This is a genomic window from Pseudomonas sp. TE50-2 (genome assembly GCF_040813665.1).
Taxonomy (GTDB): domain Bacteria; phylum Pseudomonadota; class Gammaproteobacteria; order Pseudomonadales; family Pseudomonadaceae; genus Aquipseudomonas; species Aquipseudomonas soli.
On the sequence record NZ_JBFNXN010000001.1, the window covers coordinates 2842501 to 2955089 of the forward strand.

The 112589-nt window shown below is 64.1% G+C and carries 106 protein-coding genes and 1 pseudogene (2 of these 107 only partly in view); 55 read left to right on the forward strand and 52 right to left on the reverse strand.

Features of this window, described 5'->3' with window-relative positions; translation table 11 throughout:
• A protein-coding gene (locus tag AAHK21_RS12890; protein ID WP_367857443.1) for a CaiB/BaiF CoA transferase family protein crosses the window boundary here: on the reverse strand, positions 1-918 show its 5' portion. It extends 303 nt beyond the left edge of the window; the window shows 918 of its 1221 coding nt (coding positions 1-918); it begins with the start codon at positions 916-918; its stop codon lies off the left edge, out of view.
• A gap of 15 nt (positions 919-933) precedes the next feature.
• Positions 934-2115 carry an acyl-CoA dehydrogenase gene (locus AAHK21_RS12895; RefSeq protein ID WP_023630017.1) on the reverse strand — a complete coding sequence of 394 codons (1182 nt, stop codon included), beginning with the start codon at positions 2113-2115 and terminating at the stop codon, positions 934-936.
• A gap of 163 nt (positions 2116-2278) precedes the next feature.
• Between AAHK21_RS12895 and AAHK21_RS12900 the strand changes: the two genes are divergently transcribed.
• From AAHK21_RS12900 to AAHK21_RS12920, 5 genes are all read left to right on the forward strand, one after another.
• Positions 2279-3178, forward strand: a complete 900-nt coding sequence (locus tag AAHK21_RS12900; protein WP_094010763.1) for a LysR family transcriptional regulator — start codon at positions 2279-2281, stop codon at positions 3176-3178.
• A 438-nt stretch (positions 3179-3616) separates the two neighbouring features.
• Entirely contained in the window at positions 3617-4738 is a 1122-nt protein-coding gene (locus tag AAHK21_RS12905) for a Re/Si-specific NAD(P)(+) transhydrogenase subunit alpha (RefSeq protein ID WP_038707135.1), read from the forward strand.
• Between the two features lie 11 nt (positions 4739-4749).
• The gene (locus AAHK21_RS12910; RefSeq protein WP_008097413.1) at positions 4750-5064 is read left to right on the forward strand and encodes an NAD(P) transhydrogenase subunit alpha; all 315 of its coding nucleotides are present in this window, start codon (positions 4750-4752) and stop codon (positions 5062-5064) included.
• A 2-nt stretch (positions 5065-5066) separates the two neighbouring features.
• Positions 5067-6503: an NAD(P)(+) transhydrogenase (Re/Si-specific) subunit beta gene (locus AAHK21_RS12915; protein ID WP_023631271.1), complete on the forward strand. Its 1437-nt coding sequence runs from the start codon at positions 5067-5069 to the stop codon at positions 6501-6503.
• 193 nt (positions 6504-6696) lie between these two features.
• Positions 6697-8190, forward strand: a complete 1494-nt coding sequence (locus tag AAHK21_RS12920; protein WP_023631270.1) for an acetyl-CoA hydrolase/transferase family protein — start codon at positions 6697-6699, stop codon at positions 8188-8190.
• 102 nt (positions 8191-8292) lie between these two features.
• Here AAHK21_RS12920 and AAHK21_RS12925 read toward each other — a convergent pair whose 3' ends face one another.
• A complete protein-coding gene (locus AAHK21_RS12925; RefSeq protein ID WP_367857444.1) occupies positions 8293-9960 on the reverse strand; it encodes a putative bifunctional diguanylate cyclase/phosphodiesterase in 1668 nt (555 codons plus the stop codon).
• Between the two features lie 256 nt (positions 9961-10216).
• On the opposite strand from AAHK21_RS12925, the gene rep reads away from it, so the two are divergent.
• Together rep and AAHK21_RS12935 are read left to right on the forward strand one after the other, a co-directional pair.
• Complete coding sequence (rep, locus tag AAHK21_RS12930) at positions 10217-12226, forward strand: DNA helicase Rep (protein ID WP_023629135.1); 2010 nt, start codon at positions 10217-10219, stop codon at positions 12224-12226.
• A gap of 65 nt (positions 12227-12291) precedes the next feature.
• On the forward strand, positions 12292-12864 hold the full coding sequence (locus tag AAHK21_RS12935; RefSeq protein WP_217840949.1) for a xanthine phosphoribosyltransferase: 573 nt from the start codon (positions 12292-12294) through the stop codon (positions 12862-12864).
• Positions 12865-12989: 125 nt separating this feature from the next.
• On the opposite strand, the gene AAHK21_RS12940 is transcribed toward AAHK21_RS12935, so the two are convergent.
• The 5 genes from AAHK21_RS12940 to dadA form a co-directional block, all read right to left on the reverse strand.
• Positions 12990-14846 (reverse strand): acetyl-CoA hydrolase/transferase C-terminal domain-containing protein, encoded by a 1857-nt coding sequence (locus AAHK21_RS12940; RefSeq protein WP_367857445.1) that lies wholly within the window; start codon positions 14844-14846, stop codon positions 12990-12992.
• Between the two features lie 145 nt (positions 14847-14991).
• Positions 14992-15396, reverse strand: coding sequence for a cytochrome c5 family protein (locus AAHK21_RS12945; RefSeq protein WP_038707641.1), 405 nt, complete (start codon positions 15394-15396; stop codon positions 14992-14994).
• 154 nt (positions 15397-15550) lie between these two features.
• On the reverse strand, positions 15551-16099 hold the full coding sequence (locus AAHK21_RS12950; protein WP_023629132.1) for a cupin domain-containing protein: 549 nt from the start codon (positions 16097-16099) through the stop codon (positions 15551-15553).
• Positions 16100-16207: 108 nt separating this feature from the next.
• Positions 16208-17281 (reverse strand): alanine racemase, encoded by a 1074-nt coding sequence (gene alr / locus AAHK21_RS12955; protein ID WP_102684792.1) that lies wholly within the window; start codon positions 17279-17281, stop codon positions 16208-16210.
• Between the two features lie 164 nt (positions 17282-17445).
• A complete protein-coding gene (gene dadA / locus AAHK21_RS12960; RefSeq protein WP_094010769.1) occupies positions 17446-18747 on the reverse strand; it encodes a D-amino acid dehydrogenase in 1302 nt (433 codons plus the stop codon).
• Between the two features lie 156 nt (positions 18748-18903).
• Between dadA and dadR the strand changes: the two genes are divergently transcribed.
• Entirely contained in the window at positions 18904-19392 is a 489-nt protein-coding gene (dadR, locus tag AAHK21_RS12965) for a transcriptional regulator DadR (protein ID WP_003258963.1), read from the forward strand.
• 4 nt (positions 19393-19396) lie between these two features.
• Here dadR and AAHK21_RS12970 read toward each other — a convergent pair whose 3' ends face one another.
• Positions 19397-19750 (reverse strand): YkgJ family cysteine cluster protein, encoded by a 354-nt coding sequence (locus AAHK21_RS12970; RefSeq protein ID WP_023630241.1) that lies wholly within the window; start codon positions 19748-19750, stop codon positions 19397-19399.
• Positions 19751-19867: 117 nt separating this feature from the next.
• Here AAHK21_RS12970 and AAHK21_RS12975 point away from each other — a divergent pair, with 117 nt between their 5' ends.
• Positions 19868-21160: an NAD(P)/FAD-dependent oxidoreductase gene (locus tag AAHK21_RS12975; RefSeq protein WP_367857446.1), complete on the forward strand. Its 1293-nt coding sequence runs from the start codon at positions 19868-19870 to the stop codon at positions 21158-21160.
• Here AAHK21_RS12975 and AAHK21_RS12980 read toward each other — a convergent pair.
• Positions 21157-21387: a DUF1127 domain-containing protein gene (locus AAHK21_RS12980; RefSeq protein ID WP_046857575.1), complete on the reverse strand. Its 231-nt coding sequence runs from the start codon at positions 21385-21387 to the stop codon at positions 21157-21159. The genes AAHK21_RS12975 and AAHK21_RS12980 overlap by 4 nt on opposite strands.
• Positions 21388-21563: 176 nt before the next feature.
• Here AAHK21_RS12980 and AAHK21_RS12985 point away from each other — a divergent pair, with 176 nt between their 5' ends.
• Positions 21564-22994 carry a PLP-dependent aminotransferase family protein gene (locus AAHK21_RS12985; protein WP_367857447.1) on the forward strand — a complete coding sequence of 477 codons (1431 nt, stop codon included), beginning with the start codon at positions 21564-21566 and terminating at the stop codon, positions 22992-22994.
• 60 nt (positions 22995-23054) lie between these two features.
• Positions 23055-24605: a phospholipase D family protein gene (locus AAHK21_RS12990; protein ID WP_367857448.1), complete on the forward strand. Its 1551-nt coding sequence runs from the start codon at positions 23055-23057 to the stop codon at positions 24603-24605.
• 34 nt (positions 24606-24639) lie between these two features.
• On the opposite strand, the gene AAHK21_RS12995 is transcribed toward AAHK21_RS12990, so the two are convergent.
• Both AAHK21_RS12995 and AAHK21_RS13000 read right to left on the reverse strand, forming a co-directional pair.
• Positions 24640-25779 carry an MFS transporter gene (locus AAHK21_RS12995; protein ID WP_367857449.1) on the reverse strand — a complete coding sequence of 380 codons (1140 nt, stop codon included), beginning with the start codon at positions 25777-25779 and terminating at the stop codon, positions 24640-24642.
• Between the two features lie 186 nt (positions 25780-25965).
• Complete coding sequence (locus tag AAHK21_RS13000; RefSeq protein ID WP_367857450.1) at positions 25966-27459, reverse strand: aldehyde dehydrogenase; 1494 nt, start codon at positions 27457-27459, stop codon at positions 25966-25968.
• A gap of 195 nt (positions 27460-27654) precedes the next feature.
• Here AAHK21_RS13000 and AAHK21_RS13005 point away from each other — a divergent pair, with 195 nt between their 5' ends.
• Positions 27655-28014 (forward strand): cupin domain-containing protein, encoded by a 360-nt coding sequence (locus AAHK21_RS13005; protein ID WP_046857580.1) that lies wholly within the window; start codon positions 27655-27657, stop codon positions 28012-28014.
• Between the two features lie 106 nt (positions 28015-28120).
• Here AAHK21_RS13005 and rpmG read toward each other — a convergent pair whose 3' ends face one another.
• The gene (rpmG, locus tag AAHK21_RS13010; RefSeq protein WP_003253507.1) at positions 28121-28276 is read right to left on the reverse strand and encodes a 50S ribosomal protein L33; all 156 of its coding nucleotides are present in this window, start codon (positions 28274-28276) and stop codon (positions 28121-28123) included.
• An 11-nt stretch (positions 28277-28287) separates the two neighbouring features.
• Positions 28288-28524: a 50S ribosomal protein L28 gene (gene rpmB / locus AAHK21_RS13015; protein WP_023629974.1), complete on the reverse strand. Its 237-nt coding sequence runs from the start codon at positions 28522-28524 to the stop codon at positions 28288-28290.
• Between the two features lie 372 nt (positions 28525-28896).
• Between rpmB and AAHK21_RS13020 the strand changes: the two genes are divergently transcribed.
• Positions 28897-30486: an ABC transporter substrate-binding protein gene (locus AAHK21_RS13020; RefSeq protein WP_367857451.1), complete on the forward strand. Its 1590-nt coding sequence runs from the start codon at positions 28897-28899 to the stop codon at positions 30484-30486.
• A 57-nt stretch (positions 30487-30543) separates the two neighbouring features.
• Here AAHK21_RS13020 and radC read toward each other — a convergent pair whose 3' ends face one another.
• The gene (radC, locus tag AAHK21_RS13025) at positions 30544-31224 is read right to left on the reverse strand and encodes a DNA repair protein RadC (RefSeq protein WP_367857452.1); all 681 of its coding nucleotides are present in this window, start codon (positions 31222-31224) and stop codon (positions 30544-30546) included.
• 127 nt (positions 31225-31351) lie between these two features.
• On the opposite strand from radC, the gene coaBC reads away from it, so the two are divergent.
• The 5 genes and pseudogenes from coaBC to AAHK21_RS13050 all read left to right on the forward strand — a co-directional run bounded on the left by coaBC (position 31352) and on the right by AAHK21_RS13050 (position 35854).
• Positions 31352-32563, forward strand: coding sequence for a bifunctional phosphopantothenoylcysteine decarboxylase/phosphopantothenate--cysteine ligase CoaBC (coaBC, locus tag AAHK21_RS13030; protein ID WP_367857453.1), 1212 nt, complete (start codon positions 31352-31354; stop codon positions 32561-32563).
• Positions 32564-32568: 5 nt separating this feature from the next.
• Positions 32569-33024, forward strand: coding sequence for a dUTP diphosphatase (gene dut, locus AAHK21_RS13035; protein WP_050707525.1), 456 nt, complete (start codon positions 32569-32571; stop codon positions 33022-33024).
• Positions 33025-33165: 141 nt separating this feature from the next.
• Positions 33166-34533 (forward strand): annotated as a pseudogene (locus AAHK21_RS13040) (phosphomannomutase/phosphoglucomutase); the annotation flags it as partial.
• Between the two features lie 30 nt (positions 34534-34563).
• The gene (gene argB / locus AAHK21_RS13045) at positions 34564-35469 is read left to right on the forward strand and encodes an acetylglutamate kinase (RefSeq protein WP_023629901.1); all 906 of its coding nucleotides are present in this window, start codon (positions 34564-34566) and stop codon (positions 35467-35469) included.
• A gap of 178 nt (positions 35470-35647) precedes the next feature.
• Positions 35648-35854 (forward strand): hypothetical protein, encoded by a 207-nt coding sequence (locus AAHK21_RS13050; RefSeq protein WP_367857454.1) that lies wholly within the window; start codon positions 35648-35650, stop codon positions 35852-35854.
• 57 nt (positions 35855-35911) lie between these two features.
• Here AAHK21_RS13050 and pyrE read toward each other — a convergent pair whose 3' ends face one another.
• Complete coding sequence (gene pyrE / locus AAHK21_RS13055; protein WP_011536401.1) at positions 35912-36553, reverse strand: orotate phosphoribosyltransferase; 642 nt, start codon at positions 36551-36553, stop codon at positions 35912-35914.
• 80 nt (positions 36554-36633) lie between these two features.
• On the opposite strand from pyrE, the gene AAHK21_RS13060 reads away from it, so the two are divergent.
• Entirely contained in the window at positions 36634-37413 is a 780-nt protein-coding gene (locus tag AAHK21_RS13060) for an exodeoxyribonuclease III (protein ID WP_023629898.1), read from the forward strand.
• Positions 37414-37460: 47 nt separating this feature from the next.
• On the opposite strand, the gene AAHK21_RS13065 is transcribed toward AAHK21_RS13060, so the two are convergent.
• Positions 37461-37829: a DUF4870 domain-containing protein gene (locus tag AAHK21_RS13065; RefSeq protein ID WP_367857455.1), complete on the reverse strand. Its 369-nt coding sequence runs from the start codon at positions 37827-37829 to the stop codon at positions 37461-37463.
• Between the two features lie 24 nt (positions 37830-37853).
• Positions 37854-38576, reverse strand: a complete 723-nt coding sequence (gene rph, locus AAHK21_RS13070) for a ribonuclease PH (RefSeq protein WP_046857587.1) — start codon at positions 38574-38576, stop codon at positions 37854-37856.
• A 224-nt stretch (positions 38577-38800) separates the two neighbouring features.
• Between rph and AAHK21_RS13075 the strand changes: the two genes are divergently transcribed.
• A complete protein-coding gene (locus AAHK21_RS13075) occupies positions 38801-39664 on the forward strand; it encodes a YicC/YloC family endoribonuclease (protein WP_038707059.1) in 864 nt (287 codons plus the stop codon).
• Positions 39665-39677: 13 nt separating this feature from the next.
• Complete coding sequence (gmk, locus tag AAHK21_RS13080; RefSeq protein WP_046857589.1) at positions 39678-40298, forward strand: guanylate kinase; 621 nt, start codon at positions 39678-39680, stop codon at positions 40296-40298.
• 132 nt (positions 40299-40430) lie between these two features.
• On the opposite strand, the gene AAHK21_RS13085 is transcribed toward gmk, so the two are convergent.
• The 3 genes from AAHK21_RS13085 to AAHK21_RS13095 form a co-directional block, all read right to left on the reverse strand.
• Positions 40431-41972 (reverse strand): APC family permease, encoded by a 1542-nt coding sequence (locus tag AAHK21_RS13085; RefSeq protein WP_367857456.1) that lies wholly within the window; start codon positions 41970-41972, stop codon positions 40431-40433.
• A gap of 112 nt (positions 41973-42084) precedes the next feature.
• Complete coding sequence (locus tag AAHK21_RS13090) at positions 42085-42858, reverse strand: gamma-glutamyl-gamma-aminobutyrate hydrolase family protein (protein WP_023631274.1); 774 nt, start codon at positions 42856-42858, stop codon at positions 42085-42087.
• A 4-nt stretch (positions 42859-42862) separates the two neighbouring features.
• Positions 42863-44206 carry a glutamine synthetase family protein gene (locus AAHK21_RS13095; protein WP_231867523.1) on the reverse strand — a complete coding sequence of 448 codons (1344 nt, stop codon included), beginning with the start codon at positions 44204-44206 and terminating at the stop codon, positions 42863-42865.
• A 246-nt stretch (positions 44207-44452) separates the two neighbouring features.
• On the opposite strand from AAHK21_RS13095, the gene AAHK21_RS13100 reads away from it, so the two are divergent.
• From AAHK21_RS13100 to AAHK21_RS13120, 5 genes are all read left to right on the forward strand, one after another.
• Positions 44453-45328 carry a LysR family transcriptional regulator gene (locus tag AAHK21_RS13100; protein ID WP_038707061.1) on the forward strand — a complete coding sequence of 292 codons (876 nt, stop codon included), beginning with the start codon at positions 44453-44455 and terminating at the stop codon, positions 45326-45328.
• A 239-nt stretch (positions 45329-45567) separates the two neighbouring features.
• Positions 45568-45831 carry a DNA-directed RNA polymerase subunit omega gene (gene rpoZ, locus AAHK21_RS13105; protein ID WP_008091595.1) on the forward strand — a complete coding sequence of 88 codons (264 nt, stop codon included), beginning with the start codon at positions 45568-45570 and terminating at the stop codon, positions 45829-45831.
• A 59-nt stretch (positions 45832-45890) separates the two neighbouring features.
• Complete coding sequence (spoT, locus tag AAHK21_RS13110) at positions 45891-47999, forward strand: bifunctional GTP diphosphokinase/guanosine-3',5'-bis pyrophosphate 3'-pyrophosphohydrolase (RefSeq protein ID WP_046857592.1); 2109 nt, start codon at positions 45891-45893, stop codon at positions 47997-47999.
• Positions 48000-48022: 23 nt separating this feature from the next.
• Positions 48023-48403 (forward strand): RidA family protein, encoded by a 381-nt coding sequence (locus AAHK21_RS13115; RefSeq protein WP_028689951.1) that lies wholly within the window; start codon positions 48023-48025, stop codon positions 48401-48403.
• Between the two features lie 54 nt (positions 48404-48457).
• Positions 48458-49183, forward strand: a complete 726-nt coding sequence (locus AAHK21_RS13120) for a hypothetical protein (RefSeq protein WP_046857593.1) — start codon at positions 48458-48460, stop codon at positions 49181-49183.
• Between the two features lie 46 nt (positions 49184-49229).
• Here the strand turns inward: AAHK21_RS13120 and AAHK21_RS13125 are convergent, their stop codons facing one another.
• On the reverse strand, positions 49230-50087 hold the full coding sequence (locus tag AAHK21_RS13125; RefSeq protein ID WP_367857457.1) for an SDR family oxidoreductase: 858 nt from the start codon (positions 50085-50087) through the stop codon (positions 49230-49232).
• A 191-nt stretch (positions 50088-50278) separates the two neighbouring features.
• Between AAHK21_RS13125 and exbB the strand changes: the two genes are divergently transcribed.
• The 6 genes from exbB (at position 50279) to AAHK21_RS13155 (ending at position 57020) form a co-directional block, all read left to right on the forward strand.
• Entirely contained in the window at positions 50279-51265 is a 987-nt protein-coding gene (exbB, locus tag AAHK21_RS13130; protein ID WP_367857458.1) for a tonB-system energizer ExbB, read from the forward strand.
• Between the two features lie 3 nt (positions 51266-51268).
• Positions 51269-51697: a TonB system transport protein ExbD gene (gene exbD, locus AAHK21_RS13135; RefSeq protein WP_023632733.1), complete on the forward strand. Its 429-nt coding sequence runs from the start codon at positions 51269-51271 to the stop codon at positions 51695-51697.
• The gene (locus AAHK21_RS13140; protein WP_046857596.1) at positions 51694-52428 is read left to right on the forward strand and encodes an energy transducer TonB; all 735 of its coding nucleotides are present in this window, start codon (positions 51694-51696) and stop codon (positions 52426-52428) included. Before exbD ends, AAHK21_RS13140 begins: the two co-directional genes overlap by 4 nt.
• A 94-nt stretch (positions 52429-52522) precedes the next feature.
• Positions 52523-53449, forward strand: a complete 927-nt coding sequence (locus AAHK21_RS13145) for a hydrogen peroxide-inducible genes activator (protein ID WP_102684588.1) — start codon at positions 52523-52525, stop codon at positions 53447-53449.
• 4 nt (positions 53450-53453) lie between these two features.
• Complete coding sequence (recG, locus tag AAHK21_RS13150; RefSeq protein WP_367857459.1) at positions 53454-55532, forward strand: ATP-dependent DNA helicase RecG; 2079 nt, start codon at positions 53454-53456, stop codon at positions 55530-55532.
• 78 nt (positions 55533-55610) lie between these two features.
• Positions 55611-57020 (forward strand): aminoacyl-tRNA deacylase and HDOD domain-containing protein, encoded by a 1410-nt coding sequence (locus AAHK21_RS13155; RefSeq protein ID WP_046857599.1) that lies wholly within the window; start codon positions 55611-55613, stop codon positions 57018-57020.
• A 78-nt stretch (positions 57021-57098) separates the two neighbouring features.
• On the opposite strand, the gene AAHK21_RS13160 is transcribed toward AAHK21_RS13155, so the two are convergent.
• From AAHK21_RS13160 to AAHK21_RS13175, 4 genes are all read right to left on the reverse strand, one after another.
• Positions 57099-57473: a hypothetical protein gene (locus AAHK21_RS13160; RefSeq protein WP_023631265.1), complete on the reverse strand. Its 375-nt coding sequence runs from the start codon at positions 57471-57473 to the stop codon at positions 57099-57101.
• Positions 57474-57606: 133 nt separating this feature from the next.
• Positions 57607-57903 carry an HU family DNA-binding protein gene (locus AAHK21_RS13165; protein ID WP_046857600.1) on the reverse strand — a complete coding sequence of 99 codons (297 nt, stop codon included), beginning with the start codon at positions 57901-57903 and terminating at the stop codon, positions 57607-57609.
• Between the two features lie 188 nt (positions 57904-58091).
• The gene (locus tag AAHK21_RS13170; RefSeq protein WP_367857460.1) at positions 58092-59240 is read right to left on the reverse strand and encodes an NAD(P)/FAD-dependent oxidoreductase; all 1149 of its coding nucleotides are present in this window, start codon (positions 59238-59240) and stop codon (positions 58092-58094) included.
• A 33-nt stretch (positions 59241-59273) separates the two neighbouring features.
• Entirely contained in the window at positions 59274-59441 is a 168-nt protein-coding gene (locus AAHK21_RS13175) for a rubredoxin (RefSeq protein ID WP_023532601.1), read from the reverse strand.
• A gap of 193 nt (positions 59442-59634) precedes the next feature.
• Here AAHK21_RS13175 and AAHK21_RS13180 point away from each other — a divergent pair, with 193 nt between their 5' ends.
• Both AAHK21_RS13180 and ubiA read left to right on the forward strand, forming a co-directional pair.
• Complete coding sequence (locus tag AAHK21_RS13180; protein WP_367857461.1) at positions 59635-60192, forward strand: chorismate lyase; 558 nt, start codon at positions 59635-59637, stop codon at positions 60190-60192.
• Positions 60192-61082 carry a 4-hydroxybenzoate octaprenyltransferase gene (gene ubiA / locus AAHK21_RS13185; RefSeq protein ID WP_367857462.1) on the forward strand — a complete coding sequence of 297 codons (891 nt, stop codon included), beginning with the start codon at positions 60192-60194 and terminating at the stop codon, positions 61080-61082. Before AAHK21_RS13180 ends, ubiA begins: the two co-directional genes overlap by 1 nt.
• Before the next feature lie 54 nt (positions 61083-61136).
• On the opposite strand, the gene AAHK21_RS13190 is transcribed toward ubiA, so the two are convergent.
• Positions 61137-61508, reverse strand: a complete 372-nt coding sequence (locus tag AAHK21_RS13190) for a hypothetical protein (protein WP_102684594.1) — start codon at positions 61506-61508, stop codon at positions 61137-61139.
• A gap of 175 nt (positions 61509-61683) precedes the next feature.
• Between AAHK21_RS13190 and phoB the strand changes: the two genes are divergently transcribed.
• The 3 genes from phoB to AAHK21_RS13205 all read left to right on the forward strand — a co-directional run bounded on the left by phoB (position 61684) and on the right by AAHK21_RS13205 (position 65265).
• The gene (gene phoB / locus AAHK21_RS13195) at positions 61684-62373 is read left to right on the forward strand and encodes a phosphate regulon transcriptional regulator PhoB (RefSeq protein ID WP_003253341.1); all 690 of its coding nucleotides are present in this window, start codon (positions 61684-61686) and stop codon (positions 62371-62373) included.
• 72 nt (positions 62374-62445) lie between these two features.
• Positions 62446-63717, forward strand: coding sequence for a phosphate regulon sensor histidine kinase PhoR (phoR, locus tag AAHK21_RS13200; protein WP_250888473.1), 1272 nt, complete (start codon positions 62446-62448; stop codon positions 63715-63717).
• A gap of 207 nt (positions 63718-63924) precedes the next feature.
• Positions 63925-65265 carry a hemolysin family protein gene (locus AAHK21_RS13205; protein WP_046857605.1) on the forward strand — a complete coding sequence of 447 codons (1341 nt, stop codon included), beginning with the start codon at positions 63925-63927 and terminating at the stop codon, positions 65263-65265.
• Positions 65266-65315: 50 nt separating this feature from the next.
• On the opposite strand, the gene AAHK21_RS13210 is transcribed toward AAHK21_RS13205, so the two are convergent.
• From AAHK21_RS13210 to AAHK21_RS13245, 8 genes are all read right to left on the reverse strand, one after another.
• Positions 65316-66215 (reverse strand): peptidoglycan DD-metalloendopeptidase family protein, encoded by a 900-nt coding sequence (locus AAHK21_RS13210; protein ID WP_023630538.1) that lies wholly within the window; start codon positions 66213-66215, stop codon positions 65316-65318.
• A gap of 151 nt (positions 66216-66366) precedes the next feature.
• On the reverse strand, positions 66367-67278 hold the full coding sequence (locus AAHK21_RS13215; protein ID WP_046857607.1) for a response regulator: 912 nt from the start codon (positions 67276-67278) through the stop codon (positions 66367-66369).
• A gap of 162 nt (positions 67279-67440) precedes the next feature.
• Positions 67441-68211, reverse strand: coding sequence for a phosphate signaling complex protein PhoU (gene phoU / locus AAHK21_RS13220; RefSeq protein ID WP_023630537.1), 771 nt, complete (start codon positions 68209-68211; stop codon positions 67441-67443).
• A gap of 73 nt (positions 68212-68284) precedes the next feature.
• Positions 68285-69118: a phosphate ABC transporter ATP-binding protein PstB gene (gene pstB / locus AAHK21_RS13225; protein ID WP_031315066.1), complete on the reverse strand. Its 834-nt coding sequence runs from the start codon at positions 69116-69118 to the stop codon at positions 68285-68287.
• A gap of 72 nt (positions 69119-69190) precedes the next feature.
• Positions 69191-70861 (reverse strand): phosphate ABC transporter permease PstA, encoded by a 1671-nt coding sequence (gene pstA, locus AAHK21_RS13230; RefSeq protein ID WP_367857463.1) that lies wholly within the window; start codon positions 70859-70861, stop codon positions 69191-69193.
• A gap of 17 nt (positions 70862-70878) precedes the next feature.
• Positions 70879-73167 carry an ABC transporter permease subunit gene (locus AAHK21_RS13235; protein WP_367857464.1) on the reverse strand — a complete coding sequence of 763 codons (2289 nt, stop codon included), beginning with the start codon at positions 73165-73167 and terminating at the stop codon, positions 70879-70881.
• 142 nt (positions 73168-73309) lie between these two features.
• Complete coding sequence (locus AAHK21_RS13240) at positions 73310-74308, reverse strand: phosphate ABC transporter substrate-binding protein PstS (protein ID WP_023629870.1); 999 nt, start codon at positions 74306-74308, stop codon at positions 73310-73312.
• A gap of 167 nt (positions 74309-74475) precedes the next feature.
• Positions 74476-75765, reverse strand: coding sequence for an MFS transporter (locus AAHK21_RS13245; protein ID WP_267300589.1), 1290 nt, complete (start codon positions 75763-75765; stop codon positions 74476-74478).
• Positions 75766-76127: 362 nt separating this feature from the next.
• On the opposite strand from AAHK21_RS13245, the gene AAHK21_RS13250 reads away from it, so the two are divergent.
• Together AAHK21_RS13250 and AAHK21_RS13255 are read left to right on the forward strand one after the other, a co-directional pair.
• Positions 76128-76526 (forward strand): acyl-CoA thioesterase, encoded by a 399-nt coding sequence (locus tag AAHK21_RS13250; RefSeq protein WP_003253317.1) that lies wholly within the window; start codon positions 76128-76130, stop codon positions 76524-76526.
• 73 nt (positions 76527-76599) lie between these two features.
• The gene (locus tag AAHK21_RS13255; RefSeq protein ID WP_367857465.1) at positions 76600-77496 is read left to right on the forward strand and encodes a D-hexose-6-phosphate mutarotase; all 897 of its coding nucleotides are present in this window, start codon (positions 76600-76602) and stop codon (positions 77494-77496) included.
• Positions 77497-77614: 118 nt separating this feature from the next.
• On the opposite strand, the gene AAHK21_RS13260 is transcribed toward AAHK21_RS13255, so the two are convergent.
• From AAHK21_RS13260 to AAHK21_RS13280, 5 genes are all read right to left on the reverse strand, one after another.
• Positions 77615-78148 carry a DUF3299 domain-containing protein gene (locus AAHK21_RS13260; RefSeq protein ID WP_367857466.1) on the reverse strand — a complete coding sequence of 178 codons (534 nt, stop codon included), beginning with the start codon at positions 78146-78148 and terminating at the stop codon, positions 77615-77617.
• A 49-nt stretch (positions 78149-78197) separates the two neighbouring features.
• A complete protein-coding gene (locus AAHK21_RS13265) occupies positions 78198-78443 on the reverse strand; it encodes a GlsB/YeaQ/YmgE family stress response membrane protein (protein WP_023629866.1) in 246 nt (81 codons plus the stop codon).
• 96 nt (positions 78444-78539) lie between these two features.
• A complete protein-coding gene (locus AAHK21_RS13270; RefSeq protein WP_367857467.1) occupies positions 78540-79622 on the reverse strand; it encodes a 5-(carboxyamino)imidazole ribonucleotide synthase in 1083 nt (360 codons plus the stop codon).
• Positions 79623-79633: 11 nt separating this feature from the next.
• Positions 79634-80125 (reverse strand): 5-(carboxyamino)imidazole ribonucleotide mutase, encoded by a 492-nt coding sequence (purE, locus tag AAHK21_RS13275; protein ID WP_031314848.1) that lies wholly within the window; start codon positions 80123-80125, stop codon positions 79634-79636.
• 172 nt (positions 80126-80297) lie between these two features.
• Positions 80298-81227, reverse strand: a complete 930-nt coding sequence (locus tag AAHK21_RS13280; protein WP_023629864.1) for a LysR substrate-binding domain-containing protein — start codon at positions 81225-81227, stop codon at positions 80298-80300.
• A 181-nt stretch (positions 81228-81408) separates the two neighbouring features.
• On the opposite strand from AAHK21_RS13280, the gene aspA reads away from it, so the two are divergent.
• From aspA to AAHK21_RS13300, 4 genes are all read left to right on the forward strand, one after another.
• The gene (gene aspA / locus AAHK21_RS13285; protein ID WP_031314847.1) at positions 81409-82833 is read left to right on the forward strand and encodes an aspartate ammonia-lyase; all 1425 of its coding nucleotides are present in this window, start codon (positions 81409-81411) and stop codon (positions 82831-82833) included.
• Between the two features lie 167 nt (positions 82834-83000).
• A complete protein-coding gene (locus tag AAHK21_RS13290; protein WP_046857613.1) occupies positions 83001-83993 on the forward strand; it encodes an AraC family transcriptional regulator in 993 nt (330 codons plus the stop codon).
• A 113-nt stretch (positions 83994-84106) separates the two neighbouring features.
• Positions 84107-85147 (forward strand): histone deacetylase family protein, encoded by a 1041-nt coding sequence (locus AAHK21_RS13295; protein ID WP_367857468.1) that lies wholly within the window; start codon positions 84107-84109, stop codon positions 85145-85147.
• Between the two features lie 2 nt (positions 85148-85149).
• Positions 85150-86253 (forward strand): extracellular solute-binding protein, encoded by a 1104-nt coding sequence (locus AAHK21_RS13300; protein WP_367857469.1) that lies wholly within the window; start codon positions 85150-85152, stop codon positions 86251-86253.
• A 110-nt stretch (positions 86254-86363) separates the two neighbouring features.
• Here AAHK21_RS13300 and AAHK21_RS13305 read toward each other — a convergent pair whose 3' ends face one another.
• The gene (locus AAHK21_RS13305; RefSeq protein WP_367857470.1) at positions 86364-87893 is read right to left on the reverse strand and encodes a PLP-dependent aminotransferase family protein; all 1530 of its coding nucleotides are present in this window, start codon (positions 87891-87893) and stop codon (positions 86364-86366) included.
• Positions 87894-87983: 90 nt separating this feature from the next.
• On the opposite strand from AAHK21_RS13305, the gene AAHK21_RS13310 reads away from it, so the two are divergent.
• Genes AAHK21_RS13310 through AAHK21_RS13320 form a run of 3 tightly spaced genes read left to right on the forward strand, consistent with a single transcriptional unit; the run spans position 87984 to position 89751 of the window.
• Positions 87984-88613 (forward strand): FMN-binding negative transcriptional regulator, encoded by a 630-nt coding sequence (locus tag AAHK21_RS13310; RefSeq protein ID WP_367857471.1) that lies wholly within the window; start codon positions 87984-87986, stop codon positions 88611-88613.
• A 12-nt stretch (positions 88614-88625) separates the two neighbouring features.
• Entirely contained in the window at positions 88626-89072 is a 447-nt protein-coding gene (locus AAHK21_RS13315; RefSeq protein ID WP_367857472.1) for an N-acetyltransferase family protein, read from the forward strand.
• A 7-nt stretch (positions 89073-89079) separates the two neighbouring features.
• On the forward strand, positions 89080-89751 hold the full coding sequence (locus AAHK21_RS13320; protein WP_367857473.1) for a GNAT family N-acetyltransferase: 672 nt from the start codon (positions 89080-89082) through the stop codon (positions 89749-89751).
• A gap of 68 nt (positions 89752-89819) precedes the next feature.
• Here the strand turns inward: AAHK21_RS13320 and oadA are convergent, their stop codons facing one another.
• The gene (oadA, locus tag AAHK21_RS13325; protein WP_367857474.1) at positions 89820-91628 is read right to left on the reverse strand and encodes a sodium-extruding oxaloacetate decarboxylase subunit alpha; all 1809 of its coding nucleotides are present in this window, start codon (positions 91626-91628) and stop codon (positions 89820-89822) included.
• 11 nt (positions 91629-91639) lie between these two features.
• A complete protein-coding gene (locus AAHK21_RS13330; protein WP_023630199.1) occupies positions 91640-93055 on the reverse strand; it encodes an acetyl-CoA carboxylase biotin carboxylase subunit in 1416 nt (471 codons plus the stop codon).
• Positions 93056-93259: 204 nt separating this feature from the next.
• On the opposite strand from AAHK21_RS13330, the gene AAHK21_RS13335 reads away from it, so the two are divergent.
• Positions 93260-94207, forward strand: a complete 948-nt coding sequence (locus AAHK21_RS13335) for a LysR family transcriptional regulator (RefSeq protein ID WP_367857475.1) — start codon at positions 93260-93262, stop codon at positions 94205-94207.
• On the opposite strand, the gene AAHK21_RS13340 is transcribed toward AAHK21_RS13335, so the two are convergent.
• Together AAHK21_RS13340 and hexR are read right to left on the reverse strand one after the other, a co-directional pair.
• Positions 94149-94367, reverse strand: coding sequence for a PA3496 family putative envelope integrity protein (locus AAHK21_RS13340; RefSeq protein WP_081941302.1), 219 nt, complete (start codon positions 94365-94367; stop codon positions 94149-94151). The two genes, AAHK21_RS13335 and AAHK21_RS13340, sit on opposite strands and share 59 nt — an antisense overlap.
• Positions 94368-94503: 136 nt before the next feature.
• The gene (gene hexR / locus AAHK21_RS13345) at positions 94504-95370 is read right to left on the reverse strand and encodes a transcriptional regulator HexR (RefSeq protein WP_023630201.1); all 867 of its coding nucleotides are present in this window, start codon (positions 95368-95370) and stop codon (positions 94504-94506) included.
• A 103-nt stretch (positions 95371-95473) separates the two neighbouring features.
• Here hexR and zwf point away from each other — a divergent pair, with 103 nt between their 5' ends.
• Positions 95474-96916 (forward strand): glucose-6-phosphate dehydrogenase, encoded by a 1443-nt coding sequence (zwf, locus tag AAHK21_RS13350; protein ID WP_217867708.1) that lies wholly within the window; start codon positions 95474-95476, stop codon positions 96914-96916.
• Here the strand turns inward: zwf and AAHK21_RS13355 are convergent.
• On the reverse strand, positions 96913-99774 hold the full coding sequence (locus AAHK21_RS13355) for a GGDEF domain-containing phosphodiesterase (protein ID WP_156177718.1): 2862 nt from the start codon (positions 99772-99774) through the stop codon (positions 96913-96915). The two genes, zwf and AAHK21_RS13355, sit on opposite strands and share 4 nt — an antisense overlap.
• Before the next feature lie 253 nt (positions 99775-100027).
• Here AAHK21_RS13355 and uvrD point away from each other — a divergent pair, with 253 nt between their 5' ends.
• The 3 genes from uvrD to AAHK21_RS13370 all read left to right on the forward strand — a co-directional run bounded on the left by uvrD (position 100028) and on the right by AAHK21_RS13370 (position 103742).
• Entirely contained in the window at positions 100028-102211 is a 2184-nt protein-coding gene (gene uvrD / locus AAHK21_RS13360) for a DNA helicase II (protein WP_038707073.1), read from the forward strand.
• Positions 102212-102372: 161 nt separating this feature from the next.
• A complete protein-coding gene (locus AAHK21_RS13365; RefSeq protein WP_046857624.1) occupies positions 102373-103221 on the forward strand; it encodes a Tim44 domain-containing protein in 849 nt (282 codons plus the stop codon).
• A 113-nt stretch (positions 103222-103334) separates the two neighbouring features.
• Entirely contained in the window at positions 103335-103742 is a 408-nt protein-coding gene (locus AAHK21_RS13370; protein ID WP_023629684.1) for an SMI1/KNR4 family protein, read from the forward strand.
• A gap of 143 nt (positions 103743-103885) precedes the next feature.
• Here AAHK21_RS13370 and AAHK21_RS13375 read toward each other — a convergent pair whose 3' ends face one another.
• A complete protein-coding gene (locus AAHK21_RS13375; RefSeq protein WP_367857476.1) occupies positions 103886-105646 on the reverse strand; it encodes a cation:proton antiporter in 1761 nt (586 codons plus the stop codon).
• Positions 105647-105972: 326 nt separating this feature from the next.
• On the opposite strand from AAHK21_RS13375, the gene AAHK21_RS13380 reads away from it, so the two are divergent.
• Positions 105973-106458, forward strand: coding sequence for an acyl-CoA thioesterase (locus tag AAHK21_RS13380; protein WP_023629682.1), 486 nt, complete (start codon positions 105973-105975; stop codon positions 106456-106458).
• Here the strand turns inward: AAHK21_RS13380 and pdxY are convergent.
• Entirely contained in the window at positions 106455-107327 is an 873-nt protein-coding gene (gene pdxY / locus AAHK21_RS13385) for a pyridoxal kinase PdxY (RefSeq protein WP_367857477.1), read from the reverse strand. The two genes, AAHK21_RS13380 and pdxY, sit on opposite strands and share 4 nt — an antisense overlap.
• A 120-nt stretch (positions 107328-107447) precedes the next feature.
• Between pdxY and AAHK21_RS13390 the strand changes: the two genes are divergently transcribed.
• Complete coding sequence (locus AAHK21_RS13390) at positions 107448-107840, forward strand: DUF3301 domain-containing protein (RefSeq protein ID WP_023629680.1); 393 nt, start codon at positions 107448-107450, stop codon at positions 107838-107840.
• Here AAHK21_RS13390 and AAHK21_RS13395 read toward each other — a convergent pair whose 3' ends face one another.
• From AAHK21_RS13395 to zigA, 3 genes are read right to left on the reverse strand one after another with little or no spacing between them, the layout of a single operon-like run.
• Entirely contained in the window at positions 107841-108818 is a 978-nt protein-coding gene (locus tag AAHK21_RS13395; protein ID WP_367857478.1) for a GTP-binding protein, read from the reverse strand.
• A 52-nt stretch (positions 108819-108870) separates the two neighbouring features.
• Complete coding sequence (locus AAHK21_RS13400) at positions 108871-109488, reverse strand: DUF1826 domain-containing protein (RefSeq protein ID WP_094010882.1); 618 nt, start codon at positions 109486-109488, stop codon at positions 108871-108873.
• Positions 109485-110693 (reverse strand): zinc metallochaperone GTPase ZigA, encoded by a 1209-nt coding sequence (gene zigA, locus AAHK21_RS13405; RefSeq protein ID WP_367857479.1) that lies wholly within the window; start codon positions 110691-110693, stop codon positions 109485-109487. Before zigA ends, AAHK21_RS13400 begins: the two co-directional genes overlap by 4 nt.
• A gap of 109 nt (positions 110694-110802) precedes the next feature.
• Here zigA and AAHK21_RS13410 point away from each other — a divergent pair, with 109 nt between their 5' ends.
• Complete coding sequence (locus tag AAHK21_RS13410; protein ID WP_367858986.1) at positions 110803-111180, forward strand: glutamine synthetase; 378 nt, start codon at positions 110803-110805, stop codon at positions 111178-111180.
• A gap of 24 nt (positions 111181-111204) precedes the next feature.
• A complete protein-coding gene (gene folE2, locus AAHK21_RS13415; protein WP_367857480.1) occupies positions 111205-112086 on the forward strand; it encodes a GTP cyclohydrolase FolE2 in 882 nt (293 codons plus the stop codon).
• Positions 112087-112094: 8 nt separating this feature from the next.
• Here folE2 and AAHK21_RS13420 read toward each other — a convergent pair whose 3' ends face one another.
• Positions 112095-112589, reverse strand: the 3' portion of a protein-coding gene (locus AAHK21_RS13420; protein ID WP_046857632.1) for a DUF3617 domain-containing protein. 33 nt of this gene lie beyond the right edge of the window; 495 of the gene's 528 nt are visible here — the last part of the coding sequence; its start codon lies off the right edge, out of view; its stop codon occupies positions 112095-112097.

Consider the following 112589-nt stretch of genomic DNA (forward strand, 5'->3'; position numbering starts at 1 on the left):
GAACACCGTAGCCTGACGAATCAACGGAATCAGCTCCGCACGATTGGCTACCCGCTGCTTATTAGTAGAGAACCGCGGGTCATCCGCCCACTGCGCCTGCCCCGCCACTTCAGCAAACTTGCGGAACTGCCCGTCATTACCCACGGTAAGAATGAAATTGCCATCCGCCGTCGGAAAGTCCTGGTAGGGCACGATATTGGGGTGCGCATTGCCCAACCGCCGGGGTGGGTTGCCAGTGGTGAGGTAGTTCATCGCCTGATTGGCCAGGCAGGCCACCTGCACATCCAGCAACGCCATATCGATATGCTGGCCTGTGCCCGCCTGATCACGATGCGCCAAGGCCGCAAGAATCGCCACGGTGGAATACAGCCCGGTCAGGATGTCGGTGAGCGCTACCCCAACCTTCATCGGCCCCGCGCCCTCCTCCCCCTCCGGGCGCCCGGTCAGGCTCATCAGCCCGCCCAACCCCTGGATCATGAAGTCGTAGCCAGCACGCTTGGCATACGGCCCGGTCTGACCGAAGCCGGTGATGGAGCAATAGATAAGCTTCGGGTTGATGGCCTTCAGGCTTTGGTAATCCAACCCATAGGCCGCCAGTCCACCCACCTTGAAGTTCTCGATGACGATATCCGACTTCGCCGCCAGCTCACGCACCAGGCGCTGGCCTTCGGGCTGGGTGAAGTCGATGGTCACCGAGCGCTTGTTGCGGTTGGCCGACAGGTAGTAGGCCGCCTCGCTGGTATTCTCGCCCTGGGCATCGCGCAGGAAAGGCGGCCCCCAGGAACGGGTGTCGTCACCCGCGCCGGGGCGCTCCACCTTGATTACATCCGCCCCAAGGTCGGCAAGGATCTGGCCGGACCAGGGGCCGGCCAATACCCGGGAAAGATCCAGCACCCGCAGATGGGAAAGCGCGCCCATGGCCTGGCTCCTCTATTAATAGAACGCCTGGATGCCGGTCTGCGCACGCCCAAGGATCAGCGCGTGCACGTCGTGAGTACCTTCATAGGTGTTGACCACCTCGAGGTTGACCAGGTGGCGGGCGACGCCGAACTCGTCGGAAATGCCATTGCCACCCAGCATGTCCCGCGCCAGGCGAGCGATGTCCAGGGCCTTGCCGCAGGAGTTGCGCTTCATGATCGAGGTGATCTCGACCGCCGCGGTCCCTTCGTCCTTCATCCGGCCCAGGCGCAGGCAGCCTTGCAGGGCCAGGGTGATCTCGGTCTGCATGTCAGCCAGCTTCTTCTGGATCAACTGGTTGGCAGCCAGCGGGCGGCCAAACTGCTGACGATCCAGGGTGTATTGGCGAGCGGTGTGCCAGCAGGCCTCGGCGGCACCCAGCGCACCCCAGGAGATGCCGTAGCGGGCCGAGTTCAGGCAGGTGAACGGGCCTTTGAGGCCGCGCACGTCGGGGAAGATGTTCTCTTCCGGCACAAACACGTTGTCCATGACGATCTCGCCGGTGATCGAAGCACGCAGGCCGACCTTGCCATGGATGGCCGGAGCACTGAGGCCGTCCCAGCCTTTCTCCAGCACGAAGCCGCGGATATCGCCGGCATCGTCCTTGGCCCAGACCACGAATACATCGGCAATCGGGCTGTTGGTGATCCACATCTTGCTGCCGCTCAGGCGATAACCACCGTCGACCTTGCGGGCGCGGGTGATCATCGAGCCCGGGTCGGAACCATGGTTGGGCTCGGTCAGGCCGAAGCAGCCGATCCACTCGCCACTGGCCAGCTTCGGCAGGTACTTCTGCTTCTGTGCCTCGGTACCGAACTCGTTGATCGGCACCATGACCAGCGACGATTGCACGCTCATCATCGAGCGGTAGCCGGAGTCGATACGCTCCACCTCGCGGGCGATCAGGCCGTAGCACACGTAGTTCAGGCCGCTGCCACCGTACTGCTCGGGAATGGTCGCGCCGAGCAGGCCGACTTCACCCATCTCACGGAAGATCGCCGGATCCGTCTGCTCATGACGGAACGCCTCCAGCACACGGGGTGCCAGCTTGTCCTGGGCGAACTGATAGGCGCTGTCACGGACCATGCGCTCTTCTTCAGTGAGCTGCTGATCCAGCAGCAGCGGGTCGATCCAGTTGAAGCTTGCCTTGCCAGCCATGTGCGGATTCCTCGAAAGATGGGAACGAATTGTTGTGCTGGATTGATCCTAGGCCTGTTTGGCGTGAGGGACAAACGAGGATTGCGCACCGTTTAGTGATATTTTCTCACTTCGTAATCATCAAAATGCCCTGCTCAACGCCTGACATGTGAGGTTCACGTACATGCGCCGCAAGATTCCCAGTACCACTGCCCTGGTCTGCTTCGAGGCGGCCGCACGTCACGAGAGCTTCACCAAGGCCGCTCAGGAACTGGCCCTGACCCAGGGTGCCGTCTGTCGGCAGATCGGCAGCCTGGAGACCTTCCTCAATGTCGAACTGTTCCGCCGCTCACGCCGGGGCGTGAAATTGACCGAAGCCGGGCTCTCCTACAGTCGCCAGGTAGCCGCACAGCTGGATGCGGTGGAGCGCGACACGCTTTCGGTGATGCGCCAGCAAGGCGCCAATGTGATCGAACTGGCGGTTGTCCCGACCTTCGGCACCCAGTGGTTGCTGCCGCGCCTGAAGGACTTCCAGCAGCGTCACCCGGAAGTCACGGTCAACCTGACCAACCGCACCCGCCCCTTCCTGTTTGCCGACACGCCCTTCGATGCCGCCATCTACTTCGGCGACGCCGACTGGTCGGGCACCCAGTCCCACCGACTGATGGGCGAGAACCCCATGCCGGTGTGCAGCCCTTCCCTGCTGGAAGGACAAGCCAGCCTCGACGCCCAGCGCATTGCCGGCTTGCCGCTGTTGCAGCAGACCACCCGCCCCTATGCCTGGCGACAATGGTTCGACGGCTTGGGGATGAGCGTCGAACGCGACATGACCGGCCCGCGCTACGAGCTGTTTTCGATGCTCGCCCAGGCCGCCATGCATGACATGGGCATTGCGCTGATTCCACCGTTCCTGATCCAGCGCGAGCTGCAGGAGGGCCGACTGGTGGTCGCTAACAGGCATGCCCTCTCCAGCGACAAGGCCTACCATCTGATGATCCCCGAGCGGAAGGTCGAGTCCGCCTCGCTACGGGCGTTCCGCGACTGGCTGGTGGCGCAGGCGCAACAGTACACCGCTACGGAATAGGGTGAAGCAGGCAAAGCTGACCCCGTAGTCAATTATTTTTAACACCTACAGATGTATGGATTTGTCGCAAATTCGTAATCTGTTCCGTTCGCCCTTAAAAACCTAGCAACCCTAGTTACTGCGCGGGTTTGCAGCTGATTTTGCGACATTCAGCAAACTGAGAACGAAAATAGCGGAAATTTTTTCAAATTTTCTCCTAAGCTCCGCATAGCGCGTGCTTGACGGGTTGAGGGCAAATCGTTGCGACATACGGTCACAGGGTGACTTGTAGTTTCAACTTCGTTTCGCTTCAGAACTGGTTGAAGGCCCTCGGGTTCGTCTGCAAAATGCCTCCCCCGCCCCGGATCCGGCGGGGTCGTGCTCTACGACCACCCAGCCGCACCACCCGAAGTGCGCTGGTTCCTATAAAGACAAAAGGTCACCGCAGGAGACAAAGTCGTGCACATTGGTGTTCCTCTCGAGACGCAGACGGGTGAGACAAGGGTCGCCGCGACCCCGGAAACCATCAAGAAACTGGTTGGCCAGGGCCATCAGGTCACCGTGCAACGGGGGGCAGGGCTCAAGGCCAGCATTCCGGACAGTGCCTATGAGGCCGTTGGCGCCAACTTGGGCGAAGCCGCCGACGCCTTCGGCGCGCAGCTGGTGCTCAAGGTGGTCGCGCCCAGTGACCAGGAACTGGCGCTGATCAACAGCGGCAGCCTGCTGGCAGGCATGCTCAACCCGTTCAACAACGAACTGATCGCCAAGATGGCCGAGCGCGGCATCACCGCCTTCGCCCTGGAGGCCGCACCGCGCACCTCACGCGCGCAGAGCCTCGACGTGCTGTCGTCGCAAGCCAACATCGCCGGCTACAAGGCCGTGCTGCTGGCAGCCCACCACTACCCGCGCTTCATGCCCATGCTGATGACCGCCGCCGGCACTGTGAAGGCCGCCCGCGTGCTGATCCTCGGTGCCGGTGTGGCCGGCCTGCAGGCCATCGCCACGGCCAAGCGCCTGGGCGCGGTGATCGAGGCGTCCGATGTGCGCCCGGCAGTGAAGGAGCAGATCGAGTCGCTCGGCGCCAAGTTCATCGACGTGCCCTACGAGACCGACGAGGAACGTGAGTGCGCCGAAGGTGTGGGCGGCTACGCCCGGCCAATGCCGGCCAGCTGGATGCAGCGCCAGGCCCAGGCCGTGCACGAGCGTGCCAAGCAGGCGGACATCGTCATCACCACCGCGCTGATCCCCGGACGCAAGGCACCGACCCTGCTCAGCGCCGAGACCGTGGCGCAGATGAAACCCGGTTCGGTGGTCATCGACCTGGCCGCGGCCCAAGGCGGCAACTGCCCGCTGACCGTGGCCGACCAGGTGGTGATGGCGCACGGCGTGACCCTCGTCGGCCCGACCAACCTGCCGGCCCAGGTCGGTGCCGACGCCTCGGCGCTGTACGCGCGCAACCTGCTGGACTTCATGAAGCTGCTGTTCGACAAGGACGGCAACCTGGTCATCAATCTCGAAGACGACATCGTCGCCGCGTGCCTGATGTGCCGCGACGGCCAGGTCGTGCGCAAGAACGGCTGAGGAGCACGACAATGGAAGACATGCTGATTTCCCACGGCATCTACAACCTGATCATCTTCGTGCTGGCCATCTACGTGGGCTACCACGTGGTGTGGAATGTCACCCCGGCCCTGCACACGCCGCTGATGGCAGTTACCAACGCCATTTCCGCGATCGTCATCGTCGGTGCCATGCTGGCCGCCGCGCTGACCGTCACCCCGGCCGGCAAGGTCATGGGCACCCTGGCCGTGGCGCTGGCCGCGGTCAACGTGTTCGGTGGCTTCCTGGTCACCCGCCGCATGCTTGAGATGTTCAAGAAGAAAACCAAGAACGAGGCGCAGAAGTAAGCATGAGCATGAATCTGGTAACGCTCCTCTACCTCGTCGCCTCGGTATGCTTCATCCAGGCGCTCAAGGGCCTGTCGCACCCGACCACTTCGCGGCGCGGCAACCTGTTCGGCATGATCGGCATGGGCATTGCGATCCTCACCACGGTGGGCCTCATCTATAAGCTTGGGGCTGAGCTTGCGACAGCGGGTATCGGCTACGTGATCGTCGGCCTTTTGGTCGGTGGTACCGCCGGTTCGATCATGGCCAAGCGCGTCGAGATGACCAAGATGCCGGAGCTGGTCGCCTTCATGCACAGCATGATCGGCCTGGCCGCGGTATTCATTGCCATCGCCGCCGTGCTCGAACCACAGTCGCTGGGCATCGTCGCCGCCATCAGCGACCCGATCCCCACCGGCAACCGCCTCGAGCTGTTCCTTGGCGCGGCCATCGGCGCCGTCACCTTCTCAGGTTCCGTGATCGCCTTCGGCAAGCTGTCGGGCAAGTACAAGTTCCGCCTGTTCCAGGGCGCACCGGTACAGTTCGCCGGCCAGCACAAGTTGAACCTGATCCTGGGCCTGGCGACCATCGCCCTGGGGCTGCTGTTCACCTTCACCGGCCACTACAGCGCCTTCACCCTGATGCTGGCCCTGGCTTTCGTCATGGGCGTGCTGATCATCATCCCGATCGGCGGCGCCGACATGCCGGTGGTGGTGTCGATGCTCAACAGCTATTCGGGCTGGGCAGCAGCCGGTATCGGCTTCTCGCTGAACAACTCGATGCTGATCATCGCCGGCTCCCTGGTCGGCTCCAGCGGTGCGATCCTCTCGTACATCATGTGCAAGGCGATGAACCGTTCGTTCTTCAATGTGATCCTCGGTGGCTTCGGTGCCGACGTGGATGCCGGTGCCGCGACGGGTTCGAAAGAGCAACGCCCGGTGAAATCCGGCTCGGCCGACGACGCGACCTTCCTGCTGAGCAATGCCGATAGCGTGATCATCGTCCCGGGCTACGGCCTGGCGGTGGCTCGCGCCCAGCACGCGCTCAAGGAACTGACCGAGAAGCTGACCCACAACGGCGTGACCGTGAAGTACGCGATCCACCCGGTAGCGGGGCGTATGCCCGGGCACATGAACGTGCTGCTGGCCGAGGCCGAGGTCCCGTACGACCAGGTGTTCGAGATGGAGGACATCAACGCCGAGTTCGGCCAGGCCGACGTGGTGCTGGTGCTGGGCGCCAACGACGTGGTCAACCCGGCAGCGAAGAATGATCCGAAGTCGCCGATCGCCGGCATGCCGATCCTCGAAGCCTTCAAGGCCAAGACCATCATCGTCAACAAGCGCTCCATGGCCAGCGGCTATGCCGGCCTGGACAACGAGTTGTTCTACCTGGACAAGACCATGATGGTGTTCGGTGACGCCAAAAAGGTCATCGAGGACATGGTCAAGGCTGTGGAGTAGGTCCAAGGACCGCATCGCGACCGCTTGTACAAGACAAACCCCGGGAAGCCATTTCCGGGGTTTGTCGCATTTGCCTGATCCAGATCAACGGCTCTATTTCCGGGCCGCTCATACGACCATGGTCGCGGGACGGCACCGGGCGAAATCTCTAGACTGCGCTTCCAGTAGCTTCAGTAGCCTGAGATAACAATCCATGTACCGTGATCGTATCCGCTTGTCCTCCCTGCACAGCAAGGTAATGAGTGCGGCTGACGCCGCTGGCCTGATCGAGGACGGCATGACCGTCGGCATGAGCGGCTTCACCCGCGCCGGCGAAGCCAAGGCCGTGCCTCACGCACTGGCCGAGCGCGCCAAGCAGTCGCCGCTGAAGATCAGCCTGATGACCGGCGCCAGCCTGGGCAACGACCTCGACAAGCAACTGACCGAAGCCGGCGTACTCGCCCGGCGGATGCCGTTCCAGGTCGACAGCACCCTGCGCAAGGCCATCAACGACGGCAAGGTGATGTTCATCGACCAGCACCTGTCGGAAACCGTCGAGCAACTGCGCAACAAGCAACTGACCCTGCCGGACATCGCGGTCATCGAAGCAGTGGCGATCACCGAGCAAGGCCATATCGTGCCGACCACCTCGGTGGGCAACTCGGCCAGCTTCGCGATCTTCGCCAAACAGGTCATCGTCGAGATCAACCTGTCGCACAACGCCAACCTCGAAGGCCTGCACGACATCTACATCCCGACCTACCGCCCGACCCGCACGCCGATCCCGCTGGTGAAGGTCGACGACCGCATCGGCAGCACCGCGATCCCGATCGACCCGGCGAAGATCGTCGGCATCGTCATCAGCGACCAGCCGGACTCGCCGTCCACCGTGCTGCCGCCGGATCACGAGACCCAAGGCATCGCCGACCACCTGATCGCCTTCCTCAAGGGCGAGGTGGACGCCGGCCGCATGAGCAACAACCTCGGCCCACTGCAGGCCGGCATCGGCAGCATCGCCAACGCGGTGATGTGCGGCCTGATCGAGTCGCCGTTCGAAAACCTGACCATGTACTCCGAAGTGCTGCAGGATTCGACCTTCGACCTGATCGACGCCGGCAAGCTGAGCTTTGCCTCGGGCAGCTCGATCACCCTGTCGAGCCGTCGCAATGCCGATGTGTTCGGCAATCTGGAGCGCTACAAGGACAAGCTGGTGCTGCGTCCGCAGGAGATCTCCAACCACCCTGAAGTGGTGCGTCGCTTAGGCATCATCGGCATCAACACGGCGCTCGAGTTCGACATCTACGGCAACGTCAACTCGACCCACGTCTGCGGCACCAAGATGATGAACGGCATCGGCGGCTCGGGCGACTTCGCCCGCAATGCCCACCTGGCGATCTTCGTCACCAAGTCGATCGCCAAGGGCGGCGCGATTTCCAGCGTGGTGCCGATGGTCAGCCACGTCGACCACACCGAGCATGACGTGGACATCCTGGTGACCGAGGTGGGCCTGGCCGACCTGCGCGGCCTGGCGCCGCGCGAGCGCGCCCGGGTGATCATCGACAACTGCGTGCACCCGGACTACCGCGCCGCGCTGAACGATTACTTCGAGCGCGCCTGCCAGCGTGGCGGGCATACCCCGCATATCCTGCGCGAGGCGCTGAGCTGGCACGAGAACCTGGAAGAAACCGGGCGCATGCTGGCGGGTTGATCCAAAGGCAACAGGGCGCCGCTGACGCGGCGCATCGCCGGCAAGCCGGCTCCCACAAGGACGGCGCAACACCTGTGGGAACCGGCTTGCCGGCGATTGGGCCTAAAGGGTCTGCACCAAACCCGGGGTGGGCACCTGCAACAGGTACTCGATCAACGCCTCCACCGGCAACGGCCGACTGACCAGGAAGCCCTGCACCTGGTCGCAACCGAACGCCCGCAGCAGCGCCAGCTGCTCCTCGCTCTCCACCCCTTCTGCCACCACCTCCAGATTGAGGTTGTGCGCCAGGTTGATCATCGCGTGGACCAGCTTGGCGTTCTCTTCGCGTTGCTCCATGCCGCCGACGAAGCTGCGATCGACCTTCAGCAAGGTGATCGGCAAGCTGTTCAGGTGCACGAACGATGAAAAGCCGGTGCCGAAGTCATCCAGCGAGAAGCGCACCCCCAGCCGCCCGAGGGCATCCATGGTCTGGCGCACCAACTCATTGCGCCGCATCACGGCGGTCTCGGTCAGCTCGAACTCCAGCCAGCGCGCATCGACCCCGTGCTCGACGATCAGCCGGCTCAGGGTTGCCAGCAACTGACTGTCCTGGAACTGGCGAAAGCTCAGGTTCACCGCCATGTGCAGCGGTGCCAGGCCACGTTCGCGCAGGGCCTGCATATCGCTCAGGGCCCGCGAGATCACCCAGTAACCCAGTGGCACGATCAACCCGCTCTGCTCGGCCAGCGGCACGAACTCGCTGGGCGCCAGCAGGCCGCGCTCGGGATGGTTCCAGCGCACCAGCGCCTCGAGCCCGACGATACGACCGTCGGATAGGTTGAGCCGCGGCTGGTAGTGCAGCTCCAGCTCGTCGCGGCGCAGGGCGCGGCGCAACTCGCTTTCCAGGTCAGCGAGGCTGCGGGCGTTGCGATTGATACGCTCATTGAATACGTGGAAGGTGCAGCCCTGGCTACCCTTGGCCTGGCGCATGGCGATGTGGGCGTGCCACATCAGCGGGTCGGCGCCGGCCTGGGCGCGGGCATGGGCGATCCCCAGGCTGCAGCCGAGCAGCAGGCTCTCGCCGTCGATCCAGTAGGGCTCGGTGAGCGCCTCGGTGATGCGCTCGGCCATCCACTCGGCGCGGTTGGGATCACGCCGGGTGTCGATCAACAACGCGAACTCGTCGCTGCCAAGGCGCGCCAGTTGGTCGCTCGCCTCCAGCTGGTGCTTCAGACGGGCGACCACCTGCAGGATCAAGCGATCGCCCCCCTGGTGGCCGAGGGCGTCGTTGACGTGGCGGAAGTTGTCCAGGTCGAGGTGGCCGAGGGCCAGGCCACGCCCTTCGTTCTCGGCCAAGCGTGCGGTCAGCAAGGCCTGGAAGCCCTGGCGATTGGCGATGCCGGTCAGCGGGTCTTGTTCGGCCAGACGCTGCAGGGTGGCCACCAGCACGCCGCGCTCACGCACATGGCGCAGGGAGCGACGCAGCGTGTCGGTAGTCAGTTGCGTCAGCACCAGCCAGTCGCTGGCGCCCAGCGGCGCGCTGGCCGGCTCCTGCTCGAGCAGCAGGATCGTCGGCAGCTCGCAACGCCCTGGCGCGGGCTGCAGCTCGGGCGTGGCCAGCACCACGGCCTGACGGTCGTTGGCGAACAGGCTGTCCACCGCCGCCCAGTTCGGTGCGGTCAGCAGCACGACGCTGCCACCCATCGGTTGCAGGCATTCGCGCAGGTGCACGGCCCACTCCGGCTCATCAGCCAACAGCAGCAAACGCAGGGGTTCGACAGGCGTGGACAAGCGGGCTCCTTAGATGTGGGCGGTGGAACGGCGAGCGCGGGCAATCCTACCCGATTAATTGGAAATGATTTTCACTTTTAGTCATTGCCTGTCCCTGGCCACCATCCCGACGCAATCTGACGTGCATCCTGCGCGAAAGTAGCAGATGCGGCAAATCCGATTCGCGCCCTGCATCACAACGTCAGACGGTCGCGCATTAACCACCCCATGCCTGCTAGAATGCGCGGCTATTTTCTGGTTACCCCCGGTTTCTAGCATGTCCCGACTCAATCCCCGGCAACAGGAAGCCCGCGACTACGTCGGCGGCCCTCTTTTGGTGCTCGCCGGTGCAGGCTCCGGCAAGACCAGCGTGATCACGCGCAAGATTGCCCACCTCATCCAGAACTGCGGCATCCGTGCCCAGTACATCGTCGCCATGACCTTTACCAACAAGGCCGCGCGCGAGATGAAGGAGCGAGTCGCCACCCTGCTGCGTCCGGGGGAAGGCCGTGGCCTGACCGTGTGCACCTTCCACAACCTGGGCCTGAACATCATCCGCAAGGAGCATGACCGCCTGGGCTACAAGCCGGGGTTCTCGATCTTCGACGAGTCCGACATCAAGGCATTGCTGTCGGACATCATGCAGAAGGAGTACTCCGGCGACGACGGCATCGACGAGATCAAGAACATGATCGGTGCCTGGAAGAACGACCTGATCCTGCCGCCCGAGGCCCTGGAAAAGGCGCGCAACCCGCGCGAGCAGACCGCGGCCATCGTCTACACCCACTACCAGCGCACGCTCAAGGCGTTCAACGCAGTGGACTTCGACGACCTGATCCTGCAACCGGTGAAGCTGTTCCAGGAGCACCCCGATGTGCTCGAGCGCTGGCAGAACCGCGTGCGCTACCTGCTGGTGGACGAATACCAGGACACCAACGCCAGCCAGTACCTGCTGGTGAAGATGCTGATCGGCATGCGCAACCAGTTCACCGTGGTCGGCGACGACGACCAGTCGATCTACGCCTGGCGCGGCGCCCGCCCCGAGAACCTGATGCTGCTCAAGGAGGACTACCCCTCCCTGAAGATCGTCATGCTCGAGCAGAACTACCGCTCCACCAGCCGCATCCTGCGCTGCGCCAACGTGCTGATCGCCAACAACCCGCATGCCTTTGAAAAGCAGCTGTGGAGCGAGATGGGCATCGGCGACGAGATCCGCGTGATCCGCTGCAAGAACGAGGAAGCCGAGGCCGAACGCGTGGCCATGGAAATCCTCACCCTGCACCTGCGCACCAACCGCCCGTACAGCGACTTCGCCATCCTCTACCGCGGCAACTACCAGGCCAAGCTGATCGAATTGAAGCTGCAGCACCACCAGGTGCCGTACCGCCTCTCCGGCGGCAACAGCTTCTTCGGCCGCCAGGAGGTCAAGGACCTGATGGCCTACCTGCGCCTGCTGGTGAACCCTGACGACGACAATGCCTACCTGCGCGTCATCAACGTGCCGCGCCGCGAGATCGGCTCGACCACGCTGGAAAAGCTCGGCAACTATTCCACCGAGCGCGGCATCTCGATGTACGCCGCCAGCGAAGAGATGGGCCTGGGCGAGCACCTCGACGCCCGCTACACCGAGCGCCTGCAGCGCTTCAAGCACTGGCTCGACGGGGTACGCCACAAAGTCGCCCTGGACGACCCGATCGCCGCGCTGCACGAGATGATCCGCGACATCGACTACGAGAACTGGATCCGCCAGCAGACCGCCAGCGACAAGGCCGCGGAGTTCCGCATCAGCAACGTCTGGTTCCTGGTCGAAGCGCTGAAGAACACCCTCGAGAAGGACGAAGAGGGTGACATGACCATCGAGGACGCCATCGGCAAGCTGGTGCTGCGCGACATGCTCGAGCGCCAGCAGGAAGAGGAAGAAAACGCCGAGGGCGTGCAGATGATGACCCTGCACGCCTCCAAGGGCCTGGAATTCCCTTACGTGTTCATCATGGGCATGGAGGAGGAAATTCTCCCCCACCGCTCGAGCATCGAGGCCGACACCATCGAGGAAGAACGCCGCCTGGCCTACGTGGGCATCACCCGCGCGCGCCAGACTTTGGCCTTCACCTTCGCCGCCAAGCGCAAGCAGTACGGCGAAATCATCGACTGCACACCGAGCCGGTTCCTCGACGAACTGCCGCCGGACGACCTGGCCTGGGAAGGCCTGGACGATGCGCCCGTGGAAGTGAAAGCAGCGCGCGGCAACAACGCCCTGGCCGATATCCGGGCAATGCTCAAACGCTGATCAACCATTACTCTTTAACATTGCCGCTTGTTGCGGCCACCTTTGCTACATCGAGGAAAACCACAGTGGAAGCACTGCAGCAGAAGATTCGCGAAGAAGGCATCGTGCTTTCCGATCAGGTCCTGAAAGTCGATGCGTTTCTCAACCACCAGATCGACCCGGCGCTGATGCAGCTGATCGGTGACGAGTTCGCCCGCCTGTTCGCCGACTCCGGCGTGACCAAGATCGTCACCATCGAAGCCTCGGGCATTGCCCCGGCAGTGATGGCTGGCCTGAAGCTGGGCGTCCCGGTGATCTTCGCCCGCAAGCACCAGTCGCTGACCCTGACCGAGAACCTGCTGACCGCAAAGGTTTACTCCTTCACCAAGCAGACCGAAAACACCGTGGCCATATCGCCGCGCCACCTCAACAGCAGCGACCGTGTGCTGGTGATCGACGACTTCCTGGCCAACGGCAAGGCGTCCCAGGCGCTGATCTCGATTATCAAGCAAGCCGGCGCCACCGTGGCCGGCCTGGGCATCGTCATCGAGAAGTCGTTCCAGGGCGGCCGCGCCGAGCTGGACAGCCAGGGCTACCGCGTCGAGTCGCTGGCCCGGGTGAAGTCGCTGGAAGGTGGCGTGGTCACCTTCATCGAGTAAGCCTGTACCGACCTCATCGCCGGCAAGCCGGCTCCCACAGGTACCGCACAAGGTCAAAGCCCTGCGGTACTGCTGTGGGAGCTGGCTTGCCGGCGATTGGGCTGCAAAGCAGCCCCGGCAATCTTTCAGGTCGCCGCCAAGCCCGCCAGCAGCAGCCGCTGGTACAACTCCTCCTTCAGCCCCTGTGGCTCCCCCAGCCTCATGCGCGCCAACTGCGCTGCATAGGCCTCGGGCGCCGGCGCATCCAGCGCCGCCTTGCCCAGTTCCAGCACCTCGCTCAGCTTGAACTTGCTCTTGAGCCAATTCAGCGCCCGCAACAAGTCACGCTCCTCGGCCGTGAAATCGCTGCCCAGCGGATATTCCGGGAACAATCGCGCATGCCGTGCGCGGGTTGCCTCCAGGCGCTCGGGAGTGTTGTCGGTATAACGCGCATCCAGCACGAAATCCTTCGCCAGCTTGCCCACCGCCTTGGCTCGCTCCATCAGCTCGCGCTGAAAACGAGAGTCACTGATCGCCAGCAACCGCGCAATCACCTCGCTGTCGGTCTGCCCGCGCAGGTCGGCGATGCCGTACTCGGTGATCACGATGTCTCGCAAGTGCCGGGGTATGGTGCAGTGGCCGTAGGTCCAGTAGAGGTTGGAGGTCACCTCGCCACCGGCCTCGCGCCAGCTACGCAGCAACAGGATCGAGCGACCACCCTCCAGCGCATGGCCCTGGGCCACGAAGTTGTACTGCCCGCCCACGCCGCTGAGTACCCGGCCATCTTCGAGCTGGTCAGCGACACCGGCACCCAGCAAGGTCATGCCGAATACCGTATTGATGAAGCGCGCATCCCGGCGCTGACTGCGCTTGCGCTCTTCCTGGCCGTACAGCTCGTTGATGTAGCTGATGGCGGTCATGGCGAAGCGTGCGCGCTGCTCCAGCGGCATCTCGCGCAGGCGCTGGTAGAACGCCCGTGGGCCAAGGAAGAAGCCGCCATGCACCAGCACGCCGTGCTCGTCGGCTGGGCGGCGCACCACCCCGGCCTCGGCCAGGGCAAGCAACCCGTTGACGAACATTTCGCTGCAGCCATACAGCCCCTGGGCGAAGGTATCCAGCCCTCCTTCCCGCTCGATCAGTGCCTGCCATGGGCCGATATCCAGCTCATCGAGCAGCGCACGATAGCCTTCGTTGTCGCCCTGGCGTGCCAGCAGCGCCGCCGCCACCGCATCACCCATGGCGCCGATGCCGATCTGCAGGGTACCGCCGTCGCGCACCAGGGTGCTGGCATGCAGGCCGATGCAATGGTCCTGGGTGTTCACCGGCATGTTTGGCGTGGAGAACAACCGGCGACTTTCGGGCTGGTCGATCAACAGGTCGAACTGCTCCAGGCCCAGCTCCGCGTCCCCTGGCATGTAGGGCAGTTCGTCATGGATCTGGCCAAGCACCAGGATGGTCTCGCCCTCAGCACGGCGCCGGGCGATCATCGGCAGCAGGTCGAGGGTGATGTCGGGGTTGCAGGCCAGGCTCAGGTGATCGGGCCGCTCGGGCGTGGCCGCCACCAGCTGCGCGATCAGGTTCAGGCCCTTGGCGTTGATATCCCGTGCGGCGTGGCTGTAGTTGCTGCTGACGTAGTCCTGCTGGGCCGTGTCGCTGTGCAGCAGGCTGCCGGGCTGCATGAAGAACTGCTCGACGCGGATGTTCGGCGGGAGCTTGTCGGCACGCAGGTCGGCCAGGTAGGCGAGCTCCTCATAGTCGGCGAATACACGCTCGACGAAAGGCTCAAGGAAGCGCCGTTGCAAGCCATCGCCCAACGGCGGGCGGCCGAGGGACAAGGCGGTGTAGAGGGTCAGACGACGCTCAGGCAACTCGCGGATGCGGGCGTACAGCGCGTTGACGAAGGCGTTGGGTTTACCCAGGCCGAGCGGCAGGCCCATGTGAATATGGCTGGGCAGTCGGGCCAGGGCCTGCTCGACAGCCTGGTCGATGGAGCAGCGATACATCTGGGCCTCCTGAGTCATCCGTAGGTTCAGGGGTTGGACACAAGTCACAGCGGGTTGGTTGCCTGTCCCGCCCCCGCAATAGGGTTACCAGCCCAAAAACAAAAGCCCGCCATCAGAGGCGGGCTTTATACAAGTCAGGTCTGGCTCACAGCCCGGACATCTTCTTGATCGCACCCTTCAGGTCATCATCCGAGCAATCGGCGCAGGTGCCCTTCGGTGGCATGGCGTTGATCCCGGTGATGGCCTTGGCCAGGATGCCATCGAGTCCGCCCTGGTGGTCGGCACGCTCTTTCCACGCGGCGGTATCACCGATCTTCGGCGCGTTCAGCAGGCCGGTGCCATGGCAGGCATTGCAATGCTTGGCGATGATCTCGTCCGGCGTCTTGGCACCGCCGCCACCGGCGCTGGCGGCCACTTCCATGCCCTTGCATTCCTGGCCCTGGACGCACACCTGGCCGACCGGTTCGAGACGCTTGGCGATGTCGTCGTTGGTTGCAGCGGTTGCGCTCATTGCCCAAAGGGCGAATACGGCTGCTGGTACGGCCAGCATCTTCTTGATTTGGTTCACGCGAACACCCTCATGGTGGCTAATCACGCCCGCGGCCACGGAATTGCGAGCGTTGAAAAGTATAGCGGGAACCTGGAAGGCGTGAAACGACCACACTCAGGGAAAGGGTATTGACCCGTCAATGCACTGCGCTGGATCAAAAGTTCGACGGGGTGGCGGCGCTGATCAGCCGGGCCGGCTCCTCGAACGGGTTGCGAAAGCGGTGCGGGCGGGTGCTTTCGAAGTAGTAGCTGTCGCCGGCCTCGAGGATGAAGATCTCGGTGCCGACTACCAGTTCCAGGCGGCCTTCGAGAAGAATGCCGGTCTCTTCGCCATCGTGGGTGAGCATTTCCGCCCCCGTGTCGGCGCCCGGTGGGTAGACCTCGGTCAGAAACGCGATGGCGCGATTGGGGTGCGACTTGCCGACCAGCTTCATGGTGACCGCGCCGTCGGAAATGTCGATCAGCTCGTGGGCCTTGTAGACGATCTGGGTCGGGCTTTCCGGGGCCAGCTCCACCGAGAAGAACTCGACCATGGACATGGGGATACCGCTGAGCACCTTGCGCAGGGAGCTGATCGACGGGCTCACGCTGTTCTTCTCGATCATCGAGATGGTGCTGTTGGTCACCCCCGCGCGCTTGGCGAGTTCGCGCTGGGACAAGCCCTTGAGCTTGCGGATGGCTTGCAGTCGTTCACCGACGTCCAAAGCTTGCGCCTCCAGAAACGGTCGAGGTTGGGGGAGTGTGAACGATATGATGGCAATGCCGTTCAGTATTTACAACACACAGCCCCGCAGCCTGTCCGCTTTGGCGCTTTATTCGCCGATATAGTCCAGCGGCACGCGCTTGAGATTGCAGAAGATCTGGTACGGAATGGTCCCGGCCTGCATGGCCACGTCGCTGGCCAGTACTTGCTTGCCCCACAACTCGACCGGGCTGCCGACAGTGGCCTCGGGCACGTCTGTCAGGTCGACGCAGAGCATGTCCATCGACACGCGGCCAATCAGCTGGGTGCGTTTGCCGGCCACCACCACTGGCGTGCCGGTAGGTGCCTGGCGCGGATAGCCGTCGGCATAGCCCATGGCGACCACGCCGACCCGGGTCGGCCGCGGGCTGATGAACCTGGCGCCATAGCCTACCGGCTCACCGGCAGGCAGCTCGCGCACGCTGATGATGCGCGATTGCAGGGTCATCACAGGCTGCAGGCGAGCAGCCTCGGCCTGCTCCACTTCGAACGGCGTGGCGCCGTAGAGCATGATGCCTGGGCGCACCCAGTCGCTCTTGATGCTCGGCCAGCCCAGCACGGCCGGCGAGTTGCGCAGGCTGCACTCGGCGGCCAGGCCCTGGCGGGCAGCCTCGAACACGGCGACCTGCTGTTCGGTAGCGGCGGCGTCGAGCTCGTCGGCGCGGGCGAAGTGGCTCATCAGCACGATGCGCGAGACCTTGCCGCTGGCCAGCAGGCGCTGGTAGGCATCGGCGTAGTCCTTGGGGTGCACGCCGACACGGTGCATGCCGGTGTCCATCTTCAACCAGACGGTCAGCGGCTTGTGCACCGAGGTCTTCTCGATCGCTTCCAACTGCCATGGCGAATGCACCACGCACCACAGATCATGTTCAGCGATCAGCGAAAGCTCGCTGGCCTCGAAGAAGCCTTCGAGCAACAGAACGGGGGCCTTGATGCCTGCCGCGCGCAGTTCCAGGGCCTCCTCGATGCAGGCCACGGCAAAACCGTCGGCCTCGGCCTCGAGCGCCAGGGCGCAACGCACCGCGCCATGACCGTAGGCGTCAGCCTTGACCACGGCCAGTGCCTTGGCGCCGGTCAGCTCACGGGCGAGGCGGTAGTTGTGTCGGAGGGCTTGGAGGTCGATCAAGGCACGGGCGGGACGCATGGCGGCAGCCTTCTGGCAGTTCTGGTTATCGATAAAGCCCCGGCGCGGCAGATGGGGGTAGGTACCCACCGCGACGGGGTGAGGGAACAGGTCAATCGGTTTCGGGCCTCATCGTGGGGCAAGTCGCATCGGCGCACCACGATGAGGCCAACAGCATCGAATGCTTACTGGTGCGCAGGCGCCGGCTGTCCGTGCTTGGCAGTCTCGCGGCTATTGCCATAACGCGAGATGTCCAGGCCTTCGGCACTGATCTGCGGCTTCTTGCGCGCAATCAGGTCGGCCAGCAGGCGACCGGAACCGCAGGCCATGGTCCAGCCCAGAGTGCCGTGACCGGTGTTGAGGAACAGGTTACGGAACTTGGTCGCCCCGACGATCGGGGTGCCGTCCGGGGTCGCCGGGCGCAGGCCGGTCCAGAAGCTCGCCTGGCTCAGGTCGCCGCCGCGAGGATAAAGGTCGTTGACGATCATCTCCAGCGTTTCGCGTCGACGCGGGTTCAGCGACAGGTCAAAACCGGCGATCTCGGCCATGCCGCCGACACGGATGCGGTTGTCGAAACGGGTAATCGCGACCTTGTAGGTCTCGTCCAGGATGGTCGAGGTCGGCGCCATGTCGCCGTTGGTGATCGGCACGGTCAGCGAGTAGCCCTTGAGCGGGTAGACCGGGGCCTTGATGCCGAGCGGCTTGAGCAGCTGCGGCGAGTAACTGCCCAGCGCCAGCACGTAGCGATCGGCGGTTTCCAGCTTGCCGTCGATCCATACGCCGTTGATGCGGTCGCCGGCGACGTCCAGGCGCTGGATGTCCTGGCCGAAGCGGAACTCGACACCCAGCTTGATGGCCATCTCGGCGAGCTTGGTGGTGAACATCTGGCAGTCGCCAGTCTGGTCGTTGGGCAGGCGCAGGGCGCCAGCGAGGATACCCTTCACGCTCTCCAGGGCCGGTTCGACCCGGGCAATGCCGTCACGGTCGAGCAGCTCGTACGGTACACCGGACTGCTCCAGCACCGCGATGTCCTTGGCCGCGGCGTCCAACTGCGCCTGGGTGCGGAACAGCTGGGTGGTGCCCAGGCTGCGGCTTTCATAGGCGATACCGGTTTCGGCGCGCAACTCGTCGAGGCAATCGCGGCTGTACTCGGACAGGCGCACCATGCGCTCCTTGTTCACCGCATAACGGCTGGCGGTGCAGTTGCGCAGCATCTGCGCCATCCACAGGTACTGATCGACGTCGCCGGTCAGCTTGATGGCCAGGGGCGCGTGGCGCTCCAGCAGCCACTTGATGGCCTTGAGCGGCACGCCAGGGGCGGCCCAGGGCGAGGCATAGCCGGGCGAGATCTGGCCTGCGTTGGCGAAGCTGGTTTCCATGGCCACCGCCGGCTGGCGATCGACCACCGTCACCTCGAAACCTTGCCGGGCCAGATAGTAGGCACTGGCGGTACCGATCACACCGCTACCAAGTACCAGAACTCGCATTGTTGTATCCCTCGCACGCGGCTTGCCGCAGTCTTTTGTTGAAATGGCATGGATGCGCGCAGTATAAGAATCTCCGACCAGTGCTATTCACTATATAAGCAGCTATATTTGGCGAGAATTCTCGGCAAAATTGCCTTTCACGGAGGGGCATCCCCTATGAGAACCCAGCACCAGAGCAAGCGTGAACTGGACAAGATCGACCGCAACATCCTGCGGATCCTGCAGAATGACGGGCGCATCTCCTTCACCGAACTGGGCGAGAAGGTCGGGTTGTCCACCACCCCCTGCACCGAACGCGTGCGGCGCCTGGAGCGCGAGGGGATCATCATGGGCTACAACGCCCGGCTCAACCCGCAGCACCTGAAGGGCAGCTTGCTGGTGTTCGTCGAGATCAGCCTGGACTACAAGTCCGGCGACACCTTCGAGGAGTTCCGCCGCGCCGTGCTCAAGCTGCCCCATGTACTGGAATGTCACCTGGTGTCGGGCGATTTCGACTACCTGGTAAAGGCGCGGATCTCGGAGATGGCGTCGTATCGCAAGCTGCTCGGCGACATCCTGCTCAAGCTGCCCCATGTGCGCGAGTCGAAGAGCTACATCGTGATGGAAGAAGTGAAAGAGAGCCTGTGCCTGCCGATCCCAGACTGAAGCCTTACACCAGCACCTGGCGGGTACTGGCTATATAGGTGTGAACCAGCTGCTCGGCCGCCGGGTCGATCGGCTGCTCTGGGCCCCGCCCCCTGGGGCAGGCCAGACGCGGCGTGGTGCCGAACAGGCGGCAGATCATCGGGCGCTCTTCATATACTGTGCAGCCGTTCGGGCCCAGGTGCACACAATCCAGGCGCTCCAGCGCGGCGTCCTGCTCGGCCTGGGTCTTGCGCGGCAGGCGGGCCATTTCCTCGGCCGAGGTGGTGACCGGGCCGCAGCAGTCATGGCAGCCGGGCTCGCACTCGAACGAGGGGATGAGCTCGCGCAGGAAATGGATCTTGTGGCGGTTGCAGGACATAAGCGGCGCATCTTGGACATGAGTGCTGGATTATAAGGCAATCGCGGGAACGGGCTTGCCCCGCGATTGGCCGGTTGCCTATCCTCGCCTTTTCGCCTTGCACCCAGGAAACGACACATGGTCCACAGCGCGCAACACGCCGCCTCCTACTACGCCGCCAGCAGCGCGCCACACCCTGACTACCCGTTCCTGCAAGGCGAGCACAGCGCCGACGTGTGCATTGTCGGCGGTGGCTACTCGGGCCTGAACACCGCCATCGAACTGGCCGAACGCGGCCTGTCGGTGATCCTCCTGGAAGCACGCAAGCTCGGCTGGGGCGCCAGCGGCCGCAACGGTGGCCAGCTGATCCGGGGCGTCGGCCACGGCCTGGAACAGTTTCTCCCGGTGATCGGTGAGGAAGGCGTGCGTAGCCTGAAGCTGATGGGCCTGGAGGCGGTGGAAATCGTCCGCGAGCGCGTCGAGCGCCATGGCATCGACTGCGACCTGACCTGGGGCTACTGCGACCTGGCCAACAAGCCCGCCGAACTGGAAGGCTTCGCCGAGGACGCCGAGGAACTGCGCAGCCTGGGCTATCGTCACGAACTGCGCCTGGTGCAGCCCGGCGACATGCACTCGGTAGTAGGTTCCGAGCGCTATGTCGGCGGCCTGATCGACATGGGTTCGGGTCACCTGCATCCACTCAACCTGGCGCTGGGCGAAGCCGCCGTGGCAAGGCGCCTGGGTGTCGGCTTGTACGAGCAATCGGAAGTGATCCGCATCGAGTACGGCCCGGAAGTGAAGGTGCATACCGCCCAAGGCCGGGTGCGCGCCAAGACGCTGGTGCTGTGCTGCAACGCCTACCACAACGACCTCAACCGCGAACTGGGCGGCAAGGTGCTGCCCGCCGGCAGCTACATCATCGCCACCGAGCCCTTGGGTGAGGAACGCGCCCGCCAGTTGCTGCCGCAGAACATGGCGGTATGCGACCAGCGCGTGGCGCTGGATTACTATCGCCTCTCTGCCGACAACCGCCTGCTGTTCGGCGGCGCCTGCCACTATTCCGGGCGCGACCCGCAGGACATCGCCGCCTACATGCGCCCGAAAATGCTCAAGGTGTTCCCGCAACTGGCCGATGTGCGCATTGATTACCAATGGGGCGGCATGATCGGCATCGGTGCCAACCGCCTGCCGCAGATCGGCCGCCTGGCCGGCCAGCCCAACGTCTACTACGCCCAGGCCTATTCGGGCCACGGGCTCAACGCCACCCACCTCGCCGGGCGTCTGCTCGGCGAGGCCATCAGCGGCCAGCAGAGCGGGCGCTTCGACCTGTTCGCCAAGGTCCCGCACACCACCTTCCCCGGCGGCAAACTGCTGCGTTCGCCGCTGCTGGCACTGGGGATGCTCTGGTATCGACTCAAAGAGCTGGCCTAGTCACGCCAGAAGGGCTTGCTCGCCTCATGCCGAGCCTGCTCCCAGCTGATGCCGATATCGCGCAGTTGGTAATCCTCCAACTGCAACAGGGCCCTGCGGGTGCGCCAGCGATGCAGCATCAGGCTCCAACGACCCATGCCTTGGGGCGCGCTGAAGACCCGGGGACGCTGCTCCGACTCCAGTTCACTGGCCAACAGTTGCAAGCGCACATCGCTCATGCCACCCATCACCACGTCCTCCGTTCAGTACCTGACGTGGAGACAGCATGCGGGTACACCTCCTACCAATACAGAGCCAAAATCGACTTATTATTCCCATACAGAATTGGCGCAAATAGGGCTGCATGCAGTATTTTTCGCCTATCTGTACCGGTCCTCGGTCATCAGCTGTGCAGGAGTATGCAGTGACCCTCTATTTCAATCTCGCCGAACTGCTCGGTTCACGCATCGAGCAGGGCCTGTATCGCCCCGGCCAGCGCCTGCCGTCAGTGCGCGCCCTGAGCGTGGAGCATGGCGTCAGCCTGAGCACCGTGCAGCAGGCTTACCGCCTTCTGGAGGACAACGGCCTGGTCTCGCCGCGCCCCAAGTCCGGCTACTTCGTCGCCGAGGACCGCCAGCTACCAGCCCTGCCAGCCATCAGCCGCCCGGCCCAGCGTCCTGTGGATATCTCCCAGTGGGAACAAGTGCTGGAGCTGGTGCGCGCCACCCCGCGCCCGGACGTGATCCAGCTCGGCCGCGGCATGCCCGACGTCGACAGCCCCACGCTCAAGCCACTGCTGCGCAGCCTGGCGCAGATCAGCCGGCGCATGGACATGCCCGGCCTGTACTACGACAACATCCACGGCAACGCCTTGCTGCGCGAGCAGATCGCCCGGCTGATGCTCGACTCCGGCTGCCGCCTGGGCCCGGCCGACCTGGTGGTGACCACCGGCTGCCACGAGGCGCTGTCGTGCAGTATTCGCGCGGTATGCGAACCCGGTGACATCGTCGCGGTCGATTCACCCAGCTTCCACGGCGCCATGCAGACGCTCAAAGGCCTGGGCATGAAGGCCCTGGAAATCCCCACCGACCCCATCACCGGCATCAGCCTGGAAGCCCTCGAACTGGCCCTCGAACAATGGCCGATCAAGCTCATCCAGATCACCCCCAACTGCAACAACCCCATGGGCTACATCATGCCCGAGGCGCGCAAGAAGGCGCTGCTCACCCTGGCCCAGCGCTACGACGTGGCGATCCTCGAGGACGACGTGTATGGCGACCTGGCCTACACCTACCCGCGCCCGCGCACCATCAAGTCGTTCGACGACGATGGCCGGGTATTACTCTGCAGTTCGTTCTCCAAGACCCTGGCGCCAGGCCTGCGGATTGGCTGGGTGGCTCCGGGGCGCTACCTGGAACGGGTGCTGCACATGAAGTACATCAGCACCGGCAGTACCGCTTGCCAGCCGCAACTGGCAATCGCCGACTTCATCGCCGAGGGCCACTACCAGCCGCACCTGCGGCGCATGCGCGGCCAGTACCAGCGCGGCCGCGACCAGATGTGCGACTGGGTGACCCGCTTCTTCCCGACAGGCACCCGTGCCAGCCGCCCGCAAGGTGGCTTCATGCTGTGGGTGGAACTGCCGGAGAGTTTCGATACGCTGCGCCTGAACCGCGCTTTACTGGTGCAAGGCGTGCAGATCGCGGTGGGCAGCATCTTCTCGGCCTCGGGCAAGTACCGTAACTGCCTGCGCATGAACTTCGCCGCCCGGCCCACGGAGCAGATCGAAGCCGCCGTGCGCAAAGTCGGTGAAACCGCCCTTCGTCTACTGGATGCCGAACACCCTGGCGGGTAACTTTGCGCCGCCTGCCACGGTCCAACCTCATAAGCCCTTGCCGCACAGGACGATCCACCCTTGAGACTCCAGCATGCCCTGCCCCTGCTGCTGGTGCTGTTGCTCGGCCTGTCGGGCTGCGCCAGTGTCGGTACACCACGTGAAGTCAGCCAGGCGCTGCCGGCGGCAGACTCGGCCTTCGGCCGCTCGGTGCAGCGCCAGGCCGCGCCCTACGAGGGACGCTCGGGCTTTCGCCTGCTGCCCAACAGCAACGAGGCATTCCGCGCCCGCGCGGAGCTGATCCGCAACGCCCAGGCAAGCATCGACCTGCAGTACTACATCGTCCACGATGGTCTCAGCACCCGCGCCCTGGTCCATGAACTGCTGCGCGCCGCCGACCGCGGCGTGCGAGTGCGCATCCTGCTCGACGACACCACCAGCGATGGCCTCGACAACCTCATGGGCACCCTCGCCGCCCACCCGAACATCCACATCCGCGTGTTCAACCCGCTGCACCTGGGGCGCAGTACCGGTGCCACCCGCGCCGTCGGCCGGCTGTTCAACCTGTCGCGCCAGCACCGGCGCATGCACAACAAGTTGTTCCTGGTGGACAACAGCATGGCCATCGTCGGCGGCCGTAACCTGGGCGACGAGTACTTCGACGCCGAACCCAACCTCAACTTCACCGACATCGACCTGCTGGGCGTGGGGCCTGTGGCCGAACAACTCGGGCACAGCTTCGACCAGTACTGGAACAGCGCCTTGAGCCGCCCGATCGGCGATTTTCTCTGGCGCCAGCCCGACGCCGACGACCTGTTCAGCAGCCGTCAGCGCCTGGAGGTGTCCCTGGCCGAAGCACGGACCAAGCGCAAGGCTCTTTACGACCGCTTGATGGCCTATCAGTCGCAGCCCCGCCTGGATGTGTGGCGCAATGAGCTGATCTGGGCCCACAGCCAGGCTTTGTGGGACGCGCCGAGCAAAGTCCTGGCAGAGGGCGAACCGGACCCGCAACTGCTGATGACCCAGCAACTGGCGCCCGACCTGAACCGCGTGCACACGGAATTGATCCTGGTGTCCGCCTACTTCGTACCCGGCGAACCCGGCCTGCTGTACCTGACCAGTCGCGCCGACGCCGGCACCTCGGTCAAGCTCCTGACCAACTCGCTGGAAGCCACCGATGTGCCAGCGGTCCATGGCGGCTACGCGCCTTATCGCCGCGCCTTGCTGGAGCATGGCGTGCAGTTGTACGAGTTGCGCCGCCAGCCCGGTGACCCACGTCCACGGCTGGGCTTTCACGGCAGTTCCGATTCGAGCCTGCACAGCAAGGCGATGGTGTTCGACCGACGCAAGACCTTCATCGGCTCGTTCAACTTCGACCCGCGCTCCGTGCTGTGGAACACCGAGGTGGGCGTGATGGTGGACAGCCCAGAGCTGGCCGAGTACACCCGCGAACTGGCGCTACAAGGCATGGCACCAGCGCTGAGTTACCAGGTGAAGCTGGTGGACGGGAGGATGGTCTGGGCGACCGAGGACAACGGCCAGCGGCACATGTTGGTGACCGAGCCCGGGGGGCTATGGCGACGCTTCAATGCCTGGATCAGCAAAGCGGTCGGGTTGGAGAAGATGTTGTAGAACGCATCGCGGGCAAGCCCGCGATAGCAATCGGTCAGGCAGACGCCGGCTCGAAGGCATCCCGCCGCCGGGTCAGCAGCACCAACCCCGCCGCGCCCACCGCCATCAGCAACGGCAGCGCATGCCCGCTGATCCACTGGCTTCCCGCCCCGGCCAGCAAAGGTCCGAGCAGGCAACCGATACCCCACAGCTGTGCCACGTGGGCATTGGCCCGCACCAGTTCATCATCTCGGTAGCGCTCGCCGATCAGCACCAGCGACAGGGTGAACAACCCTCCCGCACTGGCACCGAACAGCACCCACAGCGGCCAGATCACTGGTGTGTGCAACAGCAGCGGAATCGCCAGGCTGGAAACCATCAAGGTCAGCGCGCAACCGCTGAACAACGTGCGTCGCGACATGCGGTCGGCCAAGGCGCCAATCGGCAATTGCAGTACCGCATCCCCTACCACCACGGTGCTGACCATGAACAACGCCACCTCCGTGGTGAAACCTTGCTGCAGGCAGTACACCGGCAGCAACGTCAGGATCATCGCCTCGAATGCCGCGAACAGCGCGATGGCCCAGGCGATCACCGGCAGGCGCCGACAGAAGGCGAACAGGTCGGCAAAGGTGACGCTGCACGCCTCGGTGGTCGGTGCACCGCCGCGCCCCAGCAGGATCAGCGGCGCGACCAGCAACAACCCGGTCGCGGCCCAGAAGCCGAAATCATCGTCCGAGCCCAGGAACCCCAGCACCAGCGGCCCGGCCAATTGGCTCAGGGCATAGCTGCTGCCATACAGCGCCACCAGCCGGCCACGCCACTGCTCGACGACCAACTGGTTGATCCAGCTCTCGCCAAGGATGAACACCACCGTCAGCGACATACCGATCATCAAGCGCAGCACCAGCCACAGGGCATAGCTGGGCAGCACTGCCACCAGGCCGATCGACAGCGCCCCACCCCACAGGCACAGGCGCATGGCCATGGGCACGCCGACCCAGCCGGCGAGGCGGCTGGCCAGGCTGGCACCGACCAGCACACCAAGGGCCGGCATCGCCGCCATCACGCCGATGGCGAACCCACCGTAGCCCCAGCCCTCCAGGCGCAGGGACACCAGCGGCATGCTCACGCCGAGCGCAAGCCCGACACTGAGCACCGACGCCAGGACGGCAAAGTAGGTTCCCCAACGCATGATGGCCTCCGAGGCGCATGACTTTTAAATGGCAGAGACAACACAGCCGGGGCGGCATGAACCGTCCCGGCTGTAGTTGGGGGCTGCCATGCAGCCCTTTCGCCGGCAAGCCGGCTCCCACAGGGTCTGCATGTAGCTTGTGGGAGCCGGCTTGCCGGCGAAAGGGCCGCCAGGCGGCCCCGTCGATTACAGCTTGATCCAGGTCGCCTTCAGCTCGGTGTACTTCTCCAGCGCGTGCAGCGACTTGTCACGGCCGTTGCCCGACTGTTTGAAGCCGCCAAACGGCGCGGTCATGTCGCCACCGTCGTACTGGTTGACCCAGACACTGCCGGCGCGCACGGCGCGGGCGGTCTTGTGCGCCTTGGAGATGTCCGAGGTCCAGATGCCCGCGGCCAGGCCGTATGGCGTGTCGTTGGCGATGGCTACGGCTTCTTCGGCGGTATCGAAGGTGATTACCGACAGTACCGGGCCGAAGATCTCTTCCTTGGCGATCTTCATGGCGTTGGTCACGCCGTCGAAGATGGTCGGCTCGACGTAGGTGCCACCGGTCTCTTCGAGGATGCGCTTGCCACCAGCCAGCAGCTTGGCGCCGTCCTGGTGACCGGCCTCGATGTACGACAGCACGGTGTTCATCTGCTGGGTGTCGACCAGTGCACCGACAGTGGTTGCCGGGTCCAGCGGGTTGCCCGGTTTCCAGGCCTTGAGGGCCTCGACCACCATGGGCAGGAACTTGTCCTTGATCGAGCGCTCGACCAACAGGCGGGAACCTGCGGTGCAGACTTCGCCCTGGTTGAAGGCGATGGCGCTGGCGGCGGCCTCGGCAGCGGCCTGCAGGTCAGGGGCGTCGGCGAAGACGATGTTCGGGCTCTTGCCACCGGCTTCCAGCCAGACACGCTTCATGTTCGACTCACCGGCATAGACCATCAGCTGCTTGGCGATCTTGGTCGAACCGGTGAACACCAGGGTGTCGACGTCCATGTGCAGGGCCAGGGCCTTGCCCACGGTGTGGCCGTAGCCTGGCAGCACGTTCAGCACGCCAGCCGGAATACCGGCCTCGATGGCCAGCTGGGCGATGCGGATCGCGGTCAGCGGCGATTTTTCGGACGGTTTGAGCACGATGGAGTTGCCGGTGGCCAGGGCTGGGCCCAGCTTCCAACACGCCATCAGCAGCGGGAAGTTCCACGGTACGATGGCACCGACCACACCCACTGGCTCGCGGGTCACCAGGCCGAGCTGGTCGTGCGGAGTCGGCGCGACTTCGTCGTAGACTTTGTCGATGGCTTCGGCAGTCCAGTGGATGGCCTGCGCCGCGCCCGGAATGTCGATGGTGGAGGAGTCACCGATCGGCTTGCCCATGTCGAGGGTTTCGAGCAGGGCCAGTTCCTCGACGTTCTTGCGCAGCAAGTCGGCGAAGCGGATCAGCTTGGCCTTGCGCTTGGCCGGGGCCAGGCGCGACCAGGCGCCGGATTCGAACACGGCGCGGGCGTTGTCGACAGCGCGGTTGGCGTCGGCCAGGTCGCAGCTGGCGACCTTGGCCAGGAAGCGTCCGTCCACCGGGCTCAGGCAGTCGAAGGTTTCACCGGATGCGGCATCGGTGTATTCGCCGTTGATGAAGGCGCGGCCTTCGATCTTCAGTTGCTGGGCACGCTGTTCCCAGTCCGCACGAGTCAGGGTGGTCATAGGAAACTCCTCTCTTGTTAAGGTGCAACGCCGCACTGAGGACTCACGGGCGCTGTCAGAAATTCTGGCCGGGTGACGACGCACACGGGCACCTGCCACCCTAAACCAGGGCGGGGAAACTATCAATATATTTGACACCAACGGCTCAAATGCCTACTGATGTTCATTTTATTAAACAACAACAGGGTAACCACCATGAGTATCACCAGCATCGTCGACTTTGCCCAGGTTCTGACCGAAGCCGAACGCTACCGCCCGGCGGCGGAGAAAATCCTCAAGGGCGAGCCTGACCAGGCTGTCTACAACCACTACGCCAGCCCGTGCGGGCAGTTCGCCGCAGGCGTCTGGGAGGGCGAGGTGGGCCAGTGGACGGTGAACTACACCGAGCACGAGTACTGCGAGATCGTCCAGGGTGTGTCGGTGCTGCGCGACCAGGACGGCGGCGCCAAGACCTTGCGCGCCGGCGATCGCTTTGTGATCCCCGCAGGCTTCAAGGGCACCTGGGAGGTGCTGGAGCCGTGCCGCAAGATCTATGTGATGTTCGAGCAGAAATGAACCCGATCGCGGGGCCCCGCTTTATGCAGGCCCCGCGATGACTTTGCTGGAGACATAAAAAAACCCGCCACCTTGCGGTTGCGGGTTTTTTCAGGTTGCCGATCAATTACTTGATCTTGGCTTCCTTGTACACCACGTGCTTGCGGACGACCGGATCGTACTTCTTGATCTCGATCTTGTCCGGAGTGGTGCGCTTGTTCTTGTCGGTGGTGTAGAAGTGGCCGGTACCGGCACTCGAAACCAGACGGATCAATTCACGCATGATGTTCTCCTTTAAACCTTGGCGCCAGCGCGACGGATGTCGACCAGAACGGCATCGATGCCGCGCTTGTCGATGATACGCATGCCTTTGGCGGAAACGCGCAGACGCACGAAGCGCTTCTCGGACTCAACCCAGAAACGGTGGTGCTGCAGGTTCGGCAGGAAACGACGACGGGTTTTGTTGTTTGCGTGGGAAATATTGTTCCCAGTTACCGGACCCTTACCGGTAACTTGACAGACTCTCGACATGCCTCAGCCCTCTAAAACCACATGCCCAACCCGGCATGGGTTGGCCGCTTAATCTCTCAGTCAATGGCGCCAAGGCGCCGTGTTCCCGGGGGTCTTATCGGCCGGGTGCGCTTACGCGACAGACCGAGCCCCTAGAAAAGAGCGCTGCTTTATACCAGAAAGACTCCGCCACAACAACAGAATATGAGAGTTCCGGTCGGGCCGAGCGCGCCTGGGCAGCATAACGACTGGGGCGGCAAGCTGTCGACCGCCCGTCGCCGAATTAATGCGAAAGGGTGTGGTCATTTGCCCATGCCCGCACTAGGGTAGGACATTTCCTCAATTTTCCAGACTGCACCGGCAGATGGGCCACCGACCAGCCAAGGAGTCACCATGCGTGCCGCCGCCCTTTCCCTCCTGTTCACCACCCTGTGCGCCGCGGGCCTTGCCCAGGCCGCAGCGCTGTCGGTGTGCACCGAAGCCAGCCCCGAAGGCTTCGACGTGGTGCAGTACAACTCGCTGACCACCACCAACGCCTCGGCCGACGTGCTGATGAACCGCCTGGTCGAGTTCGACGCCGCCGAGGGCAAGGTGGTGCCGAGCCTGGCGCAAAGCTGGACGGTGTCGCCTGACGGCCTGGTCTACGACTTCAAGCTGCGCCCGGACGTGAAGTTCCACACCACCGCTTACTTCAAGCCGACCCGCGATCTGGACGCCGACGACGTCCTGTTCAGCTTCCAACGCATGCTCTACCCGGCCCACGCCTGGCACAAGACCGCCCCGGGCGGCTACCCGCATGCCCAATCTCTGCAACTGGGCAGCCTGATCAAGGCCATCGACGCACCCGAGCCGCACACCGTGCGCTTCACCCTGACCCACGCCGACGCCACTTTCCTGGCCACCCTGAGCATGGGCTTTGCCTCGATCTACTCCGCCGAATATGCCGACAAGCTGCTCAAGGCCGGCACCCCCGAGAAACTCAACAACCAGCCAGTGGGCACCGGCCCGTTCGTCTTCCAGCGTTTCCAGAAAGACGCCGTGGTGCGCTACCGCGCCAACCCTGACTATTTCGCCGGCAAGCCGTCGATCGACCCGCTGATCTACGCCATCACCCCGGACGCCAACGTCCGTCTGCAAAAGATCAGGCGCGGCGAATGCCAGGTGGCCCTGTCGCCCAAGCCGCTGGACATCGCCGAGGCCGGCAAGGACGGCAACCTCAAGGTCGCCACCACCCCGGCATTCATGACCGCCTTCGTCGCCATCAACAGCCAGCACCCGCCACTGGACAAGCCTGAAGTGCGCCAGGCCATCAACCTGGCCTTCGACAAGCCGGCCTACCTCAAGGCCGTGTTCGAAGACACCGCCACTGCCGCCAACGGTCCTTATCCGCCGAATACCTGGAGCTATGCCAAGGACCTGCCCGGCTACACGCTCGATCACAAGAAAGCCAAGGCACTGCTGGCCAAGGCCGGCCTGGGCAAGGGTTTCGAGACCACCATCTGGACCCGCCCGTCGGGCAGCCTGCTCAACCCCAACCCCAGCCTGGGCGCACAGATGCTGCAGGCCGACCTTGCGAAAATCGGCATCAAGGCCGAGATCCGCACCATCGAGTGGGGCGAGCTGATCCGCCGCGCCAAGGCCGGCGAGCACGACCTGCTGTTCATGGGCTGGGCCGGAGACAACGGCGACCCGGACAACTTCCTCAGCCCGCAGTTTGCCTGCGCCGCGGTCAAGTCCGGAACCAACTTCGCGCGCTTCTGCGACAACCGCCTGGACCAGCTGATCAACGCCGGACGCACCACCAACGACCAGAGCGTGCGCAGCCGCCTGTACCAGCAGGCTCAGACGCTGATCCAGCAGCAGGCGCTGTGGCTGCCGCTGGCGCATCCGACGGCGGCAGCGCTGCTGCGCCAGGATGTACAGGGTTACCAGGTGAGCCCGTTCGGGCGGCAGGATTTCAGCAAGGTCTCAGTCAACCGCTGACGCCCAATCGCGAGGCAAGCCCACAGTCATTGTGACAGCGGGCTTGCCCCGCGCTGCCTAACCGGCCAGCCATCCATGCTCGACCATCGACAACGGCTCGCCATCACCCACAATGACATGGTCCATCACCCGCACATCGATCAGCGCCAGCGAGCGCTTGAGCATCAGCGTCAAGTGCACATCATCCTGGCTTGGCTCGCAAATGCCCGACGGATGGTTATGGCAGAGGATCAGGGCCGCCGCGTTGTGCAGCAATGAGCGCCGAACGACCTCGCGAGGGTAGATACTCGCGCGGTCGATGGTGCCACGGAACAGTATCTCGAACGCCAACGGCCGATGCTTGGTGTCCAGGAACAGGCAGCCGAACACCTCGCTGGACTCGTGCCGCAGCATGGACTTGAGATAGCGCCTCACCGAGGCCGGGCTCTCCAGGACCGACGCACGCTCGATGTGCTCGTCCAGGTAGCGCCTGCCTATTTCCAGCAATGCCTGCAACTGCGCATACCGCACCGGCCCTAGGCCAGGCTCGCGCAGCACCATGGCCCGATCCGCCTCGAGGAACTGCCGCAGCCCGCCGAACTTCACCAGCAGCCCACGCGCCAGGTCGAGCACATTGCGCCCGGCTACCCCAGACCCCAGCAGTACCGCCAGCAATTCCGCATCCGACAGGATCGCCGCACCACGCTGCAACAACTTCTCCCTCGGCCGTTCTTCAGCCGGCCACTCTCTGATGTTCATTTCCCCTCCTCGCCTGCCACTACGGCCCCTTTGGGCGCTGTGTTAATCTAGTTCGCTTCGAAAATGCGACGATCTGCCGCAGGCAGCCGTCGTCGCCACCCGCTTTCACTGGAATAAGGCAAGGCCTATGCAGCGGTTGTATCGCAAGCGCATCGTTCTCGGCGTGGGTGGCGGCATCGCCGCCTACAAGAGCGCCGAGCTGATTCGCCGACTCCTGGAACACGGCGCGCAGGTGCGCGTGGTCATGACCCGTGGTGGCGCCGAGTTCATCACCCCGCTCACGCTGCAGGCGCTGTCCGGCCACCCGGTGCACATGGACCTGCTCGACCCTGCGGCCGAAGCGGCCATGGGCCATATCGAGCTGGCCAAATGGGCCGACCTGGTGCTGATCGCCCCAGCCACCGCCGACCTGATGGCGCGCATGGCCCAAGGCATGGCCGACGACCTGCTGACCACCCTGGTGCTGGCCACCGACGCCACCGTCGCCGTCGCCCCGGCGATGAACCAGGCCATGTGGCGTGACCCGGCAACTCAGGACAACCTCGAGCTGCTCAAGCGCCGTGGCATCCAGGTGTTCGGCCCGGCCTCCGGCAGCCAGGCCTGTGGCGACGTGGGCCTGGGCCGCATGCTCGAAGCCACCGACCTGGCCTGGTGCGCCGCCGAAAGCTTCAAGCGCCAGGCCCTGACCGGCAAGCACGTGCTGATCACCGCCGGTCCCACCCAAGAGAACATCGACCCGGTGCGCTACATCACCAACCATAGTTCAGGGAAGATGGGCTTCGCCCTGGCCGAGGCCGCCGCCGAAGCCGGGGCCCGGGTGACCCTCGTCACCGGTCCTGTGCACCTGCAGACCCCCGACCGGGTCAGCCGTATCGACGTGGTCAGCGCGCGGGACATGCTCGCGGCCTGCGAAGCAGCCATGCCGTGCGACCTGTTCATCGCCTCGGCAGCGGTTGCGGACTACCGCCCTGAGGTCGTCGCCCCGCAGAAGCTCAAGAAAGATCCCACCACCGGCGACGGCATGCTGCTGCAGATGGTGCGCAATCCCGATATCCTTGCGACCATTGCCGGCCGCGCCGACCGTCCGTTCAGCGTCGGCTTCGCCGCCGAGACCGAGCACCTGCTCGACTACGCCACGCGCAAGCTCAAGGACAAGAACCTCGACCTGATCGTCGCCAATGATGTGGCCAACCCCAGCATCGGCTTCAACAGCGAGGAAAATGCCCTGACCGTGATCGACCGGCAGCAGCATCAAACCCTCTTCGCGCAGACCAGCAAAGGCAAGATTGCCCGCCAGTTGGTCGCCTTCATCGCCGAACGGCTCAACCAGGTTCAATAAGTTACATGCACGCTCTTCAAGCCAAGATCCTCGACCCACGCCTGGGCACCGAATTCCCCCTGCCGCAGTACGCCACCCCCGGTTCCGCCGGGCTGGACCTGCGCGCCCTGCTCAAGGAGGACACCGTCCTCGAACCGGGCCAGACCCTGCTGATCCCCACCGGCCTGTCGGTGTACATCGGTGACCCGGGCCTGGCGGCCATGATCCTGCCGCGCTCGGGCCTGGGCCATAAGCACGGCATCGTGCTGGGCAACCTGGTCGGCCTGATCGACTCCGACTACCAGGGCGAGCTGATGGTGTCCTGCTGGAACCGCGGCAACACGCCGTTCACCATCACCGTTGGCGAGCGTATCGCGCAGCTGATCCTGGTGCCGGTGGTGCAGGCGCACTTCGATATCGTCGAACAGTTCGACGAGACCCAGCGCGGTGCCGGCGGCTTCGGCCATTCTGGCACCCGCTGAGCCGACAGCAGACCGTTCGGGCCATGGATGGCGAACTCTGCGGCGAAACCACCGTCCAAGCGTTCAGTTTGTGCCTGCCCAGAAGCCTTTGAATACTTGGAGTCCCCAGAGATGAACGACATGGCCCAGCTGGTCCCCGCACTGCCCGACAGCATCTTCCGCGCCTATGACATCCGCGGCGTGGTCGGCAAGACCCTGCATGCCGAGACCGCCTACTGGATCGGTCGCGCCATCGGCGCCCAGACCCTCGCCCAGGGCGAGCCACAGATCTCGGTCGGCCGCGATGGCCGCCTGTCCGGCCCGATGCTGGTCGAGCAACTGATCAAAGGCCTGGCCGACGCTGGTTGCCAGGTCAGCGATGTCGGTCTGGTGCCGACCCCGGCGCTGTACTACGCGGCCAATGTGCTGGCCGGCAAGTCGGGCGTGATGCTCACCGGCAGCCACAACCCGTCGGACTACAACGGTTTCAAGATCGTCATCGCCGGCGACACCCTGGCCAATGAACAGATCCAGGCCCTGCTGACCCGCCTGAAGACCAATGACCTGACCCGTGGCGATGGCCGCGTGGAAAAGGTCGAGATCCTTGAGCGCTACTTCCAGCAGATCGTCGCCGACGTGAAACTGGCCAAGCGCCTGAAGGTGGTGGTCGACTGCGGCAACGGCGCGGCCGGCGTGGTCGCTCCGCAACTGATCGAAGCGCTGGGCTGCGACGTCATCCCGCTGTTCTGCGAAGTCGACGGCAACTTCCCCAACCACCACCCGGATCCGGGCAAGCCCGAGAACCTGGAAGACCTGATCGCCAAGGTGAAAGAGACCGGCGCCGATATCGGCCTGGCCTTCGACGGCGACGGTGACCGCGTGGGTGTGGTGACCAACACCGGCAGCATCGTCTATCCCGACCGCCTGCTGATGCTGTTCGCCCAGGACGTGCTGTCCCGCAACCCGGGCGCCGAAATCATCTTCGACGTCAAATGCACGCGCCGCCTGACCCCGCTGATCGAACAGCACGGTGGCCGCGCGCTGATGTGGAAGACCGGCCACTCGCTGATCAAGAAGAAAATGAAACAGACCGGCTCGCTGCTTGCTGGCGAGATGAGCGGGCACATCTTCATCAAGGAGCGCTGGTACGGTTTCGACGACGGCATCTACAGCGCCGCGCGCCTGCTGGAGATCCTCAGCAAGGCCGGGCAGGACGCCGAAAGCCTGTTCGCCGCGTTCCCCAATGATATTTCCACGCCGGAAATCAACATTGATGTGACCGACGAGGGTAAATTCAGCATCATTGATGCACTGCAACGCGACGCCGACTGGGGCGAAGCCAGCCTGACCACCATCGACGGTGTGCGGGTCGACTATCCCCACGGCTGGGGCCTGGTTCGCGCCTCCAACACCACACCGGTGCTGGTGCTGCGCTTCGAGGCCGACAGCGCCGCAGAACTCGACCGAATCAAGGCTGTATTCCGCACGCAGTTGCTGCGGGTCCAACCAGGCCTGCAACTGCCGTTCTGACGACTATCCGTTCCTTACCTGGAGCCCTGCATGACCCTCGATCGCGATGCCGCTTCCCATGTAGCCGAGGTTTTGTCCGAAGCACTGCCTTACATCCGCCGCTTCGTCGGCAAGACCCTGGTGATCAAGTACGGCGGCAACGCGATGGAGAGCGAGGAGCTCAAGACCGGCTTCGCCCGTGACATCGTGCTGATGAAGGCTGTAGGCATCAACCCGGTGGTGGTGCACGGTGGCGGCCCGCAGATCGGCGACCTGCTCAAGCGCCTGTCGATCGACAGCCACTTCATCGATGGCATGCGCGTCACCGACGCGGCGACCATGGACGTGGTGGAGATGGTCCTGGGCGGCCAGGTGAACAAGGACATCGTCAACCTGATCAACCGCCACGGCGGCAGCGCCATCGGCCTGACCGGCAAGGATGCTGAGCTGATCCGCGCCAAGAAGCTCACCGTCACCCGCCAGACCCCGGAGATGACCACCCCGGAAATCATCGACATCGGCCATGTCGGCGAGGTCGTCAGCGTCAACACCGACCTGCTGAACATGCTGGTCAAGGGTGACTTCATCCCGGTGATCGCGCCGATCGGCGTGGGCGCCAACGGCGAGTCGTACAACATCAATGCCGACCTGGTGGCCGGCAAGGTGGCCGAGGCGCTGAAGGCCGAGAAGCTGATGCTGCTGACCAACATCGCCGGCCTGATGGACAAGCAGGGCGAAGTCCTCACCGGACTGAGCACCGAGCAGGTCAACGAGCTGATCGCCGACGGCACCATCTACGGCGGCATGCTGCCGAAGATCAAGTGCGCGCTGGATGCCGTCCAGGGCGGCGTGAACAGCTCGCACATCATCGACGGCCGCGTGCCGAATGCCGTGCTGCTGGAGATCTTCACCGACAGCGGCGTGGGCACGCTGATCAGCAACCGCAAGCCACGCTGATTCAACCAGCCCTCTGCCATGCAAGCCCGCCCCCCACGCAGATGGAGGGTACGGGCTTGTAGCGCGATAAGACGAGCACCGCCCAGAACAGTCCCACAGCAGTGTCGGACGGGTACTACAACATCTGCTTTCATCGGCTGATTAGCATGGAGACTTCCCACACACAGGAGATCCAGCGATGAAAAAAGACGAGGTGCCCTACGGCAGCGATGTTTCCGCAGGTAGCTACGAGTGTGCCGACTGCGGCTACGAGTACTCCAACCAGGGTAAGAAGTCACTCCCGCCTTGCCCCGATTTCGACGCCATTTCCCACCCGAAGCGCGCCTGGAAGATCCTGACCGGTGTCGGCGACGCCGTGCAGGACCCCTACCCCAACGGCCGTTGAAACACCGGCATGAAAAAAGGCGACCTCAGGGTCGCCTTTTCCGTTGCCGTGTGTGCGTCAGATACCGTACTGGGCGCGGTAGGCTTCGACCGCCGGCAGGTGTTGCTTGAGCTGCGGGTCGTCAGCCAGGAATTCCAGCACCTGGGTCAGCGAGACGATGCTCACGACCGGGATACCGAAGTCGCGCTCGACTTCCTGGATCGCCGACAGCTCGCCATTGCCGCGCTCTTCGCGGTTCAACGCGATCAGCACGCCAGCGGCCTTGGCCTGCTGGGCGTTGATGATCTGCATCACTTCGCGGATGGCAGTGCCGGCGGTGATCACGTCGTCGATGATCAGCACGTCGCCGGCCAGCGGGGCGCCGACCAGGCTGCCGCCCTCACCATGGTCCTTGGCTTCCTTGCGGTTGAAGCACCACGGCACGTCGAGCTGGTGCTGCTCGGCCAGGGCCACGGCAGTGGCCGCCGCCAGGGGGATACCCTTGTAGGCCGGGCCGAACAGCACGTCGAAGGGGATCTTGCTGTCGACGATGGCCGCCGCGTAGCAACGCCCCAGCTGCGCCAGGGCGGACCCGGTGTTGAACAGGCCGGCATTGAAGAAGTACGGGCTGGTACGCCCCGATTTCAGGGTGAACTCACCGAAGCGCAGAACGCCGCGATCGATGGCAAAACGGATGAAGTCGCGCTGATACGGCTGCATGAAAGGTCCCGGACACCACGGATTTAGCTAAATGTGTTGAGCTCGGGTATCATACACGCACGAGATTTTTGGGGCCATTTATGCGGATCATCAGTGTGAACGTAAATGGCATTCAGGCTGCGGCCGAGCGTGGATTGCTCAGCTGGTTGCAAGCTCAGAATGCCGACGTCATCTGCCTTCAGGATACCCGCGCCTCGGCCTTTGAACTCGACGACCCAGCTTTCCAGCTCGATGGCTATTTCCTTTACGCCTGCGACGCGGAGGTGCCCACCCAAGGTGGCGTGGCACTTTACTCGCGCATGCAGCCCAAGGCAGTCATCACCGGCCTGGGCTTCGAGACAGCCGACCGCTACGGGCGTTATCTGCAAGCAGATTTCGACAAAGTCAGTATTGCCAGCCTGTTGCTGCCTTCGGGCATGAACGGCGACGAGGACTTGAACCAGAAATTCAAGTTGATGGACGACTTCGCCAAGTACCTGGACAAGCAGCGCCGCAAGCGTCGCGAGTACATCTACTGCGGCTCGTTCTACGTGGCGCAGCAGAAGCTCGACATCAAGAACTGGCGTGACAGCCAGCAGTCGCCGGGTTTCCTGCCACCCGAGCGCGCCTGGATGGACGCCATCGTCGGCGACATGGGCTATGTCGATGCCCTGCGCGAAGTCAGCCGTGAAGGCGACCAGTACAGCTGGTGGCCGGACAACGAGCAGGCCGAGATGCTCAACCTGGGTTACCGGTTCGACTACCAGATCCTCACCCCAGGCCTGCGCCGCTTCGTGCGCAACGCTCGCCTGCCGCGCCAGCCGCGCTTCTCCCAACACGCGCCGCTGATCGTGGACTACGACTGGACGCTGACCATCTGAGGATGGCACGCACAAAAAAGCCGACCATCAGGTCGGCTTTTTTGTGTCTATCTGATCGGCCGCCAGATGAAGGGATAGCGATACGGCTGCCCTTCATTGGCCTTGACCGCTGCCAGGATGATCAGGATCAGCACCGCCACCATCAGCACGGCGAACAGCAGGATGCCGATGAACACGAACATCAGCAGGAAGCAGATGAAGCCGGCGATGGTCACGCTGATCTGGAAGTTCAGCGCCTCCTTGCCCTGGGCATCGATGAACGGGTCCTGCTCGCGCTTGAGGTGCCACAGCACCAGCGGGCCCAGCAAATGCCCAAGGGGCAGCACCAGCCCCAGGAGCGCCGAGAGGTGGCAGAACATCGCCCATTGCCGGACATCGGCGCTGGGCGGGGTGATCGGCAGATCCGAATCGTTCATGTCCCGCACCTCCCTGGTGTCTGCTCAGTCGGCCAGCGCCGCCTTCTGCAGTTCGAAGATTTCGTCCATGCCCTTCTGCGCCAGCGCCAGCATGGCGTTGAAGTCGGCAGGCTGGAACGGGGCGCCCTCGGCAGTGCCCTGTACCTCGATGAAACCACCGGCGCTGGTCATGACCACGTTCAGGTCGGTCTCGGCGGCGGAGTCCTCGAGGTAGTCGAGGTCGAGCACGGCCTCGCCCTGGTACATGCCCACCGACACTGCGGCGATCATGTGCTTGAGCGGGTTGCCACCCTTGAGACCGCCACGTTTCTTGATCACCGCCAGGGCGTCGCACAGGGCGACCATGGCGCCGGTGATCGAGGCAGTGCGGGTGCCGCCGTCGGCCTGGATCACGTCGCAGTCGACGTACAGGGTGATGTCGCCGAGCTTGCTCATGTCCAGCGCGGCGCGCAGGGAGCGGCCAATCAGGCGCTGGATCTCGAGGGTGCGGCCGCCTTGCTTGCCACGGCTGGCCTCGCGCTGGTTACGCTCGCCGGTGGAGCGCGGCAGCATGCCGTACTCGGCGGTCAGCCAACCTTGGCCCTGGCCTTTGAGGAAGCGGGGAACACCGTTCTCGACGCTGACCGTGCAGATGACCTTGGTGTCACCGAACTCGACCAGAACCGATCCTTCGGCGTGCTTGGTGTAGTTGCGAGTAATGCGGATCGAGCGGAGCTGATCGGCGGCGCGACCACTTGGACGTTTCATCTGGAATACCTGTACGGGGACTTTGAATCTGCCGAGCATTATAGAGCCCGACACCCGACGAAGGCACGCCTGTCGTCGCGCTCGCGCAGCCTGTCGTGTTTTCCGACAGCTTTCGGGGCGACCGTTAGCATGGCTGGATTGGGCGCCCGCGCCGCACTGCGCTACAATCCTGCGCCTTGCAGCCGACAGGCTCCCCGTCCACCTGAATACGCGAGGTACTCCCCATGGTGCATAGCATGACCGCTTTTGCTCGTGTCGAGCGCGCTGGCAGCCAAGGCACCCTGGTCTGGGAGCTGCGCTCGGTCAACCACCGCTATCTCGAACCCCACCTGCGCCTGCCCGAGGCCCTGCGCGACCTCGAAGGCGCCGTACGCGAAGGCCTGCGCCAAGGCCTCTCGCGCGGCAAGGTCGAGTGCACCCTGCGCCTGAGCGAGGACAGCACCGGCAAGCCACTGCAGGTCGACCGCGAACGCGCCGCGCAACTGGTCGCTGCCGCCGAAACCGTCGCCAGCCTGATCAAGCAACCGGCACCGCTCAACCCGCTGGAAGTACTGGCCTGGCCGGGCGTGCTGGTGGCCGACGCCACCGATCCGCAAGCGCTCAATGCCGAAGCCATCGCACTGTTCGACGAAGCCCTGACCGAACTCAAGGCCGGCCGCCAACGCGAAGGCGCCGAACTGGCCCGGCTGATCAACGAGCGCCTGGACAGCATGGCCGGCGAAGTCGCCACCCTGCGCACCCTGGTGCCGCAGATGCTGGCCGCGCAACGGCAGAAGGTCCTCGATCGCTTCGGCGATATGAAGGCCGAGCTCGACCCGCAGCGCCTGGAACAGGAAATGGTCCTGCTGGCGCAGAAGAGCGACGTCGCCGAAGAGCTGGACCGCCTCAGCACCCACGTCACCGAAGTGCGCCGGGTGCTCAAGTCGGGCGGCGCCGCCGGCCGGCGCCTGGACTTCCTGATGCAGGAGCTCAACCGCGAAGCCAACACCCTTGGCTCCAAGGCATTCGACCCACGCAGCACGCAGGCGGCAGTCAACCTGAAGGTGCTGATCGAACAGATGCGTGAACAAGTACAGAACATCGAGTAAGGCCACCCCTACCATGAACCACAGCAGCGGCACCCTCTACATCGTCTCGGCCCCGTCCGGCGCCGGCAAGACCAGCCTGGTCACGGCCCTGATCAAGGACGACGAGCGCGTCCGCGTCTCGGTCTCCCACACCACCCGCGCCATGCGCCCGGGCGAGGAACACGGGGTCAACTATCACTTCGTCGTCCACGAAGCGTTCAAGGCACTGATCGCCCAGGGCGATTTCCTCGAGCACGCCGAAGTGTTCGGCAACTTCTACGGCACTTCGCGCAGCGCCCTGCAGGAAACCCTCGACCAGGGCTACGACCTGATCCTGGAGATCGACTGGCAAGGTGCCCAGCAGGTGCGCAAGCTGATGCCCGAGGCGCGTTCGATCTTCATCCTGCCGCCAAGCCAGGAGGCCCTGCGCCAACGCCTGGACGGCCGTGGCCAGGACAGCGAGGAAATCATCGCCGGACGCATGAAGGAAGCGGTCAGCGAGATGGTGCACTACGACGAATATGAGTACGTCATCATCAACGATGACTTCGATGTGGCGCTGGATGACCTGAAAGCGGTGTTCCGCTCGAACCGGCTACTGCTCAAGAAACAACAACAGCGCCATGAGGCGCTGCTGAAACAACTGGTCGGCTGAAGACAGCCGGGGCCTCTGCGAGGCCCATTCGCCGGCAAGCCGGCTCCCACATGGATCACGCCACCTCGAGTCAAGCATCGTACCTGTGGGAGCTGGCTTGCCAGCGAATGGGGCGCAAAGCGCCCCCAGCTGTTATTCCTGCAACTGGATAGTGGCCTGCTGACGCAGGGTAGCCCCCAGGAAGTACGCCGGCGCGCGCAGCCGCGACAGCAGCATCAGCACGATGCCCAGCGCCGAGATGATCGCCGCGATCACGAATACCAGCCCCAGCCCACCCACATGCGAGCCACTGCCGAAGTCTGGCGAGGCGCTGTCTATCGCCGTGCGCAGGAAGATCACCGACAGGATCAGGCCACCCACCAGCGGGCACACGCCGCGCATGAAGAAGTGGCGCATGCTGTCGAACAGGCTGCGGCGGAAGTACCACACGCAGGCAAAGGCGGTCAGCGAGTAGTAGAAGCAGATCATCATGCCCAGGGCGGTGATGGTGTCGGCCAGCACGTTCTCGCTGAGGGTACGCATGGTCACGTAGAACAGGCCTGCGGCAATGCCGGCACAGATGGTCGCGTAGCGCGGCGTCTGCGAACGCGGGCACACCGTGGCGAAGCGTTGCGGCACGGCGCCGTAGTAACCCATGGCGAGCAGGGTGCGCGCCGGCGAGACGAAGGTCGATTGCAGCGAGGCGGCGGTGCTGGCCAGCACCGCGATGGACATCAGGATCGCCAGCGGCCCCATGACCGGGCCGGCCAGGTGGGCGAACACGTTCTCCTGGATGCGCGGGTTGTTCAGGCCCAGGCCATGCTCGCTGATCCCGGCAAACTGCAGGGTGGCGATGGCGGTGAGCAGGTACAGGCCGAGGATCAGCAGCACGGTCCAGGTCGCCGCCTTGCCCGGCACTTCGTCGCTGCCGATCGACTCTTCGCTGACGGTCAGGCACACGTCCCAGCCCCAGAAAATGAAGATCGACAACGACAGGCCGGCGGCAAAGGCCGAGAACGACTCGACACCGAACGGGTTGAACCAGGCCAGGTCGAACGCCAGCGGCGGCGGCGCGGTGGTCTCGCCGAACGCGGCAAAGGCGAAGCCGATCAGCACCAGCAACTGCAAGGCCACCAGGCCGTACTGCACCGTCATGGTGGTGGCCATGCCGCGGCAGCAGATCCACACTGCCAGGGCGATGAACACGCAACAGGTGGTGACGTTGATCAACAGGTTGTCCGCCAGCGCGGCCAGCTCCTGGTTGCCGGTGATCTGCGCCAGGAACAGGTAGAAGAAGTCCACCGCCACGCCTGCCAGGTTGGACAGCACGATGGTGGTGGCCACCACCAGCCCCCAGCCGCCAATCCAGCCGATCATCGGGCCAAAGGCCCGGGCCGACCAGGTGAAGGACGTGCCGCTGTCGGGCTCCGCCGAGTTCAGCTCGCGGTAGCCCAGGGCGACCAGCAGCATCGGCAGGAAGCCGACGATGAACACCGCCGGCAAGTGGGCGCCGACTTCACGCACGGTCGGGCCGAGCGCGCCAGTCAGGGTGTAGACCGGTGCAATGGTGGAAATGCCCAGCACGACGCTGGCCAGCAGGCCGAGGCGGCCCTTGGCCAGGCCCTTGCTGCGCTGGGTGTTGCCCGAGTCGGCCGCCACGTCGGGTGGGCGGCCGGCTTCTGTGTAATCGCTCATGAGTATTTGCCGTAACTATTGGAATTGTTTTCACAGGCCCGCCGTAGAGGGCCCGCTTCCACTCATTAAAAGCTCACTGCCGGGGTGGGTCATCCGAGACTATCGGGTGACGTCAGAGGGTCTTCTGGCGCACACCCTCCCGTGCAGCATGGGCAATGCAGGCCTCGCGGAACGCCTCGAACAGGCGCAGCGAAACCGGGTTTTCGGCGAAACGCCATTCAGGGTGCCACTGCACGCCGAGTACAAAGCCCGGCGCATCAGGCATCGACACCGCTTCAATCAGGCCATCCGGGGCCCGTGCCTCGACGCGCAGGCCCGGGGCCAGGCGGTCGATACCCTGGCTGTGCAGCGAGTTGACCTCGAACCGCGCAGCCAGGCCCAGGCGCTCGAACATCCCACCCGGCTGTATGCCGACGGGGTGACGAGGGCCGTATTGCACCTCCAGGGGTGCATCCTCAGGTTCGCGGTGGTCCAGGTAGCCGGGCAACTCCTGCACCCGTTGGTGCAGGCTGCCACCGAGGGCCACGTTCAGTTCCTGGAAGCCACGGCAGATGCACAACACCGGCACACCCGCGGCAATGGCCGCCTGCAGCAGCGGCAAGGTCAGGCGGTCACGTGCAAGATCGTGCCGGGTGCCTTCCGCGCTGGGCGCGCCATTGTAATGATGCGGCTCGACATTTGAAGGCGAACCGGTAAAAAGAATGCCATCGAGCCTTGCCAGCAGCGCCTGCGTGTCGCTGCCGCCGTCACGGGCCGGCAGGATCAGCGGCAGCCCGGCAAAGCCCGCGGCCTCGACATACTTGTCGCCCACCGTGTGCGACGAGTTCTTCCCCACCTGCTGGCGGCAGGCGCTGACACCGATCAAGGGGACCGCAATTGCGCTCATGGGCTTACACCGTGTGCAGGTACCAGTTGTACTCGAGGTCGGAGATCGACACTTCGAACTCGGCCAGCTCGCTCTCCTTGCAGGCCACGAAAATGTCGATGTAGTCCGGGCTGATGTATTGGTTGAGGACTTCACTGTCATCCAGCGCGCGCAGGGCATCGCGCAGGTTGTTCGGCAGGCTCTGCTCCAACTGCTCGTACGAGTTGCCTTCGATCGGCGCGTCCGGCTCGACCTTGTTGGTCAGGCCGTGGTGGATGCCGGCGAGGATCGCCGCAAGCATCAGGTACGGGTTGGCGTCGGCGCCGGCCACACGGTGCTCGATGCGCACGTTCTCGCTGCTGTCGGTCGGCACGCGGACGGCCACGGTGCGGTTGTCCAGGCCCCAGCTCGGCGCGTTGGGCACGTAGAACTGGGCACCGAAGCGACGGTACGAGTTGATGTTCGGGCAGAGGAACGCCATCGATGCCGGCATGGTTTCCAGCACACCGCCGACGGCATGGCGCAGGGTGTCGCTTTGCAGCGGGTCCTCATTGGCGAAGATATTCTTGCCGGTTTTCTTGTCCAGCAACGAAATGTGCACGTGCAGGCCGTTGCCAGCCTGGCCCGGATAGGGCTTGGCCATGAAGGTGGAGTCCATCTCATGGTCGTAGGCGACGTTCTTGATCAGGCGCTTGAGCAGGATCGCGTAGTCACAGGCCTTCAGCGGGTCGGCGACGTGGTGCAGGTTCACTTCGAACTGCGCCGGGGCGCTTTCCTTGACGATGGCATCGGCCGGCAGGCCCTGCTCCTTGGCGGCTTCGAGCATGTCCTGCAGGCAGTCGGCGTATTCGTCGAGGTCGTCGATCAGGTACACCTGGGTCGACTGCGGGCGCTTGCCCGAAATCGGCGAGCGCGGCGGCTGCGGGCGGCCGTTGAGGTTGTCCTGGTCGATCAGGTAGAACTCCAGCTCGAACGCGGCGCAGATATCCAGGCCCAGGTCGTCGAACTTGCTCACCACCTGGCGCAGCACTTCCCGCGGGTCGGCGAAGAACGGCGCGCCGTCCAGCTCATGCATGGTCATCAGCAGCTGGGCGGTGGGGCGTTTCTGCCAGGGTTCGTCGCACAGCGTGCCGGGAATCGGCAGACAGATGCGGTCGGCGTCACCGATATCCAGGCCCAGCCCGGTGCTTTCGACAGTCGAGCCGTTGATGTCCAGGGCAAACAGCGACGCCGGCAGGTTGATGCCCTTCTCGTACACCTTGTGCAGGCTGGCGCGCTCGATGCGCTTGCCGCGCACCACGCCGTTCATGTCGGAGATCAGCAGGTCGACGTACTGGGTATCCGGATGGGCATCCAGGAATTCATTCATCTCGCGGGAAGAACTGGCGCACGGGGAGACCGACGTCATGGCTGTACATCCTTTGATTCGGAGCGGCGATGTGGGAACTGCGGATGACGCCTTGGAGGGCGACGATGGTGCTGCTGTTGTTCTTTTCACTGGCCCATCGTTGGGGGCTGGTTGCCGACCGGCTGCATTGATTCCCGGGGGCGGTTCCACTATAAAATGGCCAAAACGCAACAGACATTGGCATTTTGGCAAGCAGAGCGTGCACCGATGCAATATCAGATCAACCATGCGGACCTTTCTCTGGTCCTGGCACTGGAGCGCGGCCGCTCGCTGGCCAAGGCAGCCGAACTGCTCAAGGTCGACGTTTCGACGGTGTTCCGTTCGATCCGCCGACTGGAGTCGGCGCTGGGCACCGCCTTGTTCGTCAAGAGCCGTAAAGGCTACCTGCCCACCGACACCGCCCAGGCCCTGGCCGAACAGGCCGAGCGTGCCGAACAGGCACTGGACGCGGCGCGCATCGCCCTGACCAGCGGCGAACAGGTGGTCAGCGGCACCGTGCGCCTGACCTGCACCGAGGCCGTGCTGCACAGCCTGCTGCTGCCGGCGCTGGCCGAGTTCATGCCCAACTATCCGGCGTTGTCGCTGGAGATGGGTACCTCCAACACCTTCGCCAACCTCAGCCGCCGCGATGCCGACATCGCCCTGCGCCTGACCAACACGCCGCCGGAGCACCTTGTCGGGCGCTGCCTGGGGTCGACCTCCTACGTGGTCTGCGGCCAGCCGGCGCTGCGCGAGCGGCTGCAGGAGGCACCCCTGAGCGTGCCCTGGATCGCCCCCGACGATTCCATGCAGGACCACGCCACCGTGGTCTGGCGCAACCAGCATCATCCTGGCCTGATCCCGCGTTACCAGTGCAGCGGCATGTCGACCATCGCCCAACTGGTGACCACCGGCCTGGGCGTGGCGGCGCTGCCCGACTACATGGTCCACGACCTGCCCGGCGTCGAGGCACTGAGCGGCCCACTGCCCGGCTGCGACACCCAATTGTGGCTGCTGACGCGGCCCGATTGCCGTGCCCTGCGCTCGGTGCAGACGCTGTTCGAGGAGCTGACCCCGCGCCTGCGCGACGCGATGTTGCGTTAACGCGTCAAGGGCGGTTGTTTTCAGGTAACAAGAACCGTTATCGTCCGAATCAGGCAGGACAAGGACTGCTTCGCGGGCAAGTCTCCTTCCACAGGGCCCGCAAAGCGATTCCAACAGCATCGGAGAAAGGCCACCCGACAAAACAGCCCTTCCCTATTGGCTGGTGATTTTTTAAACTATCGAGTCCGCCTGCCCATTCTGGGCTGCACGCCTAACCGCATTTGCTACTGAGGAAGACCATGGCCCGCGTAACTGTTGAAGACTGCCTGGAACACGTGGATAACCGCTTTGAGCTGGTCATGCTCTCGACCAAGCGCGCCCGCCAGCTGGCTACCGGCGGCAAAGAGCCACGCGTTGCGTGGGAAAACGACAAGCCTACCGTCGTCGCCCTGCGTGAAATCGCCGAAGGCATCGTCACGCCAGAGTTCATCGCCGCCGAAGAGATCGTCACCGAGGATCCGGTATTCGCCGCGTTCGAGGACGAGAACAACGAGGCCGTCTGATTGATGCCCAGTCGACACCGTGCGGCGCAAGGCCCTCTTCTACTGCAAGAGGTGAAACCATGCCGGGTATAGAAGCCCTCGCCGAACGGCTGTCGACCTATCTGGGCCCCGAACAGGTCAACCTGGTTCGCCGGGCCTACTTCTACGCCGAACAGGCCCACGATGGCCAGCGCCGCCGCAGCGGCGAGCCCTACGTGACCCATCCGCTGGCGGTGGCCAGCATCCTTGCCGACATGCACATGGACCATCAGAGCCTGATGGCGGCCATGCTGCACGACGTGATCGAAGACACCGGCATCGCCAAGGAAGCCTTGAGCCAGCAATTCGGCGAGACCGTCGCCGAGCTGGTCGACGGGGTCAGCAAGCTGACCCAGATGAACTTCGAGACCAAGGCCGAGGCGCAGGCCGAGAACTTCCAGAAGATGGCCATGGCCATGGCCCGCGATATCCGCGTGATCCTGGTCAAGCTGGCCGACCGCCTGCACAACATGCGCACCCTGGAAGTGCTCTCCGGCGAAAAACGCCGGCGCATCGCCAAGGAAACCCTGGAGATCTACGCCCCCATCGCCAATCGCCTGGGCATGCACACCGTGCGCGTGGAATTCGAGGACCTCGGCTTCAAAGCCATGCACCCGATGCGTTCGTCGCTGATCCACCGGGCGGTGAAGGCCGCGCGCGGCAATCGCAAGGAGATCGTCGCCAAGATCGAGACCTCGCTGGCCAACTGCCTGGCCGCCGACGGCATCGAGGGCGAGGTCAGCGGCCGGCAGAAACACCTCTATGGCATCTACAAGAAGATGCGCGGCAAGCGCCGCGCCTTCACCGAGATCATGGACGTGTACGCCTTCCGCATCATCGTCGACAAGGTCGACACCTGCTACCGCGTGCTCGGTGCCGTGCACAACCTGTACAAGCCACTGCCGGGCCGCTTCAAGGACTACATCGCGATCCCCAAGGCCAACGGCTACCAGTCGTTGCACACCACGCTGTTCGGCATGCACGGCGTGCCCATCGAAATCCAGATCCGCACCCGCGAAATGGAAGAGATGGCCAACAACGGCATCGCCGCGCACTGGCTGTACAAGTCCAACGAGGAAGAGCAGCCAAAAGGCAGCCATGCCCGCGCCCGCCAATGGGTCAAGGGCATCCTCGAGCTGCAGCAGCGCGCCGGCAACTCGCTGGAATTCATCGAGAGCGTGAAGATCGACCTGTTCCCGGACGAGGTCTACGTCTTCACCCCGAAAGGCCGGATCATGGAGCTGCCCAAGGGCTCCACCGCCGTCGACTTCGCCTACGCGGTGCACACCGACGTCGGCAACAGCTGCATCGCCTGCCGCATCAACCGCCGCCTGGCACCGCTGTCCGAGCCGCTGCAAAGCGGCTCCACCGTCGAGATCGTCAGCGCACCGGGGGCCCGGCCGAACCCGGCCTGGCTCAATTTCGTGGTCACCGGCAAGGCGCGCACGCATATCCGCCACGCCCTCAAGCAGCAGCGCCGCTCCGAGTCCATCAGCCTTGGCGAGCGCCTGCTGAACAAGGTGCTGACCGGCTTCGACAGCAGCCTTGAGAAGATCCCGCAGGAGCGCATCCAGGCGATCCTCACCGAGTACCGCCTGGAGCTGGTCGAAGACCTGCTCGAAGACATCGGCCTGGGCAACCGCATGGCCTACGTGGTCGCCCGCCGCCTGCTGTCTGCCGAAGGCGAACAGCTACCGGCCCCGGAAGGCCCGCTGGCGATCCGCGGCACCGAGGGCCTGGTGCTCAGCTACGCCAAGTGCTGCACGCCGATCCCGGGCGATCCGATCGTCGGCCACCTGTCGGCGGGCAAAGGCATGGTCGTGCACCTGGAAGACTGCCGCAACATCAGTGAAGTCCGGCATAACCCAGAGAAGTGCCTGCAGCTCTCCTGGGCCAAGGACATCACCGGCGAGTTCAACGTCGAGCTGCGCGTCGAGCTGGAGCACCAGCGCGGCCTGATCGCCCTGCTGGCGAGCAGCGTCAACGCCGCCGACGGCAACATCGAGAAAATCAGCATGGACGAACGCGACGGCCGTATCAGCGTGGTCCAACTGGTGGTCAGCGTGCACGACCGCGTGCACCTGGCCCGTGTGATCAAGAAGCTGCGCACCTTGACCGGCGTGGTCCGCATCACCCGGATGCGTGCGTAGTCCGCCAACCGCAAGGAGTCATCATGAGCAAGACCGTCATCACCAGCGACAAGGCCCCAGCCGCCATCGGCACTTACTCGCAAGCGATCAAGGCCGGCAACACCGTGTACATGTCGGGGCAGATCCCGCTCGACCCGAAAACCATGGAACTGGTCGAGGGCTTCGAAGCCCAGACCGTCCAGGTGTTCGAGAACCTGAAGTCGGTGGCCGAAGCCGCTGGCGGTTCGTTCAAGGACATCGTCAAGCTGAACATCTTCCTCACCGACCTGAGCCACTTCGCCAAGGTCAACGAGATCATGGGCCGCTACTTCGAGCAGCCCTACCCGGCCCGCGCCGCCATCGGCGTGGCCGCCCTGCCCAAGGGCGCGCAGGTCGAGATGGACGCCATCCTGGTTCTCGAGTAATACCCCGGTGACGGGCCAAGGCCCGTCACCCCCTCCTGCCTCAAGGTTTTCACCATGCGCCACGCATTGCCTCTCACGCTGGCAGCCCTGCTCCTGGGCGGCTGCGCCAGCCACAAGCCTGAAGATTTCAACGGCACCTGGATCAACCAGGCCGCCATCGACGCCGCCAGCGAAGGCACAAGCCTGCGCCAGGCCCTGGACGCGAAGGGTCCGGTGTTCGAGTGGAAGATCGACGTCAAGAACCAGCAGGCCAGCTTCAGCAATGGCTTCGAGGCCGCCGACGGGCGCCTGAGCGCCAACGAGAAGGACTGGCAGGTCAACTTCGAAGGCGACCTGACCGAACAGCTCAAGCTCGATGGCGACGAACTGGTGACTATCGACCCCTCCGGCCATCAGCAGACGTTCGTGCGCAGCAAGGCGCCAGAAGGCGCTGCGCTGGGCGGCAGTTTCGAGAAGGCGCTGTACCAGCAATACCTGGGCGGTGACTGGAAGATCGTCGAGGGTCAGGGCAAGGGCGGGTTAGTGCGCTTCAGCGATACCGGCAATGTCACCGGCCTGCCCGGCCCGGACCGCTTTGCCCTGTGCCTGGCGGGTGACTGCGCGACCATGGGCGATGGCAACGACAGCCTGTGGCTGGAGCGCAACCAGCGTGGCGCGCCGTGGATCTTCAAGCGCGACGGCGACACCCTGGAGATCTTCCAGGCGGTGAACCGCGCCCAGCCGGATGAAATGCCGCAACTGACTGCCGGCGCCCGGCAGTGGGTGCTGGAAAAGGATTAGCCATCATCGCGGCGGCCCGCCTGGCGCCGCGATAAGGCCGGATCTCTCAACCACGCCCTTGCAGAATGGCCGCATAGCCTTCTTTATAGCTCGGATACTGCGGCGCCCAGCCCAGTGCCCGAGCCCGCGCATTGCTGCAGCGCTTGCTGCCGGTACGCCGCACCCGCTGCTCGTCCGACCACTCGGTGACCCCCAGGTACTCGCGCAGCCAGCCCACCACCTCGGCCAGCGGCGCCGGATCGTCATCGACACCGATGTAGCAATCGTCCAACGCCACACCCCGGGCATCGGCCTGCAGCAGGTGCGCCAGCAAACCAGCGGCATCCTCGGCGTGAATGCGGTTGCCGTACAACGGCGGCTCCTCGGCCACTCGGTAGCCTTGACGTACCTGGCTCAGCAGCCACTCACGTCCCGGCCCATAGATCCCGGTCAGGCGCACTATGCTGGCGGGAATGCCACTGCCCAGCGCCAGGCGCTCCGCTTCGAGCATCACCTTGCCCGAATACCCCTCGGGTGCGGTGGCTGCGCTCTCGTCGATCCACTCACCATCCTGTTGTGCATAGACACTGCTGCTGGAAACGAACAGCAGGCGACGCGGCCGCTGGCCATTGGTTTTCAACCAATCGAGCACATGGCGCAAACCGTCGACATAGGCGGCCTGGTAGCCCGCTTCGTCATGCTGGCTGGCCGCCACGCAGTACACCAGGTAGTCCGGCGCGCGCGCGGGCCACGCTTCCGGCAGCTGCGGGTTCGACAGGTCGGCGGCAACGGGCCGCACCCCTTCGGGCAGGTCCCGCACCGACCGGCGCAGGCCATCGACCTGCCACCCATGGGCGAGCAACTGGCGGGCCAGACGGCCTCCCACATCACCGCAGCCGACGATCAACGCACTCAGGTCCGACATCATGAAACTCCAAATCCAAAGGTTCACGCTAACCGGATTTAGCGATCAGCGGCTAGACAAAGGTTAAAAAAAGCGCTCTCCATTCTTTTGTTAACAAGAATTACTTGCAATAATGGCGGCCCTGTCTGTTCTCGGCCTGCTTCGAGGCCTTGAAGAACTCAACCCATTTCTCTTCATCAGGTCCGGCCAGCATGACACGTACTCAACCTTCCGCTTCGCCAACCCCGTCGCGCGCCTGGCGCGCCATTGCCGCGCTGATGTTCAGCCTGGTACTGGCCCCCGTGGCCATGGCCGATGAGCCCGCCGCCACTGCCGCCGCACCGGCAGCCGCCAGCGCCCCGGCCGCGCCAGCCGCCGAAGGCCAGGCACCGGTAGCCGCGCCAACCGACGCGCCTGCCGACGTCAACGCCCCAGTGGATGGCCAGGCACCGGCCGACGAGAACGTGCAGGCGATGGTCGAAGACACCTCGCTGGGCATGGCCCACGACCTGTCCCCATGGGGCATGTACAAGAACGCCGACGTGGTGGTGAAGGCCGTGATGATCGGCCTGGCCATCGCCTCGATCATCACCTGGACCATCTGGATCGCCAAAGGCTTCGAGCTGATGGGCGCCAAGCGCCGCCTGCGTGGCGAGATCGCCGCCCTGAAACGCTCGGTGAGCCTGAAAGAGGCCAGCGAGGTGTCGAACAAGGAAGGCACCCTGGCCCACACCCTGGTGCATGACGCCCTCGAAGAGATGCGCCTGTCGGCCAACGCTCGCGAGAAGGAAGGCATCAAGGAACGCGTCAGCTTCCGCCTCGAGCGTCTGGTGGCCGCCAGCGGTCGCACCATGAGCAGCGGCACCGGCGTGCTGGCCACCATCGGCTCCACCGCCCCGTTCGTCGGTCTGTTCGGTACCGTGTGGGGCATCATGAACAGCTTCATCGGTATCGCCAAGACCCAGACCACCAACCTCGCAGTAGTCGCCCCAGGCATCGCCGAAGCCCTGCTGGCCACCGCCCTGGGCCTGGTTGCCGCGATCCCGGCCGTGGTCATCTACAACGTCTTCGCCCGCTCCATCGCCGGCTACAAGGCACAGGTGTCCGACGCCTCCGCCCAGGTACTGCTGCTGGTCAGCCGTGATCTGGACCACCAGGGTGGCGAACGCGCCGCCCCGCACATGGTGAAAGTGGGGTAAACCATGGGCCTGCATCTCAACGAAGGTGGCGACGACCTCGCCGAGAACCACGAAATCAACGTCACGCCGTTCATCGACGTGATGCTGGTGCTGTTGATCATCTTCATGGTCGCGGCACCCTTGGCCACGGTCGACATCAAGGTCGACCTGCCCGCCTCGACCGCCAAGCCGGCGCCGAGGCCCGAGAAGCCGGTGTTCGTCAGCGTCAAGGCCGACAAGAAGCTCTACCTCGGCGACGACGAGGTGGCCCAGCGCGACCAGCTTGGCGCCATGCTCGACGCCAAGACCAAGGGCGACAAGGAAACCACCATCTTCTTCCAGGCTGACAAGGGCGTCGACTACGGCGACCTGATGGAAGTGATGAACACCATGCGCGCCGCCGGCTACCTCAAGGTCGGCCTGGTCGGACTCGAGACGGCAGCCAAGAAATGACGAAAACGCGCTCAAACATGGCGCGCTACGGTGGCAGCCTGGCGATCGTGCTGGGTGTGCACGCGGTCGCCGTGCTGCTGACGCTCAACTGGTCGGTGCCCCAGGCCCTCGAGTTGCCGCCGGCAGCGATGATGGTCGAGCTGGCACCGCTGCCAGAGCCCGCGCCACCGCCACCGCCCAAGGCCGCCCCGAAACCGCCGACGCCGATCGAGGAGCCGCCGTTGCCCAAGCTGGCAGAGGCGCCGAAGCCGAAGATCGCCATCCCCAAGCCACCCAAGCCCAAGGCCAAGCCACAGCCGCCCAAGCCTGAGAAAAAACTGGAGCCGCCGAAGGACGAACCGCCGGCCAAGGACGATGTGGCGGATACACCGCCCAGCAACACGCCACCGCAGAAGTCGGCGGCGCCGCAGCCAAGCATCGCGTCCAACAGCAATGCCCTGCCGAGCTGGCAGAGTGACCTGCTGCGCCACCTGGCCAAGTACAAGAAGTACCCCGAGGACGCTCGCCGCCGTGGGTTGCAGGGCATCAACCGCCTTCGCTTCGTGGTCGACGCCGAAGGCAAGGTGGTGTCGTACACGCTGGCCGGTGGTTCGGGTAGCGCGGCGCTGGACCGGGCCACGCTGGAGATGATCCGCCGTGCCGGCACGGTACCCAAGCCTCCGGCGGAGTTGCTGAACAATGGCACGATCGAAGTGGTTGCGCCGTTCGTCTACTCGCTGGACCGACGCTGACGTTTTTGTTTCTGTCACAAAACGGCAAGTCTGATAACGTGCGTCTATCGATTGCAGCCGCTATGCTGGGGCCGCAACTTCATGGACGCACGTTATGACCCTCACCGAACTTCGCTACATCGTCACCCTCGCGCAAGAGCAGCACTTCGGCCACGCGGCCGAGCGTTGCCACGTCAGCCAGCCGACCCTTTCGGTGGGCGTGAAGAAGCTCGAGGACGAACTCGGCGTGCTGATCTTCGAGCGCAGCAAGAGCGCGGTGCGCCTCACGCCAGTCGGCGAGAGCATCGTCGCCCAGGCGCAGAAGGTGCTGGAACAGGCCCAGGGCATCCGCGAACTGGCCCAGGCCGGCAAGAACCAGCTGACTGCCCCGCTCAAGGTCGGCGCCATCTACACCGTCGGCCCCTATCTCTTCCCGCACCTGATCCCGCAACTGCACCGCGTGGCGCCGCAGATGCCGCTGTACATCGAAGAGAACTTCACCCACGTGCTGCGCGAGAAGCTGCGCAATGGCGAACTGGACGCGGTGATCATCGCCCTGCCGTTCAACGAGGCCGACGTGCTGACCCTGCCGTTGTACGACGAACCGTTCTGTGCGCTGATGCCGGCCGACCACCCGTGGACCGCCAAGGACACCATCGACACCGCCATGCTCAACGACAAGAGCCTGCTGCTGCTGGGCGAGGGGCATTGTTTCCGCGACCAGGTGCTGGAAGCCTGCCCTACCTTGAACAAGGGCGGCGAGGCCTCCAAGCACACCACGGTCGAGTCCAGCTCGCTGGAAACCATCCGCCACATGGTCGCTTCCGGCCTGGGCGTCTCGATCCTGCCGCTGTCGGCGGTGCACAGCCATCATTACGCGCCGGGCGTCATCGAAGTTCGCCCGCTGACCGCGCCCGCGCCGTTCCGCACCGTGGCCATCGCCTGGCGCGCCAGCTTCCCGCGGCCGAAGGCCATCGAGATCCTCGCCGACTCGATCCGTCTCTGCTCGGTGGCCAAGCCACCCGTGGAACAACCGGCCTGAGCCCATGACCGAGCTGTCGAACGTCCCGGTCACCACGCTCAAGGGTGTTGGTGAAGCCATGGCAGAAAAACTCGCCAAGGTCGGCCTGGAGAACCTGCAGGACATGCTGTTCCACCTGCCGTTGCGCTACCAGGACCGCACCCGTGTGGTGCCCATCGGCCAGCTGCGTCCCGGCCAGGACGCGGTGATCGAAGGTGTGGTCAGCGGCGCTGACGTGACCATGGGCAAGCGGCGCAGTCTCGTGGTGCGCCTGGGCGATGGCAGCGGCACGCTGAGCCTGCGCTTCTACCATTTCAGCAATGCGCAGAAGGAAGGCCTCAAGCGTGGTACCCACCTGCGTTGCTATGGCGAAGCGCGCCCCGGCGCCTCGGGGCTGGAGATCTACCACCCGGAATACCGGGCGCTGAACGGCGACGAAGCACCGCCGCCGGTCGAACAGACGCTGACGCCGATCTACCCGACCACCGAAGGCCTCACCCAGCAACGCCTGCGCCTGCTGTGCCAGCAGAGCCTGGGTCTGCTCGGCCCGCGCAGCCTGCCGGACTGGCTGCCCGACCAACTGGCCCGCGACTACCAGCTGGCGCCATTGAGCGATGCCATCCGCTACCTGCACAACCCGCCGGCCGATGCCGATCTGGACGAGCTTGCCGAGGGCCATCACTGGGCCCAGCACCGTCTGGCCTTCGAGGAATTGCTGACCCATCAGCTCTCCCAGCAGCGCCTGCGGGAAAGCCAGCGCAGCCTGCGTGCGCCGGTACTGCCCAAGGCCACCCGCCTGCCAGCGCAATACCTGGCCAACCTCGGCTTCAACCCAACCGGGGCCCAGCAGCGCGTCGGCAACGAGATCGCCTACGACCTCAGCCAACCCGAACCAATGATGCGCCTGGTACAGGGTGACGTGGGCGCCGGCAAGACCGTGGTCGCTGCCCTGGCGGCGCTGCAGGCCCTGGAGGCCGGTTACCAGGTGGCGCTGATGGCCCCCACCGAGATCCTCGCCGAGCAGCATTTCATCACCTTCAAACGCTGGCTCGAGCCGCTGGGTATCGAAGTCGCCTGGCTGGCCGGCAAGCTCAAGGGCAAGGCCCGCGCCAGCGCCCTGGAGCAGATCGCCAATGGCGCGCCGATGGTGGTCGGTACCCATGCGCTGTTCCAGGACGAGGTACAGTTCAAGCACCTGGCCCTGGCGATCATCGACGAACAACATCGTTTCGGCGTGCAGCAGCGCCTGGCCCTGCGCAAGAAAGGCGTCATGGGCCAGCTGTGCCCGCACCAGTTGATCATGACCGCCACCCCGATCCCACGCACCCTGGCCATGAGCGCCTACGCCGACCTGGACACCTCGGTCCTCGACGAATTGCCGCCCGGTCGTACACCGGTGAACACCGTGCTGGTCGCCGACAGCCGTCGTTTCGAGGTGGTCGAGCGGGTCCGCGCCGCCTGTGCCGAAGGTCGTCAGGCCTACTGGGTGTGCACCTTGATCGAGGAATCCGAGGAGCTGACGTGCCAGGCCGCCGAGAGCACCTTCGAAGAGCTGGGCAGCGCCCTGGGCGAGCTGCGCGTGGGGCTGATCCACGGGCGCATGAAGCCTGCGGAAAAAGCGGCGGTGATGGCTGAGTTCAAGGCCGGCGAGCTGCAGCTGCTGGTCGCCACCACGGTGATCGAGGTCGGCGTCGACGTACCCAATGCCAGCCTGATGATCATCGAAAACCCCGAGCGCCTGGGCCTGGCCCAGCTGCACCAGTTGCGCGGCCGGGTCGGCAGGGGCAGCGCGGCAAGCCATTGTGTGCTGCTCTACCACCCGCCACTGTCGCAGATCGGCCGCGAACGCCTGGGTATCATGCGCGAAACCAACGATGGTTTCGTCATAGCAGAGAAAGACCTGGAGTTGCGTGGCCCCGGCGAGATGCTCGGGACCCGCCAGACCGGCCTGCTACAGTTCAAGGTCGCCGACCTGATGCGCGATGCCGACCTGTTGCCGGCCGTGCGCGATGCCGCCCAGGCCCTGCTGGCACGCTGGCCCGACCACGTCAGCCCGCTACTCGACCGCTGGTTGCGCCACGGCCAACAATATGGCCAGGTGTGACGCCCGTCCCATAATGGATCCAGCTTGGCGGCCAGGCTGGTTATACTTCGCGTTTACAGAAATGATTGGATACAGGCCATGACTGAAGTTGCCCTGGATACCGCAACCCTACACGCACCGTCTGTCATCCGGCTGTTGCTCGAAAAGCTCGGCGTCAGCTTCCGCGAGGTGCCCGAGCACCCGGGGCTGCCGGCCAACTCGCGCGTACAGGCCGTGCTGCTCGATGACGAGATCGGTGCCTTGATGGTGCTGTTCCCGCAAAGCCAGTTGCTGGACCTCAAGCGCCTCGAGGAACTGACCGGACGCAAGCTCAAGGCCGTGCCGCTGGAGCGCTTGAAGCAGATGCTCGACAAGCATCACCTCAAGGCCCTGCCCGCCATTCCCGCGCTGACCAGCTCGCCGTGCCAGTACGAAAAGAGCCTGCTCGACAACGAAACCCTGCTGATCCAGTCCGGTGAAGCCGGGCTGCTCCTGGAAATCGGCCGGACGGCTTTCAAGAAGATGCTGATCAAGGCCAGCGCCAGCACCTTCGGCCAGCCGATCAACGATATTCGCCTCAGTTTCGATCAGTTGGACGGCCCTCCCAAGGAAGTCATCCGCGCAGTCCAGGCCTTCACCGCCCGGCGCATCCAGCAACGCCTGGAGCAGACCATCGAGATTCCGCCGCTGGCCGACACCGCGCAGAAGATCATCAAGCTGCGTGTCGACCCCAATGCCAGCATCGACGACATCACCGGCGTGGTCGAAACCGACCCGGCCCTGGCTGCGCAGGTCGTCAGCTGGGCGGCATCGCCCTACTACGCGTCACCCGGCAAGATCCGCTCGGTGGAAGACGCCATCGTGCGGGTACTGGGCTTCGACCTGGTGATCAACCTGGCCTTGGGCCTGGCCCTGGGCAAAACCCTGAGCCTGCCCAAGGACCACCCGCAGCAGGCCACGCCGTATTGGCAGCAGTCGATCTATACCGCTGCCGTGATCGAGGGCCTGACCCGTGCCATGCCGCGCGCCGAACGCCCGGAAGCAGGCCTTACCTACCTGGCCGGGCTGCTGCACAACTTCGGCTACCTGCTGCTGGCCCACGTCTTCCCCCCGCATTTCTCGCTGATCTGCCGTCATCTGGAGGTCAACCCGCACCTGTGCCACAGCTATGTGGAGCAGCACTTGCTGGGGATCAGCCGTGAACAGATCGGTGCCTGGCTGATGAAGCTGTGGGACATGCCCGATGAACTGTCCACAGCCCTACGCTTCCAGCACGATCCGGCGTACGACGGCGATTATGCGGCGTTCCCCAACCTGGTGTGCCTGGCGACGCGCCTGCTGCGCGCCCGGGGGATCGGCTCGGGGCCGAAGGACGAGATCCCGGATGCCCTGCTCGAGCGCCTGGGGCTGACCCGGGACAAGGCCGAAGAGGTGGTGAACAAGGTGCTGGAGGCCGAGGCATTGCTACGCGAGCTGGCGTCGCAGTTCCACGCGCCGCATTCGCATTAAGGCCGCCCCGTAGGAGCGGCTTCACCCGCGAAGCGGGTGCCAGAAACCGCGGTGCCTGCATCGCGGCTAAAGCCGCTCCTACACTTTCTTCTTCGGTTTCAGGTACTTCATCAAGCCCTGGAACCAGATCACCAGCGCCGGATTGCCCTTGATCTGGATGTTCTTCTCCTGAATCCCCTGCATGAACGCCAGCTGCTTGTTACCGGCCTGCAGCGTGGCAAAGCCATACGCGGCATCCTTGAAGGCAATGGCGAACGCCGGCTGCGGGTGCAGGCCGCCCTTGCTGCTGATGCGCAGGTCCTTGACGATGAAGTGCCGGGCAACCTTGCCGTCGAGCGTCTGCATCTGGAAGACCAGGTCCTTGTCCTGCAGCTGCTGCTGGAACGCCGGGTTGTTGCGGCTGGCCTTGGCCATCAGCAAGCCCATGGCCCAGAGAAGAAAACGAAACTTCATCAACGCGCCTCGATTGAAAAATGACTGAGTCGCGCAGTTTATCCGTTTATCGCCCTGTTTATGCAAGTTCGCCGCATTTGCTTACCAGAAACACAACGGGCGCCTCAAGGCGCCCGTCTCGATGGCTTGTCGATCACTTTTTCTTGGCAGGCTTGGCCGGTGCGTTGACGCTGTCACGCAGGCCCTTGCCCGGCTTGAAGGCGACAGTGTTGCTGGCCTTGATCTTGACCGGCTCGCCAGTTTGCGGGTTCTTGCCGGTGCGAGCGCCGCGGTGGCGTTTTTCGAAGGTGCCGAAGCCGACCAGGGTGACGGTGTCCTTGTCGAGTGCGCCGGTGATGCTGTCGAGAATCGCGTTGAGGACCTGGTTGGCCTTTTCCTTGGTCAGATCGGCCTTTTCGGCGATGACGGCGGCGAGTTCTGGTTTACGCATAGTGAAGCCTCTTTGACGGGATTTCTTGTTGTTATGCCGTGCTGCCGAAGGGAGCAGCGTTCAAGGCACCGCAGGCTCTAGGCTGCGGCAGACGCCAGTGAGGATGGCACGCCGACCGGGGCCGCGCCAGTATCTGGGCGGCCATTGTCGCGGCAAGAACAGGATAATTCCGACAGAACACCCGCTATTTACGCCATCAAGGGTGGCAACTGGCGATTCAACGCCAGTTTCTCCATGACCGCGCCGCCGGTCAGGGCGTAGCCCAGCAACTGGCCATCGGCGCCATGGCAGAGCACTTTCAGGTCGCCACCGCTACCTTCCACCACCCAGGTGCCCTCGTGGCCTGCCGGCACCGGGGACACCACCAGCGGGCAGGCCGGCGTCTTCACGGTGACCGGCATCGGGCCATAGGCCACTGCAGTCGGGTTGCCGGCCAAGGTCTGGGCCAAGGCGCGGGCGCAGGTCATCAAGGGCATGACGTACAGCAGGTTGATGCCATCGACCTCGGCGCAGTCGCCCAGGGCGAAGATGTTGGCGTGAGAAGTACGCAGCTGGCGATCCACCACCACCCCGCGGTTGACCTGCAGACCCGCTGCCGCCGCCAGGTCGGTACGCGGTCGCAGGCCGATCGCAGACACCACCAGGTCGCAAGGGATGACATTGCCGTCGGACAGGTGCGCCTCCACAGCCGCCCCCGAACGTTGCAGGCGGGTCAGCACCGGGCCGAGATGGAAACGCACCCCCAACCCTTCCAGGCCTGCCTGTACGGCGGCGGCTGCCGCCGGGTGCAGCAAGGTCGGCATTACCTGCTCGCACGGCGCCACGACCTCGCACTGCAGGCCACCCAAGGTGAGGTCGTTGGCGAATTCGCAGCCGATCAGGCCGGCGCCGAGGATCAGCACCCGTTGCTTGCCTGCGGCAGCGACACGAAAACGTGCGTAGTCCTCAAGGTCGTTGATCGGGAAGACCAACTCGCCCGCATCGCCTTCCACGGGTACTTGCACAGTCTGCGCGCCCCAGGCCAGTACCAGGTCGCGGTACTCCACCGCTTCCTCGCCGATCCACAGGCGCTTGTGGCCGGGGTCGATGCCGCTGATGCGGGTGTGGGTGCGGATCTCGGCCTTGAGCTGCTCGGCCATGGCGCCCGGTTCGGCCATGCACAGGCCGTCGGCGTCCTTCTGCTTGGCAAAGCCGGTGGACAGCATCGGCTTGGAGTAGGAGCGACCGTCGTCGGCGGTGATCAGCAGCAGCGGCGTGTCGCCGTCCAGCTTGCGAAACTCTCGCGCCAGGTTATAGCCGGCAAGGCCGGTACCAATGATCACCACGGGGGACGTCATGTCGTGCGTTCCTTGTTCAAGCCAGGGTTGCGATCAGCCAATGGCGATCATTTCGAAGTCACTCTTGCCTACGCCGCAATCAGGGCACAGCCAGTCTTCCGGCACGTCTTCCCAGCGGGTGCCGGGGGCGATGCCGTCGTCCGGCCAGCCGTCGGCTTCGTCGTAGATCAGGCCACAGACAATACATTGCCACTTCTTCATCGGGTGCTGTTCCTCGGTCAGGCTTATTGGTGCGTTGCAGCTGGTGGCCGGGTCGCGGGGTACGCCCGCGCCTGCAAGTGACCACCGTGCAATCTCTGGTCGGCTTTTGTACTGGGCCTGCTGGCAGTATGCAAGCCAGGACGGCAATCATGCTAAGCTCGCCGCCTCTCTGGCCTGTATCAAGCATACCGACGTGCCGTACGAAACCCCGCAAGCAGCCGCTGTCGCGTGGCTGGCGTATCCGCAACTGGCGCCCCTGCCCGACCAGCCGACCCTGGACTGGCTGTTCGACGAAGGCTCCCTGACCCGTCGCCTGACCGGTCTTTCCCATGACCACTTCAGCGTCACCCCTTTGTTCGAGGGCTGGCAGCCACTGCGTGACGATGAATGCGCCGCGTTGGGCCTGCGGCCTGGCGCGCAGGGCTGGGTGCGCGAGGTCTACCTGCGCGGCCATGGCCAGCCGTGGGTATTCGCCCGCAGCGTCGCCAGCCGCACAGCGCTGGAGCGCGGGGGGCTCGACCTGGAGACCCTGGGCAGCCGCTCGCTGGGCGAGCTACTGTTCTGCGACCAGGCGTTCGTCCGCCACCCTATCGAAGTGTGCAGTTATCCACAGGACTGGCTGCCCGCCGAGGTCGCCAGCGCCGGGCTGTGGGGACGGCGCTCGCGCTTCGAGCGCGCCGGCCTCGACCTGCTGGTGGCCGAGGTGTTCTTGCCCGCCCTGTGGCACGCGGCCAAGGAGGAAAACCGCTGATGTACCTGCAAATGCTCAAATCGCTCAACCGCCTGCACCCGCGCGCCTGGGACTTCATCCAGCTGAGCCGCATGGACCGCCCCATCGGCATCTACCTGCTGCTGTGGCCGACGCTGTCGGCGGTGTGGATTGCCGGCAACGGCTCGCCGACCCTGGCCAACGTGCTGATCTTCGGCCTCGGCGTGGTGCTGATGCGTGCTGCCGGCTGCTGCATCAACGATTTCGCCGACCGCAAGGTGGACGGCCACGTGAAGCGCACCGCCGACCGGCCACTGGCCAGCGGCCGGGTGAAGCCCCGCGAAGCGCTGGTGCTGTTCGCCCTGCTGGTGGGAGTGAGCTTCCTGCTGGTGCTGTGCACCAACGCCACCACGGTGTGGCTGTCGTTCGGCGCGGTCGCCCTGGCCTTCTGCTACCCGTTCATGAAGCGCTACACCTACTACCCGCAGGTGGTGCTGGGCGCGGCGTATTCCTGGGGTATCCCGATGGCTTTCACCGCCGCGGGTGGCGAGCTGCCGGCCAGCGCCTGGCTGCTGTACATCGCCAACCTGCTGTGGACCGTGGGGTATGACACCTACTACGCCATGGTCGACCGTGACGACGACCTGAAGATCGGCGTGAAATCCACCGCCATCCTGTTCGGCGAGGCCGACCGGGTGATCATCCTGAGCCTGCAGCTGCTGTCGCTGGGCTGCCTGCTCCTGGCGGGCAACCGCTTCGAGCTGGGCGGTTGGTTCCACCTGGGGCTGCTGGCGGCGGCGGTATGCTTCGCCTGGGAGTTCTGGTCGACGCGCAAGCTGGACCGCGAGTCGTGCTTCAAGGCGTTCCTGCACAACCACTGGGCGGGGCTGTTGATCTTCATTGGTGTGGTGCTGGACTACGCGCTGCGCTGAGATTGTGCAGGCCAATGGTGGGAGCGGCGGTGCGGCGCTCCCACGCCTGGTGCATCAAGGCTTGGCGACGTGCCAGACATCCTTCATGCCATCACCGGTGGTCTCTCCGGCCTTCTTGTCCTTGACGAAGGTGTACAGCGGCTTGCCGTCATAGGCCCACTGCATCGAGCCATCGTCGCGGGTGACGTGAGTCCACTTGTCCTTCGGCGCCTCGTCGTCCTTCTTCACCATCAACGGCGGCCAATTCTTGGCGCACTCGCCATTGCACATGGACTTGCCACCAGCGTCCTTGTCAAAGGTGTACAGCGTCATGCCATCGTGGTCGACCCACATGCCATCCTTCTCCATGGCGTGATGAGCCGACGCCACCCCCGGCACTGCCAGCGCAGCGCAAAGGGCCATCCAGCTCAGCGTATGTCGTGTCATTGGAATCACCATTGTTTCAGGGGTGGATTGAATGTTCGCGGCCGCCCTCGCGGCCCCTTGTAGCCTAGTCCAGTCACGCAATGTCGCCAGAACCGCCCACGCCCTGTCACACAGCTGCAATAATTCCGTTATCTAATGCGGGCCAAGACATCGTTCCTGGGAGAGGTAATTGAGCATGGTTGGCAGAAACATTCTGATCGTCGACGACGAAGCGCCTATCCGCGAGATGATCGCCGTTGCATTGGAAATGGCCGGCTATGACTGCCTCGAGGCCGAGAACTCGCAACAGGCCCACGCCATCATCGTCGACCGCAAGCCGGACCTGATCCTGCTCGACTGGATGCTGCCGGGCACCTCCGGCATCGAACTGGCCCGCCGCCTCAAGCGCGACGAGCTGACCGGCGACATCCCGATCATCATGCTCACCGCCAAAGGTGAAGAGGACAACAAGATCCAGGGCCTGGAAGTCGGCGCCGACGACTACATCACCAAGCCGTTCTCGCCCCGTGAACTGGTGGCGCGCCTCAAGGCCGTGCTGCGCCGCACCGGCCCAAGCGACAGCGAAGCGCCGATCGAAGTCGGTGGCCTGCTGCTCGACCCGATCAGCCACCGCGTGACCATCGACGGCAAGCCGGCCGAGATGGGCCCCACCGAGTACCGCCTGCTGCAGTTCTTCATGACTCACCAGGAGCGTGCCTACACCCGCGGCCAGTTGCTCGACCAGGTCTGGGGCGGCAACGTCTATGTCGAGGAGCGCACCGTCGACGTGCACATCCGCCGCCTGCGCAAGGCACTGGGTGAAGCCTACGAAAATCTGGTACAAACCGTCCGCGGCACTGGCTATCGCTTCTCGACCAAAAGCTGATCGAAGCCCCAGCGCCCGCTGTACAAGGACTGTCAATTGAACCAGAACTGGCACGCGACCCTGATTCGCCACATGCTCCTGCTGATCACCGTCTGCCTGATCGGCGGGCTGGTCAGCGGGTACTATGGCTGGAGCCTGGCCATCGGCCTGGCCTTCTACCTGGGCTGGACACTGAAGCAGTTGCTGCGCCTGCACGACTGGCTACGCAATCATCAACCCGATGAGGCGCCACCCGATGGCTACGGCCTGTGGGGCGAAGTGTTCGACAGCATCTATCACCTGCAGCGCCGCGACCAGCGCGTGCGGGGCCGCCTGCAGGCAGTGATCGACCGGGTCCAGGAGTCCACCGCCGCGCTGCGCGATGCGGTGATCATGCTCGACAGCGACGGCAACCTGGAGTGGTGGAACCGCGCCGCCGAGACCCTGCTGGGCTTCAAGACCCCGCAGGACGGCGGCCAGCCGGTGACCAACCTGGTGCGCCACCCGCGCTTCAAGGAGTACTTCGAGTCGGAGAACTACGCCGAACCACTGGAGATCCCGTCGCCGATCAACGACCGCCTGCGTGTGCAACTGCACCTTACCCGCTACGGCAACAACGAGCACCTGATGCTGGTGCGCGACGTGACCCGCATCCACCAGCTGGAACAGATGCGCAAGGACTTCGTCGCCAACGTCTCCCACGAGCTGCGCACGCCGCTGACGGTGATCACCGGCTACCTGGAGACGCTGCTGGACAACGTCGAGGACGTGAACCCACGCTGGAGCCGTGCCTTGCAGCAGATGAGCGCGCAAGGCTCACGCATGCAGACCCTGCTCAACGACCTGTTGCTGTTGGCCAAGCTCGAAGCCACCGACTATCCCTCGGACAACCAGCCGGTGCTGGTCGACACCCTGCTCACCGCCATCAAGAACGACGCCCAGGCCCTGTCCGGACCGCGCAACCAGCGGATCAGCCTGGAGGCAACGCCTGGCATACGCCTCAAGGGCAGCGAGTCGGAACTGCGCAGCGCGTTCTCCAATCTGGTGTTCAACGCGGTCAAGTACACCCAGGATGAGGGCAATATCCGCATTCGCTGGTGGGCCGACGACCAGGGCGCGCACCTCAGCGTGCAGGACTCGGGGGTCGGTATCGAGGCCAAGCACCTGCCACGCCTGACCGAACGCTTCTACCGCGTCGACTCCAGCCGCGCCTCCAACACCGGCGGCACCGGGCTGGGCCTGGCGATAGTCAAGCACGTGCTGATGCGCCATCGCGCACGCCTGGAAATCAGCAGCGTGCCGGGGCATGGCAGCACCTTTACCTGCCACTTTGCGCCGGCGCAGTTGGTCGTGAACAAGGGCTGAGATCCGAGGGCCGCTTCGCGCCCCATCGCCGGCAAGCCGGCTCCCACAGGAAAGATGCGGCCCTTGTGGGAGCCGGCTTGCCGGCGATGGGGCGCGAAGCGGCCCTTTGCTTTTGCAGCCTCAGCCGCTACATTGGATCCCCTGTGCCAGCAAACGCTGGCACTTTTTTTCTTACTTTTCAGCAGACGGACCCCGTAAAACCCCATCATGGACCCTTCCCCTGGTATCAGCCTCACCTCGTTGTTCGCCGACTTCGGCATGATTCTCTTTGCCTTGTTCCTGGTGCTGCTCAACGGCTTCTTCGTGGCCGCCGAGTTCGCCATGGTCAAGCTGCGCTCCACCCGCGTCGAATCCATCGCCGAGCTGCATGGCTGGCGTGGCAGCATCCTGCGCAAGGTGCACAACCAGCTCGACGCCTATCTCTCGGCCTGCCAGCTGGGCATCACCCTCGCCTCCCTGGGCCTGGGCTGGGTCGGCGAGCCGGCGTTCGCCCACCTGCTCGAGCCGCTGCTGGCCTATGTCGGCGTGGACAGCCCGGAGCTGATCAAGGCGATCTCGTTCTTCGTCGCCTTCTTCGTGATCTCCTACCTGCACATCGTGGTCGGCGAGCTGGCCCCCAAGTCGTGGGCGATCCGCAAGCCCGAGCTGCTGTCGCTGTGGACCGCCGTGCCGTTGTACCTGTTCTACTGGGCGATGTACCCGGCGATCTACCTGCTCAACGCCAGCGCCAACACCATCCTGCGCATCGCCGGCCAAGGCGAGCCAGGGCCGCACCACGAGCATCACTACAGCCGCGAGGAGCTCAAGCTGATCCTGCACTCCAGCCGTGGCCAGGATCCAAGCGACCAGGGCATGCGCGTGCTGGCCTCGGCGGTGGAGATGGGCGAGCTGGAGGTGGTCGACTGGGCCAACTCCCGCGAGGACATGGTCAGCATTGATGCCCATGCGCCGCTGAAGGAAATCCTCGCTCTGCTGCGCCGTCACAAGTTCAGCCGCTACCCGGTGTATGACGCCGAGCGCGAGGAATTCACCGGCCTGCTGCACATCAAGGACCTGCTGCTGGAGCTCGCAGAGCTCGACCACTTGCCGCAAACCATCGACCTTGCAGACCTCGCCCGCCCACTGGAGCGGGTGTCCCGGCACATGCCGCTGGCCCAGCTGCTGGAGCAGTTCCGCAAGGGTGGCGCGCACTTCGTGCTGGTCGAGGAAGCCGACGGCAAGGTGATCGGCTACCTGACCATGGAAGACGTGCTGGAAGTGCTGGTGGGCGATATCCAGGACGAACACCGCAAGACCGAGCGCGGCATCCTCGCCTACCAGCCAGGCAAGTTGCTGGTGCGCGGTGATACGCCGCTGTTCAAGGTAGAGCGCCTGCTGGGCGTCGATCTTGATCATATCGAGGCGGAAACCCTGGCCGGTCTGGTCTACGAGACCCTCAAGCGCGTCCCCGAGGAAGAGGAAGTGCTGGAGGTCGAAGGCCTGCGCATCATCATCAAGAAGATGAAAGGGCCGAAGATCGTGCTGGCCAAGGTGCTCAAGCTCGATTGACCCGAGAGCCCGCGCCTACATCCGTGGGTGCGGGCTTGCCTCGAGATGCGTCATGGATTCCCTGCGGTAAAGTCCGGCAACCCGCCAATCGGCCGGTCGAACTGATACGGGATCGACTCAAGCGCCAGCCCCACATTGCGCTGCACCACGAAATGCAGGTGCGGCCCGCTGCTGTTGCCGGTGTTGCCCGATTTGGCCAATGGCTGCCCCTGGGCAACCCGCTGCCCCTCGCCTACCACCACCGAGCCGCGCATCAGGTGCAGGTAAACGCCCATGGTGCCGTCCGGGTGCAGGATCCTGACGAAATTGCCCGCCGGATTGTTGCCCCGCCCGCTCTGGTTGTTCTCGATCTTCACCACCACTCCACCGCGTGCCGCGATGATCGGCGTGCCTTCGGGCATGGCGATATCCATGGCGTAGCGGCCCTTGGGCCCGAAGTGGCTGAAACGGCCGTTGGGGCCCTGGCTCAGGCGGAACGGCCCGCCCTTCCAGGGGAACGGATAACGGTAGCCCTGCGGGCGCTGGCCCGGGTCGCCCATGGCGTAGCGGAACTTGGTGTCGTACTTGAGGCGAGCCCCTTGGCGAGCCTGTACCACGCTGAGGATCAGGTTCGAGCGTGGCGGCACCAGGCGCCGGACGATGCGCGGGGCGTTACCGCCCTGGGCATTGGCCAGGCGCTCCACACGCAGTTCAACTTCCATCGGCACGAACAGCTCGTTGCGCGCGACAAAACGCACGCCACCGGCGAAATCCTCGGTCTTCAGCCGCACCTGGCCGTCCAGGCGCTCGACCATGGGTTCGCGGAACACGAAAACCTTGGCGCCCACGCTGGGTCGGTCGGAATAGGAAACCACGCCATAGGTATCGGTGGTCTTGTAGATGGTCATGCCCAGGCTCGACGCCGAGGCCGTGAGCAAGGCACAGAACAGCAGCAGTCGGGAGGGCGGCATGATGGTGGCTTTTTGACAGTTGCGTTCTGTCGAAGCCTAGCAGCCGGATTTGAGAGGGATATGACAGTTGGTCGGGATGCCGGAAATGTAACGTGGGAGGGGACTAGCCCGCTCCCACTACATCCGCTCCGACGCGGTGCTCAAGCGGCCATCAGGCGCCAGGCGTGAAGTGCTTCTGCGCCGTGCCGCGGGCGATTAGCCGCGACAGGTAGTCGAGTTTCTGCGCATCCTGGTCGACGAACTTGAAGGTCAGTTGCAGCCAGTCGCTCTCAGGCTTGGGCTCCAGCGCCGCAATGGCGTGCAGGTAGCCGTTCAGGCGCGCCGTTTCGGCATTCTCGCCTTGCTCCAGGTCCAGCACCGCGCCTTCGAGCACCTGTGGCAGGTTGGTACCGCGGCGCACCACCAGCAGGGCTTCCTTGAGGCTCAGGGCCTTGATCATGCACGGCTGGGTGCCACTGGACAGACGCAGTTGGCCCTGGCCACGACCAGCCTGGGCCGCCGCAGCGGCAGTCTTCGGCGTGGGGGCGTTGATCAGAGGCTTGGCCGCCGCTGCCACGGGCGCGGCGACGGGCGCGTTCACCTTGGCCGCCTCCGGACGACCACCGGTCAGGGCACTGAGCGAATCGTTGGCAAACGCCGAGTTGACCCGCGCCGGCGCGCTGGACATCAGGCTGTCGAGCTTGCCGATCTTGGTCAGCGACTTCTTCACCTTGGTCAGCAACTGCTCGTTGGTGAACGGCTTGCCGACGAAGTCGGAAACGCCGGCCTGGATGGCCTGGATCACGTTCTCCTTGTCGCCACGGCTGGTCACCATGATGAACTGCATGGTCTTCATCTCTTCCTGCTGACGGCACCAGGTCAGCAGTTCGAGGCCGGACATCTCCGGCATTTCCCAGTCGCACAGGACCAGGTCGAAACGTTCCTTGCTCAGCATGGCCATGGCCTTGCGACCGTTGACCGCGTCCTCGATCACCATGCCGGGGAAGGCATTGCGCAGGCACTTCCTTACCAGGTCGCGGATGAACGGGGCATCATCCACGACCAGCACATTCACTTTACTCATCGATACTCCTCTTGATCCCGGCTAGCATACCGCCGACTGATGGCCATTTGCCAAACCACTGGTCACGCCGGGACTTCTCACACGGTTCGCGGGTGCCTGCTGGTGCTCGACCGCAAACGAAAACGCCCGGCGGTTGCCGGGCGTTCATGCTCGGGAGCAATCTTATTTATCGTCCGGTTCAGCCGGAACATTAGCGATTTCGCCCTCATCGAACGCTTCGCCCTGCACCTCGGCCTTCATGCGCTTGAGGCCCATGTGGCGCACGTCGGTACCACGCACCAGGTAGATCACCAACTCGGAGATGTTGCGTGCGTGGTCGCCGATGCGCTCCAGCGAACGCAGGGCCCAGATCACGCTCAACACGCGGGAGATCGAGCGCGGATCTTCCATCATGTAGGTGACCAGCTCGCGCAGCGCCGTCTTGTACTCGCGGTCGATGGTCTTGTCGTACTGGGCCACCGACAGCGCCAGGTCGGCGTCGAAGCGGGCGAAGGCGTCCAGCGCGTCGCGGACCATGTTGCGCACCTGGTCGCCGATATGGCGCACCTCGACATAACCACGCGGCGACTCGCCTTCCTCGCACAGCTGGATGGCACGGCGGGCGATCTTGGTCGATTCGTCACCGATGCGCTCCAGGTCGATCACCGACTTGGAGATGCTGATGATCAGGCGCAGGTCGGAGGCCGCCGGCTGGCGACGGGCGAGGATGCGCACGCACTCCTCGTCGATGTTGCGCTCCATCTGGTTGATCTGTTCGTCGACCTCGCGCACTTGCTGGGCAAGGCCCGAGTCGGCCTCGATCAGCGCGGTGACGGCGTCGTTCACCTGTTTCTCCACCAGCCCGCCCATGGCCAGCAGGTGGCTGCGCACCTCCTCGAGCTCGGCGTTGAACTGCTGGGAGATATGGTGGGTAAGGCTTTCTTTGTTGATCATCGTTTCGCTCCGCGAAGCAGCTGCAGGCTTCAAGTCGTTCGTGTCGTTCCCTGGCGTTCCTACCTTGCCGGCCTTAGCCGTAGCGACCGGTGATGTAGTCTTCGGTCTGCTTCTTCGCCGGGTTGGTGAACAGGGTGTCGGTATCACCGAATTCGACCAGTTTGCCCATGTACATGAAGGCGGTGTAGTCCGAAACACGGGCCGCCTGCTGCATGTTGTGGGTCACGATGACGATGGTGTACTTGGATTTCAGTTCGTAGATCAGCTCTTCGACCTTCAGCGTCGAGATCGGGTCCAGTGCCGAGCACGGCTCGTCGAGCAACAGCACTTCCGGCTCAACGGCAATGGTACGGGCGATCACCAGACGCTGCTGCTGGCCACCGGACAGGCCCAGCGCCGACTCGTGCAGGCGGTCCTTGACCTCATCCCACAGGGCTGCGCCCTTCAGCGCCCACTCGACGGCCTCGTCGAGCACGCGCTTCTTGTTGATGCCCTGGATACGCAGGCCGTAGACCACGTTCTCGTAGATGGTCTTGGGGAACGGGTTGGGCTTCTGGAACACCATGCCCACGCGGCGGCGCAGCTCGGCCACGTCCTCGCCCTTGCGGTAGATGTTGTTGCCGTACAGGTTGATGGCGCCTTCGACACGGCAGCCATCGACCAGGTCGTTCATGCGGTTGAAGGTGCGCAGCAGCGTGGACTTGCCGCAGCCGGACGGGCCGATGAAGGCGGTCACGCGCTGCTTGGGGATGTTCATGCTGACGTCGAACAGTGCTTGCTTGTCGCCGTAGAACAGGGACAGGCCGGGTACTTCGATGGCCACGGTCTCTTCAGCCAGGCGCAGGCTCTGCTTGTCGCGGCCCAGGGCCGACATGTCGATGCCGTGGGCGTGGGATTCATGCTGCATGGTCAACTCCATACGCTATCAATTCGTTTCAAAGGGCCGCCCGGCATCCGGGCGGCACGCTTGCAATCAGGATCAGTGGTCCAGGGCCTTGTACTTCTCGCGCAGGTGGTTACGGATCCACACCGCCGAGAGGTTGAGGGTGGCGATCACCAGCACCAGCAGCAGCGCGGTGGCATACACCAGCGGCCGCGCGGCCTCGACGTTGGGGCTCTGGAAGCCGACGTCGTAGATGTGGAAGCCCAGGTGCATGATCTTCTGGTCCAGGTGCAGGTACGGGTAGTTGCCGTCCACCGGCAGCGATGGCGCCAGCTTCACCACACCCACCAGCATCAGCGGGGCCACTTCGCCGGCGGCGCGGGCCACGGCGAGGATCATGCCGGTCATCATGGCCGGGCTGGCCATCGGCAGGACGATCTTCCACAGCGTCTCGGCCTTGGTCGCGCCCAGGGCCAGCGAGCCTTCGCGAACAGTGCGCGGAATACGCGCCAGGCCTTCCTCGGTGGCCACGATCACCACCGGCACGGCCAGCAGCGCCAGAGTCAGCGAAGCCCACAGCAGGCCCGGCGTACCCAGCGTAGGTGCCGGCAGCGACTCGGGGAAGAACAGCCGGTCGATCGAGCCGCCCAGCACGTAGACGAAGAAGCCCAGGCCGAACACGCCGTAGACGATCGCCGGTACGCCGGCGAGGTTGTTCACGGCGATGCGGATCAACCGGGTCACCGGGCCCTGCCTGGCGTATTCACGCAGGTAGACGGCAGCCAGCACGCCGAACGGGGTGACGATCACCGCCATGATCAGGGTCATCATCACGGTGCCGAAGATGGCCGGGAAGATACCGCCTTCGGTGTTGGCCTCACGCGGGTCGTCGCTGAGGAACTCCCACACCTTGGCGAAGTAGGCGCCCATCTTGGTAAAGCCGGACATGGCGTTCGGCTGGATGGCGTGGACCACCTTGCTCAGGTTGATCTCCACTTCGCGGCCGTTGCCGTCGCGGGCTACCAGGCTGTCGCGGGCGAACTCCTGATGCAGGCCGTTGAGGCGCTCTTCGATGGCCTTGTAGCGGTTGTTCAGCTCAGCACGCTCGGCGCCCATGTCGGCCTGGGCAGCGGCGTCGAGCTTGCCGTCCAGCTCCAGCTTGCGGCTGTGCAGGCGCAGGCGCTCCAGGCCGTGGTTGATGGCACCGATGTCCTTCTTCTCGAGCTTCACAAGCTGGTCGTTGAGCTGGCTGGCGCGCTTGAGGCGGGCCTGCAGCTCGTTCCAGGCTTCCGGCCCCTGGGCGACCACGCGGCCTTCTTCCTTGACGCTGACCAGGTAGCCGTAGAAGTTGCCCCATTCGCGGCGCTCCAGGGCAATCAGGTCGGCAGGTTTCTGCTGGTCGACCAGCCACTCGCCGACCACCCAGGTGAAGTCGCTGCCGTTGAGGTCGCGGTTGCCCACCTTGATCAGCTCGCGGGTCATGAACTCCGGGCCTTGGTCGGGCACCGGCAGGCCGGCACCCTTGAGGCGTTCGCGGGGCACTTCTTCCTTCTGCACCACCTCACCGATGACGATGTGGTCAGCCTGGCCCGGCACCTTGTAGGTGGCCTGGACCAGGTCGGCCGGCCAGAAGTGGCCCAGGCCGCGCACGGCGATCACGGCCAGCAGGCCGACGGTCATGATGACCGCCATGGCCACCGCGCCGCCACTGATCCAGACGCCGGGGGCGCCGCTCTTGAACCAGCCTTTGAGGGAATCCTTTTTCACGGATCTCTACCTTTCTATCAAAGCGACGAGTATTTCTTGCGCAGGCGCTGGCGAATCAGCTCGGCCAGGGTGTTCATCACGAAGGTGAACAACAGCAGCACGAGGGCGGCGAGGAACAGCACACGATAGTGACTGCCACCGACTTCCGATTCGGGCATTTCCACGGCCACGTTGGCGGCCAGGGTGCGCATGCCCTCGAACAGGTTCAGCTCCATCACCGGGGTGTTGCCGGTGGCCATCAGCACGATCATGGTCTCACCCACCGCACGGCCCATGCCGATCATCAGCGCCGAGAAGATGCCCGGGCTGGCGGTGAGGATGACCACGCGGGTCAGGGTCTGCCACGGCGTCGCGCCCAGCGCCAGCGAGCCCAGGGTCAGGCTGCGCGGCACGCTGAACACGGCGTCCTCGGCGATGGAGTAGATGTTCGGGATGACCGCGAAGCCCATGGCGATACCCACTACCAGGGCGTTGCGCTGGTCATAGGTGATCCCCAGATCGTTGGTGATCCACAGGCGCATGTCGCCATCGAAGAACCAGCTCTCGAGGAACGGGCTCATGTACAGGGCGAACCAGCCGATGACGAGAATCACCGGGATCAGGATCGCCGCTTCCCAGCCATCAGGGATGCGCAGGCGGATCGACTCCGGCAGGCGGCTCCAGCTGTAGCCGGCAAGCAGGATACCGATCGGCATGATCAGGAACAGGCTGAACACGCCCGGCAGGTGGCCTTCCAGGTACGGCGCGAGGAACAGGCCGGCGAAGAAGCCGAGGATCACCGTCGGCATCGCTTCCATCAACTCGATCACCGGCTTGACCTTGCGGCGCATGCCCGGGGCCATGAAGTAGGCGGTGTAGATGGCGGCGGCGATGGCCAGCGGAGCAGCCAGTATCATCGCGTAGAACGCGGCCTTGAGCGTACCGAAGGTCAGCGGCGACAGGCTCAGCTTGGGTTCGAAGTCGGTGTTCGAGGCGGTCGACTGCCAGACGTACTTGGGCTCGTCGTAGTTCTCGTACCAGACCTTGCCCCACAGCGCGCTGAACGAGACTTCCGGGTGCGGGTTCTTCAGGCTCAGCGGCAGCAGCTTGTTGCCTTGCTCGATGATGATGCGGTTGGCGCGCGGCGACAGGGCGAGGATGCCCGCGCCTTCGGCGACCGGCTCGACCAGCAGGGTGCGGTGCGCGGTGCTGTGGAACACACCGAGCTTGCCTTCGCTGTCCAGGGCGATGAAGCCCTTGCGGCGCTCCTCGGCGTCGATCTGCACCACCGGGGCCTTGCCCAGCTGGAAGCTGCGGATCAACTTGAAGCGCGACTCGCCATCGGGGTCGCGGGCCATGAACCACTGGCTCAGGCCACCCTTGGAGTCACCGAAGATCAGCGAGATGCCACCGACCAGCTGAGCGGTCGCGGTGATCTCGGCGTTGCCGTCCTCGAGCAGCTTGTAGCGGCCGTTGAGGCTCTTGTCGCGCAGGCTGAACACGTCGGCAGTGGCGCGACCGTTGACCACGTACAGCCACTGCTGGCGCGGGTCGATGAAGATGTTCTTCACCACCTCGGTCATCTGCGGCAGTTCGATACGGTTCTGCTCGACAGTGACCTCGTCGGTCATCATGTTCTCGGTGCGCGACAGTTCGATCACCTGCAGGTGCGCACCGGTGGAACCGGCCAGCAACAAGGTGTCGCCGTTGACGTTGACGCTCACATGCTCCAGCGCGCGGCCTTGGTCATCCAGGGTGAACAGGTCCTGACCATAGGGGAAGTCGATGCCCGCCTCGATGGTCTTCTTGTTGTCCGGATAGGTGATCTTGTAGGTGTGGTGGAACACCAGTGCCTGGCCGTTGGACAGGCCCACCACCACCAGCGGGCTGCCCGGCTGGTCGGTGCTGATCGAGCTGACCTGGGCGCCGGCCGGCAGCGGCAGGTCGACGCGCTTCAGTTCGTTGCCGGTCTTGGTATCGAAGAACAGGGCCTGGCCCTTGTCGGAAACACGCATGCCCACGAGGTTCTGTTCCTCGAGGGCGATCAGCAGCGGTTTACCGGCGTCCTGCTGCAGCCAGGTCGGCTCCAGCGCCTTCTTGCTGGTAAGCGTGGCGCCCTGGAACAGTGGCAGTACCACATAGGCCAGGTAGAAGAAGATCAGCGTGATCGCCGCCAGCACGGCGAGCCCGCCCACCAGGACGTACCAGCGGGTCAGGCGATCCTTGAGGGCGCGCAGGCGGCGCTTGCGTTGCAACTCGGGCGTATTGAAGTCAATGCGCACGGGAGGAGAATTTTGGGTCATTGTGGAGTTGGCCAGATCATTCATGCGCACACCCTAGCGGTCCCGTATGACAAAAACATGACAGTGCAGTGACGCAAAAAAGCCCGCCGCTCAGGAGCCCTGGCTTCGGACTAAGGAATTCGTGGAGGAGGCCGGCATTTTTGGCACCGGCCTCATCCTCAATTACTTACTTCTTTGCAACGTTACCCGCGTGGGACAGGCCCAGGTCGGCCAGGGTCTTGTCGACCACCTTGGCTGGCAGCGGGATGTAGCCGTCCTTCACGACAACTTGCTGGCCGGCCTGCGACAGCACCAGCTTGACGAACTCGGCTTCCAGCGGGGCCAGAGGCTTGTTCGGGGCCTTGTTGACATAGACGTAGAGGAAGCGCGACAGCGGGTAGGTACCGTTCAGGGCGTTGGCTTCGTTGTCTTCGACGAACGCGCCGCCTTCTTTCTTGGCCAGGGCCACGGTCTTGACGCTGGCGGTCTTGTAGCCGATGCCCGAGTAGCCGATGCCGTTCAGCGAGGAGCTGATCGATTGCACGACCGAAGCCGAGCCAGGCTGTTCGTTGACGTTAGGCTTGAAGTCGCCTTTGCACAGGGCTTCTTCCTTGAAGTAGCCGTAGGTGCCGGATACCGAGTTACGGCCGAACAGCTGAACTGGCTTGTTGGCCAGGTCGCCGGTCACGCCCAGGTCGCCCCAGGTCTTGACGTCGGCTTTGCCACCGCACAGACGGGTGGAGGAGAAGATGGCGTCGACCTGGGCCATGGTCAGGCCTTTGATCGGGTTGTCCTTGTGAACGAAGACAGCCAGGGCGTCAACGGCAACCGGGATGGCAGTCGGCTTGTAGCCGTACTTCTGCTCGAACGCCTGCAGCTCGACGTCCTTCATCTTGCGGCTCATCGGGCCCAGGTTGGCAGTGCCTTCGGTCAGGGCGGGTGGCGCGGTCGAGGAGCCAGCGGCCTGGATCTGGATGTTTACGTTCGGATATTCCTTCTTGTAGGCCTCGGCCCACAGGGTCATCAGGTTCGCGAGGGTGTCGGAACCGACGCTGGAGAGGTTGCCCGAAACACCGGTAGTCTTGGTGTAGGTCGGGATTGCAGGATCGACAGCGGCGACCGCATTGGCGGCAGCGACGCCAGCGGCGGCAAAGGTCAGGGCCGCCATCAAACGCTTCAGTTTCATGCCTTGCTCCTAGCAGGAATATCGTGGGTTGTGAGATGGAACGGGCCCAAGTATCTGCAGGCCGCATGAACACTCTATGACTCGAATGTGACAATTGGATGAAAGGCCATCACCGGTAACCGGGATGGCCTTTACAGGATGTTGCGGAGGGGGAGTTAGAGCGGGTTTCAGCGTTTGCGCGCGAGCAGATAGATGCCCACCAGCAGACCAACGGCGCACAGGCACGCCACGTAATAGGCGGGTGCCATCGGACTGAACTTGAGCAGCGCGGTCACCACCATCGGCGTGAGACCACCGAAGATCGCATAGGCGAGGTTGTAGGAGAACGACAGGCCGCTGAAGCGCACGACAGGCGGGAACGCCTTGACCATCACGTAAGGCACGGCGCCGACGATACCCACGCACAGGCCAGTCAGCGCATAGAGCGGGAACAGCAGGTCCGGGCGTGTCGGCAGGCTGTGGTAGAAGGCCCAGGACGACGCCAGCAACGCCAGGCTGCCGACGATGAACACCCGCCCGGCACCGAAACGGTCGGCCAGGCTGCCAGCGCCGACGCAGCCCAGGCTGAGCAGCACGATGGCCAGGCTATTGGCCTTGAGCGAGTCGGTGGGGCTGACGTGGTAGAGGCTCTGCAGCAATGCCGGGGTCATGAGGATGATCACCACGATGCCGGCCGACAGCAGCCAGGTGAGCAGCATCGACAGGATGATCGCGCCACGATGATCACGCAGCACCGCACGCAGCGGCAGCTCCTCGGCCAGGGCCTTGCGCGCCTGCATTTCGGCGAACACAGGGGTCTCATGCAGCCAGCGGCGCAGGTAGACCGCGAAGAAGCCGAACACCCCACCGAGCAGGAACGGGATACGCCAGGCGTAGTCCGCCACTTCCTCGGGGCTGTAGATCGTGTTGATCAGCGTCGCCACCAGCGAGCCAAGCAGGATGCCCGAGGTCAGGCCGGCGGTCAGGGTGCCGCAGGCATAGCCGGTGTTGCGCGCCGGCACGTGCTCGGAGACGAACACCCAGGCCCCCGGCACCTCGCCACCGATGGCCGCGCCCTGGATAACCCGCATCAACAGCAGCAGGATCGGCGCCCACAGGCCAATCTGCGCATAGGTGGGCAGCAGCCCCATCACCAGGGTCGGCACGGCCATCATGAAAATGCTCAGGGTGAACATCTTCTTGCGTCCGAGCAGGTCGCCAAAGTGGGCCATGACGATGCCGCCCAATGGCCGGGCCAGGTAGCCGGCGGCGAAGATGCCGAAGGTCTGCATCAGGCGCAGCCATTCAGGCATGTCGGCGGGGAAGAACAGCTTGCCCACCACCGTGGCGAAGAACACGAAGATGATGAAGTCGTAAAACTCCAGGGCACCGCCCAGGGCGGACAGCGAGAGAGTCTTGTAGTCACTGCGGGACAACGGCCGGGACGGCTGCTCGATACTGCTCTGCACGGAGGTCATCGCTGTTCTTTCTCTTGTAGGTCTGCGGACCGCTTGGCATGCGGCTTCTGGATTGAATAGTCGGCGAAGATAGCAAATTGCCGAGCCGCGCTCATAGCGGTACAAAATCCATACAGATATTCATGAATGCGCGGTCGTCGCTGGCTGTGCAGGTATATATACTGCCCGCTCGTAGGAAAAGGTTGCTTATCCTGAGGGATGTTGTGCGAAAACGTCGGTCATCGTTGTCAGACTGTTTCGCAGAGTTTCCCTGAGGCCGCCCCCTGAAGCGAAATCAGCGTAGTATGCGTGTTGCTGAATCGTTTTTACGGCGTCCGTTATTGCGCCACCAACGAAGCGTCACGGGTCAGAGGCCCCACGGCATGATTGAGCTCGAACAAGAAGATCCTATCCCGCAAGGCGACCTGGCCTTGCAGATCACCGCGCTGCCGCGCGAAACCAATGGTTTCGGCGATATCTTCGGCGGCTGGCTGGTCGCCCAGATGGACCTGGCCGGCACCGCGATGGCCAGCCGCGTCGCCGGAGGCCGAGTGGCCACGGTAGCCATCGACCGCATGGCGTTCCTGGTCCCGGTGGCCGTGGGCGCGCAGTTGTCCTTCTATACCCAGACCCTGGAAATCGGCCGCAGCTCGATCCAGATGATGGTCGAGGTATGGAGCGACGACCCGCTGTCCAGCGAATGGCGCAAGGTTACCGAGGCAGTGTTCGTGTTCGTCGCCATCGATGGCAGTGGTCGCACCCGCTCCGTACCTCGTCGCTGAGCCTGGCGAGCGGTAAACTCATTGCACGTCACCGGGTCCAACGGCCTGACAGACAATCAATGAGACGAACGCAATGGCTAACTTCACGGTCGAGACCGAGCTGCACGGCGAACTCAACTGCTGGCGCATCACCAGCGATCATGCCGAACTACTGATTGCCCAGCAGGGCGCCCAGGTCCTGAGCTATCAGCGCCTGGGCGAGCCACCGCTGCTGTGGCTGAGCGACCAGGCCATCTTCCGCCAGGGCAAGTCGGTGCGTGCCGGCGCTCCCGTGTGCTGGCCGTGGTTCGGTATCTTCGAGCGCAATCCCGATTCGGTCAAAGCCATGTTCAAGGGCGAGCAGCCGCCCGCCCACGGCCTGGTGCGTGGCCGTGACTGGCAGTTGTTGCGCGCCGAGGAACACGGCGAACACCTGCAGGTCGAGTTCGAATTGCCCGAAGCCCAGGGTGACCTGCCGGGTTGGGCTCATGAGGTCCAGCTCAAGCTCCTGGTAGAGCTGGGTGACCAGCTGAAGCTCACCCTCACCAGCTACAACCTCGGCAATACCGACGTTACCCTGAGCCAGGCGCTGCACAGCTACTTTGCCGTGAGCGATGTGCGCCAGGTGCAAGTGGAAGGCGTGGATGGGTTGGCCTACATCGAAACACTGGCCAACTGGGAACAACGCAAGCAACAGGGCAACCTGGGGTTCGCGGGCGAGACTGATCGCATCTACCTGAACGCGCCCGAGCGACTGGCGATTGTCGATCCGCACTGGAACCGGCGCATCACCCTTACCGCTGGCGGCTCACGCACCGCGGTGATCTGGAACCCCTGGACCGACCGCGCCCGCGACCTGCCGGACATGGCCGACGATGGCTGGCAGCGCATGCTGTGCATCGAGACGGCGAATGTGATGGATGACGTGGTGGTGCTCAAGCCAGGGGCGACTCATGCGATGAGCGTGGCAATCGGTAGCGAAGCGCTCTGACCCGATAGTTTCAGCCGCCTGTACTGGCCCTATCGCCGGCAAGCCGGCTCCCACAGGATTGCGCGGTCGCCTGTGGGAGCCGGCTTGCCGGCGATAGGGCCTCGGCAGGAAAAATACCTTACAGATCAGCGTCTTCCACCACCCTCACCTTCCCCGCCTCCAACGCATACGCCGCATCCGCCAGGTCATTGCTGACCGTCTCCACCTTCAAGGTGCCGGTCACCCACAGCGGCGTGTAAATGTCGTCGATCTTCAACCCTTTCGGATACCGCACCAGCACCAGCTGGTTCGGTGGCGGCGGCGGTACATGGATGCACGCCCCCGGATACGGCACCAGGAAAAACAGCGTGCTGTTGCCTTTGGCATCGCTCTCCAGCGGCACCGGATACCCACCCAGGCGGATCTGCCTGCCGTTCATGGCGGCCACGGTCTTGGTCGAGTACATCACTGCCGGCAGGCCCTTGCTCTGCTTCAGCCCACCCTTGGCGGTGAAGGTGCCCAGGGCTTCCGGGGAGTTGTGGTCGATCTCGGGCATCTGCTCGAGCGCCTTCTGGTCCGACTTGGGCATCAGCTCCAGCCAGTCGGTCTCGGGCAGTTCGGCATGGGCCAGGGCGCTGGCCAGCAACAGGGGAATGAGGAATAACGCACGCATGAAAATGCTCGGCAACTCAGGATGAATTGCCGGGCATTCTAGCGGGAATTCAGCGTTTCTTGATGAAGCCGTAGATCACCAGCAGGATGATCGCGCCGACCAGGGCCCCGAAGAAGCCCGCGGCCTGCCCGGCCTGATAGATGCCCAGGGCTTGTCCGCCGTAGGTGGCGGCCAGGGAACCGGCGATGCCGAGGAGAATGGTCATGATCCAGCCCATGCTGTCGTCACCCGGTTTCAGGAAACGCGCCAGCAGGCCGACGATCAGGCCGATGAAGATGGTTCCAATGATGCCCATGGCAATCCCTCTGTGATGAACATGAGACATGCCAAAGCCTAGTCAGCGCTTTGGCATGTTGCCATCTCAGAGCGGTATTGCCCGGCAGAAGTTCGATCAGCCGGCGATCAACGCCTCTACTTCGGCAATCTTGGCCTTGAGGGTGGCCATGTCCTGGCAGCGCAGGGTGGCGTGGCCAACCTTGCGCCCGACCTTGAATGCCTTGCCGTAGTGGTGCAGGTGGCAGTCATCGATGGCGACGACCTTGTCCACCGCCGGCACTTCGCCGATGAAGTTGAGCATGGCGCTTTCGCCGACCTTGGCGGTCGAGCCCAGCGGCAGGCCGGCCACGGCGCGCAGGTGGTTCTCGAACTGGCTGCACTCGCTGCCTTCGATGGTCCAGTGCCCGGAGTTGTGCACACGCGGGGCGATTTCGTTGGCCTTCAGGCCACCGTCCACTTCGAAGAACTCGAAGGCCATTACACCGACGTAGTCGAGCTTCTGCAGCACGCGGCCGACGTAGTCTTCGGCCAGGGCCTGCAACGGGTGCGCCTCGCTGGCCACCGACAGGCGCAGGATGCCGCTGTCGTGGGTGTTGTGCACCAGCGGGTAGAAGCGGGTTTCACCGTCGCGGGCGCGCACGGCCACCAGCGACACTTCACCGGTGAACGGCACGAAGCCTTCCAGCAGGCACGGCACGCTGCCCAGTTCGGCGAAAGTGTCGATCACGTCTTCGGGCTTGCGCAGGACCTTCTGGCCCTTGCCGTCGTAACCCAGGGTGCGGGTCTTGAGCACGGCCGGCAGGCCAATGCTGGCCACTGCGGCATCGAGATCCGCCTGCGAGAGGATGTCGGCAAAGGCCGGGGTGGGAATCCCCAGATCGCGGAACATGCTCTTCTCGAACAGGCGGTCACGGGCGATGCGCAGGGCCTCGGCGCTCGGATAGACCGGGACGAACTGCGAGAGGAAGGCCACAGTCTCGGCCGGCACGCTTTCGAACTCGAAGGTCACCAGGTCGACTTCGTCGGCCAGCTGGCGCAGATGGTCCTGGTCGCCGTAGTCGGCGCGCAGGTGTTCGCCCAGCGGCGCGGCGCAAGCGTCCGGTGCCGGGTCGAGGAAAGCGAAGTTCATGCCCAGCGGAGTCCCCGCCAGGGCCAGCATGCGGCCCAGCTGGCCACCACCGATTACACCGATCTTCATGGGTTTCAGCCTCAAGCCTGACGCGGGTCTGGATTGTCCAGCACGGTGTCGGTCTGCTCGGTGCGGAACTGCTTGAGCGCCGCGTGGAACTGCGGGTGCTTGGCCCCGAGGATGCTCGCCGACAGCAAGGCTGCGTTGATCGCGCCGGCCTTGCCGATGGCCAGGGTGGCGACCGGGACGCCAGCAGGCATCTGCACGATCGACAGCAGCGAATCGACACCCGAGAGCATCGACGACTGCACCGGCACACCGAGCACCGGCAGGTGGGTCTTGGCGGCGCACATGCCCGGCAGGTGGGCGGCGCCGCCGGCGCCGGCGATGATCACTTCGATGCCGCGGCCTTCGGCCTCATCGGCGTACTGGAACAGCAGGTCCGGGGTGCGGTGGGCGGAAACCACCTTCACTTCGTAGGGAATGCCGAGTTTTTCCAGCATATCGGCGGTGTGGCTAAGGGTGGACCAATCGGACTTGGAGCCCATGATCACGCCAACCAGTGCACTCATCGTCGAGCCTCTTCGCTTGTGCGCCCGCAGGCGCGTCAAAAAACAACAAGCCACGCGGGACGACCGGCGTGGCTTGTTTGCTGATCATGACCGGAATCTATCCGGTCGAGGGGCCGCGCAGTATAGCGTAACGTTGCGCGGTCACGGCACCCCCGGCGACCAACTGTCGGCCTTATTTTTCGGGGGTTTGGCTGACTTTCGGGTCAACTGAACCGCCCTCCAGCTTGCGCCACAGCAAGCGCACGTTGGCCTTGCGCACCAAGGCGCAACGATAAAGGCGGATTTCCAGTGGCACATGCCACTGGCTGCCACCGCAGATCGCCAGCTCGCCACGCTCCAGTTCACCGCGCATCGACAGTTTCGGGACCCAAGCGATGCCCATGCCTTCGAGCGCCATGCTCTTGAGACTGTCGGCCATAGCCGTTTCATAGACAGTGGTATAGCGCAGGTTGCGCTGGCGCAGCAGCAGGTTGACCGATCGGCCGAGGAAGGCGCCGGCACTGTAGGCCAGCAACGGCACGCTGGCCTCTCCCTCCAGGTCGAACAGCGGCTTGCCGTCGGGGCCCACGGCACACACCGGAAGCATTTCGGTATTGCCCATGTGCAGCGACGGGAAGATCTCGGCGTCCATCTGCAGTGCCGCGTCCGGGTCATAGAAGGCCAGCATCAGGTCGCAGCCGCCTTCGCGTAATGCATGCACCGCATCACCGACGTTGGTGGCGACCAGGCGCGTGGCGATGTTCAGGCCATCGTTGCGCAATTGCGCCACCCAGCGCGGGAAAAAGCCCGATGCCAAGGAGTGCGCGGCCGAGACCTGGATCACCTCGCCCTGGCCGCCTTCCAGGTGATGTAAATGGCGAAGAACTTCGCTCAACTGGTCGACAACGGTGCGCGCGGTGACGAGAAACAGCTGCCCGGCCTCGGTCAGCTCGATGGGCGTGCGGGAACGATTCACCAAGGTCAGGCCCAGCGCCGCTTCCAGGCTGCGTATGCGTCGGCTGAACGCCGGCTGGGTAACGAAGCGGCGCTCGGCCGCTTGCGAGAAACTGCGGGTCGAGGCCAGGGCACTGAAGTCCTCCAGCCATTTGCTTTCGAGGTTCATCGACTACTCCGCACTGCGTGCACCAAAATGGAACACGCTCGATTGTCAATCGGCGTCACATCAAACCGTATGCCGTTTGCGCATAGGTTAGCGTGCAACAGCATTGGCCGCAAAATCTGGGCAGCCCTAGCATTGGCGCCATTCCGGCAGGTGCCGGGTCAAAATCGAGATGATATCCATCATGTCCTCCGCTGCATCGTTCCGCGTCGAAAAAGATCTGCTTGGTACCCTTGAAGTCCCTGCCGATGCCTACTACGGCATCCAGACTCTGCGCGCTGCCAACAACTTCCACCTCTCCGGTGTTCCGCTGTCGCACTACCCGAAACTGGTAGTCGGCCTGGCGATGGTCAAGCAGGCAGCTGCTGACGCCAACCGTGAGCTGGGGCACCTGAGCGATGCCAAGCACGCCGCGATCAGCGCAGCCTGCGCACGACTGATCAAAGGCGACTACCACGAGCAGTTCGTGGTGGACATGATTCAAGGCGGTGCTGGTACTTCCACCAACATGAACGCCAACGAAGTCATCGCCAACATCGCGCTGGAGGCCATGGGTCACCAGAAGGGTGAGTACCAGTACCTGCACCCGAACAACGATGTGAACATGGCGCAGTCGACCAACGACGCCTACCCGACCGCGATCCGTCTGGGTCTGCTGCTGGGCCACGACGCCCTGCTGGCCAGCCTCGACAGCCTGATCCAGGCCTTCGCTGCCAAAGGTAAAGAGTTCGACCACGTACTGAAGATGGGCCGTACCCAGCTGCAGGACGCCGTGCCGATGACCCTGGGCCAGGAATTCCGCGCCTTCGCCACCACCATGACCGAAGACCTGCAGCGCCTGCGCTCGCTGGCTCCGGAACTGCTGACCGAAATCAACCTGGGCGGCACCGCCATCGGTACCGGCATCAACGCCGACCCGGGCTACCAGATGCTGGCCGTCCAGCGCCTGGCGATCATCAGCGGCCAGCCGCTGGTGCCGGCTGCCGACCTGATCGAAGCCACCTCCGACATGGGCGCCTTCGTGCTGTTCTCCGGCATGCTCAAGCGCACCGCGGTCAAGCTGTCGAAGATCTGTAACGACCTGCGCCTGCTGTCCAGCGGCCCACGCACCGGCATCAACGAGATCAACCTGCCGGCGCGCCAGCCAGGCAGCTCGATCATGCCAGGCAAGGTCAACCCGGTTATCCCGGAAGCCGTCAACCAAGTCGCGTTCGCCATCATGGGCAACGACCTGGCCCTGACCGTCGCCGCCGAAGGTGGCCAGCTGCAGCTGAACGTGATGGAACCGCTGATCGCCTACAAGATCTTCGACTCGATCCGCCTGCTGCAACGCGCCATGGACATGCTGCGCGAGCACTGCATCGTCGGCATCACCGCCAACGAACAGCGCTGCCGTGAACTGGTCGAGCACTCGATCGGCCTGGTCACCGCCCTGAACCCGTACATCGGCTACGAAAACGCCACCCGTATCGCTCGCGTCGCCCTGGAAACCGGCCGCGGCGTGCTGGAACTGGTGCGCGAAGAGAAGCTGCTGGACGAAGAGATGCTCAACGACATCCTGCGTCCGGAAAACATGATCGCTCCCCGTCTGGTTCCGCTGAAGGCGTAACCCAGACCGCTGCAAACAGTCTCACCAGGTCGAGGGACTAGACACCTCTCAACCTTTCAAGGGCCCGAGCGCATGCTACGGGCCCTTTTTTTATGCACGGAACAGGCGCCGGCTGAACGGCACACAACTTGCTCGGTAATGCTCCCCAGCTCAACGGGATGCCGAGCATGCTGCACAGCCACCTCACCACCCTCAACGCCGTTTCGCTGATCCTCCAGGTGTTCCAGGAAGACGGCGTGGACGCGCAGCACATGCTCGCCGGCAGCGGCATAGGCCCCGCAGACCTGGGCCACGCCGATGCGCGCATCACCACCCAGCAGGAACTGCAGGTCTGCGCCAACGCCGTTGCCCGGCGCCAGGACATCGGCCTGGAACTCGGCCGGCGCATGCACGTGTCGTGCTACGGCATGCTCGGTTACGCCTTGCTCTCAAGTGCCACTTTGGGTGACGCCCTGCGCCTGGCGCTGACCTTTCCGGCACTGCTGGGAACAGTCTTCCAGCTGCGCCTGGTGGACGATGGCCAGCGCGTGTGGCTCAGCGCCAGCGACCATTACGACGCGCCTGGGCTGGCCGCCTTCAATGCCGAGTTCTGCCTGCTGTCGCTGAAAGTGATCTGCGATGACCTGCTCGGCCGCCAGCTACCGTTGCTGGCGGCGCGTTTCGAACACCCGCGTCCGGGCTACCACGCGCTCTATGACCCTGCATTCCAGTGCCCGCTCGGCTTCGGCGCCAGCGACAATGCCTTCGCCTTCGAACGACGCTGGCTGGACATGCCCCTGCCCCTGGCCGACCCAATCACCCACAAGGCCATGGGCGAACGCTGCCGGCGCCTCAACCTGGAGTTCACCGGCCGCCAAGCTTGGCTGGGGCGGATCCGCCAGCTGCTGCTGCGGCAACTGGATGCCGCGCCTGGGCTGGAAGGTTTGGCACGGCAGATGAACTGCTCATCGCGCACACTGCGCCGGCATTTGCAGGCGCTGGGCAGCAGTTATCAACAGCTCCTCGACGAGCTGCGCTTCGAGCGGGCCAAGCAGTTGCTGGCCGAGGACCAGATGCCGATCTACCGCATTGCCGAAACATTGGGGTTCAGCGAGACCGCGAGCTTCCGGCATGCCTTCCAGCGCTGGAGCGGCGTGGCGCCAAGCCATTTTCGCGGTTGACCGGTTACGGACGGCTTGGCCACATCGATCCCCTTTTGGCCGTTTGCGACGTTCTCCAGTACCGGGCAGTCCGTAAAAATGGCTCCACGCCAGTGAATACGGAGAACAACAACGTGCTGACGATCTATTCCGATGACCACCGCCTGCACCATGGCCGCTGCGAGCTCATCGACGGCAAGCTGATGCCCTGTTTCGAAATGCCGTCGCGCGCCGACCACGTCCTGGAGCGCGTCAAGCAGCGCAACCTCGGGCCCGTGCAGGGCCCCGTCGACTTTGGCCGCGCGCCGCTGCAGCGCATCCACAGCGCCGACTACCTGGATTTCTTCGAAGGCGCCTGGGGCCGTTGGGCCGCGCTTGGCCAGGAAGGTGACCTGCTACCGTTTACCTGGCCGGCGCGCACCCTGCGCCAGGTCAAACCCAGCGGCCTGCACGGCGAGCTCGGTTACTACAGCTTCGACGCCGGCGCACCGATCACCGCCGGCACCTGGCAGGCCGCCTACAGCGCCGCCCAGGTCGCCCTGACCGCCCAGGCCGCGATCCAGCAAGGCGCCCATGCCGCCTTCGCCCTGTGCCGGCCGCCAGGGCACCACGCCGCAGGCGAAGTGATGGGGGGTTACTGCTACCTCAACAACGCAGCCATTGCCGCCCAGGCCTTCATCGACCAAGGCCGGCGCAAGGTAGCCATCCTCGACGTCGACTATCACCACGGCAACGGTACGCAAGACATTTTCTACACCCGCAACGACGTGTTCTTCGCCTCGATCCACGGCGACCCGCAGGACGAGTTCCCGTTCTTCCTCGGCTACGCCGACGAGACCGGCGAAGGTGCCGGCGAGGGCTGCAACATCAACTACCCGCTGCCTGCCGGCAGCGACTGGGCAGCATGGAGCGCAGCCCTGGAAGACGCATGCCAGCGTATCGCCGCCTTCAATGCCGATGTGCTGGTGATCTCCCTTGGCGTGGATACCTTCAAGGACGACCCCATCTCCCAGTTCAAGCTCGACAGTCCCGACTACCTGGCGATGGGCAAGCGCATCGCCCAGCTGGGCAAGCCGACCTTGTTCGTGATGGAGGGCGGCTACGCTGTGGAGGAAATCGGCATCAACGCGGTCAATGTGCTGGAAGGCTTCCAGCAGGCCCAGCCAGGAGCGTGAACATGACTCGACTCAAACGTCTGCTCGCCCCGCTCATCGCCGCCAGCCTGTTCGCTGGCGCACTCCAGGCACACGCCGAACAGCGTACCCTGCGGGTATACAACTGGTTCGACTACATCACCCCGCAAACCCTGGTCGACTTCCAGAAGGACAGCGGGGTCAAGCTGATCTACGACATCTTCGACACCAATGAAGCACTGGAGGCGAAGCTGCTCACCGGCAACTCCGGCTATGACGTGGTGGTGCCGTCCAACGTGTTCCTCGCCAAGCAGATAGAAGCCGGCGTGTTCCAGCCCCTCGATCGGGCGAAGCTGCCCAACTGGCAACATCTGGACCCGGCTCTGATGAAGCTGATCGAGGCCAATGACCCGGGCAACAAGTTTGCCGTGCCTTACATGTACGGCACGGTGCTGATCGGCTTCAACCCGGCCAAGGTCAAGGCGGTGCTCGGCGACAACGCACCGGTGGACAGCTGGGACCTGATCTTCAAGGAAGAGAACATCGCCAAGCTCAAGCAGTGTGGCGTGGCACTGCTTGATTCGCCGTCGGAGATCCTGCCGCTGGCGCTGTCGTACCTGGGGCTGGACCCCAACAGCGGCAAGCCGGCCGACTATCAGAAAGCCCAGGACCTGCTGCTGAAGATCCGCCCGCATGTAACCTACTTCCACTCGTCCAAGTACATGGCCGATATCGCCAATGGTGATATCTGTGTGGCGGTGGGCTACTCGGGCAGCTTCTCCCAGGCCGCGAATCGGGCTCGCGAAGCGAAGAACGGCGTGGTGGTGGACATGCGCCTGCCGAAGGAAGGCGCGCCGATCTGGTTCGACATGCTGGCGATCCCCAAGAACGCCGCCAACCCGGAAGATGCCCACACATTCATCAACTACCTGTTGCGACCAGAAGTGATCGCACCGATCAGCGACTTCGTCGGCTACCCGAACCCGAACAAGGATGCGACCGACAAGGTCAGCCCGGCGATCCGCAACAATCCGAACCTGTACCCGACGGCGGAGGCAATGGCCAAGTTGTACACGCTCAAGCCGTTGCCACGGGATGCCGAGCGGGCGCGGACGCGGGCCTGGACCAGGATCAAGTCGGGGACCTGATGTTTTTGGGGCTGCTCTGCAGCCCATCGCCGGCAAGCCGGCTCCCACAGGAATTGCACATGTCTTTGTGGGAGCCGGCTTGCCGGCGATGGGTCGCAGAGCGGCCCCATTCAATCTCGCCAGGCCTTGCGTAGGCGCATCAAAGCCTGCGCAATCTCCCCTTCTGGCACTGCCGCGAATCCCAGTACCAGCCCTGCCCTTCTATCCGCAGGCTCCGCGCTGTCCTCCAGCCAGTAGCTGCTCAGCGGAGTGAGCTCCACCCCCACCGCTTCCGCCCGCGCCACCAGCTCCTGCTCCCGCGCCAAGTTATCCACAGCCACCTTCACATGCAGCCCTGCTGCGACGTCCGGCATTGCCCCCAGCCCCGGCACCTCCACCGGCCAACCGGCCTTCAGCACATTCCTGCGGGCCAGCGCCGCCCGGCGCATACGGCGGATATGCCGCTGGAAATGCCCTTGGGCCATGAACTGCGCCATGACACATTGCGTGCCGACTTCCGAGTGCCGCACCGCCAGTGCCTTGGCCTGGCTGAATGCCCGCACCAGGCGTCTGGGCAGCACCAGGTAACCCAGCCGCAAAGCCGGAAAGGCGATCTTGCCGAACGTTCCCACGTACAACACCCGGCCCTGCCGATCCAGTGCCGCCAGCGGTGCCAAAGGCGCACCGCTGTAGCGGTACTCGCCATCGTAATCGTCCTCCACGACCCAGCCGTCCTGGCGCTCGGCCCAGGCCAGCAACGCCAGGCGCCGGGCCAGGCTCATGGTCACACCGGTGGGGTACTGGTGAGCCGGGGTCACGTAAGCCAGGCGGCAATCCGGCAGCTCGGCCAGGCGCGCACAGTCCATGCCCTCTTCGTCCACCGGCACGCCCCTGACCCTTGCCCCCGCCAGGGCGAAGGCGTGCCCGGCAGCGCGGTAGCCCGGGTTTTCCACAGCCACCCCGTCACCAGGCTGCAACAGCAACTGTGCACAAAGGCTGATCGCCTGCTGCGCACCACTGGTGATCACAATTTGTTCAGCACTGCAGGAAAGCCCCCGCGACCGACGCAGATAGGTGGCAATCAATTCACGCAACGGCAGCTCCCCTGCCGGGTCGCCATAGCCGAGCTGCGCCGGGTCGGGATTTCGCCAGAAACCCGCTTGCAGCTTGGCCCAGACCTCGAAAGGAAACAGGTCGAAGGCTGGCAGGCCAACCCTGAAAGCCCTCGGCGCATCGCCTTTTGGCGGAGGCAGATGGTGCTTTTTCAGACGCAACAACGGCTCGCTGCACAGTGCAAAACTGGATAAATCCTCAGTATCAGACGCTTCAGATGTGGATAAGTCTGTTGATAACCCCAGGGATAACCCTGTGGACAGTTGTGTGGATAGTTTTCCCAGGCGGCTTACATAAGTGCCATCGCCTACCCGGCTTTCGATAAAGCCCTCGGCATATAACTGGTCATAAGCACGCACCACGCTGTTGCGCGACAACGCCAGCACCGCCGCAAGGTCACGGGTGGCCGGCAGCCGAGTGCCGCCTTCCAGGCGCCCATCCAGCACGCGCGCGCGCAAGGCCTGGTAGAGCTGCTGGCTGAGCCCGCGACGGCGATCCAGGACGATCCCTGCCGGATCGAAAGGCAACGCGTGGGTACGTTCGCTCATGGCATTGGACCTATCAAAACAGTCATGAATGGCTCTTACACAGAGCCAATAGCCTGCCTAGGATGAAGCCACAGCACAAGGAACACCGGCATGTACAACAGCAAACCGCATCAGGAACATGACCTTGGCCGCCTGCACCAGCACATGCAGCACACCCGCCTGGCAACGCTGATCAGCCACGGTGAGCACGGGCTGTTGGCCACCCATCTGCCCGTGCTGGTCGCCACTGGCGAGGGCGAATTCGGCACGGTCTACGGCCACCTCGCCCGGGCCAACCAGCAATGGCAGGACCTGGCACAAGGCGCTGAAGCCTTGCTGGTATTCCCCGGCGCCGACGCCTATGTCAGCCCCGGCTACTACCCGAGCAAGGCGGACAACCCCAAGGTGGTGCCCACCTGGAACTACATGGCGGTGCATGCCTGGGGCCCGGTGGAGGTGATCCACGAGCCGACACAATTGCTGGACATCGTCAGCCGCCTGACCGATCGCCATGAGCAAGGCCGCGCAGCACCGTGGAGCGTCGCCGACGCTCCGGCTGACTACCTTGACGGCATGCTCCGCGCCATCGTCGGTATCCGCCTGCCGATCGCCCGCCTGCAGGGCGCACGCAAGCTCAGCCAGAACCGTTCGGCGCAAGACATCGCCGGGGTCCGCGAAGGCCTGGCCGCCAGCGCCGACCTTGTGGATAACCAACTCGCCGCACACATGCGCGATCTCTGAAGGAAAAGCCCCATGACAGTCATTACCCTGCGCCCGGTTCGCGCCGAAGATCATGCCGCCTGGCTGCCCTTGTGGCAGGCCTATCTGCGTTTCTACCAGGCCGAACTGCCCGACGCAGTCAACACCAGTACCTGGCAACGCCTGCTCGATGCGAACGAGCCTACCCACTCGGCATTGGCCTGGGTCGATGGCAAGGCGGTGGGGATGGTCAACTTCATCTACCATCGTTCCAACTGGAGCATCGAGAACTCCTGCTACTTGCAGGACCTCTACGTGGACAGTGAAGTGCGTGGCCTGGGCATCGGTCGGCAGCTCATCGAGCATGTCTACGCCACGGCCAAGGCCGCTGGCTGCATCAAGGTGCACTGGCTGACCCACGAGACCAACGCCACCGCCATCAGCTTGTACGAGCAGGTCGCCGAGCGGCCGGGCTTCATCCAATTCCGCAAAGCACTGTAGGCCGCACATGAACGACGCATTGAACTGGAAACCCGCCGGTACGCCCAAGGCCGAGCCCATCGAAGGCCGTTTCATCCGCCTGGAGAAGCTTGACCCGGCCCGCCATGGCAACGACCTTTGGGAAGTACTGCAAGGTCCGGGCTCGGACCCAGCGCTATGGGACTACCTGCCCTACGGCCCGTTTGCTGAGCGCGCCAGCTTCGACCGCTGGCTGGAAGGCAACGCCGCCAGCCGCGACCCGCTGTTCTACAGTGTGATCGACCGCGCCAACGGCCAGGTTCAGGGCATCCTCAGCTACATGTCGATCGTCCCCGAACAGGGCCGCTTCGAGATTGGCCACATCGCCTTCGGCGCCGCCATGCAACGCACACCCAAGGGCACCGAGGCGGTTTACCTTTTGAGCAAGCTGGGCTTCGAGCTGGGCAATCGCCGGCTGGAATGGAAGTGCAACGACGCCAATGCCCGCTCCAAGCGCGCGGCCGAACGGTTCGGTTTTGTGTTCGAGGGCGTGTTCCGCAACCACATGGTGGTCAAGGACCGTAATCGCGATACAACGTGGTATTCGATTACCGATACCGAATGGCCTACCGTGGCGGCGGGGTTCGAGCGTTGGTTGAGTGAGGAAAACCAGCAGCCTGAGGGACAAGTCCGCACGCTGGAAGCGTGCCGCGTGGGCTGATTTATCCAGACAAAAAAAGGGGAGCATCCGCTCCCCAGAGGTTAACCGCTTGTAGATGAAGGCTTCTGTCAGCCCTCGATCTCGATCAGGATTTCACCCGGGGTCACCCGGTCGCCCTTGGCCACGTGAATGGCCACGACCTTGCCGGCGATCGCCGCCTGGACTTCGGTCTCCATCTTCATTGCCTCGGTGATCAGCACCGCCTGCCCGGCCTTGACCATGTCGCCTTCCTTGACCAGCACATCGACGATGTTGCCCGGCATGCTGGTGCTGACGTGGCCCGGCGCGCTGGCCTGCTTGCGCTTGCTGCCGCCACCGCCGACGAATTCGTTGAGCGGCTCGAACACCACTTCTTCCGGCATGCCGTCGATGGACAGGTAGAAGTGGCGCTTGCCTTCGGCCTTCACGCCAACACCGGTGATGTCGACGCGGTAGGTTTCACCGTGGACATCGATGACGAACTCGGTCGGCACGCCTTCACCGCCCACCGCCCCCACCGCGCCGGCTTCCGGAATCGGCAGCAGGGCTTCTGGCTTGAGGGTGCCGGCTTCACGCTCCTCGAGGAACTTGCGGCCGATGTCGGGGAACATGGCGAAGGTCAGCACGTCTTCCTCGGAGTGCGCGAGGCTGCCGATGTCGGCGCGCAGCTTGGCCATCTCCGGCTTGAGCAGGTCGGCCGGGCGCACGTCGATCACGTCCTCGCTGCCGATCGCCTGGCGCCGCAGTTGCTCGTTGACCACACCGGGGGCTTTGCCGTAGCCGCCTTGCAGGTACAGCTTCACTTCATTGGTGATGGTCTTGTAGCGCTCGCCGGCCAGCACGTTGAAGAACGCCTGGGTGCCGACGATCTGCGAGGTCGGGGTCACCAGCGGCGGGAAGCCCAAGTCTTCGCGCACCCGCGGAATCTCCGCCAGCACTTCGTTCATGCGGTTGAGCGCGCCCTGCTCCTTGAGCTGGTTGGCCAGGTTGGAAATCATCCCGCCCGGTACCTGGTTGACCTGCACGCGGGTGTCCACGGCGGTGAACTCGCTTTCGAACTGGTGGTACTTCTTGCGCACGGCGTAGAAGTACAGGCCGATCTCCTGCAGCAACTCGAGGTCCAGGCCGGTGTCGAACTCGCTGCCCTTGAGCGCGGCGACCATCGACTCGGTGCCCGGGTGGCTGGTGCCCCAGGCGAAGCTGGAGATCGCGGTGTCGATGTGGTCCACGCCGTTCTCGACGGCCTTGAGCTGGCACATCGCGGCCAGGCCGGCGGTGTCGTGGGAGTGGATGAACACCGGCAATGACTGCTCGGCTTTCAGTGCCTTGACCAACTCGCCGGTGGCGAACGGGGTCAACAGGCCAGCCATGTCCTTGATCGCCACCGAGTCGCAACCCATGGCTTCCATCTGCTTGGCCTGCTGCACGAAGGCATCGACGGTATGCACCGGGCTGGTGGTGTAGGCGATGGTGCCCTGGGCGTGCTTGCCGGCGGCTTTCACCGCCTCGATGGCCACGCGCAGGTTACGCACATCGTTCATGGCGTCGAAGATGCGGAACACGTCGATGCCGTTGACCGCGGCCTTGGCCACGAAGGCCTTGACCACGTCGTCGCTGTAATGGCGGTAGCCCAGCAGGTTCTGCCCACGCAGGAGCATCTGCAGCCGAGTGTTGGGCAGCGCAGCACGCAGCTTGCGCAGGCGCTCCCACGGGTCTTCCTTGAGGAAGCGCACGCAGGCGTCGAAGGTGGCGCCGCCCCAGACTTCCAGCGACCAGTAGCCGACCTTGTCGAGCTTGTCGCAGATCGGCAGCATGTCTTCGGTGCGCATGCGGGTGGCCAGCAGGGACTGGTGAGCGTCGCGCAGGATCGTGTCGGTAACAAAGATTTTCTTGGACATTATTCGGTTCCTCACAGGCCTGCGTGGGCGGCGATGGCGGCGGCGATGGCCAGGGCCAGCTCTTCGGGTTTGCGCTTGATCGAGTAGTTGGTCAGTTCAGGGTGGCTTTCGACGAAGCTGGTGTTGAACTGGCCGCTACGGAATTCCGGGTTGCGCAGGATTTCCTGGTAATACGCGGCAGTGGTCTTGACCCCCTGCAGGCGCATGTCGTCCAGGGCCCGCAGGCCGCGGTCCATGGCTTCTTCCCAGGTCAACGCCCAGACCACCAGTTTCAGGCACATGGAGTCGTAGAACGGGGGAATGGTGTAGCCGGTGTAGATCGCCGTGTCGGTACGCACACCCGGGCCGCCCGGGGCGTAGTAGCGGGTGATCTTGCCGAAGCTGGGCAGGAAGTTGTTCTTCGGATCTTCGGCGTTGATGCGAAACTGCAAGGCAAAGCCGCGGTGCTGGATGTCTTCCTGCTTGATCGACAGCGGCAGGCCGGAGGCGATGCGGATCTGCTCGCGAACGATGTCGATGCCGGTGATTTCCTCGGTGATGGTGTGTTCCACCTGCACCCGGGTGTTCATCTCCATGAAGTACACCTCGCCATCGGCGAGCAGGAACTCCACGGTACCGGCGTTCTCGTAGTCCACCGCCTTGGCCGCGCGCACGGCCAGGTCGCCGATGTAGGCACGCTGCTCAGGGGTCAGCTGCGGGCTCGGGGCGATCTCGATGAGTTTCTGGTTGCGGCGCTGGATCGAACAGTCGCGCTCGAACAGGTGCACCACGTTGCCGAAGCTGTCACCGAGAATCTGCGCCTCGATGTGCTTGGGGTTGACGATGCACTTTTCCAGGAACACTTCCGCCGAGCCGAAGGCCTTGGTGGCCTCGGAAATCACCCGGGGGAAGTTCTGTTCCAGTTCCTCGCGGCTGTTGCAGCGGCGAATGCCGCGCCCGCCGCCACCGGAGGTGGCCTTGAGCATCACCGGATAACCGATGCGGTCGCCTTCCTGCAAGGCTTCATGAATATCGGCGACATTGCCTTCGGTACCGGGGGTGACCGGCACGCCGGCCGCGATCATGGTGCGGCGCGCTTCGGTCTTGTCACCCATGCGGCGAATGACATCGGCGGCCGGGCCGATGAACTTGATCCCGCGTTCGGCGCAGATCTCCGCCAGTTCGGCGTTTTCCGACAGGAAACCGTAGCCGGGATGCAAGGCATCGCAGCCGGTCTCGACAGCAAGGTTCACCAGCTTGCGCGGGTTCAGGTAGCCGGCCAGGGGCTCGGCACCGATGCTGTAGGCCTCGTCGGCGCGCTTGACGTGCAAGGCGTGGCGGTCGGCGTCGGAGTAGATCGCCACGGAGCGAATGCCCATCTCGGCGCAGGCACGCACGATCCGTACTGCAATCTCACCCCGGTTGGCGATCAGGATTTTTGTTATCACTGGAGTCTTCCCAAAGCCGTAGGAACAGACGATCCGGTTCTACCGGTCGGCGCGTGACCAGACGTCGCTGGCCAGTCGCATATTCACCCTAGCGCTGAAGGTCGATAAACAAAAATCAATATTTGTTAGAGGCAGCATAAGCAAAAGCTTATAGTTGGGTAACAAGGTTTTGCCGGAGCACCGCAAAAAATGCGCAAGTCATTGATGCGTATGACTTTACGTCAGTTGCAGATCTTCAACGAAGTGTGTGATTTGCGCTCCTACAGCCGGGCGGCCGAGGAGATGGCGCTGACGCAACCCGCCGTTAGTCTACAGATCCGCCAGCTCGAAGAGCTGGTTGGCCAGCCGCTGTTCGAGTATGTCGGCAAGAAGCTCTACCTGACCGAGGCCGCCGAAGCGCTGCAACGTGCCAGCCGGGATATCTTCGGGCGTCTGGAGAACCTCGACATGCAGCTGTCGGACATGCAGGGCTCACTGCAGGGTCAGCTGAAACTGGCGATCGAATCCAGCGCCAAGTACTTCGTGCCACACCTGTTCGCCGCCTTCAAGCAGCGCCACCCGGAGGTCAACCTCACCTTGACGGTGGTCAACCGTGCCCAGGCGATCAGGCGCCTGTCGGACAACCGCGACGACCTGGTCATCATGTCCATGGTGCCCCAGGACATGGGCCTCGAGTTCCTGCCCTTCCTGAACAACCCAATCGTCGCCGTGGCACCGCCGCAACACCCGTTGTGCAAGCCGGACAGCCTGCGCCTGCAGGATCTCGAACCGCACACCTTGCTGGTCCGTGAACAGGGTTCGGGCACCCGCAAGGCCTGCGAGGAGTTTTTCAAGGACAAGCGCGTGCATTTCACCCAGACCCTCGAGGTGGCCTCCACCGATGCCCAGCGCGAATGCGTGGTGGCCGGGCTGGGCATCGCCCTGCTGACCCGTCATGCGGTCAACATGGAACTGGCCACCGGCATGCTCAGGGAGTTGCCGGTGGAAGAACTGCCGTTGTACCGCAGCTGGTGCCTGGTGCAGTCCCGGAGCAAGCGGCAATCGCCGGTGGCCCTGGCGTTTCAAGCGTTCATCCGCAGCGAACGTGCAATGATCAGCGGGCTTGCTGAGCGTTTCTCGGGGAAGTTGCCGCCGATACCTGCCACACCGTGAGGTCCTGCAGGTCGGGGTAGTCGGCCAGTTCGCGCAGCAACTGGCGCTGGTCGCAGTAGCATTCGATCGCGCGGCGGTACTCCATGCGGCGCTGATCCTTTTCCTGCTGCTTGCGAGCCTTGGCGTTGGGTTGGTACACACCGTCGTGATCACGTGCCATTGCCTGTCTCCCAGAAAGGATGCGGGGAGTTTCAGACTGGCTTCGGTGGTTTACGGTTTGGCGGTGGATTGGTGACGAAATGATGAAATCTGCATGGGCGCGGGCCAGCCCGATCCCATGCGAGCACAGCCTCGAATCAGTCGTCGGTCGCCTTGATCGACTTGGGCGACAGGCGCAGGCTGCGCAAGCTGCGCTTCACGCTCTTGAGGTGGTTGACCAGGCTCGGCCCGCGCGCCATGGCCACGCCCATGGCCAGCACGTCGATCACCACCAGGTGGGCGATGCGCGAGGTCAGCGGCGTGTAGATTTCGGTGTCCTCATGCACGTCGATAGCCAGGTTGACCGTCGACAGCTCGGCCAGCGGTGTCTGGCTCGGGCACAGGGTGATCAGGTTGGCACCGCTCTCGCGCACCAGGTTGGCGGTGATCAGCAGGTCCTTCGAACGCCCCGACTGGGAAATGCACACCGCCACATCGCCCGGCTTGAGGGTGACAGCCGACATTGCCTGCATGTGCGGATCGGAATAGGCCGCCGCGCTGAGCAGCAAGCGGAAGAACTTGTGCTGCGCATCCGCCGCGACCGCGCCCGAGGCACCAAAACCATAGAACTCCACGCGCTGGGCCTGGGCCATGGCCGTCACCGCCTGCTGCAAGGCTTGCGGGTCGAGGTGCTCGCGCACTTCCATCAAGGTATGCAGGGTGGTGTCGAAGATTTTCAGGCTGTAGTCGGCGACCGAGTCGTCTTCATGGATGGCGAACTGACCGAAGCTGGCACCGGCAGCCAGGCTTTGCGCCAGCTTGAGCTTGAGATCCTGGAAGCCCGAGCAACCGATCGCCCGGCAGAAGCGCACAATGGTCGGTTCGCTGATCCCCACGCTGTGCGCCAGGTCGGCCATCGAGCTGTGCATGACGGCAGCCGGATCGAGCAGCACATGGTCGGCCACTTTGAGTTCCGATTTGCGCAGCAGGTGCCGCGATTGGTCGATATGTTGCAACAGATTCACGGGCTGGACTCGGTTATGATCGGCGTGCCGGGATGTAGCTTTCTTGTAGTTATACTACATGCTTGCCAACCCGCCCAGCTAATCGAACGTGGAGAGTGGTGGTTTGACGATTCCTTGCGACATCCTGGTCTTCGGCGGCACGGGCGACCTGGCCCTGCACAAACTGCTCCCGGCGCTCTACCACCTGTATCGCGAAGCCCGCCTGCACACGGCCGTGCGGATCATCGCCCTGGCCCGACGCAACCTGCCGCGCAACGACTACGTCAAGCTTGCCGAGCGCCATTGCCGGGCACAGGTCGCCCGCCAGGACTTCGACGAAGACGTCTGGCAGCGCTTTTCGGCGCGGCTCGACTACTTCCCTATGGACGCGGCGCAGAGCGCCGACTTCGGCCGCCTGGCCCGCTACCTGGGCGAGCCCGGCGGCCTGACGCGGATCTTCTACCTGGCCACCGCGCCCAAGCTGTTCGTGCCGATCGCCACTCACCTGCGCATCGCCGGCCTGGCCGACAGCGAAGCGCGCATCGTGCTGGAAAAACCCATCGGCCACTCGCTGGAGTCGGCCACCGCGATCAACGAAGCGATCGGCGCGGTGTTCGACGAATCCCAGGTCTTTCGCATCGACCACTACCTGGGCAAGGAAACCGTGCAGAACCTCATGGCCCTGCGCTTTGCCAACGCCTTGCTCGAGCCGGTATGGCGCAACGGCCAGGTCGACCATGTGCAGATCAGCGTCTGTGAAACCCTCGGCGTGGAAAACCGCGGCGCCTACTACGACCGTGCCGGCGCCACCCGCGACATGCTGCAGAACCACCTGCTGCAACTGCTCTGCCTGGTGGCCATGGAGCCCCCCTCGCAGTTCGAGGCCGAGGCGGTACGCGACGAGAAGGTGAAGATCCTCCGCGCCCTCAAGCCCATCACCGGCCAGGACGTGCAGGACAAGACCGTGCGCGGCCAGTACGGCGCCGGCAAGATCGGCGGCCAGGAAGTGCCGGCCTATTATTTCGAGAAGGACGTGGACAACGATAGCGACACCGAAACCTTCGTCGCGGTCCAAGCGCACATCGACAACTGGCGCTGGGCCGGCGTGCCGTTCTACCTGCGTACCGGCAAGCGCATGGCGCGGCGCTCGTCGCAGATCGTCATCCAGTTCAAGCCCGTGCCGCACGAACTGTTCAGCGGCGGCCAGGTCAACCAGCTGCTGATCCAGCTACAACCGGACGAGCACATCAGCCTGCGCATGATGACCAAGAGCCCGGGCAAGGGCATGCGCCTGGCGCCGGTCGAGCTGGACCTCAACCTGGCCCAGGCCTTCGCCCAGACCCGCCGCTGGGAGGCCTACGAACGGCTGTTGCTGGATGTACTCGAAGGCGATTCGACACTGTTCATGCGCCGCGACGAGGTCGAGGCCGCCTGGGCCTGGATCGACCCGATCCTGCAGGGCTGGGAGGAGCACTTCCAGGCGCCGCGCCCTTACCCCGCCGGCAGCAATGGCCCGGAACAGGCCAACAGCCTGCTGGCGCGCCAGGGCCAGGCCTGGCACGCCTAGCCCAACAGGTCGGCGGTCGAACGCCCTAGCAGCGCCTTGAACGACGCGGCATCGACCGGCCGACTGATCAGGTAGCCCTGCACCTCGTCACAGCCGTGCTCGCGCAGGAACTGCAACTGTTCGCGGGTTTCCACCCCTTCGGCCACCACCTTCAATTGCAGGCTCTGCGCCATGGCGATGATCGCCCGGGTAATGGCCGCATCCTGCGTGCCTTCAAGCAGCCCGCGGATGAACGCCTGGTCGATCTTCACGTAGTCGACCGGGAAGCGCTTGAGGTAGCTCAGTGACGAGTAGCCGGTGCCGAAATCGTCGATGGCCAGCTTAACCCCCAGCGCGTGTAGCTGCTCGAAGGTGGCGATGATGTGCTCGACACTGTCCAGCAACTGGCTTTCGGTCAGTTCCAGCTCCAGCAGGTGCGGCGCCAGGCCGGATTCCTGCAGGACCTGGCGCACCAGGCTGACCAGCTTGCCCTGGCGCAACTGGTACACCGACAGGTTGACCGAAACACGCACCTCCAGGCCTTGGCGCAACCACTCGCAGGCTTGCCAACAGGCCTGGCGCAGCACGAACTCGCCCATGGGCGCGATCAACCCGGTTTCTTCCGCCAGGCCAATGAACTCGCTGGGTGGCACCATGCCCCATTGCGGGTGCTGCCAGCGTACCAGGGCCTCGGCCGCGTGCAGCTGACCGGTGCGCAGGCACAGCTTGGGCTGGTAGTAGACCAGCAGCTGGCCTTCGTCGATGGCCTTGCGCAACTGGTTCTCCAACTGCAGGCGCTCAAGGGTGCTGGCACGCAAGCTCTCGGTATAGAACTGGAAGCTGTCGCCGCCCAGGTGCTTGGCATGCTGCTTGGCCATGTCGGCCTGGCTGACCAGCGCATTGAGGTCCAGGCTGGCGTCGGACAGCAGGCTGATACCCACCGAGGCGCTGATCACCACCTCGTGCCCGCCCACACGCTGAGGCACACGCAGTTTGTCCAGCAACCGGGTAGTGACGCGCACCAGGCTGGATAAGTTGGTATAGCCGTCGAACAGCACCGCGAACTCGTCGCCGGACAGGCGCGCCACAGTGTCGGCCTCAGGCACCGCGTTGGCCAGGCGCTGGGCCATCTTCTTCAGCAACTGGTCGGCCAGCTCATGACCCAGGCTCTCGTTGAGCAGCTTGAAGCGGTCCAGGTCAACGTGCAGCAGCGCCAGGCTGCGGCCATTCAGGCGCATGCGTTGTGCCGCCTCGTGCAGGCGCAGGCGGAACAGCGCACGGTTGGCCAGGCCGGTGAGGTCGTCGTAGTGCGCCAGATAGCGCAGGCGCTCCTCGGATTCGCGGCGCGCCGACAGGTCGGTGAAGAAGCCAACGATATTGACGATGCGCCCCCGCACATCGCTCACGCTGTTGAGCTGCAACCATTGGGGGTAGAGTTCGCCGCTCTTGCGCGCCTCGACCAGCTCGCCCTGCCAGCGTCCCTGCTGATCCAGCGCCTGGTCGATGGCCTGGCTGTGGCGCCGGGCGTCGCGGCTGCAGGGCAGCTCCAGGGCGTTGCGGCCGATCAGCTCGGCGCGGCCGTAGCCGGTGACATCGCAGAAAGCCTGGTTGACCGCCAGCAGCTGGAAGTCGGCATCGAGAATGGCGATCCCCTCGCTGGCTGCCTCGAACACCGTTGCGGCGAGCCGCTGCTGCTCCTCCTGCTCCTTCTGTGCGGTGATGTCACGGCGGGTGCCCAGCATGCGCAGGACCTTGCCCTGGGCATCGGATTCCACCGCCCGCCCACGGTCCTCGATCCAGCACCAGTGGCCCTGGGCGTGACGTACCCGGTACTCGACCCGGTAGTCCTCGGTGCGCCCCTTGAGGTGTTCGACCAGCGTGCGCCGCAGCAGCGGCAGATCATCGGGGTGCAGCCGCGGCTTGAGGTCGGCGCGCACCGAGCGGACCTGCTCGGCATCAAGGCCGAACAGGGCATGCAGTTGTGTGTGATGGACCTCGTCGGTTTCCAGGTTCCAGTCCCACAGCCCCAGTTCGCTGGCCTGCAGGGCCAGGGCCAGGCGCTGCTCGCTCTTGCTCAGGGCCTGGTTGGCCAGGTCCAGCGCATGGCTGCGTTCGGCCACGCGCTGTTCAAGGCCGGCATGGGCCTGGCGCAGGTCGTCCTCGGCCTGACGACGCTGGGCGATTTCGGCGCTGAGCTTGCGGTTCAGGCCCTCGCTGTGGCGCTGAGCGCACTGCAGATGCTCGATCAGGGCTTGGTTCTGGAAGCGACGCAGCAGGCCACGCTCGATCAGGCGATTGACCTGCCAGGCCACCACCATCAGCGCCACCAGCAGGATCAGCCCCAGCCACCCCCAGCCACGCTGGTGCCCGGCGTCATAGACGAAGAGAAACGCGATCGGCGGTAGCAGGCACGGCACCGCGAAGCTGAGGAACGCCGGCAGGCTGACCGCGTAGGCGACACTGGCCGACAACGCCGCCGCCCCGAGCAGGCCGAATACCCAGGCCTGCTGCACGAAGTTGTCCGCCGGCGCCAGGGCGATCACCGCACTGGCCAAGGTCAGGCCGCTGAACGCCGAACCGAGCAGGAACATCCGCCGCCAGGCTGGCTTGGCCTGGCGAACCGGTGTCGCCGATTCGAAGGCCGCCACCTGGATCACCCGCAGCACCACCAGTGCCAGCAGCCAGGCCATCCACACGCCAACCAGCAGATAGCGCCCAGGGCTCCACAGCAGCCAGGCGCTGAGCAGGCCGTTGAGCAGCATGAACAGGGTGGGCAGCAGAGAGCCCTGGTACAGCAGGCGAGTCCGCTCGATCGACAGCTGGGTGGCGAATTGCCTGCGAACGCTCCGTGTCGTCTCCGGCGATGCTCCGATCGCCATGCAATCCTGGGTCATATGGCTGGATTCTTTTGAGTTCTTGTTATGGCTGACCACAAATGTGCAGGGAGAATACACAAGCGTCGCGTCAGACCAAACTGCTCTACGTCATGATTTGGAAAATGTCTCGTCCGTCCAGGTCTGACCGCTCAACCACGGGGCGCTGCCAGCAGCGCCGATGAACGGTAGATGGCCTGTGCAGTGATTTGCAGCGCGGGCGTTTGCCCCTGCCTGCGCGCGGCCATAGAATGCCCGCATGCATAATGACGACCTCTCCCTCCTGCTGAACTCCCTCAACGACGCCCAGCGCCAGGCCGTGGCGGCCTCCGTCGGACGCCAACTGGTGCTGGCCGGCGCCGGCTCGGGCAAGACCCGCGTGCTGGTGCACCGTATCGCCTGGCTGATCCAGGTCGAACAGGCCTCGCCGCACTCGATCCTGTCGGTGACCTTCACCAACAAGGCCGCGGCGGAAATGCGCCAGCGTATCGAGCAACTGCTGGGCATCAACCCGGCCGGCATGTGGGTCGGCACTTTCCACGGCCTGGCCCACCGCCTGTTGCGGGCGCACTGGCAGGAGGCAGGGCTGGCGCAGAACTTCCAGATCCTCGACAGCGACGACCAGCAACGCCTGGTCAAGCGGGTGATCCGCGAAATGGGCCTGGACGAGCAGAAATGGCCGGCACGCCAGGTCCAGTGGTTCATCAACGGCCAGAAGGACGAGGGCCTGCGCCCACGGCATATCCAGGCCAGCGGCGACCTGTTCCTGGCCACCATGCGCGACATCTATGTCGCCTATGAACAGGCTTGCGACCGCGCCGGGGTCATCGACTTCTCCGAGCTGCTGCTGCGCGCCCTCGACCTGTGGCGCGACCACCCGGACCTGCTCAAGCATTACCAGCGCCGCTTCCGTCACCTGCTGGTGGACGAGTTCCAGGACACCAACGCCGTGCAGTACGCCTGGCTGCGCCTGCTCGCCTCCGGTGGCGACAGCCTGATGGCGGTGGGTGATGACGACCAGTCGATCTACGGCTGGCGCGGCGCCAAGATCGAGAACATCCACCAGTACACCGCCGACTTCCCCGACGCCGAGTTGATTCGCCTGGAGCAGAACTACCGTTCCACCGGCGGCATCCTCAAGGCCGCCAACGCGCTGATCGCCAACAACAGCGGGCGCCTGGGCAAGGAACTGTGGACCGACATGGGCGAGGGCGAACCGCTCACGCTCTACGCCGCCTACAACGAGCACGACGAAGCGCGCTACGTGGTCGAGACCATCGAAAGTCTCATCAAGCAGGGCAACGCTCGCGACGAGATCGCCATCCTGTACCGTTCCAACGCCCAGTCGCGGGTGCTGGAAGAGGCCCTGCTGCGCGAACGCATCCCCTACCGCATCTATGGCGGCCAGCGCTTCTTCGAACGCGCCGAGATCAAGAACGCCATGGCCTACCTGCGCCTGCTCGAAGGCCGCGGCAACGACGCGGCGCTGGAGCGGGTGATCAACGTGCCGCCACGCGGCATCGGCGAGAAGACCGTCGAGGCCATCCGCGAACACGCCCGTCACAGCCAGCTGTCGATGTGGGACGCCATGTGCCAGCTGCTGGCCGCCAAGGCCCTCAAGGGCCGCGCCGCCAGCGCGCTGGGTGCCTTCATCGAGCTGCTCGAGAACCTCGCCGCCAAGGTGCTGGACATGCCGCTGCACCTGATGACCCAGACCGTCATCGAACAGTCCGGCCTGATCATCTACCACCAGGAAGAAAAGGGCGAGAAAGGCCAGGCCCGGGTGGAGAACCTTGAGGAACTGGTCAGCGCGGCGCGCAACTTCGAGACCAGCGACGACGACGCCGACCTGTCGCCACTGTCGGCGTTCCTCGGCCATGCCTCGCTGGAGGCCGGCGACACCCAGGCCGATGAGCACGAGGACAGCATCCAGCTGATGACCCTGCACAGCGCCAAGGGCCTGGAGTTCCCCTACGTGTTCCTGGTGGGCATGGAGGAAGGCCTGTTCCCGCACAAGATGAGCCTCGAAGAACCCGGCCGCCTCGAAGAAGAACGGCGCCTGGCCTACGTGGGCATCACCCGGGCGATGCGCCAGCTGGTCATGACCTACGCCGAGACCCGCCGCCTGTACGGCAGCGAAACCTACAACAAGGTGTCGCGTTTCGTCCGCGAGATTCCGGCCGGGCTGGTGCAGGAAGTGCGCCTGTCGAACACCGTGAGCCGTCCGTTCGGCGGCGCGAAGACGCCCGCGAGCAGCCTGTTCGCCAACGCCAGCATCCCGCAGACCGCCTTCAGCCTTGGCCAGCGGGTGCAGCATGCGGTGTTCGGCGAAGGCGTGATCCTCAACTTCGAGGGCTCCGGTGCCCAAGCGCGGGTGCAGGTGAACTTCTCCGAAGGCAGCAAATGGCTGATGCTTGGATACGCCAAGCTGGAAGCCATCTGAGCCCAATCGCGGGGCTTGCCCCGCGATGACCTTTCAGACAACGCCCGTCTGCATTCCCGACTATCAGGCAAAAGCTCGAAACATGTTGTCGCTAGCTATGTCTGCCGGTTCATGTGCACCATGACGCGCGTGCAATCCACACAAACGGGAACCCCCAACTTATGCAACGTTTTCTTAGCATCGCTCTGGCGCTCTGCGTCGGCCTGACGCTGAGCCTCGACGCCAACGCCAAGCGCTTCGGTGGCGGCAAGAGCTCGGGCTCCGCGCCTATCCACCAGACCCGCCAGGCTACCCCGACCACCCCTGCCGCCGCCCCGACCGCGCCAGGCCGCGCACCCGCTGCCGCCAGCGGCGCCTCGCGCTGGCTGGGCCCACTGGCCGGCCTCGCCGCCGGTGGCCTGCTGGCCTCCATGTTCATGGGCGACGGCTTCGATGGCATGCAGATCCTCGATTTCCTGATCATGGGCCTGATCGCCTTCCTGGTCTTCCGCTTCATCGCCGCGCGCCGCCGCCAGCAGCAGCCGCAACACGCTGCAGCCGGCCATGCCCCGTACCAGCGCGAAGCCCAGCCGCAGGCCGCTCCGCAGTCGATCTTCGGCGGTTCCGCCGCACCGGTTGCCGCACCTGCGATCAACGCCCCGGCCTGGTTCAACGAAGCCAGCTTCCTGGCCGCCGCCCGTTCGCACTTCCAGTCGCTGCAGCAGCACTGGGACGCCAACGAGATGGACAAGATCGCCGAGTTCGTCACCCCGCAGATGCTCGAGTTCCTCAAGCGTGAGCGCGCGGAACAAGGTGAAGGCTTCCAGTCCACCTACATCGACGACCTCGATGTGCAACTGGACGGCGTAGACGACCGCGCCGACCAGACCGACGCTACCCTTACCTTCCGTGGCGTGTCGAAGACTTCGCGCTTCGACCAGGGCGAAGCGTTCAGCGAAAGCTGGCACATGGTTCGCGCCCAGGGCGAAAACCAGCCTTGGCTGCTGGCCGGTATCCGCCAAAACGGTTAACCGTCGCACGTTGCAGAAAAAACCCCGGGCCTGTCCCGGGGTTTTTGCTTTTGCCAGAGCGGCCTACTAGGGTATAACGCGCAGCGTTGTCATAAGGTCAGAGGATGTGAACCGTGGAAGAAGTGATCGAACAACTCCGTGAAGCCAACGAGCCGGTACCGGTGCCGCTGGAACTGCCGGACGAGGATCAGCTGGTCGAAATCGAGGAAGAGCTGTTCATCAACATCCCCTTCGTGTTCAAGGAATACCTGCTGACCGTCAGTGACGTGGTATACGGCAGCCTCGAGCCGGTGACCGTGACCGACCCGCAATCCCACACCTACCTGCCGGAGGTGGCGGCCAATGCCTGGGACGCCGGCGTGCCCCGCGACCTCATCCCGATCTGCCAGGACGGAGACGATTTCTACTGCGTCGAAGAGGACGGCACCGTGGTGCTATGGTCCGGTGAAGAGGAAATCGTCACCGAGGAAAGCTGGGAATCGGTCTGGCACTGGGCGCGGGATGTCTGGCTGGAAAGCTGAATGAGAAATACCCGCACAAAGTGATGGCTTATAGCTACCAATCACTCGTAGAATCGCCAGGCTCTCTGCGCCTGGCGACACTGCTACCGCTCCATCCCCTCGGACGACGGTGAAATCTTGCGCAGAAAGCGTTAACCGCTCCCTCAGTGCGAATGATCGCGGCTGTTCTCCAGCGTCTCCAGCAACGCCACCTGCATTCGCGTATGCACACGGATCAGCCAGCGCCACAGCAGCGCCACCACCACCGCCGCCACTACCGCGATGATCAGCAGCAGTTCGCTGGTGGGCAGAATGCTCGCCGACAAGGCTGACAGCAGCAGGAAGATCACCAGCAGTGACAGCAGCGGAATCACCTCGGCGATCACCCGTCTTACGCGCTGGGTATGTCGCCCCGCCATCTCCGGCTTGACGCCCATCTCTGCCAGCAGCATCGACAGTGCCTTGAGCTTGCGGTACGCGGCAATCAGGAACGGCAACGAAAGCAGCAGCGCCGCGCCCCAGATCAGCGCCTTCTGCTGACCGGCGTCCGCTACCCACTCGCTCAACCAGATGCCGATGCGCCCGGCGAAGTAGCCGCCACTGAAGAAGATCGCGATCACCAGCGCCAGGTTGACCCCGACCTGCAACAGGATGCGCCGGATCATCGCCGCCAGCATGGCCCCCTCGCCCTGGGGCTGGATGCTGCGCAACCACTCGCCGTACAGCGAAAGCACCCGTGCCAGACGGCTGGGTACCACCTTGCCCAGCTTGATCGACAACGGGTCGGCAGCGCGGATCAGGTAGGGCGTGAGCAGGGTGGTGATGGCCGATACCGCCACCGCTACCGGGTAGAGGAAGTCGCTGGTGACCTGCAGGGTCATGCCCAGGGCAGCGATGATGAAGGAGAATTCGCCGATCTGCGAAAGCCCCATCCCCACACGCAGCGAAGTGCGTCCATCATTGCCGGCAATGAACGCCCCCATGCCGCAGGAAAGCATCTTGCCCAACACAACCGCCAGGGTGATGACCACGATCGGCCAAGCGTATTCGAGCAGGATCGACGGGTCGATCATCAGGCCGATGGCCACGAAGAAGATGGCACTGAACAAGTCGCGCACCGGCTCGATCAGGCGCTCGATCTTCAGCAGCTCGCGCGACTCGGCCATGATTGCGCCGATCAGGAAGGCACCCAGCACCATGCTGTACTCGAGCTTGACCACCAGCAGGCAGAAGCCGAAACACAGGCCTAGCACGGTAATCAGCAGCATTTCGTTGCTTTCGAACTTGGCCACATAGGCCAGCAGCCGCGGCACCAGCAGGATGCCGATGACCAGCGCGACGATCATGAACAGCGACAACTTGCCCACGGTCGAGAACACCTCGCCGGAGCTCACCGTGCCGCTGACCGCGATGCCCGACAGCAGCGCGATGATACCGATGCCGAGAATATCCTCGACGATCAGCACGCCGAAGATCAGTTGGGCAAAGCGCTCGTTCTTCATCTTCAGGTCGTTGAGCGCCTTGACGATGATGGTGGTCGAGGAAATCGCCAGGATCGCCCCGAGGAACAGCGAATCCATGGTGTTCCAGCCGAACCAGCGGCCGATCTCGAAACCGATCCAGATCATCAGGACGATTTCCAGGAAGGCGGCGATGAACGCCGTGGCACCGACCTTGAACAGCTTGCGCAGGCTGAACTCCAGGCCCAGGCAGAACATCAGGAAGATCACTCCCAGTTCGGCCAGGGTCTTGATGGTGTCTTCGTCGTGGATCAGCCCGAACGGCGGCGTGTGCGGCCCGATGATGAAGCCGGCGACGATGTAGCCCAGCACCACGGGCTGCTTGAGGCGATGAAAAAGAATGGTGACCACCCCGGCAACCAGCATGATCACCGCCAGATCCTGGATGAAGCTGATGGCATGCATGGCGTGTTACTCCTTGTTTTCGATGCTGGGGGCGAACCGCTCCTCTGCCGGGAAGACCCTGGGCGCGGAGCAGGCACATACTGTTGTGATTGACGCGAAAGCCCACGTTGCATGGGCGTCGTCAGGTTAACATCGCGCCTTGCCGCAAATTGCCAATGCAATATGCAGAAACAGATCGGCAGATTCGACACCGCCGATGGCAATATTGGCGTGACGATGGAGCGTCAGCCGACGTCCCGTACCAGGATGGGAAACCTCAAAGAGGGGAAACAGAAGTGTCTGCAGATACCCGCCCCGATACCGTGCAAATTCACCGTGAGCTCTCTATGGAACCTGGAAACGCCCAGCTGACCATGACCGTCCTGATGACACCGGACATGGCCAACTTCTCTGGCAACGTACACGGCGGCACCCTGCTCAAGTACCTCGACGAAGTCGCCTATGCCTGCGCCAGCCGCTATGCCGGCACCTATGTGGTGACCCTGTCGGTGGACCAGGTGATCTTCCGCGAACCTGTGCACGTCGGCGAACTGGTGACCTTCCTGGCCTCGGTCAACTACACCGGCAATACCTCGATGGAGGTGGGCATCAAGGTTGTCACCGAGAACATCCGCGAGCGTTCGGTACGCCACTCCAACAGCTGCTTCTTCACCATGGTGGCTGTCGACGATGACCGGCGCCCGGTGAAGGTGCCACCGCGCCAGCCGCAGAGCAGCGAAGAGAAGCGCCGCTTCCTGCAGGGCCAGCAGCGCCGGCAGATCCGCCAGGAGCTGGAGCAGCGCTACCAGAACCTCAAGACCGATTCGATCTAGTAGTTCAGGCGCTGCGCCTCGAAGCGTACCCGTGGGTGGGCGATGCGATCCTGGGCCCGCACCAGCTGCAGTTCATAGCTGGCGCAGGCCTGGGTTTCCAGCAGCACCTCATGCACGGCAGCGGCGGTGAACTCGAAGGCTTGCAGCCAGTTGTCGCCAAGCAGCACCCGAGCGAGGAACAACCCTGACGTCAGGTCGCCCACCCCTACCGGCTGACGCGGGAACGCCAGCAGTGGCCGACGCAGATGCCAGCTGGCTTCGCGGGTCACCAGGAGCATCTCGAAGGCATCGTCCTCGCGCTGTGGATAATTCAGGTGCTTGACCAGCACCACCTGTGGCCCACGCTCCAGCAACCCGCGCGCCATGCCCACGCAATCCTCCAGCGACTGCGCGCGACGGCCACAGAAACTGTCCAGCTCGAGCTGGTTGGGGCACAGGATATCGGCCTTGGCCACGGCCTGCTCGAGCAGGAATTCACTGACCTCGGCCGGCACGATGCAACCTTTCTCGGCATGGCCCATGACCGGGTCGCACAGGTACAAAGCCCTGGGATTGACCGCCTTGATCCGCTCGACGCCAGCCAGGATCGCCCGCCCCTGCTCGGCACTGCCCAGGTAACCCGACAGCACCGCATCGCAGTGGCCCAATTCGCCGATATTGGAAATGCCTTCCACCAACGCGGGAATTTGCGCTGGCGCAAGCACTTCCCCCGCCCACTGGCCATACTGAGTGTGGTTGGAGAACTGCACCGTGTTGAGTGGCCAGACGTTGACCCCGACCCGCTGCATGGGAAACACCGCGGCGCTGTTGCCGGCGTGTCCAAAGACCACGTGGGACTGAATGGCGAGCAGGTGCGGTGTACGTTTCATGCAAGGCGCTTCCGAAACTGTGTGAAGAAATGTGCGGCCCGCAGTATGAACCTGATTGCCATCTGTACGACAGGCCAGAGACGCAGTTAAGCTGGATCGACCTGTCTGGAGCTTACGCAAATGCTGACCCTGGAAAACCTTTTCGTCCTGATGCTGGTGGCGACCGCAGGCGCCTGGCTGTGGCACAACCACGGGCTTCGCGAGAAGGCCCTGGCTCGGGTCAAGCAGCATTGCGCCAAGCTCGACCTGGAACTGCTCGACGACGCCGTGGCGCTCAAACGCATCGCCTTCGTGCGCGACGCCAATGGCCGAAAGCGCCTGGCGCGCATCTACAACTTCGAGTTCACCGTCACCGGCGAACAACGTCACCCAGGCACCGTCACCCAGTTCGGCGCCCACACCATGCAGATCGAACTTGCACCCTACCCATTCGAGATCAAGACCCCGCCACGCACCGACAACGTCATCGAAATGCAGCAATGGCGCCAGGAACATAACCGCTGGCGCAATTGATCAGCCAGTAACGTAACAGCTGGCGATGGCCGCCTGGAGCACCTGCACCGGTTGTGGCTGATCGAAGATCAGCTCGATGCGCGAGTCCCTGCGCCATTCGCTGGGGCGCCATTCCAGCGCCCCACTTTCCAGGCCATTGAACGACTGCCACCCCGCCGCGCTGTGGATAACCCCTTTCGCCCGGCACCACGGCCATTGCTCGAGAACGCCACGTAGCGCCATTTCATCGAAGACCTGGCCCGGATGCCAGCGCCAACCTACGCTCCAGCCCTCGTCCGCCAGCCGGGACTGACAGATCGGTTGCCGCGGATCCACCCACAAGGTGGGCCGTGGGACGGGGCCGTTATCCACAGGAAAACTGGAAAGGTCGAGTGAGCCCGCTGCTGACGCCGCGGGCGATACAGGCAACTCAGCGAGGGCTAGCGCGCCATGATCCGTCCACAACGCCGGGACTTCAGGCAATGATGCAGTTATCAACAGGCGGGTGGCAGCATCCACGGGACTCGCCTTGTTGAACAGCAGCAACCCCGCCTTCGCCAATGCCATGCTCTGTGCCTCTGGCAAGCCAGTGCCCCGGGAAAGGGCCGCGGCATCCAGCACCATCAACAGTGGCTGGACCGACAGGACACCGGTCCAAGGCGCCCGCCCCAGTTGCTCCAGCAATTCGAGTGGGTGACCGAGGCCGGACGGTTCGATGAACAGGCGATCCGGGCGCGCCTTGCGCAGCAGGCGGCCGAGCCCCACCTGGAACGGTGCGCCATTGACGCAGCACAGGCAGCCTCCCGCCACCTCTCCAATGGCGATGCCCGCCTCGTCACGGCTGAGCAAGGCGGCATCCAGGCCGATCTGGCCAAATTCGTTGACCAGCACGGCCCAACGCTCACCAGCTGGTCGTTGCTCCAGCAAGTGACGGATCAGGCTGGTCTTGCCGGCACCTAGCGGGCCGGCGATCACATGGGTGGGGATGTTGTGCAACATGGCTCGGTATCGCAAGGGCTTGATGGCAGTCTATACCGGGGCGTCCGGCAATTCATGCCAACCAGTCCAGGCTCAACAGCAAGCGACGTTCCCCGGCGGGTGTCTGCGGGGACCGGTGGACCAAGCCCGCACCCTCGTTGCCCAGCCACTTCTCGCCCTTGAGCAGGGCTACCTCTCCCGCCACTAATCGCCGGACGTTATCCACAGGCGGCGGCGCCAGCTGCAACCGGGTACGGTCGATGGCACCCTCTGGCAGCCATTCGCTACCTGCGCCGGCGTAGGTACTGAGCAGGCGCAATGGCACATGGTCCACATGCATGCGCGGGCACATCGCCCCCTCGAGCACCCGTAGCCGCACCCCCAGGCGCCGAGCGCCCAGCAGGCAGGTATAGGCCGCCACCAGCCAGGCCACATCGGCGACGAAACCATCATAGCCATGAAGATCGGCGGTTTCTCTGAGCAGCCCGGGCAACGCTGGCGGCTGGCGTTCATCCACCTCGATCACGCGCTCATCGGCCAATGGCTGGCCCAGGCTCAGCACCAGGTTGGCGAAGTCTTCGACCTGGGCCGGCAGGCGGCGCTGCCAGACCGCGAGGTTGACCCCATCCTGGAGAATCTCCGTCATCACCTGGGGTGACTCACCGAAGACCTGGCGGATATCCACAGTCATGCCGCAGCGTCCTCATGCCAGGCACCAAACGGGTCCGGCAGGCGCAGCCAGCCCATCGGCCCCAACTCCATTTCCTGGTCATCGAGCAGGCAGGCTTCCAGCTCTGTGGATAACCGAACAAAGTCGATGTTCTGCCCGATGAACACCAGTTCCTGCCGGCAGTCGCCCGCTTCCGCGGACCACTGCTTGAGGATCGCCGCAGTGTTCTCTTCATCCTGCGGCCATTGTTCACGCGGCACGAAACGCCACCAACGACCAGCCAGGCCATGGCGCATCATGCCGCCGGCCTGCGACCAGCTACCGGCCTCCTGGAACTTGCTGGCCAGCCAGAAGAACCCTTTGGAGCGCAGCAAGCGGCCGTTGCTCCAGGGCTTGTGGATAAAGTCGAAGAAACGCTGCGGATGGAATGGCCGGCGCGCCTGCCAGGTGGTCGCGGCAATACCGTACTCCTCGGTTTCCGGCACATGTTCACCCCGCAGCTCCTGCAGCCAGCCCGGAGCCTGCGCGGCCTGGTCGAAATCGAACAGGCCGGTATCGAGGATGCGCGCCAAGGGCACCTGGCCCATCACCATCGGCACGATCTGCGCCCGCGCATTGAGGCTGCGCAGGATGGCGGTCAACTCTTCGCGCTCATGCTGGCTGATCAGGTCGATCTTGCTCAGCAGCAACACGTCGGCGAATTCGACCTGCTCGATCAGCAAGTCACTGATCGAACGTTCGTCACCTTCGCCCAAGGTCTCGCCCCGGCTGGCCAGGCTTTCGGCTGCCTGATAATCGCGAAGGAAGTTCAGCCCATCGACAACGGTGACCATGGTGTCGAGGCGTGCCATGTCGGAGAGACTGCGGCCCTGCTCATCACGAAAGGTGAACGTCTCGGCCACCGGCAGCGGCTCGGATATACCCGTGGACTCGATCAGCAGGTAATCGAAGCGACCCTCGCCCGCCAACCGGGCCACCTCCTCCAGCAGATCTTCACGCAGTGTGCAGCAGATGCAGCCGTTGCTCATCTCAACCAGCTTTTCCTCAGCGCGGTTGAGGCTGACATTGCGTTGCACCTCACTGGCATCGATGTTGATTTCACTCATGTCGTTGACGATCACGGCCACGCGCAAGTTGTCGCGGTTACGCAGGACATGGTTGAGCAACGTGCTCTTGCCGGCACCCAGGAAGCCGGACAGCACGGTGACAGGAAGACGGTTGGGCATGACGAACCTCATCGGGCAGGCGCATTCGAAACGATGCATTGCACAATGTTATATTATAACAATACAATTTCGCCAAGCCGTATCGCCGAACGGTTGTCTGGAGAGCGTCATGAAACTACCTGGCGTCATCGCCCTGCTGCTGCTCGTTCATCCAGAGCAGCTCTTTGCCATGCCCACTACCGACCTTGCACGGTGCACCCGCAGCGCAACCTTGCTGGCCTGCCAGGACAGCAAGGGCAACTACTACAGCGTGCGAACCGAGGGCAGCACCTTTTACTTGCGCGGATATGAAGTTGCGAGCAAGCGGCTGTGGGCACAAACCAACAGCCGCCACGGCGCATTGACGTTTTTTACCGGCCTGGCCAGCGACGGCGAGGCTTGGGTGGGCTACAGCCGGCGTATTGGCTGGACCACGCTGAATCGTGTTTCCAGCTCCAGCGGCCAACGCTTCAACCTGCATTGCAGCCTCATCGGCGGTTGCCGGTGACTTTAACCGTTCAGGATCCCTTCCATGACCAGCCTATCCCTTCCCGATGTCGCCGCCCAAAGCAACCAACAAGCACTGCCGCTGGACTGGGTGGGCATGAGTGGTATCGCCGTCGCGCTGCAACTCGACGGGCGCACCGTCACCGCATTCGCCGATGCCGGAGTGAGCCTCGACGATGGTGCCTCACGCGGCATCCACATGTCCCGGCTGTACCTGGCATTGGAGGCGCTGGAGCAACAACCCCTGTCACCCCCGCTTCTACGCCAGATACTGCGGGCATTTCTGCTTAGCCACACCGGCCTGTCCAACAATGCTTATCTGCGGCTGACCTTTGATCATCTGCTCAAACGGTCGGCACTGATCAGCCCGTTGGCTGGCTGGAAGCGCTACCCGGTGACCGTGGATGCCAAGCTGGAATATGAAATGTTCCACGTGGAACTATCAGTGAATGTGCCCTACTCGTCGACGTGCCCATGCTCGGCAGCACTTGCAAGGCAGCTGATCCAGGAGCAGTTCGACAGGGACTTCGCCCACCGGCCATTGGACCGGCGCGGCATTCGCCAATGGCTGGGCAGCAGTGACGGGATCGTCGCGACGCCCCATAGCCAACGGAGCATGGCCAGGCTTCAGGTACGCCTTGCAGGGGAAGCGCTGAATCTGACAGGGCTGATCGACGCGGCGGAAGCCGCGTTGGGCACCGCAGTGCAGACCGCCGTGAAGCGCGCCGACGAGCAGGCATTCGCCCTGGCCAATGGTCAGAACCTGATGTTCTGCGAGGATGCTGCCCGGCGCCTGCACCTGGCATTGATGCAGATTGAGGAGGTGGCGGGGTTCAGCGTGCGCGTGGAACATGCAGAGAGTCTGCATGCCCACGACGCGGTTGCGGTTACTCAACATCGGTGGTGAGCGCTACTTCAACTGCGTGGCTTCACTGTTCCACAGTCGTTGCCCAGCCAGACCGCCCGAGTATCCATGCTGCCCTGTTGCTGAACACCGGAGGCATTGAACGTGCCGTTGACCTTGGTCAGGAACTCACGGTCGCTGAGGAAGGTGGCCTGGCCGGTACCCTGGGCTTTCGGGCAGCTGAACTGGAACTTCCAGACATTGCCATTGCGCTCGGTGATCTTCTGCGTGCAGCCCGATTGCGGGTCCTGCAGGGGGATGTCATTGGTCTTTACCTGCTCGGCGGTCAGGCACGAGCGCACACCCTTGCCGCCCACGGTGATGCCCTGCTTGGCCAGGGCACCTTCCATCATCGCCCGTTGCTCAGGCGGCAGGTTCTTCAACTGGCCGAGCATGAACTCCATGTCTGGCAACGGCTTGCCATCGACCTGCATATTGCTGGTGGTCAGCTCCCACAAGCCGGGTTGCAACATCTGCGCGTGGACCAGCGGGCTGCCCAACCCCAG

Excerpts from the sequence above, each read along its gene's own strand:
- AAHK21_RS12895 (WP_023630017.1), bottom strand. The coding sequence starts at position 2,115 with ATGGCTGGCAAGGCAAGCTTCAACTGGATCGACCCGCTGCTGCTGGAT.
- AAHK21_RS12900 (WP_094010763.1), top strand. The coding sequence starts at position 2,279 with ATGCGCCGCAAGATTCCCAGTACCACTGCCCTGGTCTGCTTCGAGGCG.
- AAHK21_RS12910 (WP_008097413.1), top strand. The coding sequence starts at position 4,750 with ATGGAAGACATGCTGATTTCCCACGGCATCTACAACCTGATCATCTTC.
- AAHK21_RS12915 (WP_023631271.1), top strand. The coding sequence starts at position 5,067 with ATGAGCATGAATCTGGTAACGCTCCTCTACCTCGTCGCCTCGGTATGC.
- AAHK21_RS12920 (WP_023631270.1), top strand. The coding sequence starts at position 6,697 with ATGTACCGTGATCGTATCCGCTTGTCCTCCCTGCACAGCAAGGTAATG.
- rep (WP_023629135.1), top strand. The coding sequence starts at position 10,217 with ATGTCCCGACTCAATCCCCGGCAACAGGAAGCCCGCGACTACGTCGGC.
- AAHK21_RS12940 (WP_367857445.1), bottom strand. The coding sequence starts at position 14,846 with ATGTATCGCTGCTCCATCGACCAGGCTGTCGAGCAGGCCCTGGCCCGA.
- AAHK21_RS12945 (WP_038707641.1), bottom strand. The coding sequence starts at position 15,396 with ATGCTGGCCGTACCAGCAGCCGTATTCGCCCTTTGGGCAATGAGCGCA.
- alr (WP_102684792.1), bottom strand. The coding sequence starts at position 17,281 with ATGCGTCCCGCCCGTGCCTTGATCGACCTCCAAGCCCTCCGACACAAC.
- dadA (WP_094010769.1), bottom strand. The coding sequence starts at position 18,747 with ATGCGAGTTCTGGTACTTGGTAGCGGTGTGATCGGTACCGCCAGTGCC.
- dadR (WP_003258963.1), top strand. The coding sequence starts at position 18,904 with ATGAGAACCCAGCACCAGAGCAAGCGTGAACTGGACAAGATCGACCGC.
- AAHK21_RS12970 (WP_023630241.1), bottom strand. The coding sequence starts at position 19,750 with ATGTCCTGCAACCGCCACAAGATCCATTTCCTGCGCGAGCTCATCCCC.
- AAHK21_RS12975 (WP_367857446.1), top strand. The coding sequence starts at position 19,868 with ATGGTCCACAGCGCGCAACACGCCGCCTCCTACTACGCCGCCAGCAGC.
- AAHK21_RS12980 (WP_046857575.1), bottom strand. The coding sequence starts at position 21,387 with ATGGGTGGCATGAGCGATGTGCGCTTGCAACTGTTGGCCAGTGAACTG.
- AAHK21_RS12995 (WP_367857449.1), bottom strand. The coding sequence starts at position 25,779 with ATGCGTTGGGGAACCTACTTTGCCGTCCTGGCGTCGGTGCTCAGTGTC.
- AAHK21_RS13000 (WP_367857450.1), bottom strand. The coding sequence starts at position 27,459 with ATGACCACCCTGACTCGTGCGGACTGGGAACAGCGTGCCCAGCAACTG.
- AAHK21_RS13005 (WP_046857580.1), top strand. The coding sequence starts at position 27,655 with ATGAGTATCACCAGCATCGTCGACTTTGCCCAGGTTCTGACCGAAGCC.
- rpmG (WP_003253507.1), bottom strand. The coding sequence starts at position 28,276 with ATGCGTGAATTGATCCGTCTGGTTTCGAGTGCCGGTACCGGCCACTTC.
- rpmB (WP_023629974.1), bottom strand. The coding sequence starts at position 28,524 with ATGTCGAGAGTCTGTCAAGTTACCGGTAAGGGTCCGGTAACTGGGAAC.
- AAHK21_RS13020 (WP_367857451.1), top strand. The coding sequence starts at position 28,897 with ATGCGTGCCGCCGCCCTTTCCCTCCTGTTCACCACCCTGTGCGCCGCG.
- radC (WP_367857452.1), bottom strand. The coding sequence starts at position 31,224 with ATGAACATCAGAGAGTGGCCGGCTGAAGAACGGCCGAGGGAGAAGTTG.
- coaBC (WP_367857453.1), top strand. The coding sequence starts at position 31,352 with ATGCAGCGGTTGTATCGCAAGCGCATCGTTCTCGGCGTGGGTGGCGGC.
- dut (WP_050707525.1), top strand. The coding sequence starts at position 32,569 with ATGCACGCTCTTCAAGCCAAGATCCTCGACCCACGCCTGGGCACCGAA.
- argB (WP_023629901.1), top strand. The coding sequence starts at position 34,564 with ATGACCCTCGATCGCGATGCCGCTTCCCATGTAGCCGAGGTTTTGTCC.
- AAHK21_RS13050 (WP_367857454.1), top strand. The coding sequence starts at position 35,648 with ATGAAAAAAGACGAGGTGCCCTACGGCAGCGATGTTTCCGCAGGTAGC.
- pyrE (WP_011536401.1), bottom strand. The coding sequence starts at position 36,553 with ATGCAGCCGTATCAGCGCGACTTCATCCGTTTTGCCATCGATCGCGGC.
- AAHK21_RS13060 (WP_023629898.1), top strand. The coding sequence starts at position 36,634 with ATGCGGATCATCAGTGTGAACGTAAATGGCATTCAGGCTGCGGCCGAG.
- AAHK21_RS13065 (WP_367857455.1), bottom strand. The coding sequence starts at position 37,829 with ATGAACGATTCGGATCTGCCGATCACCCCGCCCAGCGCCGATGTCCGG.
- rph (WP_046857587.1), bottom strand. The coding sequence starts at position 38,576 with ATGAAACGTCCAAGTGGTCGCGCCGCCGATCAGCTCCGCTCGATCCGC.
- AAHK21_RS13075 (WP_038707059.1), top strand. The coding sequence starts at position 38,801 with ATGGTGCATAGCATGACCGCTTTTGCTCGTGTCGAGCGCGCTGGCAGC.
- gmk (WP_046857589.1), top strand. The coding sequence starts at position 39,678 with ATGAACCACAGCAGCGGCACCCTCTACATCGTCTCGGCCCCGTCCGGC.
- AAHK21_RS13085 (WP_367857456.1), bottom strand. The coding sequence starts at position 41,972 with ATGAGCGATTACACAGAAGCCGGCCGCCCACCCGACGTGGCGGCCGAC.
- AAHK21_RS13090 (WP_023631274.1), bottom strand. The coding sequence starts at position 42,858 with ATGAGCGCAATTGCGGTCCCCTTGATCGGTGTCAGCGCCTGCCGCCAG.
- AAHK21_RS13095 (WP_231867523.1), bottom strand. The coding sequence starts at position 44,206 with ATGAATGAATTCCTGGATGCCCATCCGGATACCCAGTACGTCGACCTG.
- AAHK21_RS13100 (WP_038707061.1), top strand. The coding sequence starts at position 44,453 with ATGCAATATCAGATCAACCATGCGGACCTTTCTCTGGTCCTGGCACTG.
- rpoZ (WP_008091595.1), top strand. The coding sequence starts at position 45,568 with ATGGCCCGCGTAACTGTTGAAGACTGCCTGGAACACGTGGATAACCGC.
- spoT (WP_046857592.1), top strand. The coding sequence starts at position 45,891 with ATGCCGGGTATAGAAGCCCTCGCCGAACGGCTGTCGACCTATCTGGGC.
- AAHK21_RS13115 (WP_028689951.1), top strand. The coding sequence starts at position 48,023 with ATGAGCAAGACCGTCATCACCAGCGACAAGGCCCCAGCCGCCATCGGC.
- AAHK21_RS13120 (WP_046857593.1), top strand. The coding sequence starts at position 48,458 with ATGCGCCACGCATTGCCTCTCACGCTGGCAGCCCTGCTCCTGGGCGGC.
- AAHK21_RS13125 (WP_367857457.1), bottom strand. The coding sequence starts at position 50,087 with ATGTCGGACCTGAGTGCGTTGATCGTCGGCTGCGGTGATGTGGGAGGC.
- exbB (WP_367857458.1), top strand. The coding sequence starts at position 50,279 with ATGACACGTACTCAACCTTCCGCTTCGCCAACCCCGTCGCGCGCCTGG.
- exbD (WP_023632733.1), top strand. The coding sequence starts at position 51,269 with ATGGGCCTGCATCTCAACGAAGGTGGCGACGACCTCGCCGAGAACCAC.
- AAHK21_RS13140 (WP_046857596.1), top strand. The coding sequence starts at position 51,694 with ATGACGAAAACGCGCTCAAACATGGCGCGCTACGGTGGCAGCCTGGCG.
- AAHK21_RS13145 (WP_102684588.1), top strand. The coding sequence starts at position 52,523 with ATGACCCTCACCGAACTTCGCTACATCGTCACCCTCGCGCAAGAGCAG.
- recG (WP_367857459.1), top strand. The coding sequence starts at position 53,454 with ATGACCGAGCTGTCGAACGTCCCGGTCACCACGCTCAAGGGTGTTGGT.
- AAHK21_RS13155 (WP_046857599.1), top strand. The coding sequence starts at position 55,611 with ATGACTGAAGTTGCCCTGGATACCGCAACCCTACACGCACCGTCTGTC.
- AAHK21_RS13160 (WP_023631265.1), bottom strand. The coding sequence starts at position 57,473 with ATGAAGTTTCGTTTTCTTCTCTGGGCCATGGGCTTGCTGATGGCCAAG.
- AAHK21_RS13165 (WP_046857600.1), bottom strand. The coding sequence starts at position 57,903 with ATGCGTAAACCAGAACTCGCCGCCGTCATCGCCGAAAAGGCCGATCTG.
- AAHK21_RS13170 (WP_367857460.1), bottom strand. The coding sequence starts at position 59,240 with ATGACGTCCCCCGTGGTGATCATTGGTACCGGCCTTGCCGGCTATAAC.
- AAHK21_RS13175 (WP_023532601.1), bottom strand. The coding sequence starts at position 59,441 with ATGAAGAAGTGGCAATGTATTGTCTGTGGCCTGATCTACGACGAAGCC.
- ubiA (WP_367857462.1), top strand. The coding sequence starts at position 60,192 with ATGTACCTGCAAATGCTCAAATCGCTCAACCGCCTGCACCCGCGCGCC.
- AAHK21_RS13190 (WP_102684594.1), bottom strand. The coding sequence starts at position 61,508 with ATGACACGACATACGCTGAGCTGGATGGCCCTTTGCGCTGCGCTGGCA.
- phoB (WP_003253341.1), top strand. The coding sequence starts at position 61,684 with ATGGTTGGCAGAAACATTCTGATCGTCGACGACGAAGCGCCTATCCGC.
- phoR (WP_250888473.1), top strand. The coding sequence starts at position 62,446 with ATGCTCCTGCTGATCACCGTCTGCCTGATCGGCGGGCTGGTCAGCGGG.
- AAHK21_RS13205 (WP_046857605.1), top strand. The coding sequence starts at position 63,925 with ATGGACCCTTCCCCTGGTATCAGCCTCACCTCGTTGTTCGCCGACTTC.
- AAHK21_RS13210 (WP_023630538.1), bottom strand. The coding sequence starts at position 66,215 with ATGCCGCCCTCCCGACTGCTGCTGTTCTGTGCCTTGCTCACGGCCTCG.
- AAHK21_RS13215 (WP_046857607.1), bottom strand. The coding sequence starts at position 67,278 with ATGAGTAAAGTGAATGTGCTGGTCGTGGATGATGCCCCGTTCATCCGC.
- phoU (WP_023630537.1), bottom strand. The coding sequence starts at position 68,211 with ATGATCAACAAAGAAAGCCTTACCCACCATATCTCCCAGCAGTTCAAC.
- pstB (WP_031315066.1), bottom strand. The coding sequence starts at position 69,118 with ATGCAGCATGAATCCCACGCCCACGGCATCGACATGTCGGCCCTGGGC.
- AAHK21_RS13235 (WP_367857464.1), bottom strand. The coding sequence starts at position 73,167 with ATGAATGATCTGGCCAACTCCACAATGACCCAAAATTCTCCTCCCGTG.
- AAHK21_RS13240 (WP_023629870.1), bottom strand. The coding sequence starts at position 74,308 with ATGAAACTGAAGCGTTTGATGGCGGCCCTGACCTTTGCCGCCGCTGGC.
- AAHK21_RS13245 (WP_267300589.1), bottom strand. The coding sequence starts at position 75,765 with ATGACCTCCGTGCAGAGCAGTATCGAGCAGCCGTCCCGGCCGTTGTCC.
- AAHK21_RS13250 (WP_003253317.1), top strand. The coding sequence starts at position 76,128 with ATGATTGAGCTCGAACAAGAAGATCCTATCCCGCAAGGCGACCTGGCC.
- AAHK21_RS13255 (WP_367857465.1), top strand. The coding sequence starts at position 76,600 with ATGGCTAACTTCACGGTCGAGACCGAGCTGCACGGCGAACTCAACTGC.
- AAHK21_RS13260 (WP_367857466.1), bottom strand. The coding sequence starts at position 78,148 with ATGCGTGCGTTATTCCTCATTCCCCTGTTGCTGGCCAGCGCCCTGGCC.
- AAHK21_RS13265 (WP_023629866.1), bottom strand. The coding sequence starts at position 78,443 with ATGGGCATCATTGGAACCATCTTCATCGGCCTGATCGTCGGCCTGCTG.
- AAHK21_RS13270 (WP_367857467.1), bottom strand. The coding sequence starts at position 79,622 with ATGAAGATCGGTGTAATCGGTGGTGGCCAGCTGGGCCGCATGCTGGCC.
- purE (WP_031314848.1), bottom strand. The coding sequence starts at position 80,125 with ATGAGTGCACTGGTTGGCGTGATCATGGGCTCCAAGTCCGATTGGTCC.
- AAHK21_RS13280 (WP_023629864.1), bottom strand. The coding sequence starts at position 81,227 with ATGAACCTCGAAAGCAAATGGCTGGAGGACTTCAGTGCCCTGGCCTCG.
- aspA (WP_031314847.1), top strand. The coding sequence starts at position 81,409 with ATGTCCTCCGCTGCATCGTTCCGCGTCGAAAAAGATCTGCTTGGTACC.
- AAHK21_RS13290 (WP_046857613.1), top strand. The coding sequence starts at position 83,001 with ATGCTGCACAGCCACCTCACCACCCTCAACGCCGTTTCGCTGATCCTC.
- AAHK21_RS13300 (WP_367857469.1), top strand. The coding sequence starts at position 85,150 with ATGACTCGACTCAAACGTCTGCTCGCCCCGCTCATCGCCGCCAGCCTG.
- AAHK21_RS13305 (WP_367857470.1), bottom strand. The coding sequence starts at position 87,893 with ATGAGCGAACGTACCCACGCGTTGCCTTTCGATCCGGCAGGGATCGTC.
- AAHK21_RS13310 (WP_367857471.1), top strand. The coding sequence starts at position 87,984 with ATGTACAACAGCAAACCGCATCAGGAACATGACCTTGGCCGCCTGCAC.
- AAHK21_RS13315 (WP_367857472.1), top strand. The coding sequence starts at position 88,626 with ATGACAGTCATTACCCTGCGCCCGGTTCGCGCCGAAGATCATGCCGCC.
- AAHK21_RS13320 (WP_367857473.1), top strand. The coding sequence starts at position 89,080 with ATGAACGACGCATTGAACTGGAAACCCGCCGGTACGCCCAAGGCCGAG.
- oadA (WP_367857474.1), bottom strand. The coding sequence starts at position 91,628 with ATGTCCAAGAAAATCTTTGTTACCGACACGATCCTGCGCGACGCTCAC.
- AAHK21_RS13335 (WP_367857475.1), top strand. The coding sequence starts at position 93,260 with ATGCGTATGACTTTACGTCAGTTGCAGATCTTCAACGAAGTGTGTGAT.
- AAHK21_RS13340 (WP_081941302.1), bottom strand. The coding sequence starts at position 94,367 with ATGGCACGTGATCACGACGGTGTGTACCAACCCAACGCCAAGGCTCGC.
- AAHK21_RS13355 (WP_156177718.1), bottom strand. The coding sequence starts at position 99,774 with ATGGCGATCGGAGCATCGCCGGAGACGACACGGAGCGTTCGCAGGCAA.
- uvrD (WP_038707073.1), top strand. The coding sequence starts at position 100,028 with ATGCATAATGACGACCTCTCCCTCCTGCTGAACTCCCTCAACGACGCC.
- AAHK21_RS13365 (WP_046857624.1), top strand. The coding sequence starts at position 102,373 with ATGCAACGTTTTCTTAGCATCGCTCTGGCGCTCTGCGTCGGCCTGACG.
- AAHK21_RS13375 (WP_367857476.1), bottom strand. The coding sequence starts at position 105,646 with ATGCATGCCATCAGCTTCATCCAGGATCTGGCGGTGATCATGCTGGTT.
- AAHK21_RS13380 (WP_023629682.1), top strand. The coding sequence starts at position 105,973 with ATGGAACCTGGAAACGCCCAGCTGACCATGACCGTCCTGATGACACCG.
- pdxY (WP_367857477.1), bottom strand. The coding sequence starts at position 107,327 with ATGAAACGTACACCGCACCTGCTCGCCATTCAGTCCCACGTGGTCTTT.
- AAHK21_RS13390 (WP_023629680.1), top strand. The coding sequence starts at position 107,448 with ATGCTGACCCTGGAAAACCTTTTCGTCCTGATGCTGGTGGCGACCGCA.
- AAHK21_RS13395 (WP_367857478.1), bottom strand. The coding sequence starts at position 108,818 with ATGTTGCACAACATCCCCACCCATGTGATCGCCGGCCCGCTAGGTGCC.
- AAHK21_RS13400 (WP_094010882.1), bottom strand. The coding sequence starts at position 109,488 with ATGACTGTGGATATCCGCCAGGTCTTCGGTGAGTCACCCCAGGTGATG.
- zigA (WP_367857479.1), bottom strand. The coding sequence starts at position 110,693 with ATGCCCAACCGTCTTCCTGTCACCGTGCTGTCCGGCTTCCTGGGTGCC.
- AAHK21_RS13410 (WP_367858986.1), top strand. The coding sequence starts at position 110,803 with ATGAAACTACCTGGCGTCATCGCCCTGCTGCTGCTCGTTCATCCAGAG.
- folE2 (WP_367857480.1), top strand. The coding sequence starts at position 111,205 with ATGACCAGCCTATCCCTTCCCGATGTCGCCGCCCAAAGCAACCAACAA.